The 85,336-nt window shown below is 63.9% G+C and carries 75 protein-coding genes, 3 tRNA genes, 3 pseudogenes and 1 riboswitch (1 of these 82 cut by a window edge); of the genes and pseudogenes, 43 read left to right on the forward strand and 38 right to left on the reverse strand.

Annotated features, from left to right (window positions below):
• Both CQ14_RS34870 and trxA read right to left on the reverse strand, forming a co-directional pair.
• A protein-coding gene (locus tag CQ14_RS34870; RefSeq protein WP_057862275.1) for an LON peptidase substrate-binding domain-containing protein crosses the window boundary here: on the reverse strand, nucleotides 1–30 show its 5' portion. The gene continues 645 nt to the left of window position 1, outside the view; the window shows 30 of its 675 coding nt (coding positions 1–30); the start codon lies at nucleotides 28–30; its stop codon lies off the left edge, out of view.
• Between the two features lie 73 nt (nucleotides 31–103).
• Entirely contained in the window at nucleotides 104–1,027 is a 924-nt protein-coding gene (gene trxA / locus CQ14_RS34875; protein WP_057862276.1) for a thioredoxin, read from the reverse strand.
• Between the two features lie 511 nt (nucleotides 1,028–1,538).
• On the opposite strand from trxA, the gene CQ14_RS34880 reads away from it, so the two are divergent.
• The 4 genes from CQ14_RS34880 (at nucleotide 1,539) to CQ14_RS34895 (ending at nucleotide 6,421) form a co-directional block, all read left to right on the forward strand.
• A tRNA-Gly gene (locus CQ14_RS34880) sits at nucleotides 1,539–1,613 on the forward strand.
• A gap of 168 nt (nucleotides 1,614–1,781) precedes the next feature.
• Nucleotides 1,782–4,046, forward strand: coding sequence for a T6SS phospholipase effector Tle1-like catalytic domain-containing protein (locus CQ14_RS34885; RefSeq protein WP_057862277.1), 2,265 nt, complete (start codon nucleotides 1,782–1,784; stop codon nucleotides 4,044–4,046).
• A gap of 447 nt (nucleotides 4,047–4,493) precedes the next feature.
• Entirely contained in the window at nucleotides 4,494–5,753 is a 1,260-nt protein-coding gene (locus tag CQ14_RS34890) for a PQQ-dependent sugar dehydrogenase (RefSeq protein ID WP_057862278.1), read from the forward strand.
• 86 nt (nucleotides 5,754–5,839) lie between these two features.
• The gene (locus tag CQ14_RS34895) at nucleotides 5,840–6,421 is read left to right on the forward strand and encodes a c-type cytochrome (protein ID WP_057862279.1); all 582 of its coding nucleotides are present in this window, start codon (nucleotides 5,840–5,842) and stop codon (nucleotides 6,419–6,421) included.
• A gap of 105 nt (nucleotides 6,422–6,526) precedes the next feature.
• Here the strand turns inward: CQ14_RS34895 and panE are convergent, their stop codons facing one another.
• From panE to CQ14_RS34915, 4 genes are all read right to left on the reverse strand, one after another.
• Nucleotides 6,527–7,447, reverse strand: a complete 921-nt coding sequence (gene panE / locus CQ14_RS34900) for a 2-dehydropantoate 2-reductase (RefSeq protein ID WP_057862280.1) — start codon at nucleotides 7,445–7,447, stop codon at nucleotides 6,527–6,529.
• A gap of 138 nt (nucleotides 7,448–7,585) precedes the next feature.
• Nucleotides 7,586–8,191: a 2-hydroxychromene-2-carboxylate isomerase gene (locus CQ14_RS34905; RefSeq protein WP_057862281.1), complete on the reverse strand. Its 606-nt coding sequence runs from the start codon at nucleotides 8,189–8,191 to the stop codon at nucleotides 7,586–7,588.
• 105 nt (nucleotides 8,192–8,296) lie between these two features.
• The gene (locus tag CQ14_RS34910; protein WP_082650159.1) at nucleotides 8,297–9,592 is read right to left on the reverse strand and encodes an MATE family efflux transporter; all 1,296 of its coding nucleotides are present in this window, start codon (nucleotides 9,590–9,592) and stop codon (nucleotides 8,297–8,299) included.
• Between the two features lie 150 nt (nucleotides 9,593–9,742).
• On the reverse strand, nucleotides 9,743–10,348 hold the full coding sequence (locus CQ14_RS34915) for a DUF2239 family protein (RefSeq protein ID WP_057862283.1): 606 nt from the start codon (nucleotides 10,346–10,348) through the stop codon (nucleotides 9,743–9,745).
• 150 nt (nucleotides 10,349–10,498) lie between these two features.
• Between CQ14_RS34915 and CQ14_RS34920 the strand changes: the two genes are divergently transcribed.
• On the forward strand, nucleotides 10,499–11,164 hold the full coding sequence (locus CQ14_RS34920; RefSeq protein ID WP_057862284.1) for a glutathione S-transferase family protein: 666 nt from the start codon (nucleotides 10,499–10,501) through the stop codon (nucleotides 11,162–11,164).
• Between the two features lie 5 nt (nucleotides 11,165–11,169).
• Here CQ14_RS34920 and CQ14_RS34925 read toward each other — a convergent pair whose 3' ends face one another.
• From CQ14_RS34925 to ggt, 3 genes are read right to left on the reverse strand one after another with little or no spacing between them, the layout of a single operon-like run.
• Nucleotides 11,170–12,552 carry a serine hydrolase domain-containing protein gene (locus CQ14_RS34925; protein WP_283807309.1) on the reverse strand — a complete coding sequence of 461 codons (1,383 nt, stop codon included), beginning with the start codon at nucleotides 12,550–12,552 and terminating at the stop codon, nucleotides 11,170–11,172.
• A gap of 23 nt (nucleotides 12,553–12,575) precedes the next feature.
• Nucleotides 12,576–13,472 (reverse strand): SDR family oxidoreductase, encoded by an 897-nt coding sequence (locus CQ14_RS34930; RefSeq protein WP_057862285.1) that lies wholly within the window; start codon nucleotides 13,470–13,472, stop codon nucleotides 12,576–12,578.
• Nucleotides 13,473–13,505: 33 nt separating this feature from the next.
• On the reverse strand, nucleotides 13,506–15,248 hold the full coding sequence (gene ggt, locus CQ14_RS34935) for a gamma-glutamyltransferase (RefSeq protein ID WP_057862286.1): 1,743 nt from the start codon (nucleotides 15,246–15,248) through the stop codon (nucleotides 13,506–13,508).
• A 128-nt stretch (nucleotides 15,249–15,376) separates the two neighbouring features.
• Here ggt and CQ14_RS34940 point away from each other — a divergent pair, with 128 nt between their 5' ends.
• Nucleotides 15,377–16,762, forward strand: a complete 1,386-nt coding sequence (locus CQ14_RS34940; protein ID WP_057862287.1) for an MFS transporter — start codon at nucleotides 15,377–15,379, stop codon at nucleotides 16,760–16,762.
• A gap of 145 nt (nucleotides 16,763–16,907) precedes the next feature.
• Here the strand turns inward: CQ14_RS34940 and purH are convergent.
• The 3 genes and pseudogenes from purH to CQ14_RS34955 form a co-directional block, all read right to left on the reverse strand.
• Nucleotides 16,908–18,489 (reverse strand): annotated as a pseudogene (purH, locus tag CQ14_RS34945) (bifunctional phosphoribosylaminoimidazolecarboxamide formyltransferase/IMP cyclohydrolase); the annotation flags it as partial.
• A gap of 23 nt (nucleotides 18,490–18,512) precedes the next feature.
• Nucleotides 18,513–18,593: riboswitch (ZMP/ZTP riboswitch) on the reverse strand.
• 48 nt (nucleotides 18,594–18,641) lie between these two features.
• Entirely contained in the window at nucleotides 18,642–20,357 is a 1,716-nt protein-coding gene (locus CQ14_RS34950; RefSeq protein ID WP_057862288.1) for a heparinase II/III family protein, read from the reverse strand.
• A gap of 162 nt (nucleotides 20,358–20,519) precedes the next feature.
• Complete coding sequence (locus CQ14_RS34955; protein WP_057862289.1) at nucleotides 20,520–21,869, reverse strand: RsmB/NOP family class I SAM-dependent RNA methyltransferase; 1,350 nt, start codon at nucleotides 21,867–21,869, stop codon at nucleotides 20,520–20,522.
• Between the two features lie 159 nt (nucleotides 21,870–22,028).
• Between CQ14_RS34955 and CQ14_RS34960 the strand changes: the two genes are divergently transcribed.
• Nucleotides 22,029–22,238 (forward strand): DUF1674 domain-containing protein, encoded by a 210-nt coding sequence (locus tag CQ14_RS34960; RefSeq protein ID WP_057862290.1) that lies wholly within the window; start codon nucleotides 22,029–22,031, stop codon nucleotides 22,236–22,238.
• 48 nt (nucleotides 22,239–22,286) lie between these two features.
• Entirely contained in the window at nucleotides 22,287–22,886 is a 600-nt protein-coding gene (locus CQ14_RS34965; protein ID WP_199805695.1) for a thermonuclease family protein, read from the forward strand.
• Nucleotides 22,887–22,939: 53 nt separating this feature from the next.
• On the opposite strand, the gene CQ14_RS34970 is transcribed toward CQ14_RS34965, so the two are convergent.
• Together CQ14_RS34970 and acs are read right to left on the reverse strand one after the other, a co-directional pair.
• Nucleotides 22,940–23,452 carry a L,D-transpeptidase gene (locus CQ14_RS34970; protein ID WP_057862291.1) on the reverse strand — a complete coding sequence of 171 codons (513 nt, stop codon included), beginning with the start codon at nucleotides 23,450–23,452 and terminating at the stop codon, nucleotides 22,940–22,942.
• Nucleotides 23,453–23,873: 421 nt separating this feature from the next.
• Nucleotides 23,874–25,826, reverse strand: coding sequence for an acetate--CoA ligase (gene acs / locus CQ14_RS34975; RefSeq protein WP_057862292.1), 1,953 nt, complete (start codon nucleotides 25,824–25,826; stop codon nucleotides 23,874–23,876).
• 372 nt (nucleotides 25,827–26,198) lie between these two features.
• Between acs and CQ14_RS34980 the strand changes: the two genes are divergently transcribed.
• The gene (locus CQ14_RS34980; RefSeq protein ID WP_057862293.1) at nucleotides 26,199–27,365 is read left to right on the forward strand and encodes a DNA topoisomerase IB; all 1,167 of its coding nucleotides are present in this window, start codon (nucleotides 26,199–26,201) and stop codon (nucleotides 27,363–27,365) included.
• A 96-nt stretch (nucleotides 27,366–27,461) separates the two neighbouring features.
• On the opposite strand, the gene CQ14_RS34985 is transcribed toward CQ14_RS34980, so the two are convergent.
• The 3 genes from CQ14_RS34985 to tsaD are packed head-to-tail and all read right to left on the reverse strand — an operon-like array spanning nucleotide 27,462 to nucleotide 29,933.
• Nucleotides 27,462–27,875 carry an EVE domain-containing protein gene (locus CQ14_RS34985; protein ID WP_057862294.1) on the reverse strand — a complete coding sequence of 138 codons (414 nt, stop codon included), beginning with the start codon at nucleotides 27,873–27,875 and terminating at the stop codon, nucleotides 27,462–27,464.
• Between the two features lie 2 nt (nucleotides 27,876–27,877).
• Nucleotides 27,878–28,858, reverse strand: a complete 981-nt coding sequence (locus CQ14_RS34990; RefSeq protein WP_057862295.1) for an NAD(P)H-dependent glycerol-3-phosphate dehydrogenase — start codon at nucleotides 28,856–28,858, stop codon at nucleotides 27,878–27,880.
• 1 nt (nucleotide 28,859) lies between these two features.
• Nucleotides 28,860–29,933 carry a tRNA (adenosine(37)-N6)-threonylcarbamoyltransferase complex transferase subunit TsaD gene (tsaD, locus tag CQ14_RS34995; protein ID WP_057862350.1) on the reverse strand — a complete coding sequence of 358 codons (1,074 nt, stop codon included), beginning with the start codon at nucleotides 29,931–29,933 and terminating at the stop codon, nucleotides 28,860–28,862.
• 144 nt (nucleotides 29,934–30,077) lie between these two features.
• Here tsaD and CQ14_RS35000 point away from each other — a divergent pair, with 144 nt between their 5' ends.
• The 5 genes from CQ14_RS35000 to CQ14_RS35020 all read left to right on the forward strand — a co-directional run bounded on the left by CQ14_RS35000 (nucleotide 30,078) and on the right by CQ14_RS35020 (nucleotide 34,775).
• Entirely contained in the window at nucleotides 30,078–30,827 is a 750-nt protein-coding gene (locus CQ14_RS35000) for a uroporphyrinogen-III synthase (RefSeq protein WP_057862296.1), read from the forward strand.
• A gap of 130 nt (nucleotides 30,828–30,957) precedes the next feature.
• A complete protein-coding gene (locus tag CQ14_RS35005) occupies nucleotides 30,958–32,175 on the forward strand; it encodes a COG4223 family protein (protein WP_057862297.1) in 1,218 nt (405 codons plus the stop codon).
• 8 nt (nucleotides 32,176–32,183) lie between these two features.
• Nucleotides 32,184–33,974 (forward strand): heme biosynthesis HemY N-terminal domain-containing protein, encoded by a 1,791-nt coding sequence (locus tag CQ14_RS35010; RefSeq protein WP_057862298.1) that lies wholly within the window; start codon nucleotides 32,184–32,186, stop codon nucleotides 33,972–33,974.
• 152 nt (nucleotides 33,975–34,126) lie between these two features.
• Nucleotides 34,127–34,202 (forward strand) — tRNA-Thr (locus CQ14_RS35015).
• Nucleotides 34,203–34,328: 126 nt separating this feature from the next.
• Nucleotides 34,329–34,775: a hypothetical protein gene (locus CQ14_RS35020; protein WP_057862299.1), complete on the forward strand. Its 447-nt coding sequence runs from the start codon at nucleotides 34,329–34,331 to the stop codon at nucleotides 34,773–34,775.
• Nucleotides 34,776–34,923: 148 nt separating this feature from the next.
• Here the strand turns inward: CQ14_RS35020 and CQ14_RS35025 are convergent, their stop codons facing one another.
• Entirely contained in the window at nucleotides 34,924–35,964 is a 1,041-nt protein-coding gene (locus tag CQ14_RS35025; RefSeq protein ID WP_057862351.1) for a polysaccharide deacetylase family protein, read from the reverse strand.
• 210 nt (nucleotides 35,965–36,174) lie between these two features.
• Here CQ14_RS35025 and CQ14_RS35030 point away from each other — a divergent pair, with 210 nt between their 5' ends.
• Together CQ14_RS35030 and CQ14_RS35035 are read left to right on the forward strand one after the other, a co-directional pair.
• On the forward strand, nucleotides 36,175–36,453 hold the full coding sequence (locus CQ14_RS35030; RefSeq protein WP_057862300.1) for a hypothetical protein: 279 nt from the start codon (nucleotides 36,175–36,177) through the stop codon (nucleotides 36,451–36,453).
• Between the two features lie 242 nt (nucleotides 36,454–36,695).
• A complete protein-coding gene (locus tag CQ14_RS35035; RefSeq protein WP_057862301.1) occupies nucleotides 36,696–36,923 on the forward strand; it encodes a hypothetical protein in 228 nt (75 codons plus the stop codon).
• Nucleotides 36,924–36,938: 15 nt separating this feature from the next.
• Here CQ14_RS35035 and CQ14_RS35040 read toward each other — a convergent pair whose 3' ends face one another.
• The 4 genes from CQ14_RS35040 to CQ14_RS35055 form a co-directional block, all read right to left on the reverse strand.
• The gene (locus CQ14_RS35040; RefSeq protein ID WP_057862302.1) at nucleotides 36,939–38,687 is read right to left on the reverse strand and encodes a TRAP transporter large permease; all 1,749 of its coding nucleotides are present in this window, start codon (nucleotides 38,685–38,687) and stop codon (nucleotides 36,939–36,941) included.
• Complete coding sequence (locus CQ14_RS35045; RefSeq protein ID WP_057862303.1) at nucleotides 38,684–39,352, reverse strand: TRAP transporter small permease subunit; 669 nt, start codon at nucleotides 39,350–39,352, stop codon at nucleotides 38,684–38,686. Before CQ14_RS35045 ends, CQ14_RS35040 begins: the two co-directional genes overlap by 4 nt.
• Nucleotides 39,353–39,447: 95 nt before the next feature.
• On the reverse strand, nucleotides 39,448–40,584 hold the full coding sequence (locus CQ14_RS35050; protein WP_057862304.1) for a TRAP transporter substrate-binding protein: 1,137 nt from the start codon (nucleotides 40,582–40,584) through the stop codon (nucleotides 39,448–39,450).
• A 219-nt stretch (nucleotides 40,585–40,803) separates the two neighbouring features.
• A complete protein-coding gene (locus CQ14_RS35055) occupies nucleotides 40,804–42,483 on the reverse strand; it encodes an MFS transporter (RefSeq protein WP_057862305.1) in 1,680 nt (559 codons plus the stop codon).
• A gap of 153 nt (nucleotides 42,484–42,636) precedes the next feature.
• Between CQ14_RS35055 and CQ14_RS35060 the strand changes: the two genes are divergently transcribed.
• The 3 genes from CQ14_RS35060 to CQ14_RS35070 all read left to right on the forward strand — a co-directional run bounded on the left by CQ14_RS35060 (nucleotide 42,637) and on the right by CQ14_RS35070 (nucleotide 47,165).
• Entirely contained in the window at nucleotides 42,637–44,022 is a 1,386-nt protein-coding gene (locus CQ14_RS35060) for a hydrolase (RefSeq protein WP_057862306.1), read from the forward strand.
• 141 nt (nucleotides 44,023–44,163) lie between these two features.
• The gene (locus CQ14_RS35065; protein ID WP_057862307.1) at nucleotides 44,164–45,549 is read left to right on the forward strand and encodes a cytochrome P450; all 1,386 of its coding nucleotides are present in this window, start codon (nucleotides 44,164–44,166) and stop codon (nucleotides 45,547–45,549) included.
• A gap of 206 nt (nucleotides 45,550–45,755) precedes the next feature.
• Nucleotides 45,756–47,165 carry an adenylate/guanylate cyclase domain-containing protein gene (locus tag CQ14_RS35070; protein WP_057862308.1) on the forward strand — a complete coding sequence of 470 codons (1,410 nt, stop codon included), beginning with the start codon at nucleotides 45,756–45,758 and terminating at the stop codon, nucleotides 47,163–47,165.
• 234 nt (nucleotides 47,166–47,399) lie between these two features.
• Here CQ14_RS35070 and CQ14_RS35075 read toward each other — a convergent pair whose 3' ends face one another.
• Nucleotides 47,400–47,876 carry a cupredoxin domain-containing protein gene (locus CQ14_RS35075; protein ID WP_057862309.1) on the reverse strand — a complete coding sequence of 159 codons (477 nt, stop codon included), beginning with the start codon at nucleotides 47,874–47,876 and terminating at the stop codon, nucleotides 47,400–47,402.
• Nucleotides 47,877–48,247: 371 nt separating this feature from the next.
• Between CQ14_RS35075 and CQ14_RS35080 the strand changes: the two genes are divergently transcribed.
• The 4 genes from CQ14_RS35080 to CQ14_RS35095 all read left to right on the forward strand — a co-directional run bounded on the left by CQ14_RS35080 (nucleotide 48,248) and on the right by CQ14_RS35095 (nucleotide 51,661).
• Nucleotides 48,248–48,754: a tellurite resistance TerB family protein gene (locus CQ14_RS35080; protein WP_057862310.1), complete on the forward strand. Its 507-nt coding sequence runs from the start codon at nucleotides 48,248–48,250 to the stop codon at nucleotides 48,752–48,754.
• A gap of 227 nt (nucleotides 48,755–48,981) precedes the next feature.
• A complete protein-coding gene (locus CQ14_RS35085; protein ID WP_057862311.1) occupies nucleotides 48,982–49,761 on the forward strand; it encodes an SDR family NAD(P)-dependent oxidoreductase in 780 nt (259 codons plus the stop codon).
• Between the two features lie 164 nt (nucleotides 49,762–49,925).
• A complete protein-coding gene (locus tag CQ14_RS35090; protein WP_057862312.1) occupies nucleotides 49,926–50,726 on the forward strand; it encodes a glutamine amidotransferase in 801 nt (266 codons plus the stop codon).
• Nucleotides 50,727–50,848: 122 nt separating this feature from the next.
• A complete protein-coding gene (locus CQ14_RS35095; RefSeq protein WP_057862313.1) occupies nucleotides 50,849–51,661 on the forward strand; it encodes an enoyl-CoA hydratase in 813 nt (270 codons plus the stop codon).
• Between the two features lie 110 nt (nucleotides 51,662–51,771).
• Here CQ14_RS35095 and CQ14_RS35100 read toward each other — a convergent pair.
• Nucleotides 51,772–51,847 (reverse strand) — tRNA-Ala (locus CQ14_RS35100).
• 194 nt (nucleotides 51,848–52,041) lie between these two features.
• Between CQ14_RS35100 and CQ14_RS35105 the strand changes: the two genes are divergently transcribed.
• From CQ14_RS35105 to folD, 3 genes are read left to right on the forward strand one after another with little or no spacing between them, the layout of a single operon-like run.
• Nucleotides 52,042–52,332, forward strand: coding sequence for a YggT family protein (locus tag CQ14_RS35105; protein ID WP_057834887.1), 291 nt, complete (start codon nucleotides 52,042–52,044; stop codon nucleotides 52,330–52,332).
• A gap of 18 nt (nucleotides 52,333–52,350) precedes the next feature.
• Entirely contained in the window at nucleotides 52,351–52,680 is a 330-nt protein-coding gene (locus CQ14_RS35110) for a DUF167 domain-containing protein (RefSeq protein ID WP_082650160.1), read from the forward strand.
• Nucleotide 52,681: 1 nt separating this feature from the next.
• The gene (gene folD / locus CQ14_RS35115) at nucleotides 52,682–53,566 is read left to right on the forward strand and encodes a bifunctional methylenetetrahydrofolate dehydrogenase/methenyltetrahydrofolate cyclohydrolase FolD (RefSeq protein WP_057862315.1); all 885 of its coding nucleotides are present in this window, start codon (nucleotides 52,682–52,684) and stop codon (nucleotides 53,564–53,566) included.
• Between the two features lie 47 nt (nucleotides 53,567–53,613).
• On the opposite strand, the pseudogene CQ14_RS35120 reads toward folD, so the two are convergent.
• The 3 genes and pseudogenes from CQ14_RS35120 to CQ14_RS35130 form a co-directional block, all read right to left on the reverse strand.
• A pseudogene (locus CQ14_RS35120) lies at nucleotides 53,614–55,085 on the reverse strand (M20 family peptidase).
• A 104-nt stretch (nucleotides 55,086–55,189) separates the two neighbouring features.
• Entirely contained in the window at nucleotides 55,190–55,720 is a 531-nt protein-coding gene (ppa, locus tag CQ14_RS35125) for an inorganic diphosphatase (RefSeq protein WP_057834891.1), read from the reverse strand.
• Between the two features lie 97 nt (nucleotides 55,721–55,817).
• On the reverse strand, nucleotides 55,818–56,327 hold the full coding sequence (locus CQ14_RS35130) for a GNAT family N-acetyltransferase (RefSeq protein WP_057834892.1): 510 nt from the start codon (nucleotides 56,325–56,327) through the stop codon (nucleotides 55,818–55,820).
• A gap of 289 nt (nucleotides 56,328–56,616) precedes the next feature.
• Between CQ14_RS35130 and CQ14_RS35135 the strand changes: the two genes are divergently transcribed.
• The 5 genes from CQ14_RS35135 (at nucleotide 56,617) to CQ14_RS35155 (ending at nucleotide 60,690) form a co-directional block, all read left to right on the forward strand.
• Nucleotides 56,617–57,516, forward strand: a complete 900-nt coding sequence (locus tag CQ14_RS35135) for an alpha/beta hydrolase family protein (protein WP_057862352.1) — start codon at nucleotides 56,617–56,619, stop codon at nucleotides 57,514–57,516.
• Nucleotides 57,513–57,980 carry a DUF2269 family protein gene (locus CQ14_RS35140; protein WP_057862316.1) on the forward strand — a complete coding sequence of 156 codons (468 nt, stop codon included), beginning with the start codon at nucleotides 57,513–57,515 and terminating at the stop codon, nucleotides 57,978–57,980. Before CQ14_RS35135 ends, CQ14_RS35140 begins: the two co-directional genes overlap by 4 nt.
• A 6-nt stretch (nucleotides 57,981–57,986) precedes the next feature.
• Complete coding sequence (locus tag CQ14_RS35145) at nucleotides 57,987–59,306, forward strand: SDR family oxidoreductase (protein WP_057862317.1); 1,320 nt, start codon at nucleotides 57,987–57,989, stop codon at nucleotides 59,304–59,306.
• Nucleotides 59,303–59,710 (forward strand): thiol-disulfide oxidoreductase DCC family protein, encoded by a 408-nt coding sequence (locus CQ14_RS35150; protein WP_057862318.1) that lies wholly within the window; start codon nucleotides 59,303–59,305, stop codon nucleotides 59,708–59,710. The genes CQ14_RS35145 and CQ14_RS35150 overlap by 4 nt, the downstream gene beginning before the upstream one ends.
• A gap of 74 nt (nucleotides 59,711–59,784) precedes the next feature.
• On the forward strand, nucleotides 59,785–60,690 hold the full coding sequence (locus CQ14_RS35155) for an HNH endonuclease (RefSeq protein ID WP_057862319.1): 906 nt from the start codon (nucleotides 59,785–59,787) through the stop codon (nucleotides 60,688–60,690).
• An 8-nt stretch (nucleotides 60,691–60,698) separates the two neighbouring features.
• On the opposite strand, the gene CQ14_RS35160 is transcribed toward CQ14_RS35155, so the two are convergent.
• The 3 genes from CQ14_RS35160 to CQ14_RS35170 all read right to left on the reverse strand — a co-directional run bounded on the left by CQ14_RS35160 (nucleotide 60,699) and on the right by CQ14_RS35170 (nucleotide 65,009).
• Nucleotides 60,699–61,958: a flavin monoamine oxidase family protein gene (locus CQ14_RS35160; protein WP_057862320.1), complete on the reverse strand. Its 1,260-nt coding sequence runs from the start codon at nucleotides 61,956–61,958 to the stop codon at nucleotides 60,699–60,701.
• A 221-nt stretch (nucleotides 61,959–62,179) separates the two neighbouring features.
• On the reverse strand, nucleotides 62,180–64,006 hold the full coding sequence (gene typA, locus CQ14_RS35165; protein ID WP_057862321.1) for a translational GTPase TypA: 1,827 nt from the start codon (nucleotides 64,004–64,006) through the stop codon (nucleotides 62,180–62,182).
• 247 nt (nucleotides 64,007–64,253) lie between these two features.
• On the reverse strand, nucleotides 64,254–65,009 hold the full coding sequence (locus tag CQ14_RS35170; protein WP_057862322.1) for a Crp/Fnr family transcriptional regulator: 756 nt from the start codon (nucleotides 65,007–65,009) through the stop codon (nucleotides 64,254–64,256).
• Between the two features lie 189 nt (nucleotides 65,010–65,198).
• Here CQ14_RS35170 and CQ14_RS35175 point away from each other — a divergent pair, with 189 nt between their 5' ends.
• A complete protein-coding gene (locus CQ14_RS35175; protein ID WP_245320757.1) occupies nucleotides 65,199–65,591 on the forward strand; it encodes a response regulator in 393 nt (130 codons plus the stop codon).
• A gap of 18 nt (nucleotides 65,592–65,609) precedes the next feature.
• Here CQ14_RS35175 and CQ14_RS47275 read toward each other — a convergent pair.
• The 3 genes and pseudogenes from CQ14_RS47275 to CQ14_RS35185 all read right to left on the reverse strand — a co-directional run.
• The coding region (locus CQ14_RS47275; RefSeq protein WP_245320759.1) for an alkaline phosphatase D family protein at nucleotides 65,610–66,152 on the reverse strand (543 nt) is incomplete at its 5' end.
• A gap of 54 nt (nucleotides 66,153–66,206) precedes the next feature.
• Nucleotides 66,207–67,171 (reverse strand): annotated as a pseudogene (locus tag CQ14_RS47280) (alkaline phosphatase D family protein); the annotation flags it as partial.
• A gap of 92 nt (nucleotides 67,172–67,263) precedes the next feature.
• Nucleotides 67,264–68,658 (reverse strand): TAXI family TRAP transporter solute-binding subunit, encoded by a 1,395-nt coding sequence (locus CQ14_RS35185; protein ID WP_057862323.1) that lies wholly within the window; start codon nucleotides 68,656–68,658, stop codon nucleotides 67,264–67,266.
• A 243-nt stretch (nucleotides 68,659–68,901) separates the two neighbouring features.
• On the opposite strand from CQ14_RS35185, the gene CQ14_RS35190 reads away from it, so the two are divergent.
• Together CQ14_RS35190 and CQ14_RS35195 are read left to right on the forward strand one after the other, a co-directional pair.
• Nucleotides 68,902–69,210 carry a 4a-hydroxytetrahydrobiopterin dehydratase gene (locus tag CQ14_RS35190; RefSeq protein WP_347337180.1) on the forward strand — a complete coding sequence of 103 codons (309 nt, stop codon included), beginning with the start codon at nucleotides 68,902–68,904 and terminating at the stop codon, nucleotides 69,208–69,210.
• 107 nt (nucleotides 69,211–69,317) lie between these two features.
• Entirely contained in the window at nucleotides 69,318–69,704 is a 387-nt protein-coding gene (locus CQ14_RS35195) for a YkvA family protein (protein ID WP_057862354.1), read from the forward strand.
• Nucleotides 69,705–69,854: 150 nt separating this feature from the next.
• Here the strand turns inward: CQ14_RS35195 and CQ14_RS35200 are convergent, their stop codons facing one another.
• From CQ14_RS35200 to CQ14_RS35210, 3 genes are all read right to left on the reverse strand, one after another.
• Nucleotides 69,855–71,033: a TAXI family TRAP transporter solute-binding subunit gene (locus CQ14_RS35200; RefSeq protein ID WP_057862325.1), complete on the reverse strand. Its 1,179-nt coding sequence runs from the start codon at nucleotides 71,031–71,033 to the stop codon at nucleotides 69,855–69,857.
• 146 nt (nucleotides 71,034–71,179) lie between these two features.
• Nucleotides 71,180–72,295, reverse strand: a complete 1,116-nt coding sequence (locus CQ14_RS35205) for an SEL1-like repeat protein (RefSeq protein WP_057862326.1) — start codon at nucleotides 72,293–72,295, stop codon at nucleotides 71,180–71,182.
• Between the two features lie 326 nt (nucleotides 72,296–72,621).
• Complete coding sequence (locus CQ14_RS35210; RefSeq protein WP_057862327.1) at nucleotides 72,622–73,596, reverse strand: NADPH:quinone oxidoreductase family protein; 975 nt, start codon at nucleotides 73,594–73,596, stop codon at nucleotides 72,622–72,624.
• Nucleotides 73,597–73,706: 110 nt separating this feature from the next.
• Here CQ14_RS35210 and CQ14_RS35215 point away from each other — a divergent pair, with 110 nt between their 5' ends.
• The 8 genes from CQ14_RS35215 (at nucleotide 73,707) to CQ14_RS35250 (ending at nucleotide 82,036) form a co-directional block, all read left to right on the forward strand.
• On the forward strand, nucleotides 73,707–74,546 hold the full coding sequence (locus tag CQ14_RS35215) for an SDR family oxidoreductase (protein ID WP_057862355.1): 840 nt from the start codon (nucleotides 73,707–73,709) through the stop codon (nucleotides 74,544–74,546).
• A gap of 184 nt (nucleotides 74,547–74,730) precedes the next feature.
• Complete coding sequence (locus tag CQ14_RS35220) at nucleotides 74,731–75,369, forward strand: invasion associated locus B family protein (protein WP_057862356.1); 639 nt, start codon at nucleotides 74,731–74,733, stop codon at nucleotides 75,367–75,369.
• Between the two features lie 173 nt (nucleotides 75,370–75,542).
• A complete protein-coding gene (gene rlmN, locus CQ14_RS35225; RefSeq protein ID WP_057862328.1) occupies nucleotides 75,543–76,742 on the forward strand; it encodes a dual-specificity RNA methyltransferase RlmN in 1,200 nt (399 codons plus the stop codon).
• Nucleotides 76,743–76,768: 26 nt separating this feature from the next.
• On the forward strand, nucleotides 76,769–76,936 hold the full coding sequence (locus tag CQ14_RS35230; protein ID WP_156435774.1) for a hypothetical protein: 168 nt from the start codon (nucleotides 76,769–76,771) through the stop codon (nucleotides 76,934–76,936).
• Nucleotides 76,927–77,418, forward strand: a complete 492-nt coding sequence (locus tag CQ14_RS35235) for a hypothetical protein (RefSeq protein WP_057862330.1) — start codon at nucleotides 76,927–76,929, stop codon at nucleotides 77,416–77,418. Before CQ14_RS35230 ends, CQ14_RS35235 begins: the two co-directional genes overlap by 10 nt.
• A 208-nt stretch (nucleotides 77,419–77,626) precedes the next feature.
• On the forward strand, nucleotides 77,627–78,388 hold the full coding sequence (locus CQ14_RS35240) for a phosphatase PAP2 family protein (RefSeq protein ID WP_057862331.1): 762 nt from the start codon (nucleotides 77,627–77,629) through the stop codon (nucleotides 78,386–78,388).
• 114 nt (nucleotides 78,389–78,502) lie between these two features.
• Nucleotides 78,503–79,840 (forward strand): argininosuccinate synthase, encoded by a 1,338-nt coding sequence (argG, locus tag CQ14_RS35245; RefSeq protein ID WP_057862332.1) that lies wholly within the window; start codon nucleotides 78,503–78,505, stop codon nucleotides 79,838–79,840.
• Nucleotides 79,841–80,236: 396 nt separating this feature from the next.
• Nucleotides 80,237–82,036: an FAD-binding oxidoreductase gene (locus CQ14_RS35250; RefSeq protein ID WP_156435775.1), complete on the forward strand. Its 1,800-nt coding sequence runs from the start codon at nucleotides 80,237–80,239 to the stop codon at nucleotides 82,034–82,036.
• A 222-nt stretch (nucleotides 82,037–82,258) separates the two neighbouring features.
• On the opposite strand, the gene CQ14_RS35260 is transcribed toward CQ14_RS35250, so the two are convergent.
• Nucleotides 82,259–82,870 carry a TetR/AcrR family transcriptional regulator gene (locus CQ14_RS35260; protein WP_057862335.1) on the reverse strand — a complete coding sequence of 204 codons (612 nt, stop codon included), beginning with the start codon at nucleotides 82,868–82,870 and terminating at the stop codon, nucleotides 82,259–82,261.
• 227 nt (nucleotides 82,871–83,097) lie between these two features.
• Between CQ14_RS35260 and CQ14_RS35265 the strand changes: the two genes are divergently transcribed.
• The gene (locus CQ14_RS35265) at nucleotides 83,098–84,054 is read left to right on the forward strand and encodes a homocysteine S-methyltransferase family protein (protein ID WP_057862336.1); all 957 of its coding nucleotides are present in this window, start codon (nucleotides 83,098–83,100) and stop codon (nucleotides 84,052–84,054) included.
• Between the two features lie 154 nt (nucleotides 84,055–84,208).
• Here CQ14_RS35265 and CQ14_RS35270 read toward each other — a convergent pair.
• Nucleotides 84,209–85,336: OmpA family protein (locus tag CQ14_RS35270; RefSeq protein ID WP_245320761.1), on the reverse strand; the 1,128-nt coding region annotated here is incomplete at its 5' end.

The raw sequence follows: 85,336 nt of genomic DNA on the forward strand, positions 1-85,336 counted from the left end.
GGGTCCGCGGTATTCGGCATTGATCGGCATCGGCGGTTCCGGTCAGTTTCGTGGTTTGGTGCGTATGCTCTTCACAAACCAGTTCCCACGCTTATGGATGCGCTTACGAGAAAAGAATCGTCGATAGCCGCTTTCGTCCCTCGACGGTCGCCTCGTCGGTACCGCCCCACGCCTCGAAGAACTGCACGAGCTGCTTGCGCGCGCCGTCATCGTTCCATTTCCGGTCGCGCTTGACTATCTCCAGCAACTGGTTGGTCGCCTCGCTGCGCTTGCCGAGCGCATTGAGCGCGGTGGCGAGATCAAACCGCGCCTGGTGGTCGAGCGGGTTTGCAGCGACCTTCTGCTCCAGTTCAGTCACCGGGCCGACCGACTGCGCCTGCTCGGCGAGGTCGATCGAGGCCTGCACCGCCTTGACTGCGGCGTCATTGCGCTTCGATTCCGGAACCATCGCCAGGGTCTGCTTGGCCTGTTCGATCGCGCCCGTCGTCACGTAGCACTTCGCCAATCCCGCCAGCGCCGCGATATTGGTGGCGTCAAAGCCCAGCACCTCGGCATAGATCTGGGCTGCGGCGGCTGCATCGCCCTCCGCCAGCACGGCCTCGGCCTCTTGCAGGATTTCCGCAATGTTCGGCTCGCCCGGCGCAGTCATGCCCTTGGTCAGCTTGTCGATGAAGGCGTTGACCTGGCTCTCCGGCACCGCGCCCATGAACCCGTCCGCGGGCTGGCCGTTGACGAACGCGATCACAGCCGGAATCGACTGAATGCCCATCTGGCCGGGAATGGCCGGATGGTGGTCGATGTTCATCTTGACCAGCTTGACCTTGCCCTTGGCGGCGCGGACTGCCTTTTCGAGAACAGGCGTAAGCTGGCGACAGGGACCGCACCATTCCGCCCAGAAGTCGATCAGCACTGGCTGGCGCTTCGATTCCTCGATGACGTCCTTCACGAAGGCCTGGGTGGTCGTCTCCTTGATCAGATCGGGTGCTGCCTGCGGTGCCGGGCCGCCGCCCTGCTCAACTATCGTCACGGTATCCTCGCCTGATGTGCTTTGCGCTGGTCGGAAACGGGGCCCGTTCTAGCACGTCCCGGAACCAAGTTCTCATCCGCTAGATGGCGGCTTGGCTACAAAATTCAATTGGTCGCAGGGGCACTCCGCCACCGCCGGCCCGAGCGGAGATCGGGGACAAAAAAGCCTCTGCGCCCCGTTATGTGGTTACCGGGCGGCGCTGGAGGCTTGCGCCGGTGGTAACCGGTAATTGTCGATTGCCGTTCGGGACGCGGGCCGCACCTGTCGGAACCCTCGTGTTTGTGCTTGCGTCAGAATCGCCCACAGGCCGATAGCGACCCGGTCCGGGGTCCGAATCGCGCCCTCTGACCCCGGTCAAGCCGATCAGGCGTGGTTTCGAGCTGATTCGAGCCGGTTTGTTGATGAAATCGGCCAATCAGGTGTCATTAGATTGCGTTCGGACTGTTGCATTCCCAGCCCGCATTTGGCATAGGTCTGCCGCTGACGGCGAGCGATCGCCGCCATCTCGGATGCGGGTGTAGCTCAGTGGTAGAGCACGACCTTGCCAAGGTCGGGGTCGAGGGTTCGAGCCCCTTCGCCCGCTCCAGATTTTCTCAGATCGGCAACGCCATGATCCAACGACAGGCCGCCCTTTGGCGGCCTTGTTGTTTTTTGATTACCCGGTGTGATCCAGCTCTCTCTTCGTTCAATGAGAGCGTGCAATGCTCTTGGACCAGAGATTGTGGAGTCGCATTGTACTCGGCGGGGCAATTTCATGGGCCGAAACATTGTTTTGCTGTCCGACGGCACCGGCAATTCAGCGGCCAAGGTCTGGCGCACCAATGTCTGGCGCACTTTTGAGGCACTGGATCTTTCTGGAAACGATCAGGTCGCCTTCTATGATGACGGCGTCGGCACGTCGACGTTCAAGCCTTTGGCGGTCCTTGGGGGCGCGTTCGGCTTCGGACTGAAGCGGAACGTCATCGACATCTATAAATTTGCATGTCGCAACTACAAGGATGAAGACGACGATCTCTACGGCTTCGGCTTCAGCCGCGGCGCGTTTACGATCCGTGTCGTCATCGGTCTGATTCTCAACCAGGGGCTTGTGTCCGCCGATAGCGAAAGCGAACTCCACAAGAAGGCCATAGCAGCGTACCGGCAGTACCGCAGCGAGCGCTACCACACTTCGTGGCCCTGGCATCCCGAGGACGCGTACCGGGCCATTCGCAACTTCCTCTTCCCGATCAAGTACGACAAGCGCGACAATCGCAAGGTCAAGTGCATCCGCTTCGTGGGTGTGTGGGATACCGTGGCCGCCTATGGCCTGCCGATGGATGAGATGACGCGCGGCGTCAGCCGGTGGATCGTTCCACTCGAGCTTCCCAATCACACGCTGGATCGCAAGCGCGTCCAGCGTGCGTGTCAGGCGCTTTCGCTCGATGAAGAGCGAACCACCTTTCATCCCGAACTCTGGGATGAAAAAGTCGTTCCGCCGTCGGAGTTCGATCCAAACCAGAAGCGCAACATCGCCGACGAACAGATCAGCCAGGTCTGGTTCGCAGGCGTGCATTCCAATGTAGGCGGCGGCTATCCCGACGATGCGCTGGCCTACATTCCGTTGGTCTGGATGCTCAACGAGGCGCGGCGCTGCGGTCTGAAATTCAAATCGGAAACCGGCGATCCGCCTGCCTATCCGGATGCGTTCAAGAATGCCATGTCGAGAGCGGACAAGGATGGCCGAATCTACGATCCGCGGGCGGGCCTCGGCGCCTATTATCGTTACGGCCCGCGCAAGCTCGTTCAACTCTGCAACTACCGATACTCGAAAAAGGAAGACGACGAAGTCACGATCGACCGTCCGAAAATCCACGAATCCGTGTTCAGGCGGATCAGGAACCATGCGCACGCCTATGCGCCCATCGGCCTGCCCCCGGTCTATGACGTCGTGAAGGCCGATGGCGAGATCGTCACACCAGATCAATTCGGCTGCGAGACCATCGATGCGGCCAAAACGCGCGCGGATGCTCAGGAACATGTCTGGAACGAAATCTGGAAACGGCGCGTCGTCTATTTCGCGGCCGTCGGCGCGACCGCCTGGCTGCTGGCTTTTCCGCTGATCAGCGGCGCCACGCGCTCCGACGAGTTCACGAGCCGGATCCGATGGGTCTCGGACATCATCCGCTTCGTTGGAGCGTTTCTGCCGGGTTTCGCGTCCACGTGGATCGACGGCTATGCCCGCGCGCCGTTTTCTTTCCTGCTGCTTGCCGGACTGGTCGTGTTCTTCAATCTTTGGGGAGTGCGAATCGCGTCTCGCATCGACGACCGCATGGGGGCGATCTGGCGAAAAACGCCTTCTGCACCGACGGGCTTGCCCGATGATTTCATCTATCGGCTTCGCAGCAATAGATTCTACATCGCGCTGCATGAGGGCCTGAAGCGCAAATGGGCACCTGCGCTCTTTGCCCTGTTGTTCGCCTATATCGGTCTGGCCCTCGTTAACCGGCTGCTCTACAACGTCCAGGACGTTGCCGGTCTTACCTGCACGCCGAGCGCGGAGACGAAGGGTCTCGCCAGGGGCGAGGCGGTCGCGGAGCCGATCGTGTTCAAGACATCGGACCTGTGTAAGCCGACGGGTATTCACCTCGACGGCGGCGGAGCCAGATATCTGGTGAAGGTCGAGCCGGTGCCATCGGAGCCCTGGCATGATGCCAGCATCAGCGTCCCGTTCGGCGGCTTTTCACCCACTGAGCAGCCGACCTGGAAACAGCGAATCCTGCTTGGACTCGGAGTGCCGTTGCGCCGCGAATTGACCCAGGACTGGTTTCGGATCGTTCTACGCTATGGCGACATCGGCGGCGAGGAGGCCTTTCTCGATCCCGATCCCTCTGATTCCGTGATCGAAGCCACCATCAGGCCAACCCGCGAAGGCGAGCTGTTCATCTTCGTCAACGACTCCGTGCTCGGTGTTCCGGGCCTCTATGATCTCTTTTATCGAAATAACAAAGGCGCGGCGAAACTGACGGTGAAGCGGAGATAACGCGATCGCGTTGTGTCAGCCCGGCTTCAACTTCGCCGCCGTTGCACAGGATCGTGCCAGGCCCAACAATTCGTGGCCTGCGCAAAGCGGTTCTGGCATCGAGGCAGAACGGATCGAATCTGTCCCACCGAGCATGAGGACACGCACACTCGACTTCCTCTGTGGAAGCTCGCCCATCTGAGCCACTCAAATGCGCATCGCAGGCGTTGGCCTCGCGAGAATATTGCGGTGCAACGGGCGAACCGGCAAATGCGGATCGACTGCGAGTTATCAATCCGTCTCACAATCTGCTTTCGTCCGACGGAGCCGGGCTACCTGCGCTTCTCACCGAGAGGGGATGTGCTACCATTTCCCGGTCTGTTTCACTTCATCAGACCAAGTTCGTCTCTCGAACGTTCCCAAATAAATAACATACGCAGCCGCCAGGCTGCATAGGGGAGTGACGCGATGAAATCGGCTTTCAATCGATCTATTCTTGCGCTCGCAGCCTTCCTCGTTGTCGCGGGGGCCAGTCAGGCCGACGCGCAGCAGAAGGCCCTGAAGAAGTACGAATCCGGCACCAAGGATTTCTGGACCAACCCGCCGCCGGACTGGTTCCTTGGTGACGAGACCGAAGCCCAGAAAGGTCAGGCGCCGCCTTCAGGCCCACCGACCGGTGCCTCGGACGCCGAACTGGCGGCAATGATGAAGAAGATCAAGCTGCCGGACGGCTTCAGTATCGAAGTCTACGCCTCCAACGTGCTGGAGGCGCGGCAGATGGCCTGGGGCGACAAGGGCACGCTGTTTGTCGGCTCTTTCAGCCTCGGCAACGTCTACGCGATCAAGGACAATGGCGGAAAGAGGGAGGTCAAGACCGTCCTCAAGGGCCTCAACATGCCCACCGGTCTGGCCTTCCAGGACGGCGCGCTCTACGTCGTCGCGATCAACAGGCTGATCAAGTACGAAAACGCCGAAGCCAATCTCGACAATCTCGGCGCCGGCAAGGTGGTGTATGACGACATGCCGACCTACGTCGCGCATGGCTGGAAATATATCGCCGTCGACAAGGATGGCTGGTTCTATCTGCCGTTCGGACCGCCCTTCAACATCGGCATTCCGCCGACCAGCGTCTCGCAGGTCCGCCGCGTCGATCCCAAGACCGGCAATGCCGAGATCTGGGCGCTCGGCGTCCGCAACAGCGTCGGCGGCGACGTCGATCCGCGCTCGGGGCGATACTGGTTCACAGAAAATGCGCGCGACTGGATCAGCGACGACATGCCGAGCGACAAGCTCAACATGATCTCGAAGATCGGCGAGCATTTCGGCTATCCGTATTGTCATCAGGGAGACATGCCGGATCCGAAATTCGCGATGGGGCACAAGTGTGATGAATTCACGCCGCCTGTCGTCAAGCTCGGCGCCCACGTTGCACCGCTCGGCATGAAGTTCTATACCGGCGATCAGTTCCCGCCCGAGTACAAGAACAACATCCTGATCGCCGAGCACGGCTCCTGGAACCGGTACAAGTACCAGGGCGCCCGCATCAAGCGCGTGATCGTCGATGCCGACGGCAAGAACGCCAAGTCGGAGATATTCGCTTCCGGCTGGCTCGATGGTGACACCAACTATCTCGGTCGCCCGAACGATATCATCCTCGCCAAGGACGGTTCGATACTGGTGGCCGACGACTGGGCCGGCGCCATCTATCGCATCAGCTACAAGAAGTAGGACGTGAAAAATCGGAGGCTGCGGTTACTCGGGAACGAGGGGCCGCAGCCTTTGTTGTTTGAAGCGCATTGCGGAGAGTAGTTGAAATGCGAAAGGCATTCGTCGGAGCGCTGGTGTTTTTGATGTCTTGCGGTTCGTTCGCCCGCGCCGCCGATATCACCGCCGGCAAGGAAAAGGCCGAGCTGTGCGTCGGCTGCCACGGCGAGAACGGCATTTCGCAGATGGAAAACATGCCCTCGCTGGCGGCACAGCCGGATCTGTTCATCCAGTGGCAGCTCGTGTTTTTTCGTGCCGGCACCCGCAAGAACGAGCAGATGCAGCCGATCGTCGAACAGCTCAACAATGAGGATATCCGCAACCTCGGCGCCTATTTTGCCTCACTGCCACCACCGAAGGAACCGAAGCCGGATGACGACCCCGATCTATCGAAGAAGGGTGCACAGGCGGCCGCCGGCCGACGCTGCGCCTCATGCCACTTGGATACCTATGCCGGCACCAAGGCCGTCGCCCGCGTTGCCGGCCAGCGCGAGGACTATCTCGTGAAGGCGCTGCGCGACTACAAGACGGGCGTACGGGCCGGCGGCGCGATGGCGGCGATGGCCGATGTCGCCTTTCCGCTGAGCGAAGAGGAGATCGAGGCGCTGGCACATTATCTCGCGCACCTTTGAGGGTGGCGTAGCCCAGGTGAAGCGAAGCGCAACCCGGGATGAACCCGACCAATGCGAATGAATGTCCCCGGATTGCGCTGCGCTTCATCCGGGCTACGGGACCAATTAGCCCCGCTGCTTCTCGTACGCCTTGAGATGGGTGTAGGCGATCCGCAGCTTTGGCACCGGGATCTTGGCGGCGTCGGCGCGCGCGACGAGATCGCCGATCACGTGATCGGCCTCAACCGGCAGGCCCGCTTTGATGTCGCGGAACATCGAGGCCGTCATCGGCGAGCCCTCGGTCGTCAACAGACCGGCCGTGCGCTGGAAGAACGGGCCGGCCGGGTCAAAGCCCGAGGCCTTTGCAATCGCGGCGCATTCATCGAGCATGCCGAGCAGAAAATCCTTGCCGCCGGGAACTGCCAGGATGTTGCCGACCGAGGTGCGCATCAGGCAGGTGGAGGCCGCGAGCGAAGCCAGGAAAACCCACTTCTCCCACATGTCCTGCATGATGTGTTCGCTGGCGACCGCGCCGACCTTGCCGCTGTCGAACACTTTCGCAATCGCGCGCACCCGCTCCGACATCGCGCCGTCGCGTTCGCCGAAATTGAGCGATTGCATCGGCGCAAGCTGCACCACTTCGCGGGCTTCGTTGAGCGTCGCCGCGATGGCGCAAAGGCCACCCAGCACGCGGTCGGCGCCGAATTTCTTGTCCAGCACGTTGAGGTGTAGCAGGCCGTTGAGCAGCGGGATGATCGCGGTGTTCGGCCCGACCGCCGGAGCAAAGGACTTGATGGCGTCTTCGAGGTCGAACGCCTTGCAGCTCAACAGCACCACGTCAAACGGCTCGGCGAGCTTGTCGGCCTGCACCGTCGGCGGGTTCTTGAGCGTGACATCGCCAGCCGGACTTTTGATGACAAGTCCTGCGCTGGCGAGCTCCGAAGCGCGCTTCGGCCGGACCAGGAAGGTCACGTCGTTTCCGGCCTGAAGCAGCCTGCCGCCGAAATAGCCACCGATGGCGCCGGCGCCGACCACGAGAATGCGCATGGATCAACTTCCTTTTGTTATTGGTCTTGGAATGGCCAAATGGCGGGCAGCGAATGGCGAATAGGGAGCCCACGCATCTTCCCGCCACTCGCCATTCGCTTCTTTACCACTTCCCGCCGAACAGTCGAATCGGAGCGGCTATTTCCCCGAGACCATCTCCTCGACTTCGCGAAGCTGCTCCTTGCCGAAAAACATTTCCTTGCCGACGAAGAAGGTCGGCGAGCCGAACGCGCCGCGCTCGACCGCATTTTGCGTATTCTCGATCAGCTTGGCTTTTACATCCGCGTCCTGCGAGCGCGCCAGCAACTTGGCGGCATCGAGGCCGGAGGAGGCCAGCGCCTTGGCTGCTACTTCGGGATCATCCATTTTCTTCGGCTCGACCCACATGTGATGGAAGGCGGCCTCGACGTATTTTTCGAATACGCCCTCGAACTGGGCTGCGATCGCCGCGCGCATCAGATGCAGCGTATTGACAGGGAAGAACGGGTTCCAGACGTAGGGCTTGACCCCGAACCGCTTCAGAAAGCGTTCGGTCTCCAGCGCGTGGAATTCGCGCTTGTTCTTGATGCCGGCGAAGGCCTCGGCGGGCGACCTGTTGTTGGTGGCCTTGAAGATGCCGCCGAGCAGGATCGGCAGATATTCGAACTTCACGCCGGTGCGTTGTTCGATCGCCGGGATCGCCTCGTGGCTGAGGAAGGCGTTGGGGCTGCCGAAGTCGAACAGGAATTGCGGGTTTGAGCTCACGGCAGTCTCCCTGATTGTTTTCACGCATTGTGGCGCATGGCGATCGGCGCGTCCACAGTATTATGACGAGCGTAATATTGTAAGAACGCGCGAGCTGTTCCGTCGCTAAACCAGCCGTTGAAGCGGATGGCGACGCCAGACCAGCGCGTAATAGCCGAACTGCAGGGCGAACATGGCGCAGAACACGATAGGGTAGGCGGCCCAGACCCCTTCCAGCCCAATGGTCCGGCTCAGGATCACGGCGGCGGGGATTTCAATCGCGGCGATGGCGAAGATCGACAGCAGCATCGGAGCCAGGGCAACGCCGCCCGCGCGCATCGCGCCGGAAAATACGGTCGCCATGCCGAACGGCACCGAACTCCACAAGGCGATGGCGAGCAGATCCCTTGCGAGATCAAGCACGGCGGCGTCGGTAATGAAGATGCCCAGCACGGCGCGGGGAAACAGACTGATGAGCGCTACCAGACCGCCGGTCATGATCAGATTGAAGAGCAGACCGGTCCGGACGATGACGTCCAGCCGGTCGCTCTGGCCGGCGCCGATCGCCTGCGCACCGAGGATCGACACCGTGATCGAAATAGAGATCGCGGTGAACTGCGCATAGCCCATAATCTGGTTGACGGCGCCATACGCGGCGGTCGCATCGGAGCCGAAGCCGTTGACGAGGCCGAGCAGCACGAGTTCAGCGATTGCCATCACCACCATCCCGACCGCACTCGGGACTCCGATGCCCAGGATCTTGCCGAGCAGGACGCCGTCCAGTCGCAGCCTGCGCAGGAATTCGGCGTCCGGCGCCAGCGGGCTCTTCCTGCGCCGCAGATACAAGCCGAGCACGAGCAGCGTCAGCGCATTGGAAACAGCCGACGCCCACGCCGGGGCCGTCACGCCGGCGGTGGGCAATCCGAACCAGCCGCGCATCAGCAGCGGCGTCAGGATCAGGCCGATCGCGGTTGACAACGCCAGCGACAGCAGCGGCGTCAGCGTATCGCCAATCCCGCGCAGCATTGCTGTCATCAGCAGGAAGGCGAAGCCAAGCGGCATCGTCAGCAGTACGACGCGTGCGTAGGCGCTGGCCTGATCGAGGATGTCGGGCGGCGTCGCGAGTGCGATCATCAATTGCCGGCTGAACAGCCCGCCGAGCACCGCAATGGCGACGGCGAGCAGCAGCCCGACCGCCAGCGTCGCGCCGGCAACCGCCTTCACCCTGTCCCGTTCGCCGGCGCCCCAGGCCTGTCCGATCAGGACGGTGGCGCCGGTGCTGAGGCCCATGACGAAGGCGAACAGGAAAAACATCACAGGGAAAAACACCGACACCGCGGCCAGCGCGTCGACCCCGATCATCTGGCCGAGCAGCGCGTTGCTCACGGTGCCGAACAGCGATTGCAGCGCGTTGCTCAGCATCAAAGGTGCGAGGAAGACGAGGAACGTCCTCCAGAGAGACGGCGTTTTCGACACGGCGGTTTTCCTGCTGAAGACGTGACAGATCGTTGCCGCGCACCGGAGCGGTGGCGGATGAGAGGAGTTGGAAATTCGGCTAGCGAGCGATCGCGCCTATGGCTCGGCGCGATCGCTGAAGGCGAGCTTGACGACGTGGTCGCGGATATCGTCGGGCCAGCCGGCAACGAGACCGACGAATCGCCGCCGGTCATCGGCGAACAGCGCCCGCGAGGCTTCCTCGAAGCCCGCGAGGCTGCCGGCCATCACGGACATGAAGCGATAGGCGGCATCCCTGGCGGCGCGCGCGCGATCGAGGTCGCCATTGGCGCGGCGCGCTTCTTCCACGAGCTTGCGCAGCGCGACCGACGCCCCGCCCGGCTGCGCGCCCAGCCACTCCCAATGGCGCGGCAGCAGCGTCACCTCGCGCGCGACGACGCCGAGCTTGGGCCGTCCGCGCCCGCGCGGTGCCTCCGCCGACTCATCACTCGCGGTTTCCGGATCGGGAGCCGGTTGCGGCAGACGCGCGATGACGTCGCGTTCGGTGCCACGCAGGTCGAGATCGATCGGCTGGCCAGTGGCGTCGCTGAATATGATGATTGGCGGCGCGACGGGCTTTCGGGCGGCCTGCATCACTGCCAGGGCGACCTCGGCCAGCGGACCCGCTGCCAGGCGCTGCGGGCCGATGAAGGCGGTGAATTGGGGGCGGGTCTTGTCGGCCATTGGAAATACGTCCGGATTTTCGCTAGCCTATATTTACCCGGATAAATTACGATGTCAATATCACCCGGGTAAATATATTGCTCCGCCGGCCGTCTCGACTTTCCGTTCCCCGGCTGGCACCAACGCGACGCCAACTTCAGGGGAGCGCCAATGCTGACGGTTCATCATCTCAACAACTCACGCTCCCAACGCGTGCTCTGGCTGCTCGAAGAGCTCGGCGTCGCTTACGAGATCGTGCGCTACCAGCGCCAGCCGGACATGCGCGCCCCGAAGGAGCTGCGCGCCATTCATCCGCTCGGCAAATCGCCCGTCATCACCGACAACGGCAATACCATCGCCGAGTCCGGCGCGATCTGCGAATACATCATCGGCACCTATGGCAATGGCCGCCTGATCCCGCCACCGAACACGCCGGAGCGGCTGCGCTACACCTATTGGCTGCACTACGCGGAGGGATCCGCGATGTCGCCGCTGCTGTTGAAGCTGCTGTTCACCTTGATGCCGAAGCGCGCGCCGGCCTTGCTGCGACCGCTGGTGCGCAAGGTCTCCAACACGGCGCTGACCACGCTGGTCAACCCGCAACTCAAGCAGCACATGGACTACTGGGAGAGCGAGCTCGGAAAAACCGAATGGTTCGCCGGCAATGAATTTTCGGGCGCCGATATCCAGATGAGCTTTCCGCTCGAAGCCGCCGCGGCGCGCGGCGGCCTGGAGCAGGGCCATCCCAAGGCGATGGCGTTCCTCGAACGCATTCACGCCCGCCCGGCCTATGCGCGCGCGCTGGAAAAGGGCGGGCCGTATGTGATCGGGCGATAACCGTCTCACGGCTGCACCGCCGCAATCACTTCCTTCACCAGCCGCGCCGCGCCTCTGATATCGCCGGTCGGATCGACGCTGTCGCCGAGACGTACCACGACGAGGCGCTGAGACGGGATGATAAAGATGCGCTGGCCGAGGTCGCCGGAGGCAAAGAAGGCATCGCGGGGTACGCCGAGCCGCACCCGGCCTTTGGCGTTGGAGTGCTCGCTGCGGTTGGTCCAGAAGCCGGCGGCGTAATCGGTATCAAGCGTCGCCGCCGCGCAGAAATCGACCCAGTCCGGATGCAGAATGCGCTTGTCCCCAACAACGCCATCATTGAGATAGAGCAGGCCGAACTTCGCCCAGTCGCGCGCGCTGGCCAGCATGTAGGTCGAGCCCTGCAGCGTGCCTGATCCGTCGAACTCCAGCGTGACGCTGCGCATGCCGAGCGGATTGAACAGTTCGCGCCAGGCAAATGCGAGCGTCTGTTCCGGTCCGCCGACCGCGTCGCGCACGATGCGCGCCAGGATCTGCGTGGTCGGGCTCGAATACGCCCATCGCATGCCGGGTGGCGCGATCATTTTTGCGCTTACCGCGTAAGCGGCGCTGTCATCCTGCAGGAAGATCCGGCTGGACGGATCGAAGCCGGAATTGGTTTCGTCGAGATCGAGACCGCTGGTCATGCGCATGAGATGCTCGACCTCGATCTCGCGCCTGGGATCGCCGGCGCCGCGCCATTCCGGTATCGGCGCGGGCATCGAGGGTGTGACCAGGCCCTGCTGCGTCAAAATGCCGATCAGTGCGTTGACCACCGACTTGGTCATGGAGAAGCCGAGCAGCGGCGTCTCGACGCCGATGCCGGGAGCGTAGCGTTCGGCGATCACCTTGCCGTCGTGTACCACGACCACCGCCTTGGTCCTGCGGAACGGCGGCGCGGCCGGCTCCTCGAAGGCATGATCGAGTGCCGCCTTCAGCGCCGGGTCCGACGGCTCGACGACGGCGGCGCCGGCGATCTCGGGAAGCGCCGGCGGCGTCTTCGCCTTCAGCGCCTCGACGTCGCTCTTCAGCAGATAGGGTTCTTTTGCTCCATGCTGATCGACGCAGCCGAACCCGTCGTGAAAGGCCGCGCGGCTGCGGAACAGCCCGAGTGTCGAGGCATCGACGGTGCGCGCGCTTCGATCGAGGGTGAACTGAAGCACATGGCGCAGCCGCCGAATCCCGGCGCGGTCGGAAACCTCCGTGAATACCGCCTGCGGATCGAGTCCCGAGACGAAGGTCTTCGAGCAGATGTTATGGGCGACATAGCCGGTCGCGACGCGGATGGCGCGGTCGGGCCGCAAGTGGACGCTTGCGCCTGCCAGCGCAGCGATGAGGATGGCGAAGGCGATGGCAATCCACTTTTGCAAAGCAAGCGTGCTCCCGCAGTCTCTTAACGCGACGTCTGCGCCGCGCCCACCGATGGCAACGCCTGCACGGTGACGCCGGGCGGCGGCGCGTCGTCGTCGGGGACGAAGAAGTCCGACATCAACGGCACGGAGCGGTCGACGCGATAGGGTTCGAAATCCCTGACGCCGGCGGCATAGAGCACCTTGTCGTCGATGCAGAACTGCCCGGTGAATTCCCGCGACGGTTTTGTCAGGATGGCGTGCGCGGCGTCGCCCATGATCTCCGGCGTCCGGCTCGCGCGCATCATTGCCTCGCCGCCGAGCAGGTTGCCGACGGCGGCGGTGGCGATGGTAGTGCGCGGCCACAGCGCATTGACCGCAACGCCTGACGATTTCAGTTCGCCTGACAATCCCAGCACGCACATGCTCATCCCGAACTTCGCCATGGTGTAGGCGGTCGAGTGCTCGAACCATTTGGTCTTCATGTCGAGCGGCGGCGACAGCATCAGGATGTGCGGGTTGGCGGCCTTCTTCAGATGCGGGATGCAGTATTTCGACACCATGAAGGTGCCGCGGGTGTTGATGCCCATCATCAGGTCGAACCGCTTCATGTCGGTCCCTTGCGAGTTGGTCAGGCTGATGGCGCTGGCGTTGTTGACGCAGATATCGATGCCGCCGAATTCGGCGACGGTCTGCTCGATCGCCGCGATCACCTGCGCCTCGTCGCGGATGTCGCACAGGACCGGTAGCGACTTGCCGCCGGCGGCGCGAATTTCATCCGCCGCGGTATAGATGGTGCCCTTGAGTTTCGGATGCGGCTCCGCCGTCTTCGCCGCAATCGCGACATTGGCGCCGTCACGCGCGGCGCGGAGCGCAATCGCCAGACCAATGCCGCGGCTGGCGCCCGAGATGAACAGCGTCTTGCCTTTGAGAGATGTCATCTGAAACTCTCCTTTGATGGATGCAATGCGACGTTACTGTCCTACTGCCGCCGCGCCTCGCGTGCGCGGGTCGGGCGCGCCGAGCAAGCCGTTGGGCGTGACGGCGATCGAATTGGCCGAGGTCTGGCCGAGCGGTTCGATCACATGGTGGCCCTTCTCCCTCAGCGCATCCAGCGTTTCCTGCGCAAAACCCTGTTCCACGCGCACCACGTCCGGCATCCACTGGTGGTGCAGGCGGGGAGTCGCCACGGCGGCGGCGACGTCCATCTTGTAGTCGAGTACGTCGACCACGACCTGCAGCACCGCCGAAATGATGCGGCTGCCGCCCGGCGAGCCCGTCACCAGCACCGGCTTGCCGTCCTTCAGCACAATGGTCGGCGACATCGAGGATAGCGGCCGCTTCCCCGGCCCCGGCAGATTGGCTTCGAATCCCACCAGCCCAAATGCGTTCGATGCGCCGGGCGCCGCGGTGAAATCATCGAGCTCGTTGTTGAGCAGCACGCCGGTGCCGTCGGCGACGAGGCCAACACCGTAGGAGAAGTTCAGCGTATAGGTGTTGCTGACCGCATTGCCGCTGGAATCGACCACCGAATAGTGTGTGGTGTTGCTGCCCTCGCGCGGTGGCTTCGCCGACAGGGCTTCGGCCGGCGTTGCGCGCGCAAGGTCGATGCCGCCGCGCAGTTTCGCGGCGTAGTCCTTGCTGATCAGAAGATCCGCCGGCGCGTTGACGAAGGCGGGATCGCCCAGATAGCGCGCGCGGTCGGCGTAGGCGCGCTTCATGGCCTCGATCATGACATGCAGTGAAGGGGCGGAGCCCTGCTTCATGTCAGGCATCGGAAACCCCTCGAGAATGTTAAGCGTCTCCAGGAGCACGGTGCCGCCCGAAGAGGGCAGCGGCATCGACACAATGTCGTAACCCCGATAGATGCCGCGCACGGGGCTACGGATCACCGCCTCGTAGGACTTGAGATCGTCCACCGTCATGATGCCGCCGGCATCGCGGACGGCTTTTGCCAGCTTTTCGGCGACCGGTCCTTGGTAGAAGCCGCGCGGTCCGTGCTCCGCGATTGCCGTCAGCGTCACCGCGAGTTCGGCCTGGATCAGCCGGTCACCCTCGCGCAGCGCCGTGCCGTCGCTGCGGGAGAATGTTTTGGCCGAATCCGGCCAGCGCGCCATCCGGCGATACATGTCCGGCAGCGTGTCGGCCGTGTCGTCGGTAACCGCAAAGCCGTCGCGCGCGAGCTCGATGGCGGGCTTGAGGATTTGCGCGAGCGTGAAACGGCCCGAGCCGTATTTCTCCAGCGCCAATGCCAATCCGGCGACCGTGCCGGGCACGCCGATGCCGAGCGCTGAATTGCGTGACTTGTCTGTATCGGGCTTGCCGTCCGGTCCGAGGAACATGTCTGGGGTGGTCGCAGCCGGTGCGGTCTCGCGATAATCGATGGCGGCGTCTTCGTTCCGCGCAGCCGAATGAATCACCATGAAGCCGCCGCCGCCGATATTTCCTGCGCGCGGATAGGTGACGGCAAGTGCAAAGCCGGTGGCGACCGCGGCGTCGATCGCGTTGCCGCCCTGCTTCAGGATGTCGGCGCCGACTTGCGCGGCAATCCTCTCCTGCGCCACCACCATGCCGTGCTCGGCGGTCGCGGCGCGAACGGAGGTGAGATCGGGGGGCGCGTACGCGCGGCGTTCCTGTGCAACGGCTGCCGTTCCGCAGGCAAACGCAAGAATGAATGTGGCAGCTATTCGGCGCCACCGGATTGAAAAGACCGTCATCGAAAATCCGCCGCAGTTAGGAAGCCCCGTGTGACGCCCGGCAACACCAAAGCGTCGGTGACGCATGCTATATGGGTTCGGATTCGGCGGGCAGAACGCTTCACGTGAGTTTGAAGGAAATTTCTGGCATGGCGGCGATCGCTTCCGAGGCATTTGGCGGCAAGATTCAACAGGAATATCCGGGCCGCGCCGCCGTCGTGAGCTGGATTTTCTTCGATTGGGCAGCCCAGCCGTACTTCACGCTGATCACCACCTTCGTGTTTGCGCCCTATTTCGCAAACTTCGTGGCGCCGGATCCGGCGGAGGGACAGGCCTTGTGGGGATTTGCCACCGCGGCTGCAGGCCTCGCGATCGCGCTGCTGTCGCCGGTGCTGGGGGCGATTGCCGATGCCAGCGGCCGCCGCAAGCCATGGATCGCCGGTTTCGGCGCGCTGCTGGTGATCGGCTCCTGCCTGATGTGGTTCGGAAAGCCCGGTGATGCGAGCGTCATCCCGCAGCTCTTGCTGGCCTATGCGATCGCAACCGTGGGCGCCGAATTCGCCACCGTCTTCAATAATGCGATGATGCCGACGCTGGTGCCGCCCGACAGAATGGGACGGTTGTCCGGCACCGGCTGGGCGACCGGCTATATCGGCGGCATTCTAAGCCTCATCCTGGTGCTCGGCTTCCTTGCCGCCAGCCCCGAGAACGGCCGCACCCTGTTCGGCCTGACGCCGTGGTTCGGTCTCGATCCCGTATCCCATCAGGGCGACCGCATCACGGGCCCGCTGACCGGCATCTGGTTTATCATCTTCGTGACGCCGATGTTTCTGTTCACGCCGGATTATCCGGCCAGGCGTCCAATCCGCGAAGCGGTGCGCGAAGGATTGAGCGGGCTCAAGCGGACGCTCGGCGAATTGCCGAAGCAGCGATCGTTGGCGATATTCCTGCTCGCCAACATGATCTACAGCGACGGGCTGGTGTCGCTGTTCGCCTTCGGAGGCATTTATGCAGCCGGCACCTTCGGCTGGCACACGATCCAGATCGGCACGTTTGGAATTCTGCTGGCCATTGCCGGCACCTTCGGCGCGTGGCTCGGCGGCAAGCTCGACGACAGGCTGGGCCCCAAGCGCGTCATTGCCGGCAGCCTGCTGATCCTGCTGTTTGCGCTGGCGGCGATCCTGCTGGTCGACAAGGATTCGATTCTGTTCGTGAAAGTCGCCCCACCAGTTCCGGGCGGCCCGCTGTTCTCCGGCGCCGCCGAGCGCGCCTATCTCGTGCTGGGATGCCTGATCGGCGCGGCCGGCGGCCCGCTGCAGGCGGCGTCGCGCACGCTGCTGATCCGTCTCGCGCCAAAGGACCGCATCGCGCAGTATTTTGGATTGTTCGCGCTGACCGGCAAGGTGACCTCGTTCATCGGCCCGCTCCTGATCGGCGTGGTCACGGCCGTGACCGCCAGCCAGAAGGCCGGTATGGCGCTGCTGGTGGTGTTCTTCGCCGTGGGGCTGGCGCTGCTGATGCGGGTGAGGGAGTAGCTTCTTCACCCGTCGTCCCGGCCTTGAGCCGGGACCCATACCGCGTGATGTACGTTGTTTTGCGCTGGGATCAGTTGCATCTCATCAACTGNACCCCTGAGGATATGGGTCCCTGCGTTCGCAGGGACGGAGTTCAATGCCTGANAATGCCTGGTGCCCGTGAACACCATGGCGATGCCGTGGTCGTCGGCGGCCTTGATGACTTCCTCGTCGCGCATCGAGCCGCCGGGCTGGATCACGGCAGTTGCTCCCGCCTCGATGCAGGCGAGCATGCCGTCGGCGAAGGGGAAGAAGGCGTCGGATGCGACGACGGAGCCCTTGGTCAACGGCTCGGCAAGCTTCAGTTCAGCCGCTGCGTCCAGCGCCTTGCGGGCGGCGATGCGCGCGGAGTCGACCCGGCTCATCTGGCCGGCGCCGATGCCGACGGTGGCAAGATCCTTGGCGTAGATGATGGTGTTCGACTTGACGTGCTTGGCGACGCGGAAGGCGAATTTGAGATCGCGCATCTCGGCGTCGGTCGGCGCGCGCCTGGTCGCGACCTTGATGTCCATGTCATCGACCACGGCGTTGTCGCGGCTTTGCACCAGAAGGCCGCCAGCGACCGTCTTCGCGGTGAGACCAATCGTGCGCGGGTCGGGCAGGCCGCCCGCGAGCAGCAACCGCAAATTCTTCTTGCCGCCGATGATCGCGATCGCCTCCTCGGTGGCGTCGGGTGCGATGATCACCTCGGTGAAGATGCCGATGATAGCGCGTGCGGCTTCCGCATCGAGCGTGCGGTTGACCGCGATGATGCCGCCAAAGGCTGAAGTCGAGTCGCAGGCGAGCGCGCGGCGATAGGCCGTGATGAGGTCGGGTCCCTCGGCAACGCCGCATGGATTGGCGTGCTTGACGATCACGCAGGCCGCGGTGCGCTTCGGATCGAACTCGCCGACGCATTCATAGGCCGCATCGGTGTCATTGATGTTGTTGTAGGACAGTTCCTTGCCCTGCAATTGCCGCGCGGTGGAGACGCCGGGCCGCTTGTCGGGCGTTGCATAGAAGGCTGCGGTCTGATGCGGGTTCTCGCCGTAACGCAGCGACTGGATCAGCCTGCCGCCGACGGCGCGGAAATCGGGCGCGTTGTCCTTGAGCTGGGCAGCGAACCAGTTCGAGATCGCGGCGTCATAGGCCGCGGTACGTGCATAGGCTTTCGCGGCGAGGCGGCGGCGCAGCGACAGCGACGTTGCTCCCTTGTTGGCGGCAAGTTCGTCGAGCACGGCCTGATAATCCTGCGGCTCGACGACGACGGCGACATCGTCGTGGTTCTTGGCCGCGGCGCGGATCATCGCGGGACCGCCGATGTCGATATTCTCGATGCAGTCCTCATAATCAGCGCCTTTGTCGACGGTCGCCTCGAACGGGTAGAGGTTGACGACGAGCAGGTCGATCGGCGCGATGCCGCGCGACTTCATCGCCTCAGTGTGTTCCTTGTTGTCGCGGATCGCGAGCAGGCCGCCATGCACCTTCGGATGCAGCGTCTTGACCCGGCCGTCCATCATTTCGGGAAAGCCGGTGAGTTCGGAGACGTCCTTGACCTTCAGCCCTGCCGCGGCGATCGCCTTGGCGGTCCCGCCGGTGGAGACGAGCTCGACGCCATGGCCTGCGAGCGCCTTGGCAAACTCGATCAGGCCGGTCTTGTCGGAAACGGACAGTAGAGCGCGGGTTACGCGGCGGGTGGGCTCGGTCATGGGCAAGGTCCTTTGTTAGGGGATGCTTATGCCCAGGCGCGCGGCGATTACCCTCGCGCTTCCCGATGGTGCTCCATCCAAAGTCGCCAGTCGCGCGAGAGCCGGCTGGTTAGCAGCTTTTGGCGGGGTTCACAATGGGCGCAGATTAAGCCTCAGAGCGGCAGTTCCGGCTCGCGCCGCGCATTGCGGCGGGCGTTGGTGGTGGCCGCCGACGTCGACGAGCGGGCAAAGCTCCAGCGGATCGAGGAGGCGTGGCGGGAATCCTGGCGGATCACGATCTGGGCAGTGCGGCGAGGGCCGTCATTGCCGGCCAGGAATACGCTGTCCTCGAGGTCGACCTTGTCGTCGAGCGCCTCGAAGGTCCAGACGTCGCGGTTGGGCAATACCAGCATGACGCCGCGCGCATCGCTGAGGCGGCTGGCCTTCACCGCGGGATGCAGGTGAAACCGCAGGGCATAATCGTTCTCGGCGCCCTTGATGCGTCCCCCCGGCGCCGGCGACACGGTGTCTTCGCCATCGAGCCTTGCTCCGTCATGGGAGATCATCAGCACGCGGCGATGCAGGGCGCCGAAGCGCGCAAGGTAGCCGTCATGCGAGGTGGTCAGAAGATCGCCGTCGGCCACCGCCTCGCGGTAGCTTTCCACATTGGCCGGGCCGCTGACGACGGGCGCGCCCTGCAACAGCTTCTTCATCGCCGACAGTTCGACGAACTGGCACGAGGACGTATCGTGATAGGTCAGGGTCGAATGCGCCGCGGTGCTGCGCGCAAAGGTGCGCCAGTTGTCCCGGCCGGTCGAGGGCATCCCGCAATTGACGACGATCCGGCTCGGTCCGGACGACAGTTCGAACGAGAGACAGCCGGCATGCGCTTCCTGGCTGACATTCGGCGGCGGCGGCGGGCCGGTATCGATGATGACGGTCGTGGTGCCGGCATCGAGGCGCTGGAAGCCGGTATGCGGCATGTTCGCCATCGGCACGCCATGCGTATCGTCATAGGCGAGCAGTGTCGCCACCAGGTCGGACGGCGCGTTGCTCATGCCGTTGAACAGCGCAAAGCTGCCGTCGCCGTGACGGAAGAACCGCAGCATCGGCATCATGCGGTCGATCGCATTCAAGAGCGCCGGCGGCGGCGCGATGTTGCGGGCCGCAAAGGTCTGACGCAGCGGCAGCAAGTCGCTGAGCAGTTCGACCAGCGCGCCGGGGTTGCGCGAGATATGGCCGCCGTCGGGCAGGATCTGCCGCTGCAATTCGTCGGACAACCGGCGCGTGGCGGCGCGGATGTTCCGCGCCTGGTTGGCGAGACACAGCGAGGCGTAGCACAGTGCGATCAAAACCTGCAGCCGCGGCACGCCGTCGGCGATGTCGAGCGTCGTGTAGCGCAGATAGCGGATTTCGCGGGTCAGCCCGCGCAGATATTTGCGGTAGAATTTTCCGTCGGTGTCGCCGAGCACCAGCGGCGCCTGCGACAGCAGCGAGATCACGCGCCGCGCCAGTACGTCGGGGCGGCGTTCGAGCGGCCGCCGGCGTCCCGGATTCGAGATCCAGTCATCGACCAGCGAGCGGGCGTTGGCGCGGGTCAGCGCCGTGTCGGCGGCGCGCAGGTGGCGCAGCCAGCCGAAGCCGAGCAGGGCGACTTCCCAATCTTCCGACGGCGGTTCGAGGTCGAAGATCGAGCGGCCGTGGCAGGTCACGATCTTGCCGGCGAACACGAAGCGGCCGGCATAGATTTCGGCGGCGCGCGTGGCGTCGGCGGTGCGCAGATCGTGCGGGGCGATGATCAGCCGGTCGGCGCGGCCAGGCCACAGCCGCGATACCGCCACCGTGGCGCCGGTCGCGCGCGCGATCACGGTCCGCGCCGAGCGGCTCATGATAAGCGTCGAGATGCGTCTGCGTTGAGCGACCGACACGCCGTGCCTTGGGCTTAGGGAGGGAGGGGTATTCTGGCGAATCCTTTTAATCCGGAAACGCCGGTATGACACCATCTTGAAAACAGACGAATCACCCGAAGGCCGGGGGATTCTGGTCTAAAGTCAGGTTTTAACCAGACGCGCCGCGTAAAATCCATCCAGCCCGCCGAGCCGGGGGTCGGCATGGGGCAAATGGCAGGGCAGGGTGCGTAAATCGCCGTTTGCGGTGACGATTTCGCTCAAGCCTGCGACCTCGCCCGTCTCGATCGGGACCCGGCGCACGCCGGATTCGGCGGCCAGCAGGGAGGCGACCGCCTGCTCGCCTTCCTCGGGCTCCAGCGAACAGGTGCAATAGACCAGCGTTCCACCCGGCTTGAGCAGTGCGACCGCCCGTTGCAGCAGCCGCTTCTGCAATGCCGACAGCGTTGCAATATCGGCCTCCTGACGCAGCCAGGCGACGTCAGGGTGACGGCGGATGGTGCCGGTGGAGGTACAGGGCGCATCGACCAGCACGCCGTCGAAGCCGCCATTGCCGTGGCCTTGCCACTCGGCGGCATCGGTCACGATATCGTCGGCCTGCAGCGAAAGCCGCGCGAGATTGTCGCGCAGCCGCGCCATGCGCGCCGGCGAGCGGTCGACCGCGGTGACGCGCGCGCCGGCCTGCGCGAGCTGCGCGGTCTTGCCGCCGGGCGCGGCGCAGAGGTCGACAATGGTCTTGCCGCCGACGTCACCGAACAACCGCGCCGGCAGCGCGGCGGCGGCATCCTGCACCCACCACTGTCCTTCGGAGAAACCGGGCAGCATGGTCACCGCACCCTGCAGCAGCGTGCGCACGGTTCCGGTCGGCAAGGTTTCGCCATGCAGGCGGTTCGCCCATTGCGCGGCGTCTGTCTTCACGGTGATGTCGAGCGAGGGTTCGTGGCCGATGGCGCGCGCCATCTCGCGCGCGGTGGTCTCGCCATAGGCGCCGATCCAGCGCGTAAGCAGCCACGGCGGAATGTCGAGCGTCTGCGATTTGACTTCGTCGATCAGCGGTTGTCCTTCGCGCGCGCACCGGCGCAACACCGCGTTGACGAGGCCGGCATATTTGGCGGCGCGCCGGTCCGATTGCACCAGCCGCACCGAAAGATCGACGGCGGCGTGATCGGGTACGTCCATCCAGAGAATCTGCGCCGCGCCGATCAAGAGCGCGCTCTGCGCGCGCGGTGCATCCGTCGGAATGCCGCGGTCGAGCAGGCGCGACAGCAGATGGCCGAGCGTGCCGAGCCGCCGCAGGATCGTCGCCACCAGCCGCCGCATCAGCGCGCGGTCGCGATCGGCAAGCGCCTTCAGTCCGGGATGCGCGCCGGCGCCGTCGAGCTGGTCATCGAGGGTGCGATGCTTGTGCAGTACGCCGTCGAGAATGTCAGCCGCGATGCGCCGCGCTGCGAGGCCGGGCACTTCTGAAGGTACTGCGAATCTGGAAGGGGGCATGAAGCAGCAATGTCCCGGAAAGGCGGAAAGGTTTCGGCTCATGCCATTGATTGAGAGGTTCCTTTGGCATGCGAATATGCCAAATGTAAGAATCGCCACAGACAATTTTGCGAATGTGATGTCACCTGTGCGCCCATCCCATGCTATGGGAGAGTTGTAATGACCGACAATTCTTCATCCCCCGCGCTTGTCGCGGAGCGCAAGAAGCTGACGCCCGCGGCCGAGCGCGCGCTCGCCGAGGCCGAAGCGCGCCGCAAGGCCGCCGAGGCCAATGCAACGACGCTGCAGAAGGAATTCCAGGGTCCGAAGGGCCCGGAACCGACTCGCTACGGCGATTGGGAGCGCAAAGGGATCGCGTCGGATTTTTGATTGCCTGAGGGCCTTGCCGGAAGAGGCGACTCAGCCCTTAGTCGGAATATGTCTCCCTACGAGAGAATGAATGCATATCGAGCCCCGCGCCGGGGTCCCTCGCGGCGCTGGCTTTCGTCGGTCCTGCCGTGGGTGTTCGTGCTGTGCGTGGCAGCGGTGTCGATGCTGCCGGTGCGGGACTGGGTGCGGCGGTCGTTACCGGGCTTCACCGAAAGCCAGGCGGCGCGCGACGCCGAACTGATCTGGAAGCGCGCCGGGAATTCTGATGTGCGCCACCCCGTCGATGTCATCCGCACCATCGATGGTGACACGTTTGAGGCGCGGGTGCATTTGTCGCCCGGCGTCGAACCCACGACGCGCGTGCGGCTGCGCGGCATCGATGCGCCCGAGTTGAAGGCGTCGTGTCCGCAGGAGCTGCAGATGGCGGAAGCTGCGACCGATGCCCTGCGCGCGCTGCTGCGCGAGGGCGACGTCACGATCTTCAATATCGGGCCAGACAAATATAGCGGCCGCGTCGTGGCCGACGCCGCGACGAGGCGCACCGGAAGTGTTTCGACGGCGATGCTCGCAGCGGGGCATGCGCGCAGCTATGGCGGCGGCCACCGCAACGGCTGGTGCGCGAACGCAAGCCAGCCACTATCCAAATGAAATCAAGGAGCCGCGCAATGTGCGGCTCCTTGTATTGGAAATCGTTCAGCCGATCAGCGTGTCACAGTCACGGTCGTGCCGACCGGCACGCGCTGATAGAGATCGGAGATGTCGTCGTTGAGCATGCGGATGCAACCGTAGGACACGAAGCCGCCGACCGAACCCGGCACGTTGGTGCCGTGAATGGCGTACTCGCCGCCGGCCAGCGTCATCGCCGCAACGCCCATCGGGTTGCGCGGCGAGCCGCCGGGAATCACGTCGGGCATGTTAGGCTTGTCGCGCCTGACTTCGTTCGGCGGCGACCAGGCCGGATGGAGATACTTGCCGTCGATCTTCGTGGTCCCCGCCCACTGCTTGCCGGCCTTGCCGACGCCGACGGGATAGCGCATCGCGCGCCCGGATTCGAGAACGAGGTAGAGACGCCGCTCATGGGTCTTCACGATGATCGTGCCCGGCGCGTAATCGCCGCTGATGCCAACCAGTTCCGGCCGCGCTTGTGCCGCCGGGGACATCACAATGCCCGCAGCCAAGGTGGCGGCCAACGCCACCGCAATTTTCTTAAACATTTCCCAGCTCCACTCTGCCCGCCCTCTCGGGGATTCCTCAACTATCCTTTCAAGCCGCAACGGCCCGCTGTCTCGCGTGCGCGGCGCTTACTTTAGTCGCGCGAACTGACCGGCTGGTTTCAGCGCCGGCCCTCGAGACTGATTTCGACGGGGGGAACAAAGGAAATGTTGGAAATAAAGTAAATGACCGGAAAACAACACATGGCGGCGAAAAGCCCGCCGGAGCGGGCTCGCCACCGACAACCGCGTGAGCGATGGGAATTTCCGGCAGTTTCCGCTGCTTCAGCGCACCCGGATCAATCCAGCGAACTCGTCATGTCCCGGCATCCATGTCGTTCTTTGCAAGGCCGGGACGTGGATGGCCGGGACGTGGATGGCCGGGACAAGCCCGGCCATGACGATGCGTGGAGGTGCGATAGCCCTACGCCGGCGCGCCCTTCTTGTTCTGCCGGTTCTGCACGAGGTCGTCGACCACGGCCGGATCGGCCAGCGTCGAGGTGTCGCCGAGGCTCGACGGCTCGTCCTCGGCGATCTTGCGCAGGATGCGGCGCATGATCTTGCCGGAGCGGGTTTTCGGCAGGCCCGGCGCGAACTGGATCTGGTCGGGGGACGCGATCGGGCCGATGTCCTTGCGCACCCAGGCGACCAGCTCCTTGCGCAGCTCCTCGGTCGGCTCGGTGCCGGCCATCAGGGTGACATAGGCGTAGATGCCCTGGCCCTTGATGTCGTGGGGATAGCCGACCACGGCGGCTTCCGAGACCTTGGCGTGTGCGACCAGCGAGCTCTCGACCTCGGCGGTGCCCATGCGGTGGCCGGAGACGTTGATGACGTCATCGACGCGGCCGGTGATCCAGTAATAGCCGTCGGCATCGCGGCGGCAGCCGTCGCCGGTAAAATACTTGCCCTTGTAGGTCGAGAAATAGGTCTGCTCGAACCGGGCGTGGTCGCCATAGACCGTGCGCATCTGGCCCGGCCACGACTTGGCAAGGCAGAGATTACCCGTGGTCTCACCTTGCAGCACGTTGCCTTCGGCGTCGACGATCTCGGGCACCACGCCGAAGAACGGCCGCGTCGCCGAGCCGGGCTTCAGCTTGGTCGCGCCCGGCAGCGGCGTGATCAAAATGCCGCCGGTCTCGGTCTGCCACCAGGTGTCGACGATCGGGCAGCGGCCGTCGCCGACCACGCGGTGATACCATTCCCACGCTTCCGGATTGATCGGCTCGCCGACCGAGCCGAGCAGGCGCAGGCTCTTGCGCGAAGTCTTCTTCACCGGCTCGTCGCCGCCCTGCATCAGCGCACGGATCGCGGTCGGCGCGGTGTAGAAGATGTTGACGTTGTGCTTGTCGATGACGTTCCAGAACCGCGAATTATCCGGATAATTCGGCACGCCTTCGAACATCAGCGTGGTCGCGCCGTTCGCGAGCGGTCCATAGAGAATGTAGCTGTGGCCGGTGACCCAGCCGACGTCGGCGGTGCACCAGTAGACGTCGCCGTCGTGATAGTCGAACACGTATTGGTGCGTCATCGACGCGAACACGAGATAGCCGCCGGTGGTGTGCAGCACACCCTTCGGCTGGCCGGTGGAGCCCGACGTGTAGAGAATGAACAGCGGGTCTTCCGCATGCATGTGCTCGGCCGGGCATTCCGTGGTGACCATTTTCGCGACTTCGTGGTACCAGAAATCGCGCGTCGGATTCATGTCCACGGCTGCACCGGTGCGCTTGACCACGACGACCCAATCGACGCCGCCGGCCTTCTCGATCGCGGCATCGACATTGGCCTTCAGCGGCACCTTCTTGCCGCCGCGCAATCCCTCGTCGGCGGTGATGATGATCTTGGACTGGCAGTCGGTGATGCGCTGAGCCAGGCTGTCGGGCGAGAAGCCGGCGAACACCACCGAGTGAATGGCGCCGATCCGCGCGCAGGCCAGCATCGCATAGGCCGCTTCGGGGATCATCGGCAGATAAATCGTGACGCGGTCGCCCTTCTTGACGTTACGGTTGCGCAGGATGTTGGCCATCTTGCAGACTTCGTCGTGCAGCTGGCGGTAGGTGATGTGCTTGGACTGCGAGGGATCATCGCCCTCCCAGATGATCGCGGTCTGGTTGCCGCGCTTGTCGAGATGGCGGTCGATGCAGTTCCAGGCGGCGTTCAGGACGCCATCCTCGAACCATTTGATCGAGATGTTGCCGGGGGCGAAGGAGACGTTTTCGATCTTGTGGGGCTGCTTCATCCAGTCGATGCGCTTGGCCTGTTCGGCCCAGAAGCCATTGGGGTCCGAGACCGAGCGGGCATACATCTCGCGGTACTTGGCGTCATCGACATAGGCGCGTTTGGCCCAATCGGCGGATACGTCGTAGATCTTCTCGGACATGCTTCCCTCCCACTCATTGCGGCCCCATGCCGAGGCAGCCGCAAATCGTCCTGAATTGTTGCAGCGATTATGCGTCGCGGGGCGATACCCGGACAAGGCGGAACGTCTGCGACCTTGGTCGGTCAGCGGGTTCCTCGCCTTGCCGCGGATCAAAGTCGCTAAACTTTTCGCAGTTGCGCGCAGGGCGAAATCAACGTTATCGCCGGAATGGCTCCCATGAAAGGTATCTAATAACCGTCAATGACGGAATCGGGACTCGCAAAGTGACACGTTACCCCCTAAATGGCCTCCCCGGGGCCGGACGGCTCCCCGGAACCAAGCCACAACAAAAGGCATTACCGGCGAAACAGGCGGAGCAAGGCGACAACGGACATGATGGATCAGCAGAGTTTCGAGGCTACGCGGCCCGTTTCCGCCGATCCCGCCGTCGCACTGGCACAAGCGCTTGGGCAACTGCCGAAGGAACCGGTCAGCGAAACTGCCAAGTCCGCGGCAAAGCCGCACATCGTCGCTAAAACTTCCGTCGAAGAGCTGGCCCAGGAGCTCGGCCTCAAGCTCGGCGACCAGAATGGGCTGACCATCCGCCGCGTCAAGCGCGGCAAGGGTTATTCATTCCATCGCGCCAACGGCACCCAGATTCGTCACGCCGGCACCATCCGCCGCCTGCATTCGATGGCGGTGCCGCCGGCCTATCGCGACGTCCGCTATTCGGCCGATCCGTCTTCGCACCTGCAGGCCGTCGGCATCGATGCGGCAGGAAGGCTGCAGTATCGGTATCACGCCGATTGGGAGAAGGTCCGCGAGCAGCGCAAGGCGCATCGCCTGGCGCGGCTGGTGGCGGCGTTGCCGAAGATCCGCCGCAAGGTCTCCGCGTATCTGTCCGGTGACGAGCCGACGCGCGAATTCGCCCTCTCGGCGGTGATCGAGCTGATCGCGCGCACTGCGATCCGCCCGGGCAACGAATCCTACGCCCGCCTCAACGGCACCCGTGGCGCCACCACGATGCTGAAATCCAACGTCACGCTGGAAGACGACTGCTTCGTCCTGACCTTCAAGGCCAAGGGCGGCAAGGCCGTGCGCAAGGAATGCGACGCCGCGAAACTCGTGCGCGCCATCGGCATCCTGCGCACCGTGCCGGGCAAGCGCATGTTCCAGTACCGCGATAATTCCGGCACCGTCCGCACGGTCTCGACCACGACGGTGAACGCGTTCCTCCGCGAGATCGCCGGCATCAAGATTTCGCTGAAGGATTTCCGCACCCTGATGGCCTCGGCCGTGGTGCTGGAATCGCTGTCGCGGATTACGCCTGCGGCAAGTGAACGCGGCCGCAAGAAGCAGGTGCTGGAAGCCGTGCGCGCCGCCGCCGACGAACTGTCGAACACGCCCGCGATCTGCCGCAAGAGCTACGTCCACGACACCATCGTCACCGCGTTCGAGGACGGCATCTTGGAGCGCTTCGCCGCGACGATGAAGGGCTACCGCACGCAAGCCAAGCGCGAAGCGCTGCTGGCGCAGGTGGTGACGGCCGCGGCGGCTTGATCTCTCGTCATGCGCGGGCTTGACCCGCGCATCCATCATAAAGAGATTCTTTTGAGGTGATGGATTGCCGGGTCAAGCCCGGCAATGACAAGCGGCTTACATCCCGCCCATCTTGCAGACCATCTTCCACTCGTCCGCGGTCACCGGCTGCACCGACAGCCGCGAATATTTCACCAGCGCCATGTCGGCGAGTTTCTTGTCGGCCTTGATCGCGGCCATCGTCACCGGCGTCTTCAAGGGCTTGTCGGCCTTGATGTCGACGCAGACGAATTTGCCGGTTTTGTCCGACGGATCTGGATAGGCTTCCTTGATGATCTCGGCGATGCCGACGATCTCCTTGCCCTCGTTGGAATGATAGAAGAACGCCTTGTCGCCCTTCTTCATGTTCACGAGGTTTTGCCGGGCGGTGAAATTGCGCACGCCGGTCCAGGCTTCGCCCTTTGCGCCCTTCGCGACCTGCTGGTCCCACGACCAGACCGAGGGTTCGGATTTCACCAGCCAGTACGCCATCGTCATTCCTCCGCCTTGAACGGCCGCGTCAGCAGGCCTTCGATCGCCGCATCGATCGTCACCTTGCCGCCCAGGATCGCCGCCACCGCCTTTGATACCGGCATATCGACATTCTGCGAAGCGGCCAGTTCGATCATAACAGGCGCGGTGAACTCGCCTTCGGCGAGCTTGCCGCGGTCCGGCTGCTCGCCGCGCCCGAGCGCGATGCCGAATGCGAAATTGCGCGACTGCGGACTGGAGCAGCTCAAAATCAGGTCGCCGAGACCCGACAGGCCGGCCAGCGTTTCGCTGCGCGCGCCGCAGGCGCGGCCGAGACGCGCGAGTTCGCTAAAGCCGCGCGTGGTCAGCGCAGCCAGCGCGGAAGCGCCGAGTTGCCGGCCGACGACGATGCCGGCGGCGATCGCCAGCACGTTCTTGGCCGCGCCGCCGATCTCGACGCCGCGAACATCCGTGGTGTGATAGGGCCGGAAGGTTGACGAGCCGAGCGCCTGCACCAGATTGCTCGCCAGCGCTTCATCGCGCGCGGCCAGCGTGACGGCGGTCGGCAGGCCCCGCGCGACATCGTCGGCAAAATTCGGTCCCGACAGGATGGCGGGGATGGCGCCGGGAATGGTTTCGGCAATCACCTCGGTCATGAATCGATGCGTGCCCCGTTCGATGCCCTTGGCGCAGGCGACGACGGACGTCGAAGGCTTGAGGAGTGGCGCCAGCGCCACCGCGGCCTGGCGCAGGCTTTGCGCAGGTGTTGCGATCAGAACGATGTCGGCGCGCGCGGCTGCGGCCATGTCGGCGGTGATGTCGATGCCTCCGTCGAGGTTGACGCCGGGCAGCCTGGGATTTTGCCGTGTCGCCTTCATCTGCGCGGCGCCGTCGGCGCTCCGTGCATAGAGCGTGACGTCGCGGCCGGCGCGTCTGGCGGCGCTGGCGAGCGCCGTGCCATAGGCGCCGGCGCCGATCACCGCGACGGAGTTGAAGGATGCCATTTCAAAATCCTGCGCGGGTGTTGGTGTAGCCGGCGGGCGCTTTGGCGTTGGCATCCAGCAGCCAGCGCGCGCGGGGCGGTGCATCCATCGTATCGGTCAATCCGAGCGCCATCCGTTCCGCACCCGCCCAGGCAATCATGGCACCGTTATCGGTGCAGAGCTCGGGCGGCGGAATGATCAGCGTAGTCTGCGCCCGTGCGGCAACGTTTTGCAACGCGCCGCGAATCGCATGATTGGCGGCGACGCCGCCGGCAGCGACCAGCGCGCGCGGCTGGCCGAACCGTTCGTGAAACAATCGTAAGCCCACGCTCAGCCGGTCCGCGGTCGATTCCAGCACGGCGGCCTGGAAACCGGCGCAGAGATCGTCAACGTCCTCCGGCTCCAGCGGCATCATACGGTTGGCCTCGTTGCGAACTGCGGTCTTCAATCCCGACAAAGAGAAATTCGCATCGGGCCGTCCAAGCATCGGCCGCGGAAAGGCGAAACGCTTGGCATCGCCACGTGCGGCCGCGCGCTCGACCTCCGGCCCGCCCGGATAGGGCAGCGACATCATTTTTGCGACCTTGTCGAAGGCTTCGCCCATGGCATCGTCGACGGTGGTGCCGAGCCGCACATAGTTGCCGACGCCGACGACGGCTACGATCTGGGTGTGGCCGCCGGAGGCGAGGAACAGGCAGTAGGGAAACGCGAGCGCGCAGGTGAGCCGCGGCGTCAGCGCATGGGCCTCGAGATGATTGACCGCAATCAGCGGCGTATCGTGGACCATCGCAATCGCCTTGGCGGTGGTCAGGCCGACGATCACGCCGCCGATCAGGCCGGGGCCGGCGGCAGCCGCCACCGCCGACAATTGCGCAAAGCCGACATTGGCCTCCTTCATGGCCTGGCCGACGATGCCGTCAAGCAGGTCGACATGGGCGCGCGCCGCGATCTCCGGCACCACGCCGCCGAAACGGGCGTGTTCCGAGATCTGCGAGCGTACGATATTGGACAGAATCCTGGCCCTGCCGTCGCGCTGGCGCTCGACCACGGCGGCTGCGGTTTCATCGCAGGTGGTCTCGATACCCAGTACCAGCATCGGTTTGTCGTTGTCCAAATTGAGCCCTTGATGAATTGTTGCGCTATCGCCGAAAAACAACGCTTCGGTAACCGCGTAGCATTACGAGGTCGCAAGGTGCAATCGCCCGGGTATGCCGAAATCGTGTTGGCGGAGATCTGAAATATGGCCGTTCTCGTCACGCGTCCAAGTCCCGACGATGAAACGACCGCGGAGGCGCTGCGCGCGCGGGGGTTCGACGTGCTGCGCGCGCCGATGCTGCGGTTCGAGCCCGTGCCGTTCCAGGACGATGCGGATGCGACCTACGGCGCGATCATCGTCACCAGCGCCAACGCCCTGCGGGCGATCGCGTCGCATCTGGCCGGCGGGCGGCTGCTCAGGCTGCCGCTGTTTGCGGTCGGGGAAAATACCGCCGCTGCGGCGCGCGAGGCCGGCTTTGCCGAGGTGATCGCGTCGAAAGGTGACGCCGGCGCGTTGCGCGATCTGGTGCTGGCGAGCGCGAAATCGAAGCAACTGAAGAAGAGCAGCCCGATCCTGTACCTGGCCGGCGCCGATCTCGCCCGCGACCTTGCCGGCGAACTCGGCGAAAACGGCTTTACGGTCGTGACGCAGACCACCTACCGGATGGTGCCTGTGCCCAGCCTGCCGCGCGAGGTATATGACGCTTTCGTGGCGCATGAGGTTGAGGCAGTGCTGCATTACTCGCGGCGCAGCGCGCGTGCGTTCCTGGAGGCGGCGCGCGCCGGTGGCGTCGAAATTTCGGCATTGGCGCTGCCGCAATGCTGCATTTCGGCGGCGGTAGCTGCGGTGTTGCGAGACGTCGGCGCGAGCCAGGTCACACAGGCGGCGTCGCCGGATGAAAATGCCCTGTTTGAGGCGCTTACCCGGGCGTTGCGGCCCCGGACGAAACTCTAATTCATAGGCCTAATCTTTAAGTCTGAGCATGCTCTTATCGGAAAACCGGTGCCGCCACCGCCGGATCATGCTCTAAGACGGTCCCGATTCTGCTAAGTTCCGGCACCTAACCATTCAAGGGAACCGTGTGATGGTCGACAACAGGTCCGAAGACACTGGATCGCTGCCCGAGTCGGGCCGGCCGAAGCGAGAGCCGCCGACCATCGATCTTGAGGCCACATCGAGTGAAACCAGGAGTGCTGCCGAGGCGGCGCCCGAGCCCATGTCTGAACTCGCGCCCGACATTGCCCAGGCGCCGGTTGAGGAATCTCCGGTTGCCGCAGAGCCATCGCGGCCTGTCTCGCCATCTATCTCTCCTTGGGTCGTCGCGCCGGTTTCCGGCGCGGTCGCGGCCGCGTTGGTGATTGGCGTCGGCTGGATGCTGGGCTGGCCCGCGATACAGCCCGCTTCGGTATCGCAGACCGCGCAGCTCAATGCCTCCGCCATCGAGGGTCTGACCACGCGTGTTGCCGGTCTCGAAGCGAAAGCGGGCAAGCCGGTGGCCGATCCCGCCGCCGCGGCCCGCGCCGACGCGCTGGAAAAATCAGTTGCGACGCTGCGCGGCGAACTCGCCACGACACGCGCGCAAGGCGAAAAGCTGGCATCCGCCGTCAACGACGTGAAATCGGCGCCCCGCGCCGACGGCGCGGTGTCGCCCGATCTCACTGCTTTCGCCGAACGCATCGCCAGGGTCGAGAACCAGATGCGGGCGCAGGGCGCCGAGATCGCGCAACAAGGCAGCAAGATCGCCGACAGCAGATCAGCCGACGCCAAGGCCGCCAACGATATGCCGTGGCGCCGGGTGCTGGCCGCCGCACTGCTCGACGTTCTCGTCCGGGTCGGCGATCCCTATCCCGTGGCGCTCTCGGCGGCGAAATCGCTGGCGCCCAATCCCGATGCGCTGAAGCCGCTCGACCAGTTCGCGGACAAAGGCGTGCCGAACGCCGGCAAACTCAGCACGGAATTGCTGGCGCTGGTGCCGAAGCTGACGCCCGCCTCGCAGCAGAACACCGCCACGACCGGCACCGGCATCGTCGACCGTCTGCAGGCCGGCGCTGCCAAGCTGGTGAAAATCGAACGCACCGATACGGCAGGCACGGATCGCGGCGCCGTGGTGGCGCGGATCACGGCAGCCGCGCTGCGCAACGATTTCAACGAGGCGCGGCGCGAACTGAAGACGCTGGAGCCGGCTGATCGCGCCGCGGCGCAATCCTGGATCGAGCGGGCGGACGCGCGCGACGCCGCGCTGGCCGCATCCCGTCAATTTGCGGCCGAGGCCATGGCTGTGCTGGCCAAACCGTCGGAATAAGGATTTCAATGATCCGGATCATTCTGTTTCTGTTGTTGATTGCGCTCGGCGCGGCCGGCGCCGCCTGGATTGCCGAGCAGACCGGCGATGTCGCGTTGTCCTGGGGCGGCTATCGCGCCCAGATGACGCTGCCGGTATTCGTGCTGGCGCTTGGCATCGTCATCGTCGCGGCGATGATGCTGTGGGCGACCCTGCGCGGCGTGTGGCGCACGCCGGGGCGTCTCCGCCGCAATCGGCGCGAACGCCGTCAGGCCCGCGGCCGGCATGCGATCACGCAAGGCCTGCTCGCGATCGGCCATGGCGATTCCTCCGCCGCCCGCATGCACGCCGATGCCGCGCGCAAACATGCGGCGCACGATCCGCTCGCCTTGCTGCTGCATGCGCAGTCGGCGCAGCTCGACGGCGACCGCGAGGGTGCGCAACGCGCCTTCCGCGCGATGGCCGAGCGTGAAGACACGCGGCTGCTAGGCCTGCGCGGTCTTTTCATCGAGGCGCAGCGCGCCGACGATCCCGTCGCCGCCGTCATGCTCGCCGAGGAAGCGCTGAAATTGTCGCCGTCGTCGTCATGGGCCTCGCATGCCGTGCTCGGCTTCTGCTGCGCCAAGGGCGACTGGGCCGGCGCGCTGAAGATCCTCGACAACAACCAGTCGGCCGGGCTGATCGACAAGGCGACCTATCGAAGGCAGCGCGGCGTGCTGCTGACGGCGCGCGCGCTCGAACTCGAAAAGGTCGATCGCGACCTGGCGCGTGAGAGCGTGATGGAAGCGGTCAAGCTGGCGCCGACGCTGGTGCCCGCCGCGGTGCTGGCGAGTAAGTTCGAAAGTGAAGCGCATCAGGTGCGGCGTTCGATGCGCCTCGTCGAGGCGGCATGGCTGGCGCAGCCGCATCCGGATCTCGCCGACGCCTATTCCCATGTGAAGCTCGGCGATTCTGCGCGGCAACGGCTGGTGCGGGTCGAGACGCTCGCGGCCAAGGCGCCGGGCCATATCGAGAGCGCGCTGGCGATTGCGCGCGCCGCGATAGACGCCTCCGAATTTGCCAAGGCGCGCGAGGCGCTGGCGCCCTTCATCGATCAGCCGACGCAGCGCGTCGCGCTGCTGATGGCGGAACTTGAGCGCACCGAGCACGGCGATAGCGGCCGGGCGCGCGCCTGGACCTTGCGCGCGGTGCGCGCGCTGCACGATCCGGCCTGGACCGCGGACGGCTATGTCAGCGATCGCTGGCGGCCGGTCTCTCCCGTCACCGGACGGCTCGACGCCTTCCAGTGGCAGACGCCGGTCGCGGCGCTGCCGTCCGACAAGGGACCTGCGATCGAATCCTCCCCGTTCGAGGAAGCCATGCTGGCGGCCCCGCGCCGCGCGGTGGTGATCGCGCCGCCGGAGCCCGTGAACGAGCCGGCGGCCGAGCCCGTCGCTGCCAACAAGCCGGAGCCATCGGCCGTCCCGATCGCACCGGAGCCATCCGCCGCGCAGGACAATACGCCGCCAGCTTCTGTCGCCGCCGAGCCCGCCCCGGCGGCCGAGGCAAGCCGCCCGGAACCGGCCGCTGAACCAACCCCGGCCCCGCAAAAGCCCGCCGAATCAGCTCCGGCACAGCCGGCCCCCCTGTTTCGCTCGCGCAAGGATATCCCAAGGACCGTCCCGGCCCCGATTCCGGCGGTAATCCCGCTGGTCCGAGCGCCTGACGACCCCGGGGTGGACGAGGACGGCCCGACGGACGAATTCGCGGAACAAATCGGAACGCCCAAGGCGCAGGCCGGCGGCTGGCGGGGATTTTTGTCACGCTGGGGCGGCAACTAGGCGCTTAGTTTCCTGTTTTCACGCGTTTTCTTGACGCGAAGCGGGATTCCACTTCGCTTGAAAACGCTTCGGCCTAGCGTTTTTCTTGCCAATCGGGGCCATGCCCGATATCAGGTGCGGGCGTTCGTCGCTCACGAACGCCGCTTCGGTTCGCCGCAATAGCTCAGTTGGTAGAGCACGTCATTCGTAATGACGGGGTCACAGGTTCGAGTCCTGTTTGCGGCACCACGCTTTTGCAAATTCCCCGGATGGTTCAGTACGCGCGGGTCACGAACGTGCTGGCGTGACCTGTCGCACATAACAATCCGGTCGCCACCCGTAGTCTCCCGGTCAACCTCAAGGGGAGACATCAACATGCGTAAATTCATTTTCATTGCAGGATTCGTTTTTGTATCTGCCGCGGCGCAGGCCGGCGATCGGAGCCTGTCGCTGGGGGGCGTCGAACAGGCGCGCGCTCCGGCGCCCGCGAAGGCCATTGTCGATGGACCGAGAACCGCTGAAGTGCCGCAGCAACCGGAGCCGCCGAAATATATCGAGCGGCCGGCGATCGAGCCGAAGGCTGAGACAACAAAGGCTGAGACAACAAAGCCTGATACGCCGAAGGCCGAAACGTACAGGGGCGAGACGGCGAGGCCTCGGGCGGCGAGGGCGTATCGGCCCGCCGCTGCGTCCGCGCACGCCGGGCCCACAAGGCCCGCGTTCCGGCCAACGGCGTCGATGTCGGGAAGAATGCACCGGGCGCGCTATTCGATCCAAGCGCGCATCATCCACGCGCTGCACCGCCACGGCATCTATTGGTAAGCCGAGCCCTCAATTCACGAACGTCATGGCTGCGGCCCGGCCATCCACGTCTTGCTTCTGGCGTATCCCAAAGACGCGGATGCCCGAGACAAAGCCCGGGCATGACGACCAAATTGGAAGTGCGGACGCCGACAGGCGCCGCCAACGCTTACTGCGAAACCGTCTGCACCACGCTGCTGATCGGGCGGCTGGCAACCGCCGGCACCTTCTGGTCCTTCACCAGCATCGCGTCGTATTCGGGCAGGGTTTCGAGCTGCTCCTTGGCCTTCATCTGCACGACCTTGTAGCCGCCGGCTTTCAGGCGGCGCAGCAGCGTCGGCAGGGCCAGCGCCGTGTGCTTCTGCAGGTCGTGCATCAGGATGACGCCCTTGCCCTGCTTGTCGAGCTTGGTCATGACGTTCTGGATGACCTGGTCGGGACCCGACGATTTGAAGTCGTTGGAATCGACATCAACTGAAAACATCGAGATGTTGCGCGAGGCGAGATAGCCGAGGGCGGCCTGCGTGTGCCCGAGCCCGGGGAAGCGGAAAAACGGCGCGGGCGCGGTCCCGATCGCCATCTTCACGGCGCTGAAGCCTTTCTCGATCTCTTCCCGCATCTGCGCCTCGGTCAGCTTCTTGCTGTCGAGATGGGCGTGCGACCAGGTGTGCGAGCCGACGGTGTGGCCGGCGGCGAAAACCTGCTTGAGAATTTCCGGATGATAGGTGGTGTGCTTGCCGACCGGGAAGAACAGGCCCTTGGTGCACTCATCCGCGAGCGCTTTCAGCACCGCCGGCGTGGTCGGCCACGGGCCGTCGTCGAAGGTCAGCACGACCTCCTTGTCGGTCAGGAAGTCGAACTGCTTGTACTGCAGGAAGCCGAAGCCGGGGCCGCCTGTCGTATCGATCACGACGATGCGGCTGACGCCGAGCGCATCGGGATTGGCGCAGGCCGATCGCATCGGCTGCGGCGCCGGAACCGGCGCGGGGGCGGAAGCCGGGGCAGGCTTCGAGAGCGAAGCGGTCACCTCGACGTCGTCCCTCGGCGCGGGTCTCGCTGCGGCGGGCGCCAGCAGCGGCTCGGCCATGCGGGCGGCGACGGTTTGAGGGGGAGCCGCATCGGCGCGCGGCGAGGAGGTCCAGAACCAAACGCCGGTGATCAGCACCGCCGTCACTACACTGGCCAGCATCAGGCCCAACGCATTACGCATCGCTACTCTTTCCAGATACTCGGGATACATACGCAACGGGCCATTAATGCCAACAATGTCTTAACGTCTCGCCAACAGGCGCCGGTTAGACGAAGCGAATGAGGGGTTTATACGCGAGTGACGTCAGTCACAGTCGTAAGCACCGTTCCAGGCGCATGGTTCCTGCCATCAACAACGGGGTCCGCCTCGCCGGACCAACAGGAGCCGACAATGACCGCAGTGTCCTTCAATACCGTTCGCAAGGTCAGTTTAGTGCTGGCCTTGACCGCCTCGTTCGCCGCCGCCTCGTCGACCGCGAGCTTCGCCTTCAGCTCTGAGGCGCAGCAGATGTGCACCGGCGATGCGTTCCGCCTCTGCAGCTCGGAAATCCCGAACATTCCGAAGATCACCGCCTGCATGATCAAGCACCGCTCCGAGCTGAGCGCAGGCTGCCGCACCGTGATGGATCGCGATCTCGCCGCCCAGAAGGGCAAGCTCGCCGCGAAGTAATCGGCTCTCTGTCCGGCCCCCGGAAACGCTTGCGGCGATGCGACGCAGGCGTTTTTCTTTGGGTTTAGGGGGCACGCGCAGGGCGCTTGCGCGATTTCCTCCATCACAAATGCGTTGCCACCCCGGATTTCGACGCTCGATTCCCGTTTTGAGGCGTTTTCCCGACGCGAAACGGTGTTCCCCCCGCTCGAAAACGCGATAGAACGCGCTGATTGCGTTTTACCGGTGCAAAGGCATAGCAAATGACCAAGATTCTTTTCGTCATTCCCCTGGTTCTGATCACGTCAGCGGCCGCGGCCCAGTCCCCGCAGGAACGGCAGAAGGGGCATGACGCCTGCTCGCGCGACGTCTCGCGCTACTGCCGGGCGCACATGCAGGAGGGCGACCAGGTGGTGCTGGCCTGCCTGAAACAGAACCGCGCCAAGATCAGCAAGGGCTGCCAGCAGATGCTGGCAAGCCACGGGCAGTAACATCCCTCGGGAAGCTCAGCCGCCGTAGAGGTAGTTCGGCAGCCACAGCGTCATGCCGGGCCACAGATACATGATCACCATGCACAGGATCACGATCAGCATGTAGGGCATCATGCCCGAAAAGATCTGGTTCAGTGTGACATGCTTCGGCGCGACGCCCTTGAGATAGAACGCCGACATCGCGACCGGCGGCGACAGGAACGCCGCCTGCAGATTCACGAACACCAGCGTGCCCCACAGGATCGGGTCGATGCCGAAATGCTTGAGCATCGGCAGGAAGATCGGCACGAAGATGATGATGATCTCGGTCCATTCGAGCGGCCAGCCGAGGATGAAGATGATCGCCTGCGACAGGATCATGAACTGAATCGGCGACATGTTGAGCGAGAGCACCCAGCTTTCCAGCAGCGCCTGGCCGCCGAGGATGGCGAACACCGCCGAGAACAGCGCAGAGCCGACGAACAACCAGCACACCATCGCGGTGGTCTTGGCGGTGAGGAACACCGCTTCCTTGGTGCGCTTCCAGTTGAGCGTGCGGGCGTGGAAGGCGAGGATGAAGGCACCGGCGGCGCCGACGCCAGCCGATTCGGTCGCCGTCGTGATGCCGAACAGGATCACGCCGAGAACCACCACGGTGAGAATGCCAAGCGGCATGACCGAAGAGGTCAGCAGCCGCAGCACCTCGAAGCGTTCACCGTCCATGCGCAAATAGGAACGCAGGCTCCATGCCGCCATCAGCAGCGCGGTGATGGCAAAGCCGATATAGAACTGGGTGGGCGGCCCCTTCTCGGCATCCGTCGGTTCCGGCGTCGCCGCTGCGCTACCGAGCTGCTGCAGGCCCTCGACTGCGCCGGAACCTGCGGCCGCTTGCTGATGGATCACGACGTACCACCAGATCGTGCCGAGCGTGATCGCCGTGAACAGGAACGGCACCAGCGAAATGACAAAGTTCTGCGCGATCGCGCCATAGCCCATCGGCTTGCCGTCGATCTCGAGCTTCTTCGCCTGCGCGGGCGAGACCAGCGCCTTCGACAGCGCGACGAACAAATTGGGCGAGTAGAACGCCTGCAAACTCTTGATCCAGTCGGGCACGTTGACCCGGGTCTGCTCCTCCGGCAGCGGCGGGGCGATCTTCGGATTGATCATCGCCCAGCCCACGATATAGACGAGGTAGAGGAAGGCGAGGAAGAAGCCGGGCAGCATCGCTGCGGCATACAGTTTGACCACCGATTGCCCGGCCACCGCCGCGTAGACGATGATCATTACCGAGGGCGGGATCAGGATGCCTAGCGTGCCGCCGGCGGTGATCACGCCGGACGCAAGCTTGACGTCATAGCCGGCGCGCAGCATCGGATTGAACGCGATCACGCCCATCAGCACCACGACAGCGCCGACGAGCCCTGAAGCGATGCCCCAGAAGGTGCAGACGATCAGGGTCGCGACGGCGAGCGAGGCGGGCAGGCGGCGGAAGGCGAGCTGGATCGAATAGAACATCTTGTCGACCAGGGCGCCGCGCTCCATCACGTAGCCCATCAGCACGAACAACGGGATCGAGATCAGCACGTCATTGGTCATCGCGCCGTAGGTGCGCTGGACCATCAGCTCGAACACCTTGTTCTGTGTCCAGTGGTGCGACGGGTCGTAGAAGGCGATGAAGCCGAAGAACATGCCAAGGCCCATCAGCGTAAAGGCCGTGGCGAAGCCCATCATGATGACGACGACAATGAGCGCCAGCATCAACAGGCCGAGTGCCGGATCGCTCATGTCTGTGTTTCCCCGCCCATGCCGCGCTGCCGCGCCATTTCATCAATGCGCGCCGCGCCTTCGATGGCGAGCTTGCGCGATTCCTCGTCGACATATTCGCTATGCGCGAGCTGCTCCTCGACGACGTCGATCTCGGCGACGTCATGGAGCCGGCTCGGCCACTCGCCGGTCTTCAGGCAGACGATGCAGCGCACGATCTCGCCGATCCCCTGCAGCATGATCAGGGCGCCGGCGATCGGGATAACGGTCTTGAAATGATAGATCGGAGGACCATCCGCCGTGACGTTGGAGTGCTCGTTGATGTGCCAGGAATCCGCGGCGTAGAAGTAGCCGGCATAAATCAGCGCGGCGATGCCCGGAATGAAGAAGACGATGTAGAGCACGAGGTCGAGGGAAGCCTGCGTGCGCGGGCGCATCGATGAATACAGGAAATCGCCGCGAACGTGTGCGTTCTGCGCCAGCGTATAGGCGCCGCACATCATGAACAGCGTGCCGTACATCATGTTTTCGGCATCGAAGATCCATGCCGTCGGCATGTTCACGATGTACCGCTTGAAGACTTCGATACAGACGACGCTCATCAGCAGGACCATCAGCCAGGCGGTGGCCTTGCCGACCCAGGTCGAGATGCCGTCGATGGTGTGCAGGAAACGCTGGACACTCATAAGATGCAGTCCGGCATAAGATATCATCCCCAACATAGCACAGGGCACCGTCCGGGAGTTGGTCCGGACGGCGCCCTGCCGGTTTTATTTCGGCGTCAGAGCTTCTTGGCCGCGGCGTTGGCCCCGAAATAATGGTCGTAGGCCATGCGGCGGTTCACCACCGTGTCCTGCTCCCACTGCGTCGCCCGCTTGGCGAAGTTGATCTGCGATTGCACGATCTCCTTGAACAGCGGGTTTTCCGCAGACTTCTTCTTCGCCACCTCGTCATAGATCTCGAGCTGCTGCTTCAGGATGGCGTCGGGGGTCTTGTAGAACTTGACGTTGTCCTTGGTCTGCAGCTCCACATAGTCCTTGGAGTAGCGATCGATCGCCTTCCAGGACATGTCCGCCGAAGCTGCGTCCACCGCATTGGCGATGATCGCCTTCATCTTGTCCGGCAGCCCGTTATACTTGTCCTTGTTGAACATGATCTCGAGCTGCTCGGCATTCTGGTGATAGCTCTGCAGCATGCAGACCTTGGAGACGTCGGGGAAGCCGAGCACGCGGTCGGAGGTGGCATTGTTGAATTCGGCTGCATCGAGCAGGCCGCGGTCCATCGCCGAGACGATTTCTCCGCCGGGCAGCGCGTTCACGGCAGCGCCCATTCCCGAGTACACGTCGATTGAGATGCCGACGGTGCGGAATTTCAGGCCCTTGACGTCGTCGGCCTTCGCGATCGGCTTCTTGAACCAGCCGAACGGCTGGGTCGGCATCGGCCCGTAGGGGAAGGAGACGACGTTGGCGCCGATCGAGGCATAGAGCTTTTCGAGCAGCTCCTTGCCGCCGCCATAGCGGTGCCAGGCCAGCAGCATGTTGGCGTCCATCGCAAAGCCCGGCCCCGAGCCCCATAGCGCCAGCGCAGTCTGCTTGCCGTAGTGATAGACCAGCACGCCATGGCCGCCGTCGAGCACGCCCTTGGAGACGGCATCGAGCAGGCCGAAGGCGGGTACGACAGCGCCTGCCGGCAGCACTTCGATTTTCAGCTCGCCGCCGGTCATGTCGTTGACCTTCTTGGCGTAGTCGAGCGCGTATTCGTGGAAAATATCCTTTGACGGCCAGGTGCTCTGCCAGCGCATGCTGATCGGGCCCTGGGCGCGGACGACGCTCGGCGCGGCAACTGCCGTGGCAGCCCCCGCGGCGGCCGCTGTCAGGAAGCGGCGGCGCGTCGAAGTGTCCTTGGTCGGCTTGGTCATGGGTATCCTCCCGGTTGAGCCGGCCTTTGGCGGCCAGCCGTTGTTGCTTGGGGCAAACTCTACGGGCGGGGCCCGAGCTTTGGCAAGGATACGTTATACCAATGCGGCGTTAGGCTGCGGCTGGCACTGGGCCGTGGGCAGCAACCCATGACGCCACCCGGGCCGCCCCACTGGTTAACGGCTCAGCCGATCCCATGCGATCGCGGCGTTTCCGTAAAATTACGTGCTGCTGCCCGCGGCCGTGGCGACCACCGGCAAGACCTCGTTGGCGGCGCGGTCGGGGGTATCTTCCTTCCAGCGCACCGAGCCGAACGGCCGCTCCAGCATGCGGCGGACCCGGATCGGCTCGGGCCCGAGGTGGAAGTCGATCGCGCGCTGGTGCAAGGCGCGCTCGGACTGCGTCGCGCGGTTACGCTGGCGCAGGTAATCGAGCCAGGTCGGGCAGTGGTAGCGCTCGGTCCATAGTTCGGGATCGCCGATATCGCGTGCGATCGACCAGCCATAGGCGCCGTTGCGCTGCCGGCTGAGCTGCACCTCCTGCATCACATTGTGGAAGGCGCGGGCATTATCCTGCGCGACGCGGTATTCGATCTCGACCACCAAGGGCCCGCTGCGTCCCGTCAGCGACAGCCGCACCTCGGGATCGGCCAGCGCCTCGGCGGCCGGCTCGTAGCGGGCGCCGACCGGCGGCATGCGCAGCCAGATGCCGAGCAGCGGGGAAAGCAGCATCAGTCCGGCGGAGACCAGCAGCGCGATTTCGACCCCGTAAATATCGGTGAGATGACCCCAGCCCCAGCTTCCGATCGCGATGCCGCCGGCGATCGCGGCCTGGAAAGCCGCAAGAGAGCGCCCCGCCACCCAGCGCGGCGCCGAAAGTTGCACGCCGATATTGAACAGCGCAACCGCCAGCATCCACACCGCGCCCGCCAGCACCAGCGCAATCGCCGTCAGGACGGTGCTACTGCTGAGCGCGACGGCCGCGATTGCGCCCGCGAGCGATATCGTGCAGGCGCGCACCGCGGCCTCGCCGCTCAATTGCTTGCGGACGGTGCCGATGTTCAATGCACCGAACACGGCACCCATCCCAAAGGCACCGAGCATGACGCCAAAGGTCTGCGCGCCGCCATGCAGGAGGTCGCGCGCGATCAGCGGCATCAACGCCGAGACGGAGCCGCCGATCAGGCCGGTGACGAGCGTGCGGGTCAGCACGATCTTGATGGCCGGCGAGTTGGTAATGTAGCGCACGCCAGAGACCATCGCTCGATTGAGCCGCTCGCGCGGCAACCGTGACGGTTCGTGGACCCGTTTCCAGAGAAACAGCACGATCAGCAGCGGCAGATACAGCACCGAATTGATGGCGAACGCCGCAACCGCGCCCGCAGTCGCGACGATGATGCCGCCGATCGCTGGACCGAAGCTGCGCGCGATGTTGTAGCTGATACCGTTGAGCGCGACCGCCGCCGGCAAGGTTTCGGCCGGCACCTGCTCGCTGACCGAAGACTGCCAGGCCGGTCCCATCAGCGCCATGCCGGTGCCGACCACGAAGCAGAACACCAGCAGGATGTTGGGGGTGACCAGATTGAGCCATGCCAGCACCGTCAACGAGGTCGCGCCAGTCAGAGCGATCAGCAAAGCCACCATCGCCACGACGCGCCGGTCGTGCATGTCGGCGATGGCGCCCGCCGGCATCGAGATCAGCATGATCGGCAGCATCAGCGCGGTCTGCACCAGCGCCACCTTGTCGGCGGACGACGCCATCTGCGTCATCGCCCAGGCGGCGCCCACGCCCTGGATCAGGATGCCGAGGTTCGACAACAGGCTTGCCAGCCAGATGCGCCGGAATACCGAATGCCGCAGCGGTGCGGTGATGCTGTCGGAGCGCTTCGGCGGTTCGGTCATATCCGGTTCCGGTTGGGCTGCTAAAGGAGGAGGACGATGATTCCTGCAATCCTCACAGATGCCTGCGAAAACCTTGTCCTGTCCAGTAGTTAGGTCGCTGTGAGGATGGCTAGAGCACAGCTAAGGTACTGAAAAATGACGAGAGGAGCCCAAATGAGCCTGACGCGGCGAACGATGCTCAGGGGCGCCGGCGCGCTACCTTTGCTGGCGGGCAATCTGGCCGGCAATCTCTGCTTTCCCGCGCGGGTGGAGGCTGCCCCGACGCCATCGGTTGCGGGCGTGGTTCCGCCTGTTCTGTTCGTGCACGGCAACGGCGATCATGCGGCGCTCTGGATTACGACGCTGTGGCGGATGGAATCGAACGGCGTGCCGCGCGAGCGGATGACGGCGATCAGTTTTACCGATCCGCTCGCGCGCACCGATGACAAGGTGGAGCAACCGAACCGTTCCTCGACCGAAGACCAGCGCCGCGAACTCGGCGATGCGATCAAGGAATTCAAACAGCGCACCGGCGCGTCGCGCATTGCGCTGGTCGGTAATTCGCGCGGCGGCTATTCGATTCGCAATTACATCCGGAATGGCGGTGAGGCCGACATCAGTCACGCCGTGCTGTGCGGCGTTCCCAATCACGGCGTCTACGATTGGGATGAGGGATTAGGTGGCGAGTTCAACGGCCGCGGCCCGTTCCTGCGCGGCCTGAACGAAGGCGAGAGCGAGGTTGCGCCGGGCACCGCGTTCCTCACCTTGCGCAGCGACGGCAACGACAAGTTTGCGCAAGCCGACGGTCGCTTTGTCGGCAAGCCAGGTACGCCCACCGGGGTGACGTCGGATGGTCCTGCGTTGAAAGGCGCGACCAACCTCGTGCTCGGCGCGCTCGATCATCGCGAGGTCGCGTTTCATCCGCGCGCGTTTCGCGAGATCTATAAATTCATCGCGGGCAGTGAGCCGTCGCGCATCGAGATCGTGCCGGAAGCGGAAGTCAGGCTGAGCGGGCTGGTAACGGGCACGCCGGGCGGCGTCGTCACCAACCGTCCCGTCTCGGGCGCGACGGTCGAAATCTATAGCGTCTCTCCCGATACCGGCGAACGGTCTGGCGGTCCGATCCACTCGTCGCAAACCGGCGCCGATGGCCGCTGGGGCCCGGCGCAGGTCGAGCCGACCTGGTATCTCGAAATCGTGCTGACATCGGCGGGGTCGCCGACGACCCACATCTACCGCTCACCGTTTCCGCGTTCCTCCGACGTCGTCAATCTGCGCGCGGCGCGTCCGCTCGGGCCGGCCGATGCCGGCGCAGGCGCCGTGCTTCTGATGTCGCGTCCGCGGGGCTATTTCGGGCTGCCGCGCGACGTGGTGCTGATCGACGGCAAGGAGCCGAAGGATGTGAAATCCGGCGTGCCGACCGATTCGGTGACGACGTTGCGGCTTCCGGCCGAGAAGGTTGGCCGCTCCGTGGTAGCGATATTCAATACAGAGCGAATCGTGGCGCGGGCCTGGCCGGCCTCGGAAAGCCGGATTGCGATTGCCGAGCTGACTTATTAGCTGTTGCTGGATCGGTGCGCCTTTGCGGCGCCCGGATCAGAGGCTTAAATAAGATCGTAGCCCGCATGAGCGCAGCGATATGCGGGGCTTTGCACACTCCCGGATATCGCTTCGCTCATCCGGGCTACGGGACAGGCACCCATGAGCATTGCCGGAGTCTACGACATGCCGGTGGCGCGATCACCGCTGGTGCCACCGAGCCCGCCACGGGCGCCTGACGACATGACGGTGTTCGGGCGGATGAAGGCGATCCGCGAAAGTCCGATCGGCAGTTGGGGCCAGCGGGCCTATGAGGACGACATCGTCCAGGGCCGCTTCTTCGGACGCAGCACCTTCATTCTCAACACGCCGGATGCGATCCGGCATGTGCTGGTCGACAATTACGAAAACTACACGCGCACGCCGGTCGGCATCCGGGTGTTGCGCCCGATCCTCGGCAACGGCCTTCTGATCGCGGAAGGACGGGCGTGGAAACACCAGCGCCGCACGCTGGCGCCGGCCTTCACGCCGCGCGCGGTGATGCCGCTCGTTCCGCACATGCTGGCGGCGACCGATGAGACGGTCGCCAAGCTGCGAGCCGCCAGCAACGCCGCCGTCGATCTGCGCGAGGCGATGCAGCGGATGGCGCTCGAGATTGCCGGGCGCACCATGTTCTCGTTCACCATGGATCGCCACGGCGCCGCCTTGCGCGATTTCGTGATGGAGTATGGCGAGCGGCTGGCGCACCCGCATTTCCTCGATATGCTGCTGCCGCTGAGCTGGCCGAGCCCGCAGGACATTTCGCGCGCCCGCTTTCGCAAGCGCTGGACCGCCTTCGTCGGCATGCTGATGGCCGAGCGCCGCGCCGCCGGCAAGGCCGCGGGCGGGCCGGCGCGCGACCTGTTCGACCTGATGGGCGACGCCCGCGATCCGGAGACCGGCGAGGCCTTCACCGACGAACAGCTCGGCGACCAGGTTGCGACCATGATTCTCGCCGGCCACGAGACGACGGCGACTGCACTGTTCTGGGCGCTTTACTTGCTGGCTCTCGATCCCGCCACGCAGGAGCAGGTGGCGACGGAAGCGCAGGATGCAACCGTCAACGGCGCGCTCGATATCGACAAGCTGAAATTCACCCGCGCCGTGATCGACGAGACCATGCGGCTCTATCCGCCTGCATTCCTGATCGCACGCGCGGCGACCGCGCCGGACGCGATCGCGGGCCTGCCGGTCAAGAAGAACGACGTCATCCTGATCGCGCCCTGGATATTGCACCGGCACGAAAAGTTGTGGCGCGATCCGAACGCCTTCATCCCATCGCGTTTCATGACCGGCACGCCACCCGACCGCTTCGCCTGCCTGCCGTTCGGTGTCGGCGCACGCGTCTGCATCGGCGCGCATTTCGCGCTGGTCGAAGCCACGCTGGCGCTGGCGAAGATGATCGGCGCGTTTCGTGTTACGCTGGTCGACAAGGAGCCGGTGATGCCGATCGGCGTGGTGACGACGCAGCCCAGCCGTTCGCCGAGGTTTGCCATCACGCCCCGGTAGTATTTTGTTGATCGGGGGGATTGCCGGTTCGCGCCAGGAAAACGCGCCGGGCCGGAGGGAACACCTTGCGGAGTTGGTCCCGTAGCGTCATCTAGTTCTACTGCATCAATACCGCTCAATCTCCTCATCCTGAGGAGCCCGCGAGACGCGCTTCGCGCTCCTCACCACGAGGGGCTTGTGACCACAGTTAGGACTAGGTTATCAGCATGAGCGATACCCAGGCCCAGTTCTCAGTCCTGAAGCAGACCGCCGATCCCGCGGTCGTCGACGCCATTTCGCAACTGATCGCCAAGGGCGAGGACCGCGATCTCAACCGGATCAACCTGCTGGATTTTTCCGCCCGCTACGGGCTCGACGAGGAAAAGGTCATCTCGGCCTTCCTGCATTCGGCGCGGCTCGGGCTGTTCGATCTCACCTGGAACGTGCTGTGCCCCGGCTGCGGCGGCGTGCTCGGTGCGCACAACACGCTGAAATCGCTCCGCCACGACGACTATAATTGCGCGCTGTGTGCGCAAGGCTATGAGGCATCCGTTGACGATCGCGTCGAGGTCGCGTTCACCGTCAGCCCGCGCGTCAGGCGGATCGCCGCGCACGATCCCAACACGCTGCCGATCTGGGAATATAACCGCCAGATGTTCTGGAGCTCGGGGATGGACCTGAGCGAGGAATCGATCAAGCGGCTGATCGACGAGGTGTCGCTCGAGGCCATCGAGCTGCCGGCCGGCGAAAAGGCGGTGCTGTCGCTGCAACTGCCCAATCAGTTCGTCATCGTGTTCGAGCCGGTGACGCATTCGGCGCACTTTTTCGATGTCCAGGGCGAGCCGACCCGCGAGCGGCAGCAATTTTCGATCGTCTTCAACAAGCTGCATGCCCCGACGGGCTCCACGGTGATGCGCCCGGGACCGCTGCGGTTGTCGCTGGAGAACCAGACCGATACGCGCGTGCTGCCCGCAGTCTGGATCGCCAACGACACGCTCCATGAGCTGCTCGGCAAGCGCAAGCCGATCCTGACCGCCAAGCGGATACTGTCGAACCAGACGTTTCGCGACGTGTTCAAGGCGGACAATCTCAACGTCGATCAGCGGCTGAAGATAACCTCGCTGACCTTCCTGTTCACGGATCTCAAGGGCTCCACCGCGCTCTATGAGCGGGTCGGCGATCTCGCCGCCTTCGATCTGGTGCGGGCGCATTTCCATGCGCTGCTCGAAATCATTGCGTCCGAGAAGGGCGCGGTGGTGAAAACGATCGGCGACGCCGTGATGGCGACCTTCATCAGGCCGGAACATGCGATCGTCGCGGGCCTGCGGATGCGCGCGGCGATGGCGGCGCTGAATGCCGAGCGCGGCCGCGAGGATTTGATCGTCAAGATCGGCATCCACGAGGGCCCGTGCCTGGCGGTGATGCTGAACGAGCGGCAGGACTATTTCGGCCAGACCGTCAACATCGCCTCTCGGGTGCAGAGCCTGTCGACCTCTCAGGAGATCCACATCACGGGGCCGGTGATCGAATCGCCGGCGGTCGCCACCATCCTTCAGAAAGAGGCGATCCGGCCGATCCAGAAGGAAGCTGCGCTGCGCGGCATCGCCGACAAGATGGTGGTGTACGAGATACCCTAATTCTATTGCGTCACAATTGTTGCAATCAGGCATCCCGAGAGCTTGTGAAGCTATCTCCACCCGTCATTGCGAGCGCAGCGAAGCAATCCATCTATCCCCGCGCCGAGACGTGGATTGCTTCGCTTCGCTCGCAATGACGAGGAAAGAGCTGACTCCGATCGCCCTGAGGAGCCAGTGAGATACACTTCGCGCCCTCACCGTGACGGGCCAATCACCCCGCAGGATTAATTCGCGCTACTCGATCACGATCTCGCCGACCATGCCGAGTTCGGCGTGGGTCTTGCCGTCGCTGGTCTTGATGTCGCAGCGCAGGTCGCCGGCGCGGCCGGCGGCGACCGGCACCAGCCACCATTCGGCAGATTGTCCCGGATAGACCTCGATCTCGCGGATCGGGCCCTTGAATTCGGCGAGGGTGACCGTCTTGCCGTTCTGCGGCTGCGTCACCTGGGCCTTGCGCGTGAACACCATCTGCGAGAACGCGTGCGAGGTGAAGTAGTGCGGGTCGTTGCTCGCATTGCGCAGGATCAGCTTGTAGAGCTTGCCGGTTTCCAGCTTGATCTGCTTCGGCGCGAATTCGTGTTTGCCGGGCGAGCCGAGATCGACTGTCACCTCGATCGGAGTCTGCCGCGAGAGGTCGCCTGCCGCGAGAGCAGCTCCGGAAGCAATTCCAAGCACAACGGCCGCGCCGAGCGCGAAGCGGAAGGTAGTCATGCGCGTTCCCCCGAAATCTCTTGTTGAAACAACGGGTTCACTCTTAATGCAAATGCGAATGACTTGCAATTAGATATCGGCCCTGCACCCTGCGGCGAATCGCGCAGCCGGCCGCGTTCTTTCCGAAAGCGGCAGAGCTTGCACGCTTTGAACCGACGCCTGTCGGCTTCGACTTAACAGAACAGGAGGCGCGCGCCGTTCGCTGAGCAAGTTGTGGCCGTTGCCCATGTTTCGCGCGGAAGTTTCCGCCACCTCAACGTGACGCCGATTTAATCTGCCTGCGTTATCCCTCACGCATCGCGTGGATTGCGAAGGCCAAAGCTTCAACCCATATTCGTCCAACGGCTTCTTCGAATTTGTAGGGTAGACTGATGCTCGACGGACTGCGCCAATTCATTGCCGACATCGTCGCGCCCAGCGCGGATCAGGATCTCGCGTTCGACGACACCGGCTATCTGCTCGCTGCGACCGCGCTGCTGGTTCACGTCGTCTCGCTCGATGGTGAGCCGAGCGCGGCCGAGAAGCACAAATTGCACTCTCTGATCGAAAGCCGCTTCAAGCTTGATCGAGGCAAGGCGGACCATCTGATCGCGTCGGCAACGCGGGCCGAAGGCGAGGCCGTCGATCTCTATCGTTTCACCAGCGTCATCATGCGCTCGGTCAACGAGGAGGGCCGGCTCCGCATCATCGAGATGATGTGGGAGCTGGTATATACGGACGGCCAGGTCAGCGAATTCGAGGACAACGTCGTCTGGCGCGCGGCCGATCTGCTCGGTATTTCGTCGCGCGACAGGATCGATCTGAAACACAAGGTGGCCGAGCAGCGGCAGGCAGGCTCGTCCGACGGCGTTTCGAAAACAGTCGACGCCGCGACGTGACGGCGCCATCGCGCGCTCCCTGATTACTCAGATGACGAAATTTTAATGTGCCTCGCGATCCGTCGCGAAGATGCGCGATGCGCCTGAAACTATTGAGGTTCAATTGCCCGAGCACGGAGGCCTGCATGGGCATATGCCATGCACGTGGCTTGCGTCACACCGCGCGCCTATGCTCTCGTTCCACCGCTATCGCTACCTCCTGCAATTGATTTCAAGAGCATCCCATCGTGACCGAGCGTGTGACGCTGATTACCGGTGCATCGGCCGGAATAGGCACCGAACTGGCGCGCGTTTTTGCATCCCATGGCCATCGTCTGGCGCTGGTGGCACGGCGCGCCGAACGTCTGACCGCATTGGCCGCTGAGATCACGGCGGCCGGCGGCAAAGCTCCGATCGTCATTCCCTGCGACCTCGTGCAGGCGGACTGCGGCGACAAGATTGCTGAAGCGTTGGCGGCTTCCAGTGTGGAAGTCGAATACGTCGTCAACAATGCGGGTTTTGGATTGTTCGGCAAGGCCGTGCAGCGCGACCGCGCCGATCAGCTCGACATGATCGCCGTCAACATCCGCGCGCTGACCGATCTGTCGCTGCGGTTTTCGGACCAGTTGATCCGCAACCGCGGCGGCCTTCTGAATGTCGGCTCGATCGCGGGCTTTCTGCCCGGTCCGGGCATGGCGGTCTATTACGCCACCAAGGCCTACGTGCTGTCGTTCACGGAAGCGATGCGTGCCGAACTGGCGCCGCATGGCGTGCGGGTGACGGTGCTGTGTCCCGGCCCGGTGCCGTCGGAATTCCAGGCGCGCGCCGGCTTCCGGCCCGGATTCGATTCGGCGGTGCTCAAGGTCTTGCCCGCCGATGTCGCACAGCAGGCCTTTCGCGGATTGATGGCTAACAAACGTGCAGTGATGCCCGGTCTCGGCATCAAGATCGTGCCATTCCTGCTCAGGCTTTTCCCGCGCTCCTTCATTCTTGGGGCAGTCGGCCGTCTCCAGCTCCGCCAGCGCTGAAGAATCCCCGGGTTTTTCCGGTGTCACGGCCCGTTCGCGCCGCGATCGGGCGCCTGAACGCGTCTGGCCCGCGGTTTGCTTACATTTCTGCTGTGTGCGTGAACTCACGCGAAATTAAGAATCACTTAGGTATGGTTTCGATTCGAGGCACCTGAGCAACGTCGATGTCGTTCCGGTCGAGCAAAAATGGCGGCAACATCGTGCCCTTTCCGGGCCGAACGGCGCTGATTGCGCCTGATGCCGCCCCGCTCAAGCCGGTCCTGATCGTCCTGCACCAGGAAACCTCGACGCCGGGCCGTGTCGGCAATGCCCTGCGCGCCCTCGGCTACCCCCTCGACATCAGGCGTCCGCGGTTCGGCGATCCCTTGCCGGCGACCCTGGAGCGGCATGCCGGCGCGGTCATCTTCGGCGGCCCGATGAGCGCCAACGATTCCGACGACTATGTCCGCCGCGAAATCGACTGGATCGAAATTCCCCTGCGCGAGCAGCGGCCGTTTCTCGGCATCTGCCTGGGCGCGCAGATGCTTGCCAAACAATTGGGCGCACCCGTCGCGCCGCATCATGAGGGCCGGGTCGAGGTCGGCTATTATCCGATCCGCCCCACCGTGGCCGGCCATGCGCTCTGCCCCGATTGGCCGGCGCGCGTCTATCATTGGCACGGCGAAGGATTTCAGTTGCCTGACGGCACCGAGCTGCTTGCCGAAGGCGACGACTTTCCGGTGCAGGCGTTTCAGCACGGCCATGCGTTCGGCCTGCAGTTTCATCCCGACGTCACCTACGCGATGATGCATCGCTGGACCACGCGCGGATGCGTGCGGATGGATTCGCCGGGCGCGCAGCCGCGTCATCTTCATTTCGAAGGCCGCGCGGTGCACGATGTGGCCGAACGGGCCTGGTTGAAAAATTTCATCGCGGGCTGGATCGTGCGCACGCCGCACGCGGTCATGCTGGACGCCGCCGAATAGCCGCCACGCGGAATTTTCCCGCGCATTTCGAACGTCTTTCAAACATCGCCGATGTGGTAGAGTTGACGCGGCCGAAAGGCTCGCGCGCCAAACGCCAATAAGAAAACAACAGGGAGATCGCCGTGACCTATCAGCACATTCTCTATGAGATGAGCGACAAGATCGCGACCATCACGCTGAACCGGCCCGACCGCATGAATGCGTGGACCGCGACCATGGAGCGCGACGTGCGCCACGCGATGGAGGCGGCGGCCGGCGACGACAATGTCCGCGTCATCATCCTCACCGGCGCCGGCCGCGCGTTTTGCGCGGGCGCGGACATGGAGGCCCTGAAGGCCATCGATCCCAGCGAGATCAGGCGCGGCGAAAGCACGCCGCCGTTCGACATGAACCGCCGGGCAGATTGGCAGACGCGCTACGCCTATTATCCGGCGATCCCGAAACCCGTGATCGGCATGCTCAACGGCGCCACCGCCGGCATCGGCCTGGTCCACGCGCTCTATTGCGACCTGCGTTTTGCCGCCGACAACACCGTGTTCACCACCTCGTTCGCACGCCGCGGGCTGATTGCCGAGCACGGCATCAGCTGGATGCTGCCGCGCATCGTCGGCCACGCCAATGCGCTCGATCTGCTGATGTCCGCGCGGCGGGTGGGAAGCGAGGAGGCGCTGCGGATCGGGCTGGTCAACCGGCTCTATCCGCCGGAGCAGCTGCGCGAGCAGACCTATGCCTACGCGCGCGATCTCGCCGATTTCGTCTCACCGAGCGCCATTTCGGTGATCAAGCGCCAGCTCTACGACGTGCCGTTCCAGACGCTGGCGGAAGCCACCATCGACGCCAACCGCGAGATGCAGATCGCGCTGAAGGGGAGTGATTTCCGGGAGGGGGTGGCGAGCTTCGTGGAGAAAAGGGCGCCGCGGTTTACGGGGAAGTGAGGGGGACCTAACGCGGGTCTATCAGCCCGCCGTCGCCCTTCGGGCTATGGCGTGGCAGCCTTCGCTACGAGAGGGCTTACCCAGCCGAAGCAGGCGCAGCCTGCGAAGGCTGGTGGAGCCAGGCGGGATCGAACCGCCGACCTCGTCATTGCGAACGACGCGCTCTCCCAGCTGAGCTATGGCCCCGTCGCGATTGCCTCAAGGTGACCCGAAGCAGCCGACAATCGGCGTCATTTACAGTCCGGCCCAAGGCCAAGTCAAGAACGGTGCAAGAAACTTGAAACGGCCGATTTTGGCGTCATTTTGCCGGGAACTTCCCTTGTTTGCGGGGGGATGAACCGATATCTAGCTGAATATCCCTCCTCGCGAGCCCCCTCCACATGCGCGCTATCCTGGAAGTCATCCTTATTGTCTTGGATCTCTACATCTGGCTGCTGATCGCCTCGGCGATCCTGTCCTGGTTGATAGCTTTCAACGTCGTCAACACCCGCAACCAGTTCGTGGCGGCGGTGGCCGAGTTCCTGTACCGGATCACCGAGCCGGCGCTGGCGCCGATCCGCAGGTTCATGCCCAATCTGGGCGGGCTCGACATTTCGCCGATCATCCTGATCCTGCTCATCATCCTCGTTCAAAAGCTGCTCGCCTACAACGTGATGCCCCTAGTCGTTTAGCGCGCTGATGGAGCCCTGATGGATCCCTGGCGATATTCCAGCGAGGGCATCAGCATCGCGCTGCGGGTGACCCCGCGCGGCGGCCGTGACGATATCGACGGCATCGAGACGCTTGCCAACGGGCGCAGCGTCGTCAAGGTGCGCGTCCGCGCCATCGCCGAGGGCGGCGAGGCCAACCGGGCGGTGACCGAATTGCTGGCGAAGGCGCTCGGGGTGCCGAAGGCGAGGGTGAAGATTCTGTCAGGCGTCACGTCGCGCCTCAAGCAGGTCGCCGTCGACGGCGATCCCAAAATTCTCGGCGAAACGCTCCGAAAGGCCGCCTGCGAAAAACCGAAGACGAAGGATTGAGATGACGGCACGCATCATCGACGGAAAGGTCATTGCCGCGGAGCTTCGCACCCGCGTCGCGGAAGAGGTCGCGCGTGCCAAGCGCGAGCATCAGCTGACGCCGGGCCTCGCGGTGGTGCTGGTCGGCAACGATCCCGCGAGCGAAGTCTATGTCCGCAGCAAGCATACGCAGACCCAGGCCGCGGGCATGGCCTCGTTCGAGCACAAGCTGCCCGCGGATGTCGCCCAGGCCGATCTGCTGGCGCTGATCGCAAAGCTCAACCGTGATCCCGCCGTGCACGGCATCCTCGTTCAATTGCCGCTGCCGAAATCGATCCACACCGAAACCGTCATCAATGCGATCGATCCGGCCAAGGACGTCGATGGCCTGCATCCGAACAATGCGGGACGGCTGGCCGGCGGCTTTGCCGCGCTGTCGCCCTGCACGCCGCTCGGCTGCATCATTTTGACCAAGAGCGTGCATGCCTCGCTGGAAGGCATGAATGCGATCGTCATCGGCCGTTCCAACCTCGTCGGCCGCCCGTTGGTGCAATTGCTGCTGAATGAAAATGCGACGGTGACGATCGCGCATTCGCGCTCAAAGGATCTGCCGCAACTCTGCGCCCGCGCCGATCTGGTCTATGCCGCCGTCGGCAAGCCGGAGATGGTGAAAGCGAACTGGATCAAGCCGGGTGCCACCGTGATCGATGTCGGCATCAACCGCACACCGCTGCCCGACGGCAAGACCCGGCTGGTCGGCGACGTCGCATTCAAGGAAGTGGCCGAAGTCGCCGGCGCAATCACGCCGGTGCCCGGCGGCGTCGGGCAGATGACGGTGGCATGCCTCTTGGTGAACACGCTGCGCGCGGCGTGCGCGATTAGCGGGTTGGCGAAGCCGGGGGTATGAGCTCTTCTCCCTCTCCCCGCGAAGAGCGGGGCGAGGGAGTTACCACTTCACCCAGCCGCGTTCTCGATCAGCCGGCGATAGAACCTAATCATGTCGGCATAGCCCTCGATCGAGAGGCGTTCGTTGGTGCCGTGAAAGCGCTTCAAATCATCCGAATTTGCGCGCACCGGCGAGAACCGGAAAATCTTGTCGGTAATTCCTGCGTAGTGGGCGAGTCGGTGGCGGCGACCATCAGGCCGGGCGCGACGATCACGTCCGGATAGACTTCGCGGATGGTGCGGTTCAGCATCTGGAACGAAGGGCTTGCGGTCGGCGTCACCGGCGGCGGGTCGGTGTTGCCGGGAAACGGCTTGATGGAAATCCGGTCGTTGGCGATCGTGCTGCGGACATGCTCGGTCACGCTCGCTTGCGTATCGCCGGGGATCAGGCGGAAGTTAACGGTGGCCTCGGCATTGCCGGGCAGCACGTTATCCTTGTCGCCGGAGTTGAAGATCGTCAGCGCGGTGGTGGTGCGCACCGTCGCTTCGGTCGGCCCGCTCTTTTCGAATTCGCGCAACAGCAGCGGCTTGAACAGCCAGAGGTTCGACAGCACCACGCGGTTGAAGCCGGACATCTCGGGCGCCAGCGTGTCGAACATTTCCGCGACCGTGCCGCGGATCTGCATCGGCAGGCGGTGGTCTTCGAGCTGCGCCAGCGCCGCGCTCATCATGCCGATCGCGGTATCGCGCGGCGGCATCGACGAATGGCCGGGTATCGCATGCGCGTTCAGCACCAGCGTGACATAGCCTTTTTCCGCAACGCCGATGAGTGCGGCCGGCTTGTCGAGCCCCTTGATGATGCCTTCGGTAATCAGGAGGCCCTCGTCGATCACGAAATCGAAGCGGACGCCGCGCGAGGCAAGCAGCGCCGCGATCGCTTTGGCCCCCGCGGTACCCGCGGTCTCCTCGTCATGGCCAAAGGCGAAATAGATCGTTCGTTTGGGACGGAAGCCGGCCTTGGCCATGGCTTCGGCGGCCTCCAGCATGGAATGGAGATTGCCCTTGTCGTCCCAGGAGCCGCGGCCCCAGATGAAGCCGTCAGCGATCACACCGTCGAAGGGCGGCTGCCGCCAGTCCTTCTCGGTGCCCGGCGCAATCGGCACGACGTCCTGATGGGCGAGGAAGGCGATCGGCTGCGCCTTCGGGTCCGAGCCTTCCCACGTATAGAGCAGGCTGTAATTGCCGACGATTTCGCGTTTGGCCGCGGCATGAAAGGCCGGAAAGCTCTTTTCGATATGCGCGTGCATGTCGCGCAGCGCTTCGGCGTTTTGGTCAGGTCGCTCGTAGTTGGAAATCGTGCGGAAGCGGATCGCTTCGGCGAGACGCGCCGCCGCGGCCTGCGTATCGACGGGTGCGCGCGGCACCGCCGCGGCCTGAAGCTGTCGCGAGCCGTGGGTGAAGGTGTTGAATGCGAGAACGCCGCCGAGGATCAGGACCGCTGCGATCACGAGCAGCAGGATGTTGCGGAGTGCCCGGCGCATGATGTTGTCCCCCCGTCATTGCGAGCGTAGCGAAGCAATCCATAGCGCAACAAGCGGCGGAATGGATTGCTTCGTCGCTTTGCTCCTCGCAATGACGGCGCCGCCTACTTCTTCTTCGCGCGCTCGATGCCTTCCAGGATCAGGCGGTGGGCGTCGTTGGCGTCGCACCAGCGCAGCACCTTCACCCACTTGCCCTTCTCGAGATCCTTGTAATGCTCGAAGAAGTGCTGGATCTGCTGCAGCGTGATATCGGGCAAGTCGCTGTAGTTGCGAACCTTGTCGTAGCGCTGGGTCAGCTTCGACGACGGCACGGCGATGATCTTCTCGTCGCCGCCAGCCTCGTCCTCCATCAGCAGCACGCCGACCGGCCGCACGCTCATCACCGCGCCCGGCGCGATCGCGCGGGTATTGGCAACCAGCACGTCGCAGGGGTCGCCGTCGCCGGACAGCGTATGCGGGATGAAGCCGTAATTGCCGGGATAGCGCATCGCCGTATAGAGGAAGCGGTCGACGACCAGCGTGCCGGCTTCCTTGTCCATTTCATATTTGATCGGCTCGCCGCCCACCGGCACCTCGATGATGACGTTGACGTCGTGGGGCGGATTTACTCCGATCGGGATGGCGTCAATGCGCATTAGGAACTCCGCTTGGCGTTGAAATGGCACCTGGAATCAGGCGCGCGTCAAGGTCCCTTTAGACCCGCAGCGGAGCAGGGAAAAGCCTGAAATAGCTTCAGTTGGTCCAGGCGAAGGCGACTTTATCCAGCGACTTCGGGCCGAATTTCTCCGAGGAGCGGGCCACCATGCGGCCGCCCAGCGCGCGGTAAAATTCCGTCGCCGGATCGTTGTCCGACAGCGCCCAGATCACCATGCTCTTCAGCCCGCTCTGCATCAGGTCGCGCCGGGCGGCGGTGAACAGGCGGCGGCCGAAGCCGAGGCCCTGGAATTCCGGCCGCAGATAGAGCTCGTAAATCTCGCCTTCGAAATGCAGGCTGCGGGCGCGGTTGCGGCCGTAATTGGCGTAGCCCGCGACCTTGTCGCCGAACACCAGCACGCTGACGCGGCTGCCTTTTCGGATCGCGCTGTCCCACCATTGCGGGCCGCGGCGGTTGATGAGTTTTTCGAGCTCGGCGCCGGGAATGATGCCCTGATAGGCGGACCGCCAGGCTTCATCATGGGTAGCCGCCACCGCGGCTGCGTCTGCAGCCTTGGCGGGTCGAACCTCGATCAGGGTTGTGCTCATGAGCTAATCAAAGCAAGTCGGCGGGCCGGCTTCAAGGTCCATCGTTAATTATGGGTTAACCTGTGGATTTTGTGCATCAGTTTTAATGTTGGTATGTATCGAAAGAGGACAAGGGTGCTGTCCCAACCGGTATTTCCCATGCAACGGAGGCGAAACGGTTGCCGGAATCACCCAGCCCAACGCCGCCGCGACTTCCGTTCACGGAAAAATGCGCTGGATTTGATTCGGCGGCGGTATTCTGTTGGTGACGTCCCAATACGCCCTCCTTCGGCTGCATCAGGCCAAGTTCATGCATCCGCCAAACCTGCTTTTTGCGCTGGTTTTCGTTGCCGCGCTCGGTGTTGAGGCCGCGTCCGCGCAGCCCGGCCTCGGTGCGCAAGGCACGGAAGGCGAGCCGCATCGCCGGCAGCAATGGCTGGTGCCTGCTCCCGATCCCGTCGCGGCCGCGCATGCGGTGCTGTTCAGGCCATCAGGCGAAGGGCCGTTTCCGTTGGCCCTGATCGCGCACGCCTCCACCCAGAACGTGTTGCGGCGGGCGCAAATGCCGCAACCCGAATACCGTGCGCTCGCCGCCTGGCTGGTGGACCGCGGTTTTGCGGTGCTGGTCCCCGAACGTCCGGGCCATGGCGCGACGGGTGGAAAATATTTGGAGGATCAGGGCGGCTGCGATGAGGCCGATTATGCGAAGGCCGGCCGCGCCACAGCCGACGCAATTGCCACAGCGGCGGAGTTCATGCGCAGGCAATCCTTCATTCGCCCCGATGGCGCCGTCGTGATCGGCCATTCGGCCGGCGCGTGGGGCGGGCTGGCGCTGGCGGGCGAAGATCCGAAGAGCCTTTCCGCCATCATCGCGTTCGCGCCGGGGCGCGGCGGGCATGCCAATGATCTCCCCAACCGGGTCTGCGCGCCGCATACGCTGACCGCAGCGGCGGGCGAATTCGGCAGGGCTGCGCGCGTGAAGGTGACCTGGCTGGTGGGCGCCAATGACAGCTATTTCTCGCCGGCGCTGTCGCGCCAACTGGCCGATGCATTTCGCAACGCCGGCGGCAGGGCCGACTTTCACGTGCTGCCGGCCCATGGCAGCGAGGGCCACTGGCTTGTGGAAAGCGAGGATGGCGTCAAGCTCGCCGCAGGCGAACTCGATCGCGCCTTGAAGGCGCGGTCTCCAAATCAGGCGAAGAAGCCATGACGCTGTATTTCCTGGTCAAATATCTGCATGTGATCGGCGCCATCGTCATTCTCGGCACCGGCGCCGGCATCGCGTTCTTCATGCTGATGGCGCATCGCAGCCGGGACGCGGCGTTCATCGCGCGCACGGCGGAGACCGTCGTGATCGCCGACATGCTGTTCACGCTGACGGCGGTGCTGCTGCAGCCGGTGAGCGGCGGCGTGCTGATGTGGCTGTCCTCCACCGCATGGAGCGAGCGATGGCTGATGGCCTCGCTCGGGCTCTATGCGGTCGCGGGGCTGTTCTGGGTGCCGGTTATCTTCATGCAGATCGAAATGCGCGACCTCGCGCGCAAGGCGGCGGAGCAAAACCTGGAGTTGCCGTCGCGTTATTTCGCACTTTTCCACCGCTGGTTTTGGTTCGGGATTCCCGGATTCGGCTCGGTCATGACTATTCTATGGCTGATGATCGCCAAACCGCTTTAGACAAGCATGAACGCCGACATCCGAAAAATCCTGGTGCTCGGCGCCTCCGGCCTGATCGGCCGCTTCGTCACCGACGACCTGCGCGCCCGTGGGTTTCGCGTCGTTGGCGTTGCCCGCAAAATATCCGCTTCGCAGAAGAGCGACGCGCTCGATCTCGAACTGCCTATCATGTCGATGGATGCGGCGGCGCTGGCGCGGCTGCTGCGCGATCACGGCATCGGTGTCGTCGTCAATTGCCTCGGCGTGCTGCAGGATGGTCCGGGTAGCGACACGGCCGCCGTGCATCGCGAATTTGTGGCGCGGCTGCTGCAGGCGATCCGCGAGTGCCGCCACACGATCCGCCTGGTGCATATCTCGATTCCCGGCACCGCCGGCACTGACTCCACCGCCTTCAGCACCACCAAGCGCGAGGGCGAACGGCTGATCGCCGAATCCGGCATCCCGTACGCGATCCTGCGGCCGGGCTTCGTGGTGGCCCTGGCCGCCTATGGCGGCAGTGCCATGCTGCGTTCGCTCGCCGCGCTTCCGATCGATCTTCCGCCCGCCGAACGGCTCACGCCGTTCCAGCCGGTCGCCATGGAGGACATTGCCGCGACGATTGCCTGGCTGGCCGAGCGCGATCCCGGCGAGGTGAACGCCGTGACATGGGACCTGATGCAGGAGCAGCCGGTCACGCTCGGTGACGTGATCGATCAATTCCGCGAGCTGTTCGGCACCATCAGATGGCGGCGCATGGCGATGCCGGCGTTCCTGCTCGATCTCGGCGCCAGGCTCGGTGACCTCTCGAGCCTGCTCGGCTGGGTGCCGCCGATGCGCACCACGGCGATCGCGGAGTTGCGCCGCGGCGTCAGCGGCAGCCCTGCGGACTGGATGACCGCCACCGGCATCATACCGAAGACGATCGGGCAGATGGCGGGAAGGCGCGTAGCGACCATTCAGGACAAATGGTTTGCCCGGCTGTTCCCGATCAAGGCGCTTGTCATCGCAAGCCTCGTGCTGTTCTGGGTCGTCTCCGGCTTCATCGCGCTGGTGATTTCCTACGATGCAGCGGCCGGGATCCTGCGCAGCCACGGCTTTCCGGCCTGGCTCGTCGACCCCATGACCATAGGCACCAGCCTGATGGACATGAGCATCGGCGCTCTGATCGCATTCCGCCGTACCGCGGCGCTCGGGCTGATGGCGGGTATAGTTGCCTCGCTCGGCTATATGATCGGCGCCGCAATCCTGACGCCAGACCTCTGGATCGAGCCGCTCGGTGCGCTGGTGAAGACGGCGCCTGCGGTCGTGCTGATGCTGGTGGCGCTGGTGACGCTGGATAACCGATGACGAAATGGCCTGACGATGACGTGATCCTCTACGACGGCGTCTGCGTCTTCTGCTCGCGCTGGGTCCGCTTCGTTGCCACGCGTGACGTCGAGCGGAGATTCCGCTTTACCGCGATCCAGTCGGCGTATGGCACAAGGCTGGCGCAGACGTTCGGTATCGATCCACACGATCCCGACACCAATGCGGTGGTACATGGCGGGACGGCGTGGCTGAAATCCGACGCGGCGCTGACGGTGCTGAGCCTGCTGCCGGGATGGCGCTGGGTGCGAATGCTGTTTGCCGTGCCGAAGCCGCTGCGTGACGCCGTCTACAGCCTCGTCGCGCGTAATCGCTACCGGATTTTTGGAAAGTATGAGGAATGCTTCGTGCCGGACGCGGAGATGCGGGCGCGCGTGATTGAGTAGTGGCATACTATCCAATTCGTCAAAGCTACAATAGGTTGCATTTCTCGCTGATGTGGGTCGTTCGCGGGTAGTGGATGGTAAAGGCAGTTTTCACAACGAAAGTGACGCCGGGCTACAAAGATTTGCCCGAAGCCCGATATCATTTCCCTCGCACGTATCTGAATCAGGTCAGGCAAGCGGTTGGCGATCACATTGTCTATTATGAGCCCCGGCGAACGAGCGTCGAGTTATCCAGCATAGGCGGACGTCAATCTTACTTCGGCGTCGCACGCGTCACCGCGGTCATCGAGGACGCTGAGATCGCCGATCATTACTTCGCACTTATCTCAGATTACCTTGATTTTGATCTGCCAGTGCCGTTCGCCGAGGGTAGCGAATACTATGAAAGTGCTTTGAAGAAAGCCGATGGCTCCACGAACAAGGGCGCTTTCGGACGAGCCGTACGGCTTGTTCCCGACGCCGAATTTGATCGGATATTGAAAGCTGGCTTCGCTCCGGTGCTCAGCGAGAACCCCGAAACCAAAGCGGTCTCGCCCCCAGGTTGGGCAGAATCAGACGTTCCTTTTGAACGGCCGATAGTTGAAATGACCATATTGAGACCGTTCCGTGAGCGGTCCTTCATGCACAACGTGCGAGCCGCGTACGCGAATCGATGCGCCATGACGGGGCTTCGTCTGATCAATGGTGGAGGGCGTCCGGAGGTCCAGGCGGCTCATATTCAGCCGGTCGCGTCGAAGGGGCCCGATTCTGTTCGGAACGGCCTCGCACTTTCAGGGACTGTGCATTGGATGTTTGATCGTGGGCTTATCTCGGTGGGCGACGATTACAAAATTCTTGTGGCCAAGAATCACGTTCCAGAAGAGGCCGCGCGTCTCTTGAATCCGAGTGGCGTTATTCATCTGCCAAGTGATGGATCTCTTTATCCGAACGCTCAATACCTGAAGTTTCATCGGGACGTAGTATTCAAGGGCGCGCGGTAGGCTGTCGGCTATCTTGAGTTCGTCGCTGCCATCACTTCCTCCGCCGCCCTCTCACCGCTATCCCTAGCCCCATGCGCGGTCGTGAAGAACTCCGGCGAGGTGGCCTCTCCCGCAAAGAACAGTCGCCCATCAATCGGCGCCGCCAGCACCGCGCGGTCACCGGCATGCCCGGGCAGCGCGTGCGAGTACGAGCCACGCGCGAACGGATCATGCGCCCAGCGCGATTCGGCGAGCGGCTTCAGCTTGCGGCGGAAATCGTTGCCGAGGAACGAGACGATCTCGTCGATGCTTGCTGCGGCAATCGCGCCATCGCCGGCATCCTCCAGCGATTGCGCGTAACGGCCGCCGAAGAAGCCTTCGATGCAGGGCTGGCCGAACGGGCGGATGTGATAGGTGCCCATCGCGGTGCGCATGGTGGCGCCGCGCAGATTGCCCTCGACCGGCAGCGCGTGCGGTTCATCCAGCGCCAGCGTCACCTTGTCGGCGAGGCCGAGCGGCAGGCCGCGCGCGGCATCGATCTTGGCTGATAGCGCGGGGTGAAAGCGGATCTCCTCGTCGGCGATCAGATTGGTTGGGACGGTGACGATCACCTTGTCCGCGATCAGCGAACCTCGCGAGGTCTCGATGCGGACGCGCTTGCCTGCGTGATCGATCAGCGTCACCGCGCAATTGAGCGCGAGCGGACATGTTGCGCCATAAGCCGCAACGAGGGCGCCATAGCCGCGGCGGACGCGCCAGTTGATATCGGTATCCTCATAGGCGTCCATGTCGAGAATGGAGACCTGATCGAGCTCGCAGCCGTTCACATAGGTCGAGATCGCGTCGATCATCGGATTCCAGCGATTGCCGGGCTCAAGATAAAGGCTGGCGACGGCGTCGCGGCCGTTCTTCGCGGCTTCCGCCGCGGCCTGCTCGGCGCGGTCGTAGAACGCGTTCAGCGCTTGGATGAAATCTTCGCGGTCTTCCTGCGGAAACGCCTTGCCATGGGCGCGCTCGCGCCAGGGCGGCAGCGATCTGTTGATCTCGAAGCCGAGCTGTCCGGCGATTTTGACGAAAGAGTTCTCATCCGCCGAATGCAGCCAGCCGCAGCCGACGTCAAAGGTGACGTCCGGCGAGGCCATGATGGTGTGAGCACGGCCGCCGACGCGGTCGCGCGCTTCCAGCACGAGGACGGAGAGGCCGGAGTTCTTCAGCGCATTCGCGGCGCCGAGGCCGGCGGCGCCGGCGCCGATGATGGCGACATCGACCGAGGAGGGGAGGGAACTCATACGCAAGGCTGTAGCACGTTCGTGGCGCCTGCAGCCACCCCGTGCACAACCGTCGTCACCCGCCTTGCGCGCAATTGCGCGCTGGAGCGGGTGACCCAGTATTCCAGAGACATTTGAGCTGAAGCGAGAGGCCGCGGCGTACTGGATCCCCCGCCGGAGCCTGTCATCGGGCGCGCATTCGCGCGACCCGGTGGCGGGGGACGACGAACGGTGGCGGGGGCCTACGCCACCGCTTCCTTGGCCTTTTCCGCGCGTTTGCGGTCGTTGGCGTCCAAGAACTTCTTGCGCAGGCGGATCGACTTCGGGGTCACTTCGACCAGCTCGTCGTCCTCGATATAGGCCAGCGCCTTTTCCAGCGTCATCCGGATCGGGGGCGTCAAGCGCACCGCTTCGTCCTTGGAGGTGGTGCGGATGTTGGTGAGCTGCTTGCCCTTGAGCACGTTGATCTCGAGATCGTTGTCGCGGGTGTGCTCGCCGACGATCATGCCCTTGTAGACCTTCCAGCCGGGCTCGATCATCATCGGGCCGCGGTCTTCCAGCTTGAACATCGCGTAAGCCACCGCCTCACCCTGATCGTTGGAGATCAGAACGCCGTTGCGGCGGCCCTGGATGTCGCCCTTGTAGTTGGCGTAGCCGTGGAACAGGCGGTTCATGATCGCGGTGCCGCGGGTGTCGGTCAGCAGTTCGCCCTGGTAGCCGATCAGGCCGCGGGTCGGCGCGTAGAACACCAGCCGCAGGCGGTTGCCGCCGGAGGGGCGCATCTCGATCATCTCGGCCTTGCGCTCGCTCATCTTCTGCACGACGACGCCGGAATGCTCCTCGTCGACGTCGATCACGACTTCCTCGACCGGCTCCTGCCACTGGCCGGTGGCTTCGTCCTTCTGCAGCACGACGCGCGGACGCGACACGGAGAGTTCAAAGCCTTCGCGGCGCATGGTCTCGATCAGGATCGCGAGCTGCAATTCGCCGCGGCCCGAGACTTCCATCGAATCCTTGTCGGCGGCCTCGACCACGCGCAGCGCGACATTGCCTTCGGCCTCGCGCAGCAGGCGGTCGCGGATCATGCGGCTCGTCACCTTGTCGCCCTCGGTGCCGGCAAGCGGAGAATTGTTGACGATGAACGACATCGACACCGTCGGCGGATCGATCGGCTGCGCCTGCAGCGGCGTCTCGACCGAAGGGTCGCAGAAGGTGTCGGCGACGGTGCCCTTGGTCAGGCCCGCGATCGCAACGATGTCGCCGGCTTCGGCTTCATCCAGCGGGGTGCGCTCGATGCCGCGGAAGGCGAGGATCTTGGTGATGCGTCCCTGCTCGATGGTCTTGCCGTCGGCGCCAAGCACCTTCACCTGCTGGTTCGGCTTGATCGCGCCCGAGGTGATGCGGCCGGTAATGATGCGGCCGAGATAGGGGTTGGCTTCGAGAATGGTGCCGATCATCCGGAACGGACCTTCCTCGACGCTCGGCGGCGCGACGTGGCGCACGATCAGGTCGAACAGCGGCTGCATGCCGGCGTCGTGGGAGCCGTCCGGGCTGTCGGCCATCCAGCCCTGCTTGGCCGACCCGTAGAGGATCGGGAAATCGAGCTGCTCCTCGCTGGCGTCGAGCGCGGCGAACAGGTCGAACACTTCGTTGATGACTTCGGTCGGCCGTGCGTCGGGACGGTCGACCTTGTTGATGACGACAATCGGCTTCAGCCCGACCTTGAGCGCCTTGGAGACCACGAACTTGGTCTGCGGCAGCGGACCTTCGGCGGCGTCGACCAGCACCAGCGCGCCGTCCACCATGTTCAGGATGCGCTCGACCTCGCCGCCGAAATCGGCGTGGCCGGGGGTGTCGACGATGTTGATGCGGGTGTCCTTCCACTGCACGGAAGCGGCCTTGGCCAGGATGGTGATGCCGCGCTCGCGCTCCAGGTCGTTGGAGTCCATCGCGCGCTCGGTCACCTTCTGGTTCTCGCGATAGGTGCCGGATTGCTGCAGCAGGCGGTCGACGAGGGTGGTCTTGCCGTGGTCGACGTGGGCGATGATGGCGACGTTACGAAGGTTCATGGCTCTTCTTCTGGTCGTGCAAATGGTGGAAGCGCGATCTCACCGGAAAACCGGGACCCACTTTTCCGGATCGCGCTCAAAACCTGGGATGCGAACGGGGCCCCGGCCTCAAACCTGGCCCCAAAAAGGAAGCCCGGCCAAAAGGACCGGGCACACCTTACGCGTTGCGGCGCAATATATTCAGAAAACGCCAAAAAACAATGGTTTGTTTGGCATTTGGTTAGCCGATTTTGGCCGGGTATGGGGCCTAATTGTCCTGCCCGGGGTCGGGGTAGACCCCCCGTAAAACCTCGTCAAAATGGCCCTTCACGGCCTCGTTGCAGCGGCAGGACCGGTTCCGCAACGCGACCGGGTTGCGGATCAGGATCGAGCCTCGCCGGGTCTCCAGCGTGCCTTCTGCCTTGAAAGTCTGGATCACCCGGCTGGTGTAGGAGCGGCCGACGCCGAGCAAGGTCGCCAATTGCTCATGCGTCAGCGGCACCGCGCCCTCGCCATCGGTGCGCTCCATCGCGGAAATGATCCATTTCGCCGTGCGCTGCTCGATCGAATGGATCGCATTGCAGGCGGTGGACTGGAAAATCTGCGCCAGCATGCAATCCGCATAGCGGGCGAAGATGTTGCTCAGCGTGCGCGATTTGGATTTTGCTGCATCGAGCCTTCCGACCGGAATCCGTACGAACGGGCCGGCGAACTTGACCGTAATGCGGGTATAGGCTGGCAGATGGCCCTGGCTGACGATGCCGCCGACCGCCCCCTCGCGGCCGATCAGGATGGTCTCGACGTCGCGGCCATCCTCGCTGGCGACCATGTAGGAGACGAGGCTGGGACCGCAGGGGAAATGCACCGTCTCGACATTGTCGCCGGGACTGTAGAGCAAGTCGTTCGGATGGCTGTCGGCCTCGACGAGATGCGGTTCGATCAACGCGAAATCGGCGTCGTTCAAACGGCGCAGCAGGTTGTTGAACGGCCGCTCGCCGGGCACCCTGTCTTGTCGCGTGGGCATGAAATTCCTTGTTTCCTCCACCGGATAATAATTGGTTTGGCATCGTCGATGTGTGCACAAGTGGACAGACGGTAGAACGGACATGTGGTGGTTTCAGTTCCGGAACCGGTGGCGTGCTCCTCAGGCGCCGGCCGGAGCAATCCGTTCCCGGGGCTTCGGCCCGGTCCTGTCAAAAATTGCAAAAGGTTGATGGGCGAGAACATGGACCGCGCCTCCTATGACGGCATGCCCGGCGACGTGCTGGTCGTCGAAGATGATCCGATCATCGCGCTCGATTTCGAAGACACGATTTTGGCTTTTGGCGTGAAAACGGTGCGGATTGCGCCGAACGTGGCCAAGGCACTCGAACTGATCGCGGATCGGCCGCCGGATTTTGCGCTGCTCGACGTCAGCCTGATCCGCGAGAAGAGCTTTGCGGTGGCCGAACGGCTCGAAGCGCTGAAAATTCCGTTCGCCTTCGTGACCGGCTATGGCGCCGACGCCGGGCTGCCGGAGGCATTCGCGACCAAGCCGCGGTTGCCCAAGCCCTGTACGACGGATGCGCTGGAGACGATGCTGATGTACCGCGGCACGAAGTCGTGAGCGGTCGCGGCCCGGCCACTAAACCGGCTTGGGATCGAGCGTCGTCGACCACAGCGCAACGTCGGCGCGGTCGCGCAAGGTCACCGTCATCTGCCCGCTGCGGCCGTCGATCCTGACGTGGCCGAAGAACTGCATGCCGGCCGACGGCGGCAGGTTTTGATTGCCGGGCCCCGGCGCCTTGATGAACTTCACTTCGGGTCCAAAGGTGTTGTCGAGGTCGTTCGGACCGAACGTGCCGGCATGCAGGGGACCTGCGACAAACTCCCAGAACGGGTCGAATTCCTGAAACTGCGCCTTGTCGGGATTGTAGTAGTGCGCGGCCGCGTAATGCACATCGGCGGTCAGCCACACGGTGTTGACGACACCTGATGTCTTGATGAAGCGCAGGAGATCGGCGATCTCCAGCTCGCGGCCGCGCGGCGGGCCGTCGCCTTGCGCAACGGCCTCCGAGCCCTTCTTGTTGGGCGCATCGTCATAGACGATGATGCTGAGCGGCATGTCGGACGCGATCACCTTCCAGGTGGCGCGGGAATTCAACAGTCCCCGCTTCAGCCAGGCGAGNTTGTTCGGGTCCGAGGAAATAGCTTTCGGGACCGTAAGCGGTCTCCTGGTTCNGGGCCATTCGGGCCGCGATAGCTGCGCTCGTCCAGCATGAACACATCGAGATGCGGACCGTAGTTCAGTGTGCGATAGACCCGCGCCGGCTCGGTGATGCTCTCGCGGATCGGATACATTTCGTGGAAGGCGCGCGCCGCGCGGGCGGCGAGCAGCGCGATGTTGCGCTCCTTGTAGGCGGCAGGCAGTTCCTTGGACGACGACCAGTTGTTGACGACCTCGTGGTCGTCCCACTGCACGAATACAGGCACTTCCGCATTGAACGCGCGCAGATGCTCGTCCATGAAATTATACCTGTGCGCGCCGCGAAATTCGTCGAGCGTCTCGGCGACCTTGGCCTTCTCGGGCGTCGTCACGTTCTTCCAGACCTTGCCGTCGGCGAGCGTCACCTCGCTCTTGAGCGGTCCGTCGGCATAGATGGTGTCGCCGGAGTGCAGCAGGAAATCCGGCCGGTGCTTGCGCATGGTGGCGAAGGTAAGCATGCCGCCGTCATCCGGGTTGATGCCCCAGCCCTGTCCGGCGACGTCACCGCCCCAGACGAAGCTGACGTCGCGACGATCGCTAGGTGCGGTGCGGAAGCGCCCGACCATCGGCTCGCTTTCGACGCCGATATGCGCGAGGTCGCGAAACCGGACCCGGTAGAAAATATCCTGCCCGGCGGGCAGGTTCTCCAGCAGCATCTTGGCGGTGAAGTCGCTTTCGGGAAGTGCGGCGATTGGCGGCAGCGTCCGGGCATTGGCAAAGGAATCCGAGGTGGCGACCTCGACCAGCATTTGCGAGGGACGGTCGGCGCGCGCCCACACCACGCCGCCGTCGGTGCCGACATCGCCGGATTGCACGCCGGAGGTGATGATCGGCCGGTCGGCGGCGCGGCTGAGATAAGGCGTTGCAAGTGCGACCGCGCCCGCGCCCGTCGTGGCGAGGAAGCGCCTACGGGAAATTCTGCTTGAAATCCTGAAAGTCATACCAGCCCCCCGCTATTCCGCAGCCAGAATGCGCAGAAAGTGCCGACAGGGCTAGACGGAATTGATGACGGTTCGATTACCGGATTGGCGGATCAGGCGTTGCTGGCGGCGCGGAATTGCGCGCTCGCTCGCTGCAGGTTTTGCGGCATGCTCATCAACAGCGTCTTGCGGTCGGCTACCGCGTTGTGGAATTGCTCGATCGCGATGTTGAACGCGGTCAGGGTGCCTTCCTCGATCGTGCCGTGCTCGTAGCATTGCAGCGTGTCGCGCAGAATGGCGTCCGCTTCCGCCTGCATCTGGTCGAGCTGTTCCATCGAATCGCACTGGCGGGCGGCGGTGAGCATGTCGAGCAGCCGGTCGCGCTGCGGCGTGTTGACGTTGCGTTCGTCCTTCTTGAGATAGCCGGCGAACCAGGCGCCGGCCGAGCCCATCGCCGACAGCGCCATCAGGCTCCACCAGATGTAGTCGCTGTAGCGGTCGAGGAAGGTTTTCTCCTCGCCGTCGACAAAGGCGGCGGCGCCGGGATGCACGGGGATCGTGGCATCCTTGTCGGTGTCCGGCGTCTCGATCTTGGCGGCGAGCGGGAATTCGTTCTTCAGCGTCTGGCGGATCGCGAAGAGCTGCCGCGTGAAGATGGCAATCGTCGATTCCGCAATCCCTCTGCGCGCCGCGATGTGGTGCGCGAAGCTGATGGTCTTGACCTCTTCCTCGGGCCGGCCCGGCGCGCTGCCAAAAGCCCCGGCCGGAATTTCGGCGGCCTCGTAGGCGGGAAAGTTCTGCGCAATCGCCTCGGCGGAATCGATCGCGAGGAATTTCGGCGTGCCGCCGTCGCGCACCGATGCGGCGATCGCGTCTGCCGTGATCTTGCTGTTGACCGGGCCGGCGGCGAGATAGGCATCCGCCTTCTGGTTACGAATGGCCTCCGCCGCCTCGTTGGCGGGGAACTGGACGATCTCGACCTTGGCCGGATCCACGCCGTACTGCCGCAGGATCACCTTGAGCAGATTGACGTTGGCCTGGGTTCGGCCGACGACGGCGATACGCCGTTGGGCGAGTTGGCCGATTTTCGTGATGCCGACTGCGGCCTTCTTGCCCTTGCTCTTGCCGGCCGACACGACCCACAGCACCACGACGTTCTTGCGCAGCGTCGCCACCGCCTGTGCATTCTTCGGTACGTCGAGGTCGCCCCGGATGATGGCGAGGTCGGCCTTGCCTTCGCCGAGCAGGTTGGCGCTCGCGAGCGCGCCATCGGTCTGCACCGGACGCAATCGGACCAGCGTGTTGCGCTGGTTGTTGAAGGCCTGCGCCAGGTTTTGAACCACCTTGAGGTCGTCGCTGGCGGCGGGGCCGACGGCGATCCGCAGTGTCACGGGCCGCATGGCAAAGTAATAGCCGGCCGCCAGCGCGCCGACGATGGCCAGTACACCGGCCAGGGTGACGAATGTCAGCCGTCGTTTCGCGGAGCGGGGCGAGGGCGGGGCCGGCATTGCCTCAGAATGGGGGCCGTCGGTCATCAATCCCTGGGTAATCGTTCGAGGTACAATTTATGCCATCGGCACGGTTACGTCGGCATCCTAGCAAATTTTCCCGCCTGACCATTGTTACATCTGCGTCATGGTTACCGGCGGCGTCCCCAAGCCGGCATAGGACGCGGTTGCGGGCCATTTGGGGCAGGGGATCCCCGATGCGGCCTTCGGTGTTAGGGTAGAGGCTGGCTGAAACGGGAGGCGATCATGGTGGAACGACTGTCGCCGGAGGCACGGAAATCGGCGCTGGCGGAACTTTCCGGCTGGTCCGAGCTATCGGGACGCGAGGCGATCCAGCGTACCTTCACCTTCAAGGACTTCAACGAAGCTTTCGGATTCATGTCCCGCGCGGCCCTGGTGGCCGAGAAGAACGACCATCATCCGGAATGGAAGAACGTCTACAGGACGGTGGAGGTCGTGCTCGCGACCCATGACGCCGGCGGTGTGACCCGGCGCGACATCGATCTGGCGAAGGCCATGAACGCGATCGCAAGGCAACTGGGCGTCACCTGAGTTGGGTGGCCCGCGATCTTGCGTGGCGCGGCGGACATCCCCAATTCTTCGTTACGCTCGGCAGCGGCGGCAATCCGCCGCACCGGACGCCTGAGGGGAGCGCCGCGATGGCATCGTCCGATCACAGCATGGGATTCGAACCGGCCGACCGGCTGGCGCAGGACCAGGAGAGCGTGCGCCGGCGCTTCTGGATCAAGCTCAAGCGGGTAGTGGCGCAGCTTCCCTTCGCCGAAGACCTGCTCGCAGCCTATTACTGCGCGTTCGACAAGGAGACGCCGCGCCATGTGCAGGCGGCGCTGCTCGGCGCCGTCGCCTACTTCATCGTGCCGTTCGATTTCATGCCGGACGTTCTGCCATTGCTCGGCTTTACCGACGATGCCGCAGTTCTGGCCACTGCCATCCGCATGGTCGCGAGCCACATTACGCAGGAGCATCGCGATGCCGCGCGCGCGGCACTCAAGCGCGGGATCGACACCAACGAGGTGACGGAATAGCCGGCGGCTGGCTAGAGCGTGATGACTCTTCTTCGAATCGTCATCCCGCTCTGTCTCTTTGATTTGAGCATGATCTCCGCGCAAACGCGTTCCGCGTTTGTCTCGAGGGAAAACCGGTGCCCACTTTTCCGGATCATGCTCTAGCCGTAGCTAGCGCTGCGTCGGCGCGGGACCTTGCGCCCTTGCACTTCGCTCAGCTTCCCAGGCCTGGAACTGCTTGAACAGGGCTTCCTTGTCCGCGTCCGACTTTACGCCGGCTGCGGTGGTCGGGCTCTGTTTCAGGAATTCATCGAACCTGGCGCGCGACACGGCCTCGACGTTGTGGCTCTTGAGCCATTGCTCGGCAACCGGCAGACGCTGCCAGTCCGGTAACGGCGACGACAGCGAGACTTCCTTCCACTTCGGGTGGAAAGGCGGGTTCTGGAACGCCGGGAACTTGGTGAAGAAGGCGTCCACAAACTGCGACAGCTTGCGATATCGATCGGTGTTGGGCGCCCAGTTGTAGGCCGCGAGCACCGCAGGCACGGCGATGGTATCGACCTTCCCACCTTCGGGGATCAGGTTGGGATAATCCTTCGAGGTCAGCACCGCCGGCAGATAGTCGCCCTGCAGCGGCCGCGAATAGTCGACCGGCACGAGGTGGAAGCGATTGTCGCTGAAGTTGCTGACCGACTTGTACGGCTTGCCGCCGACGGCGATCACCGCATCGATCTCACCTGCCCGCATCTTCTCCATTGCGATGCGCTGCTCGATGTAGAGGAAGTTCGGCTTGATGCCGAGCCGCTCGAACACGACCGCCGCGGTCACGAAGGTGCCGCCGTTGGGAAGATCGACGCTGACCTTCTTGCCGTTGAGCTGGCTGATGTTCGTTATCGACTTCGACGCGAGAACGTACATCTCTTCATTGTAGAGCTTGGTCACATAGGTGAACTGCTTCTTGATGTCCTTCGCAAAGCCCTTCTTCTCGAGATAGTCGAGCGTGTCGGCGCGCACGATGCCGAGGTCGACGCCCTGCAGGAACAGGATGTCGGCCACGCTCTGCACTGAACCGCGCCCGACGATGGGGAGTACGCGCAACTTGTTCCCATCGTCGAGCACGGAAGCGAGGTCGGCGCCGAATTGCACATAGGTGCCGCCGATCGTTCCGGAGATCAGTGTGACCGTGTTGGCGTTCAGCGCCTGCTTGGTGGCGACTGAGCCGAACTGAAAAATGGCCTTCAGGCTTTCGCTGACCTTGGCCGGATCGGTTTCCGTCTCGGCGGCCTTGGCCGCCGTATTGCTGCATGCCACCGTGATGGCAAGCAATGCCATTCCCAGTAAGTGTCGCATGGGTTCCTCTATGCGCTGGTCTTGAGTAATTTCTTCAGTAATTGCCTAAAGCGTGATGACTTTCTTCGAATCGTCATCCCGCCTTGTCTTTTTGTTTGAGCATGAACTTTTCGGAAAAACCGCTACACACTTTTCCGGATCATGCTCTACTGCAACTGGCCGAGACGCCGCTTCGCATCAGCCGAACCGAGCTGGGCGGCCTTCTGGTACCAGACCTTCGCCGCCGCGGGATCGGGTGTGACGCTTCGCAAATCCTGGCTGCCCAGCACTTGCGGATCATACGTTCCGGCCAGCATCAATGCCGCCTCCGGCTCCTGCGCGTCCGCCGCGCGCTCAAGCAATAGTCGGGCGGAAGTAATGTCGCCGATCGCAAGCAGGCCCTTCGCCCGCTTCAGCAGCGCTGCGAGTTCGTCCGGATCGATGCGGCGTGCCGGAGGAGCAGCCGCTTGCGTGACGGGTGCGGGCTCACGCACCGCCGGCGCGACCGCAGCAGCAGCCGGGGCCACCGGATTGATCGAAGCAACCACTTCGCGGGAGGCTTCGCGCGCCACCGGCTCGGGCGCCGCGACCTTGTTGCCCTTGAGCGCAGTCTGATAGGCGGCGGCGATTTCGTCGCGCGTCGGCGAAGCGGACGCCGTTGCGTTGGGCGGAGAGCGGCGGGCGGCTGCCATCTCCGCACCGGCCGGTTCTGCCGCCAGCGGCGGCGCGGCTACGCGTGCCGGTTGCGGTGCCGGCTCCGGTACCGCCGCAGCGAGCTGGGCGGGGGGCGGAGCGCTGCCGCCACCGCCGCCTCCGAGCGAGGCGTTGAAGATGACGGCACGCGTCGAGTCGATGGAGAACAGCGCGAGAACCGCTGCGATCGCCGAAACCACCGCGACGCCGGTGACGATGCGCCCGGCCCGGGCCTTCTTCAGCCCGCCGCTGCCAAACCTCCCGCTACCGAACGAATACTCGGAAAGCTGCTGATGCGACTCTTCCTCGTAGTTGGAGAGGAAAAGCGGCACCGCCTCGTGTGGCGGCAGATCTTCCGGCAGCACATCTGTCCGATCGAACGCCGGCGCAAAAGGCTGCGCATATTGCGGCTGGTCGTATTGAGACTGCTGATATTGAGACTGCTCGTATTGAGGCTCGTCGTATCGGGGTTCGTAGCGGAGCTGTTCGTATCGAGGCTGCTCGGCTTCATACAGCCTGGGATCGCTGATGGCTTCGTCAAACCTGTCGAATGGATCTCTTGCCTGAACAGGCCTGGTATTTTCCGCCATGGTGATGCTCCCCACTACCGAACGCAACTAACGGGCGTCCCCTGCACTTGCTTCTTGCTCTTGTTGACGTACAGGAGCCCCCTCATCCGGTCCCTAAAATCGCACACGGATTGGGTTCAAAAAACGACGGCGACCGGGGGGAATTAGGAAATTTTTTGTTATGATTAAGGCGCGCAAGCGGCATAACGCCGTTGAAAAGCACGCATTGTTACCGAGAAACTACATCAGTGATATAAAGGGGTGGAACAAAAACGGCCCGAGCAAGTCACGGGCCGTTTTCGCTTTTTTCCAGCTGACGGCAATTCAATAGGGGTCCCGGTTCCCTCTCAGGGATGCAGGATCACCTTGCCCATGGCCTTGCGGCCGGCCAGCACCTTGAGCGCTTCGGCGGTCTGCGCCAGCGGGAAGGTGCGGTCGACATGCGAGGAGATCTTGCCTTCCGCGGTCCATCTCACGAGCTTTTCCAGGTTGGCGCGGTTCTTTTCCGGATTGACTCTGGTCCACGCGCCCCAGAACACGCCGCGGATGTCGCAGCCCTTCAGCAGTGCCAGATTGAGCGGCATCTTCGGAATGTCGCCCGCGGCAAAGCCGATCACCAGGAAGCGGCCTTCCCAGGCGATCGAGCGCAAGGCGGCCTCGGCGTAGGTGCCGCCGACCGGATCGAATATGATGTCGGCGCCCTTGCCCCCGGTGAGCCGGCGCAAGCCCTCTTTGAGATCTTCCTTGCTGTAGTTCAGCGTCAGCTCGGCGCCGTGCGCCTTGGCAAATTCGAGCTTCTCGTCCGATGAGGCGCAGGCGATCACCTTCAACCCCATCAGCTTGCCGAGTTCGCAGGCCGCAAGTCCGGTGCCGCCGGCAGCGCCCAGCACGGCCAGCGTCTCGCCCGGCTTCGGGCTGGCGCGATCTTCCAGCGCATGCAGCGCGGTACCGTAGATGATGATGATCCCGGCGGCGCGATCGAAATCCAGATTGTCGGGAATCTTCACGATCGAGTTTGCCGGCAGCGCGATCTTTTCGCGCGCGCCGTTATGGCCGCAGGAGGCCACCACGCGGTCGCCGACCTTCAGGTCGGTGACGCCGGCGCCGACGCTTTCGATCACGCCCGCAACCTCGGCGGCCGGCGAGAACGGGAACGGCGGCTTGATCTGGTACTTGCCCTGGATCATCAGGATGTCGAAGAAATTCAGCGCAGCCGCCTTGATCGCGATCACGGCCTGTCCCGGTTCGGCCACCGGATCCGGCACATCCGCCAGCACGAGATCGTCGGGTTGGCAATATTGCGAGCAGAGAATGGCTTTCATGGACGCACCTGATTGTCGGACCGGAAGGCTTGCAGCTTCATGCCGGATTTGAAGCCGGGCTACAATCCGATTCGGATGGATGGCTCTCGGCGGATGAAGGGATTCAAACGATGTTTGAAAAGGGCTTGCTGGCGGGGAAGCGGATCCTGGTCACCGGCGGCGGCTCGGGCCTCGGGGCCGCGATGGGGCGCCGCTTTGTCGAACTCGGCGCAGAACTGACCATTTGCGGCCGCCGGCTCGAATTGCTGGAGGCGACGGCCGCGCAAATGCGCGGTGAACTCGGCGGCAAGGTTACGGTTGCGCGATGCGATATCCGCGACGGCGCCGCGGTCGATGCGATGATGGACGAGATCTGGCGCGCGGCGCCGATCGACGTTCTGGTCAACAATGCTGCCGCGACCTTCATCGCCCAGACCGAACATCTGTCGTTCCGCGCCGCAGACGCGATCCTGGCGCCGACAATGCACGGTGCAATGTATTGCACGCTCGCCGCGGGCAAGCGCTGGATCGACGGCCAACACAAAGGTGTGGTGCTGAGCATTCTCTCGACCTCGACCATCACCGGCCGCGCCTTCACGGTGCCGTCGGCGATGGCGAAATCCGCCGTGCTCGCGATGACCAGGAGCCTTGCGGTGGAGTGGGGACCAAAGGGTGTGCGCACGGTTGCAATCGCGCCCGGCGCGTTTCCAACGCCGGGCGCCTCGGGTCAGCTTCGTCCCGAGGGCCGCGATGAAAGCTGGGCGCAACGCAATCCGCTCGGCCGCGCCGGCGAGCATGACGAACTTGCGAACCTCGCGAGCTTTCTGATTTCGGATCAGGCCGGCTACATCAATGGTGAGATGGTAGTGCAGGACGGCGGCTCGCATTTGCGCAGTTCCGGCGCCGAGGATCTGCTGCAATGGACCGATGCGCAGTGGCAAAAGCAGCGCGAGCGTCGTCCCAAAGGTTAAGTCAAGCGCTTAAATCAAAGCCCGTGCTCTGATTCGCTGAAAGCGACCTGAGACCAAGGGTCGCCACAGCGGTGACAGCGATGTAACCGCCTTCCCAAAAAAGCATTTCCCGGCTATCCATCCCGGCGGCGCGATGCGCCCCCGGGCCATCATCCAGTCACAATGATAAGGGAACCAGTTGTCCGTGTTGCGAATACTGACATTTCTGGTTGCGATTGCGGCGTTGTGCGGGGCGACATCCTTCGCACAGGCACAGGGCACTGCTCCGAAGGGTGCCAAGGAAAACGCCAAGGACGCGGCGAAGTCCGCGCCTGCACCGGCGGCCAAACAACCTGCCAAGCCGGAGCCGGCCGCGACCGCGGCGGCAGGCGGCGCGGAGCCGACCCTGATCGGCCAGTACGGCACCTGGGGCGCCTACACCGCAACCCCGAACGGCAGGAAGGTTTGCTTCGCGTTGGCGAAGCCGTCGTCGTCCAAAACCAATCCGCCGAATCGTCCGCGCGATCCCGCCTACGCTTTCGTCTCGACGCGGCCCGCCGAGCGAGTCGTCAACGAAGTTTCGATCATGATGGGCTATGCGCTGAAGCCGGGTTCGGAATCTTCACTCGAGGTCGGCGGCGCTGCCTACGCGATGTACACCCAGGGCGACGGGCTCTGGATCAAGAACGCCGCGGAAGAAGAGCAGATGGTCAGCGCCATGCGCAAATCCGCTGAAGTCACCGTCAAGGGCGTTTCGGCCAAGGGCACCGAGACCACCGACACCTTCTCGCTGAAGGGGCTGTCCCAGGCACTCGACCGGCTGGCGCAGGATTGCAAGCGCTAGGCGGCTCTCAAGCCCCAAAATGGCGTTGTTTAAGGGCTCTGGAAGTCCTATTTGAGTGTACTTGTAGGGTGGGCAAAGGCGCGCAGCGCCGTGCCCACCATTAACGTTTCTGGTGGGCACGCTGCGCTTTGCCCACCCTACGCGTCCACTTCAAGCGCCTCCGTGTGTAACAAATGACGCTTTCATCATCCGTGGCGCCGCTGGAGAAGGTTCCGCTCGAAACCTATGTGCCGCCGGCAAAACCCTCGCTGATCGGCCTGTCGCGCGCCGAGATCGCCGACCGGCTCGGCGCGATCGGCGTTGCCCCCGCGCAGCGCAAGATGCGCACGCAACAGCTCTGGCACTGGATGTATTTTCGCGGCGCCAAATCCTTTGCCGAGATGACCAGCGTCTCCAAGGATATGCGCGCGGAGCTCGAACAGCATTTCACCGTCGACCGCCCCGAAGTGGTGGCCGAGCAGATTTCCAATGACGGCACCCGCAAATGGCTGTTGCGCCTGCCGAGCGGCGATACCTTGCAGAAGGCGCATGAGGTCGAGTGCGTCTACATTCCCGAAACCGATCGCGGCACGCTCTGCGTCTCTTCGCAGGTCGGCTGCACGCTGAATTGCTCGTTCTGCCACACCGGCACGCAGCGACTGGTGCGCAATCTCACCGCGGGCGAAATCGTCGGCCAGATCATGGTGGCGCGCGACCGTCTCAATGACTGGGCCGATCGCGAGACGCCGACCGGCTGCCGCCTCGTCACCAACATCGTCATGATGGGCATGGGCGAGCCGCTCTATAATTTTGACGCGGTGCGCGATGCGCTGCTGATCACGGCCGACAATGAAGGCATCGGCATTTCCCGCCGGCGCATCACGCTGTCGACCTCGGGCGTGGTGCCGAACATCATCCGCACCGGCGAGGAGATCGGCGTCATGCTGGCGATCTCGCTGCATGCGGTGCGCGACGAGTTGCGCAACGAGTTGGTGCCGCTGAACCGCAAATATCCGATTGCCGAACTGCTGCAGGCCTGCCGCGACTATCCGGGCTCGTCGAACGCGCGGCGCATCACCTTCGAATATGTGATGCTCAAGGGCGTCAACGATTCCCTCGACGACGCCAAGCTGCTGGTGAAGCTGCTCAAGGGCATCCCGGCCAAGATCAACCTGATCCCGTTCAACCCGTGGCCGGGCACGCGCTACGAGTGCTCGGACTGGGAACAGATCGAAAAGTTCTCCGAATACATCTTCAACGCCGGCTATTCCTCGCCGGTACGCACACCGCGCGGCCGCGACATCCTCGCCGCCTGCGGCCAGCTGAAGTCGGAGACCGAAAAACTGTCCGCGCGCGAGCGCCAGGCGTTGCGCGCGATGGCGATGACGGATTGACGATGTGCGGCGCCCACGACGTCGTCATGGCCGGGCTCGTCCCGGCCATCCACGTCTTTGGTACTGCGGAAAGAAAGCAAGACGTGGATGCCCGGGACATCTGCGCGAAGACGCGCTTCGCGCTTTTGCCCGGGCATGACAGCGGTGAGTGCGGCGTGTCGATGCCTAAAGACCGGATTCTTCCATGGCGCTGATCGGCCGCCTCTTCGTCATCCTGTTCGGCTTCCTCGCCGCCTGCTTCGTGGCGGGGATGATCGTGGTTGGCGCGGTGCTGTATCCCGAGATCTCCGATCTCGGCGCCGCGCCGATCGACCAGGGCGCCATCAACGTCCTGATGGGATTCGGCTTCATCTTCCTGTCCGGCTTTGCGCTACTGCCGGCGCTGGTGGTCGTGCTCATAACGGAAGCCTTCTATATCCGCAGCATCCTCGCTTACGCGGTCGGCGGCGCGATCGTCGGTGCCGCCTGCTATCTCGGGCTTATCCCGTTCGACACCGAGACGCTGCAGTTCGACGGCATCGTGCGCCGCCATCTCGAAATCATGACCGGGGCGGGCATCGTCGCCGGTCTGGTCTACTGGATGATCGCAGGCCGATCCGCCGGGGCCTGGCGCCGTCCGCCGCCGCCCGTGCCACCGATGCCGCCGCTGCCATCGCGTTCGCGGCCGCTGTCGTGAAGCTCCCTGGTTTCTTCCCCTCTCCCCTTGTGGGAGAGGGTGGATCGAATGAGCGGAGCTCATTCGAGACGGGTGAGGGGTTTGTCTCCGCGGATAGAGACCCCTCATCCGGCGTGGACTAAAGTCCACGCCACCTTCTCCCACAAGGGGAGAAGGGAAGTTCGCGTGAGCCTTTCCAACATCGCCGGCCTCGGCTAAACCCCGCGCCATGAACCGTACCGGACTCCTCGTCGCGCTGGGACTGGCGCTCGCCGTCGGCTTGTTGTTTGGAATCTATCCCGAACTCGATCTGAAACTGGCGGCGCTGTTCTATGATCCTGCGACCGCATCGTTTCCCCTGAAACTCGATTCGCTGGCCGCGTTCGCGCGCGACGGCGCGATGTGGATCGCCTGGGCGCTGGCGTTGCCGGCGCTGATTGCCATCGTCGCAAAAATAATGCGGCCGGATCGGGCGATGCTGGTTCCGGGACGCGCGGCGGTGTTCCTGCTGGTCACGATCCTGCTTTCCGCGGTCGTGCTGACCAACCTCACCTTCAAGAGCTATTGGGGCCGGCCGCGACCGGTGATGGTGACGGAGTTCAACGGCCCCTGGCAATTCGTGCCGTGGTGGGATCCGCGCGGCGAGTGCGGCCGCAACTGCTCGTTCTTCTCCGGCGAGGGCGCCACCGCGTTCTGGGCCTACGCGCCGGCGGCGCTAACCCCGCCGCAGTGGCGGCCCCTGGCCTATGTGGCGGCGACCCTGTTCGGGGTCACGACCTCCGTGCTGCGGATGGCGTTCGGCGGGCATTTCTTTACGGACGTCGCCGCCGCGGGCCTCGTCAGCTTTTTCGTGATCTGGCTGGCCTATGCCTTTATTTACCGTTGGCCATCGACGAGGGTGACGGATGCGCAAATCGAGGCCGCCTTGGCGCGCTGGGGCTGGCCAGGCTATCGCCTGTGGCAGCGCTGGCGCGGGCGCGCGGCGGGGTAATCCGGCCCCGGCTTTAATAAGCGCCATTAAACGCGTGCCCGTCAGCGCGAAATTTGATATTCGCGCACTCAAAGCCGCAGTTAGCAACAGCCATTTCGACCGATTGGAAGCTCTATGAGTACGATTCTGAAAAGCCTGCCCAAGGGGGAAAAAGTCGGCATCGCTTTCTCCGGCGGTCTCGATACCAGCGCGGCGCTGCTCTGGATGAAGCAAAAGGGCGCGCGTGTCTTTGCCTATACGGCGAATCTCGGCCAGCCCGACGAGGCCGACTATGACGAGATTCCGCGCAAGGCGCTGGAGTTCGGCGGCGAGAAGGCCCGCCTTGTCGATTGCCGCACGCAACTGGTCCACGAAGGCATTGCCGCCATCCAGGCCGGCGCCTTCCATGTCTCGACCGGCGGCATCACCTATTTCAACACCACGCCGCTCGGCCGCGCCGTCACCGGCACGATGCTGGTCTCGGCCATGAAGGAGGACGGCGTCAACATCTGGGGCGACGGCTCCACCTTCAAGGGCAACGACATCGAGCGGTTCTATCGCTACGGCCTTTTGACCAATCCGAATTTGCGGATCTACAAGCCCTGGCTCGACCAGCAGTTCATCGACGAACTGGGCGGACGGGCCGAAATGTCGGCGTTCATGACCGCCAATGGATTCGCCTACAAGATGAGCGCCGAGAAGGCGTACTCGACCGACAGCAATCTGCTGGGCGCCACCCATGAGGCCAAGGACCTCGAGAACCTCGACAGCGGCATCAAGATCGTCAATCCGATCATGGGCGTGCCGTTCTGGCGCGACGACTGTGCGGTCAAGGCCGAGAAGGTTGTCGTGCGTTTCGAGGAGGGCCAGCCCGTCGCGCTGAACGGCCAGACATTCACCGATCCCGTCGCGCTGTTCCTCGAAGCCAACGCCATCGGCGGCCGGCATGGCCTTGGCATGAGCGACCAGATCGAGAACCGCATCATCGAGGCGAAGAGCCGCGGCATCTACGAAGCGCCCGGCATGGCGCTCCTGCACATTGCCTACGAGCGTCTGGTCACCGGCATCCACAACGAGGACACGATCGAGCAGTACCGGATCAGCGGCATGCGTCTGGGCCGCTTGCTCTACCAGGGGCGGTGGTTCGATTCGCAGGCCCTGATGCTGCGCGAAACCGCCCAGCGCTGGGTGGCGCGCGCGGTTACCGGGGAGGTGACGCTCGAACTGCGCCGCGGCAACGACTACTCGATCCTGAATACCGAGAGCCCGAACCTGACCTACCAGCCGGAGCGGCTGAGCATGGAGAAGGTCGAGGATGCCGCGTTCACGCCGGCCGACCGTATCGGCCAGCTCACCATGCGCAACCTCGACATCGCCGATACCAGGGCCAAGCTGAAGGTCTATGGCGACACGGGCTTGCTGTCGCCCGCGGAAGGCTCCGAGATCTTCAAGCTTGAGAGCGACAAGGGCTGAGGCCTCTCATGTCCCGGACGCGGTGCGGCGCAGAGCCGGGACTCAAGACCCCATAACCGATCCGCATTTGGGCCCCGGCTGAGCAGCGCGTCACTTCGTGCTGCGCTGCGTCCGGGGCGCGAGCGCCGCGCGCTTCGAGCGCCCGTTATGAACGCGTCATCCGGGACGAATACACGTCCTCACCCTCACGATCGCACTTCTACCTTCGGCGTTTCCACTGGATGCGCGCAACTGACGCGCGTGTCATTCTTGCGTGTGTCACAAAAATATGCAACCTTAGCGCCAGTTCGAATTTCAGCAAGCCCCATTCAAGATCGCCATCAGAGCAGCGGCTGATCTTCCTTCTTGCGAGACGTGCTCCTTCCTGGCGAACAGCAAGCGAAGAGGGTGTTCATCATGGCGCTCCCTGATTTTTCCTGCCCCGTCTATAGGATGGGCGACCCGTCCTACTGGAAGTTTGTCTACCAGTACGCCACGACTTCGAACCCCGCAGCGAACATGTCTCCTGCGGCCATCATCTGCCCGCAACACCCCAATGCAGACCCCGACGTCAAGAAGGCGATCCTGTACGCCGCTGCCAACGGCATCGGCGTCGCGGTGCGCACCGGCGGCCACGCCTACTCCGGCACCTCGTCGACGACCAGCAACAACATCCAGCTCGATCTGAGCGAGGCGTACAGCGAGTGGGAGTACGACACGCAGACCGGCCTGCTGCGTCTGGGCATCAGCTACTCGCTGCTGGAGTTCAACAACAAGCTGAGGGAAGCCGGTCTGTTTATGCCGACCGGCCAATGCTACAACGTGCATGTCGGCGGTCATGTGCAGACCGGAGGGTACGGCCAACTGGCCCGCGCCTTCGGTCTGTTCAGCGATCAGCTCGTGTCCTTCGAGATATTCCTGGCGGATGGCAGCAAAAAGACGATCGCCGTCGACAGCCCGGTGCAGGCCGACAGGGATCTGTTCTTTGCTGTTCTTGGCGGCGGCCCCGGCAATTACGGCATCGTCACCCACATCACGATCCGCCCGGGAAAGGACGCGGACCACAAATATTCGCGCGCTTACAAATATGCCATCCCGTACGATCCTGCTTTCGACCACGGCGTTCTGGTGCAATTGTTCGATCTCGTGCGGCAGTGGGAAAACGCGCCGGGCGACTATGATTTCTGTTTCTCGGTGGTGGCAGCCGAGGACGACTTTCTCGAGAACTTCCTTGGAATCGCTTCGCGCGATGACTTCATGGTCAAGTTTTTCGGGGGCCGGAACACCCCGTCGCCCCTGAATGCCCTGATGATCTACTTTCAATACTCCAACCTTGATAACACCGACACGTATGACCCGTCGTGGTGCAAAAGCATCAAGACGATCCTTGCTACGGCGAAACACGGCTCGACCTGGTGGGAGCGCTTCAAGGAGTGGGCCGAGCAGGAGCTCATCGATCTCTCGACGACGTTGCGCGACGACAACGTCATCACGCCCATCTCGGAAAGCGTCACGCAGCTCTGGACTTACTATGGCACGCGTGAGTTCAACTATCCGTTCCTGAAGAATGGTCAGGTCACCGACAAGGTCGCTACTTCAGGCTGGGCCGAGTGGGCCGCGACCCGGATCGATGCCTTGGTCGGCCGCAGCAGCGACGGCCTCATGGTGTTTGTCCAGTGCCAGAACTTCGGCGGCGAGAACTCCGCGGTGACGAAAAACGGCAAGCGTAAGCAGACGTCGTACGCGTGGCGCAATACCACCGTCGGCTACAACCTCGACGTCTTCTACAACACCAGAAAGCAAAACGCGCTGACGCTTGCGCAGGAATGGCAGAACATCAACATCGCCGAAGGCGTCGGGCCGAATGGCAGGTTCTCCACGACAGATCACCGCTGGTTCTGGGCGAGCCACGGCGACCTCGACATGAGCAAGGTGTGGCCGTTCTACTACTCCACCGACGATTACGCGAAATGCTGTCAGGTCAAACAGACGGTCGACCCGCACGGCGTGTTCACCGCCAATACGTTCGTCGTCGGCTATTCGCCGGAAACAGCGCCGGAGCACGTCGCTGCGGCACCTCGCGATGTAGCGACCGCGCGCAAGCCCGAAGAGGTGCTGGACGACGCGGCGTTCGCCAAGGGGCACGCCGACCGCGCCAGGTTGCGCGCCCAGGCGAAAGGCATCGCCACGGCTGAGCTTTTCCGGTCGAGCCGTTGAGCGATAAGGCGAGCGTGCATTGCGCGAGGATGTCATCCTGACCGCGACCGGGCCCGGCAGCGAACGGGCAGTAACACCCGTCGTCCCGGACAAGCGAGCGTTAGCGAGCGCGATCCGGGACCCATACGCCGCGGCGGACATTGTTGAACTGCGCTGGTCGACGGCTTCGCTCAACCACAATCACTTGTGGTTATGGGCCCCGGCCTTCGCCGGAGCGACGGCCTAGTTCGGCGCAAACATCAGCTTGATGCAGCTTCGAAAGATCAGGATCTGTCGTTCGAGGCGGCTCGGATCATTCAGCGTCTTGGACATGATGATGGCGCCGTCGACGATGCAGGACAGCATGTCGGCGACGTCGTCGAGGTCGACCGGCTCGCGCGGCGAATAGACCGACGCGATGCCGTCGAGAATGGCGCGGAAACGCGCGTTCCAGTCGCGCACGGATTGCGCGGTGAGGTCGCGTATCTCGCGATCGAACAGCCGCTCCTGATAACAGATGCTGGCGATGAGGCAGCCGGGATGACCGCTCGGCAGATCGGCCATCGTTTCCGCCAGCAGCTTCAGTGAAATCAGGAACGCCTGCAGCGGATCGTCGGACAGCTCGCGGCCGCGGGTGAAGATGTCGTCGAACAGCTGGTCGTTGGTCGCGACATAGCGGCGAAGCATTTCGCGCGCGAGCGCATTCTTGTCCCTGAAGTGATAGAAGAAGCCGCTCTTGGTGAGGCCGGCTTCCGCGATCACCTCCTCGATCGAGGTGGCGCCGAATCCCTTGGCAAGAACGGCGGCCTCCGCGATTTCGAGAATCCGCTCGCGCGTCGCTTCGCCCTTGCTCATGCGGGGTTCCAGAACTGTACTCATGGTACGGTTTCTCCGCGGCGGCCAGTGCGACCGCGTTGCCGATCAATCTACAACCATCTGATTTCGTACCACTTTGCCGCTTCCGGTTCATCCGTACCACGAGCCGTCTAGGAAGCCGCGACACTATGAGGCACCAACATCACCGGACCTGTCAGGTGCGGGAGAGACGTACCGAAGTCCCTCAAATGCGCGGAGATGTTGAAATGGCCAGATATCGACATGCCCTGCCGCAGCGCCGCGGCGGTATTTTCCTCACCGATGGCGGCATGGAAACGACGCTGATCTTTCACCAAGGCGTGGAGCTGCCGCATTTTGCCGCCTTTGTGCTGCTCGACAGCGCCGAAGGGCGGGAGAAGCTGAAGCAGTATTACGCGGCCTATCTTGCGGTCGCGCGCGACCATGGCACGGGCTTCGTGCTCGACAGCCCGACATGGCGCGCCAATCCGGACTGGGGCGCCAAGCTCGGCTACGACGCCGCCGCGCTCAAGGCGATCAATGTCCGCTCGATTGCATTCCTGGAAGATCTGCGCGCCGGCTGGGAGCGGCCGGGCGTGTCCTGCGTCATCAGCGGCGCCATCGGTCCGCGCGGCGATGGCTACAAGGCGGGCAACATGGATGCTGCGGAGGCCGAGGACTATCATCGGGCGCAGATAGCGGCCTTTGCCGAGGGCGGCGCCGACATGGTCACTGCCTATACGCTCACCAGCATCAATGAAGCGATCGGCATCGCGCGCGCCGCGAAAGCGCTAGGTATACCGACGGCGATCTCGTTCACCGTGGAGACCAATGGCCGTCTGGTGAAGGGCGAGACGTTGCGCGAGGCGATCGAGACCGTGGATCAAAAGACCGATGGTGCGCCCGAATACTTCCTGATCAACTGTGCGCACCCGACGCATTTCGAGGACGCGTTGCAGGCGGGTGAAGCCTGGACGGAACGTATCCACGGCATCAGGGCCAACGCCTCGACCAAGAGCCATGCCGAACTCGACGAATCCGAAACGCTCGATGCCGGCGACCCGGCCGATCTCGGGCGGCGTTACGTGGCGCTTCGGAGCGCGTTTCCGAGGATGCGGATTCTCGGCGGCTGCTGCGGCACAGATCACCGGCACGCCGCTGCTATTTGCGCGGCCTGCGTGACGCCGCGGGCGCTCAGCGCGTGATAGCGTTTTCGAGCGAGGTGGATACCGGTTCGCGTAGCAATCAAGCTTGCGCAGATTGCGTAGACTTATCTGCGGTAGAAAACGCGTCAAAATAGAAGCTCAAAAAAATGGCCGGGATCGCTCCCGGCCATTTTCATTTTACAACCCGCGTGCCTCAGCGCGGCGGCGCGGTGCCGGGCGGGGGCGGCGGCAGTGATGCCTGTCCGCCGTTGAGCAGCGGCGTGATGTTGCGGATGGTGACGCGCCGGTTGATCGCGCTCGGCCCGTCGATCTGCTCCTTTGGATACTGCTCGCCATAACCCTGCGAGGTCAGGTTCTCCGCCGGCACGTTGAACTGCTGCGTCAGCAGCGTTGCGGCGGATTCCGCGCGGCGGTCCGACAGCGACAGATTGTCGACGTCGGAGCCCACCTTGTCGGTGTGACCTTCGATCAGGAACACTGCGCGCGGGTTGGCCTGGATCGCCTGGTTCAGGCCGTCGGCGATCACTTGCAGCTTCGCCGCCTGGTCCGGCGGGATCTCCCACGAACCGGTCGCGAAGTTGATGGAGTTGACGTCGATGCTCGGCATCTGCATCCGCACATTGGGGCTGTAGCGGATTTCGTCGAGCGAGTAGCGCCGGTCGATCCGTTGCACCGGCGGCGCCCTCAGGGTTTCGTAGATCACTTCCGGGGGTGCTTCGTCCGCGGCGACGATGTAGCGGTCGTACGGCATGTTGACCACTGGCGGCGGCAGATCGACATAGAAGCCGCCGACTGCTTGCGGATCGCGGTAGCTGTTGTCGATGATGATGATCTCACGGCCACGGTCGTCGCGGCGGATGCGGCGCAGCAGCCGCCCGTCACTGCCGACCACGGTGACGATCTGGCTGCCATCCGGCCGGATCACGACGGTGCGGGTTTCGCCGCCGACGGTCTGGGTCTGGATGTCGCGCGCACCATAGCGGAAGCGATAGAGATCGTTGCCGCGGACGTATTGCTGTCCGCTCGGGTCACGGATGATGACGCGGTCCGGTTCATAGTAGACCGTGCGGCCGCCCTCGGTGACCTCCCGTCGCTGGCTGTGCATGTTGGCGATGGTCGCACCGACCACGGCGCCTGCGACGACGCCCGCGCCGATTGCGAGCGGCGTCAGGTTTTCACGCCGTGGCTGTGGCGGGGGCGGTAGTGGCGTTGTGACCGTGGGTGCGGCCCGGAACGCGGGTGCAACCGTCGGCGGAGCGAATTGCGCCCTGCCGGGGGGCGGCGCTGCGGCTGCCGAGCCCGGGACGACGCTTGGCGCGGC

The sequence above is a fragment of the Bradyrhizobium lablabi genome (genome assembly GCF_001440475.1).
GTDB classification, from domain to species: Bacteria; Pseudomonadota; Alphaproteobacteria; order Rhizobiales; family Xanthobacteraceae; genus Bradyrhizobium; species Bradyrhizobium lablabi.

Bases quoted from the DNA above. Each gene is read 5' to 3' on its own strand.
- CQ14_RS34885 (WP_057862277.1), top strand. From the start codon at position 1,782: ATGGGCCGAAACATTGTTTTGCTGTCCGACGGCACCGGCAATTCAGCG.
- CQ14_RS34890 (WP_057862278.1), top strand. From the start codon at position 4,494: ATGAAATCGGCTTTCAATCGATCTATTCTTGCGCTCGCAGCCTTCCTC.
- CQ14_RS34895 (WP_057862279.1), top strand. From the start codon at position 5,840: ATGCGAAAGGCATTCGTCGGAGCGCTGGTGTTTTTGATGTCTTGCGGT.
- panE (WP_057862280.1), bottom strand. From the start codon at position 7,447: ATGCGCATTCTCGTGGTCGGCGCCGGCGCCATCGGTGGCTATTTCGGC.
- CQ14_RS34910 (WP_082650159.1), bottom strand. From the start codon at position 9,592: ATGCTGAGCAACGCGCTGCAATCGCTGTTCGGCACCGTGAGCAACGCG.
- CQ14_RS34915 (WP_057862283.1), bottom strand. From the start codon at position 10,348: ATGGCCGACAAGACCCGCCCCCAATTCACCGCCTTCATCGGCCCGCAG.
- CQ14_RS34920 (WP_057862284.1), top strand. From the start codon at position 10,499: ATGCTGACGGTTCATCATCTCAACAACTCACGCTCCCAACGCGTGCTC.
- CQ14_RS34930 (WP_057862285.1), bottom strand. From the start codon at position 13,472: ATGACATCTCTCAAAGGCAAGACGCTGTTCATCTCGGGCGCCAGCCGC.
- ggt (WP_057862286.1), bottom strand. From the start codon at position 15,248: ATGACGGTCTTTTCAATCCGGTGGCGCCGAATAGCTGCCACATTCATT.
- CQ14_RS34940 (WP_057862287.1), top strand. From the start codon at position 15,377: ATGGCGGCGATCGCTTCCGAGGCATTTGGCGGCAAGATTCAACAGGAA.
- CQ14_RS34950 (WP_057862288.1), bottom strand. From the start codon at position 20,357: ATGAGCCGCTCGGCGCGGACCGTGATCGCGCGCGCGACCGGCGCCACG.
- CQ14_RS34955 (WP_057862289.1), bottom strand. From the start codon at position 21,869: ATGCCCCCTTCCAGATTCGCAGTACCTTCAGAAGTGCCCGGCCTCGCA.
- CQ14_RS34960 (WP_057862290.1), top strand. From the start codon at position 22,029: ATGACCGACAATTCTTCATCCCCCGCGCTTGTCGCGGAGCGCAAGAAG.
- CQ14_RS34965 (WP_199805695.1), top strand. From the start codon at position 22,287: ATGTCTCCCTACGAGAGAATGAATGCATATCGAGCCCCGCGCCGGGGT.
- CQ14_RS34970 (WP_057862291.1), bottom strand. From the start codon at position 23,452: ATGTTTAAGAAAATTGCGGTGGCGTTGGCCGCCACCTTGGCTGCGGGC.
- acs (WP_057862292.1), bottom strand. From the start codon at position 25,826: ATGTCCGAGAAGATCTACGACGTATCCGCCGATTGGGCCAAACGCGCC.
- CQ14_RS34980 (WP_057862293.1), top strand. From the start codon at position 26,199: ATGATGGATCAGCAGAGTTTCGAGGCTACGCGGCCCGTTTCCGCCGAT.
- CQ14_RS34985 (WP_057862294.1), bottom strand. From the start codon at position 27,875: ATGGCGTACTGGCTGGTGAAATCCGAACCCTCGGTCTGGTCGTGGGAC.
- CQ14_RS34990 (WP_057862295.1), bottom strand. From the start codon at position 28,858: ATGGCATCCTTCAACTCCGTCGCGGTGATCGGCGCCGGCGCCTATGGC.
- tsaD (WP_057862350.1), bottom strand. From the start codon at position 29,933: ATGCTGGTACTGGGTATCGAGACCACCTGCGATGAAACCGCAGCCGCC.
- CQ14_RS35000 (WP_057862296.1), top strand. From the start codon at position 30,078: ATGGCCGTTCTCGTCACGCGTCCAAGTCCCGACGATGAAACGACCGCG.
- CQ14_RS35005 (WP_057862297.1), top strand. From the start codon at position 30,958: ATGGTCGACAACAGGTCCGAAGACACTGGATCGCTGCCCGAGTCGGGC.
- CQ14_RS35010 (WP_057862298.1), top strand. From the start codon at position 32,184: ATGATCCGGATCATTCTGTTTCTGTTGTTGATTGCGCTCGGCGCGGCC.
- CQ14_RS35020 (WP_057862299.1), top strand. From the start codon at position 34,329: ATGCGTAAATTCATTTTCATTGCAGGATTCGTTTTTGTATCTGCCGCG.
- CQ14_RS35025 (WP_057862351.1), bottom strand. From the start codon at position 35,964: ATGCGTAATGCGTTGGGCCTGATGCTGGCCAGTGTAGTGACGGCGGTG.
- CQ14_RS35030 (WP_057862300.1), top strand. From the start codon at position 36,175: ATGACCGCAGTGTCCTTCAATACCGTTCGCAAGGTCAGTTTAGTGCTG.
- CQ14_RS35035 (WP_057862301.1), top strand. From the start codon at position 36,696: ATGACCAAGATTCTTTTCGTCATTCCCCTGGTTCTGATCACGTCAGCG.
- CQ14_RS35040 (WP_057862302.1), bottom strand. From the start codon at position 38,687: ATGAGCGATCCGGCACTCGGCCTGTTGATGCTGGCGCTCATTGTCGTC.
- CQ14_RS35045 (WP_057862303.1), bottom strand. From the start codon at position 39,352: ATGAGTGTCCAGCGTTTCCTGCACACCATCGACGGCATCTCGACCTGG.
- CQ14_RS35050 (WP_057862304.1), bottom strand. From the start codon at position 40,584: ATGACCAAGCCGACCAAGGACACTTCGACGCGCCGCCGCTTCCTGACA.
- CQ14_RS35055 (WP_057862305.1), bottom strand. From the start codon at position 42,483: ATGACCGAACCGCCGAAGCGCTCCGACAGCATCACCGCACCGCTGCGG.
- CQ14_RS35060 (WP_057862306.1), top strand. From the start codon at position 42,637: ATGAGCCTGACGCGGCGAACGATGCTCAGGGGCGCCGGCGCGCTACCT.
- CQ14_RS35065 (WP_057862307.1), top strand. From the start codon at position 44,164: ATGAGCATTGCCGGAGTCTACGACATGCCGGTGGCGCGATCACCGCTG.
- CQ14_RS35070 (WP_057862308.1), top strand. From the start codon at position 45,756: ATGAGCGATACCCAGGCCCAGTTCTCAGTCCTGAAGCAGACCGCCGAT.
- CQ14_RS35075 (WP_057862309.1), bottom strand. From the start codon at position 47,876: ATGACTACCTTCCGCTTCGCGCTCGGCGCGGCCGTTGTGCTTGGAATT.
- CQ14_RS35080 (WP_057862310.1), top strand. From the start codon at position 48,248: ATGCTCGACGGACTGCGCCAATTCATTGCCGACATCGTCGCGCCCAGC.
- CQ14_RS35090 (WP_057862312.1), top strand. From the start codon at position 49,926: ATGTCGTTCCGGTCGAGCAAAAATGGCGGCAACATCGTGCCCTTTCCG.
- CQ14_RS35105 (WP_057834887.1), top strand. From the start codon at position 52,042: ATGCGCGCTATCCTGGAAGTCATCCTTATTGTCTTGGATCTCTACATC.
- CQ14_RS35110 (WP_082650160.1), top strand. From the start codon at position 52,351: ATGGATCCCTGGCGATATTCCAGCGAGGGCATCAGCATCGCGCTGCGG.
- folD (WP_057862315.1), top strand. From the start codon at position 52,682: ATGACGGCACGCATCATCGACGGAAAGGTCATTGCCGCGGAGCTTCGC.
- ppa (WP_057834891.1), bottom strand. From the start codon at position 55,720: ATGCGCATTGACGCCATCCCGATCGGAGTAAATCCGCCCCACGACGTC.
- CQ14_RS35130 (WP_057834892.1), bottom strand. From the start codon at position 56,327: ATGAGCACAACCCTGATCGAGGTTCGACCCGCCAAGGCTGCAGACGCA.
- CQ14_RS35135 (WP_057862352.1), top strand. From the start codon at position 56,617: ATGCATCCGCCAAACCTGCTTTTTGCGCTGGTTTTCGTTGCCGCGCTC.
- CQ14_RS35140 (WP_057862316.1), top strand. From the start codon at position 57,513: ATGACGCTGTATTTCCTGGTCAAATATCTGCATGTGATCGGCGCCATC.
- CQ14_RS35145 (WP_057862317.1), top strand. From the start codon at position 57,987: ATGAACGCCGACATCCGAAAAATCCTGGTGCTCGGCGCCTCCGGCCTG.
- CQ14_RS35150 (WP_057862318.1), top strand. From the start codon at position 59,303: ATGACGAAATGGCCTGACGATGACGTGATCCTCTACGACGGCGTCTGC.
- CQ14_RS35155 (WP_057862319.1), top strand. From the start codon at position 59,785: ATGGTAAAGGCAGTTTTCACAACGAAAGTGACGCCGGGCTACAAAGAT.
- CQ14_RS35160 (WP_057862320.1), bottom strand. From the start codon at position 61,958: ATGAGTTCCCTCCCCTCCTCGGTCGATGTCGCCATCATCGGCGCCGGC.
- typA (WP_057862321.1), bottom strand. From the start codon at position 64,006: ATGAACCTTCGTAACGTCGCCATCATCGCCCACGTCGACCACGGCAAG.
- CQ14_RS35170 (WP_057862322.1), bottom strand. From the start codon at position 65,009: ATGCCCACGCGACAAGACAGGGTGCCCGGCGAGCGGCCGTTCAACAAC.
- CQ14_RS35175 (WP_245320757.1), top strand. From the start codon at position 65,199: ATGGGCGAGAACATGGACCGCGCCTCCTATGACGGCATGCCCGGCGAC.
- CQ14_RS35185 (WP_057862323.1), bottom strand. From the start codon at position 68,658: ATGCCGGCCCCGCCCTCGCCCCGCTCCGCGAAACGACGGCTGACATTC.
- CQ14_RS35195 (WP_057862354.1), top strand. From the start codon at position 69,318: ATGGCATCGTCCGATCACAGCATGGGATTCGAACCGGCCGACCGGCTG.
- CQ14_RS35200 (WP_057862325.1), bottom strand. From the start codon at position 71,033: ATGCGACACTTACTGGGAATGGCATTGCTTGCCATCACGGTGGCATGC.
- CQ14_RS35205 (WP_057862326.1), bottom strand. From the start codon at position 72,295: ATGGCGGAAAATACCAGGCCTGTTCAGGCAAGAGATCCATTCGACAGG.
- CQ14_RS35210 (WP_057862327.1), bottom strand. From the start codon at position 73,596: ATGAAAGCCATTCTCTGCTCGCAATATTGCCAACCCGACGATCTCGTG.
- CQ14_RS35215 (WP_057862355.1), top strand. From the start codon at position 73,707: ATGTTTGAAAAGGGCTTGCTGGCGGGGAAGCGGATCCTGGTCACCGGC.
- rlmN (WP_057862328.1), top strand. From the start codon at position 75,543: ATGACGCTTTCATCATCCGTGGCGCCGCTGGAGAAGGTTCCGCTCGAA.
- CQ14_RS35230 (WP_156435774.1), top strand. From the start codon at position 76,769: ATGGCCGGGCTCGTCCCGGCCATCCACGTCTTTGGTACTGCGGAAAGA.
- CQ14_RS35235 (WP_057862330.1), top strand. From the start codon at position 76,927: ATGGCGCTGATCGGCCGCCTCTTCGTCATCCTGTTCGGCTTCCTCGCC.
- CQ14_RS35240 (WP_057862331.1), top strand. From the start codon at position 77,627: ATGAACCGTACCGGACTCCTCGTCGCGCTGGGACTGGCGCTCGCCGTC.
- argG (WP_057862332.1), top strand. From the start codon at position 78,503: ATGAGTACGATTCTGAAAAGCCTGCCCAAGGGGGAAAAAGTCGGCATC.
- CQ14_RS35250 (WP_156435775.1), top strand. From the start codon at position 80,237: ATGGCGCTCCCTGATTTTTCCTGCCCCGTCTATAGGATGGGCGACCCG.
- CQ14_RS35260 (WP_057862335.1), bottom strand. From the start codon at position 82,870: ATGAGCAAGGGCGAAGCGACGCGCGAGCGGATTCTCGAAATCGCGGAG.
- CQ14_RS35265 (WP_057862336.1), top strand. From the start codon at position 83,098: ATGGCCAGATATCGACATGCCCTGCCGCAGCGCCGCGGCGGTATTTTC.